Consider the following 115,343-nt stretch of genomic DNA (forward strand, 5'->3'; position numbering starts at 1 on the left):
AACCTAGTAATCCAAAAACGATGGAAGGTACACCTGCTAGATTTGAGATATTCATACGAATAAAGTCGTTGATTCTATTTTTCTTGGCATATTCCTCTAAATAGATTGCCGTACCTACACCTAAAATAATGGATACTGGCGCTACAACTGCCATTAACCAAAGGGAACCTATTAGGGCCGCTTTGACACCTGCTTTATCTGCAAAACGTGATGCAAAATTCATTAAGAAATCAATATTTAAATAATCAATTCCTTGTGTCACAATGCGGTAAAGCAAAATAGCTAAGGTAACAAGCGCAAACGTAGTAGCTAAGAAAAATAAGGTTTTCCAAACTTTATTGAATGTAATACGCTTTGTCATTCGTTTCATGACGACTGTGTCATCCATATAGCGCATCTAGTAAACCTCCCTGAAGCGTTTAGAAATATAGTGTGCAAGTAAATTCATTACTAGCGTAAAGATGAATAGTGTAAATCCAACAGAATAGATTGAGTAGTAAATAGTTGTTCCATAACCTGCATCACCTGTTGAAACTTGTACGATGTATGCTGTCATTGTTTGGATAGAATCTGTAACATTGAGATCAAATTTCGGTGTTGATCCGCCTGCAAGCGAAACAATCATCGTTTCTCCTATTGCCCGGGAAATAGCTAATACTATAGATGCGATAATGCCAGATAGTGCCGCAGGTAGTACTACTTTAATCGCTACCTCAAATTTTGTTGCACCTAGAGCTAAAGCCCCTTCGCGCATACTATTGGGTACCGATGACATGGCATCCTCAGATAGAGAAGTGATCATTGGTAAAATCATAATCCCTACAACAATCCCTGGGCTTAGTGCATTAAATAATTTAAGTCCAGGTACAATTTCTTGTAATAAAGGTGTGACAAACGTTAAAGCAAAGAATCCGTAAACAATCGTCGGTACACCCGCTAAAACTTCTAAAATAGGTTTCACGGTACGTCTTGTTTTTTCACTTGCATATTCACTTAAATAGATAGCTGAAGCAATTCCAAATGGTACGGCTACTACAACTGCAATAAGTGTCACTTTTAATGTACCAGCGATTAACGGTAAAATCCCAAACAACGGTTCATTCCCTGAAAACGGTAACCATTTCGTTCCAAACAGGAAATCCGTTATCGACACACGTTTAAAGAATTCAAACGTTTCAAAAATAAGGGTGAAAACAATGCCAAATGTCGTTAAAATAGAGATAATTGCTGCAGAAAATAATAGAGCTGGCATTGCTTTTTCCACTATTTTCTTAGTTTTATGATTGCGCGAATTTGCAATTAATTGCTGCACAGATGATGTCTTATTTTCCTTTTGAGAAACCATTGGGAGCTCCTTTCAAATAAGGGAGGGAAAGAGCATACATCTCTTTCCCTCTATGCATGTCTACTTATTTTAAGCCTTCTAAAGTTTTTAAGCCTTCAGTATATTTTTCTTCAGGTAAACGAACATAGCCAACAGCCTCAGCCATATCACCTGCATTTTCTAATGTAAATTTAATGAAATCATATGCCGCTTCATTATCTTTCATAGCACTATTTTTCACGTATGTGAATAGTGGGCGTGAAAGTGGCGTATATTCGCCTGCTTCAATTGTTTCATTATTTGGCTCTACACCATTTACTTTGACAATGTTTAATTTATCTTTATTTTCTAGATAGTAAGCATAACCGAAGAATCCGATAGCGTTTTTGTCACCTGATACACCTTGAACTAGCATATTATCATCCTCTGATAATGTTGCTGAGCTTACTAGATCCGCTCCATCTAAAATGATTTCATCAAAGTAATCGTATGTGCCTGAATCAGTACCTGGTGAATAGTAAACGATTTTCTCATCTGGCCAAGATGGATCAATGTCAGACCATTTCTTCTCTTTCCCATCTTCAATCCAAATTTTTTGTAACTGTTCTACTGTTAAATCTTTCGCCCAATCATTTTCTGGATTCACGACTACTGATAAACCATCATATGCTAGAGCTAGCTCTGTATAATCAATACCAGCTTCTCCTAGTTTCGCTTTCTCTTCATCTTTTATATTACGAGATGCATTTGAAAAGTCTGTTTCACCTGCGATGAATTTTTCAAAACCACCACCTGTACCAGAAACCCCCACTGATACTTTGACATCTGGTTGTGCGCCTGCATACTCTTCAACAACTGCCTCAATAATTGGTGCAACTGTTGATGAGCCATCTCCAGCTACAGAGCCTTGTAGCTTTTCATCAGCAGCTTCTTGTCCTGAACTAGCTGGTGCGTTCGTTTCAGTATTGTTTCCATTTTGTGCAGAATCGCTACCACATGCACCTAGCATTAATGCAGAACCCATTACTGCTGTCATCGTTAAGTACTTCCACTTTTTCATCTCATTTGCCTCCGTCATGAACTGTTTTATAGTTATTTGTCTTACAATCTTTACTATAATGACTGATTGTTGAAGTCGTATAAACGGTTCGTAAAAGAGATGTAAAGGAATGTAATGCTTTGTAAACGATTGTAAAGACGCATTTACAATTAATCTTCGCTTTGTCATAGCTGTGCCAACTTTTTGCATTTTTTCCTACTTACATCTGCACCATTACCTTCATTTGCAATAAGTGATTCCACATCCAATGAAAGCGATCAATCCATACTATTCTATGTTTGAGGGAAGCGACCTTCTAAGTGTAGAGAGGTTAGAATTTGATTCCTATTTGAAAGATGCTATAATAATCAATTGTGTCAGGAATTACTTTATCTTGATTCAGTAAAAGTTTTTGTACCAACATATAAGCTAGGTATACCCCCTTTCTACAGAAGGGAAAGATAAAGCCTTCAAAGGATGTCACAGATTTTCAACGAGAAGATATGGGCATTATATTGATAAGGCGTAATGAATGAGGAGTTTGACCTTTGTCATGAAACATGCAAACGTACAAAATGCCGATTATTTTAAAACCTATCTATCATTAATCATGGAACATCGAGAATTTACACTTCATGAGGCGATTGATTTTATGGTAGCTTCTTATTTCTATCATAATTTAGAGCTGTATGGCGTAAAGCCAAGAGAGCAATTTGAATTAGCCATCCGCCAATTATCTGCATGAAACTTATTTTCGTCCATAAAAAATAACCGCTAGGCATCCCAGTGCCTAGCGGTTTTCTTATTGTTGCTCATCCTCACCAATTTTTTCCTCTGTAGTAGCTGGTAAAATTGGCTGATTCACTTTACTATCTGTTACTTTTTCAGCTTCATATTTTGCTTTTAATTCGAAGTACTTATCTAGAGAACGTCTAGCAATAAGGTTGTTATTGACTAAATGTTGATTCATATTCGTTGTTGCCCAAGGAATAACCACTGCATAAGCAATTTCAGGGTTTTCATAAGGCGCAAAGCCAACATGTGTTAATGTAATCGTATTTGTACCAAAATGTTCTCGTAATGGACCATAGTAAACTACCTCTGCAGTTCCTGTTTTCCCTGCTGCTGTAAATGGAGCATTTGAGAATTGTCCACGAGCCGTCCCATATGATCCAGTATATACACGACGTAATCCTTGTTTTACATAGTCAATCTCTTCTTTAGGATTATCTAGTTGATTGAGGATAGTTGGTCCTATTTCAGTCACTAATTGCCCTAACTGCTTGCCATCCTGTGATGGATCTCGAACTTCTTTCACAACATGTGGCTGAATACGGTAGCCACCATTAGCAATGGTTGAAATATATTGTGCTAATTGTAGAGGTGTATAAGTGTCATACTGACCAATCGCTAAGTCTAATGTTTTACCACCCATTGTTGGACCTGATGGACCACGCACTCCACTAAATTCATTTGGTAAATCAATGCCTGTTTTCACACCTAGCCCAAATTGTGCAAAATTATTGCGCATTTTTGGGAATGTATCATCCTTTAAACGTAATGGCATCCCATAGCTGTAAGGTGTTTTATTGATTAATAGCGCAATTTTAAACATATAGGAGTTAGAAGAACGTTCCAGGGCCATTAAATCGTTCATTGGCACATAGCCGCTTCTGTTAAAAATGGAACTTTTAAAATCCGTACCTGCTAATTTAATCGGTTCATCACCCATAGAGGTGCCCATCGAGATAACGTCTTGATTGTACCCCGTAAGAACTGTTGCTCCCTTAATCGATGAACCTGCCTCATAAGCTGTCGTAAATGTTCCATATCCGTAATCAACAATTTCACTTTTCCCTGTTTCAGGATTCTTTTCTATTTTCTTTCCAACCATAGATAGGACATCTCCTGTATTAGGGTCCATCATAATTAAAAAGGCACGATCTAATAAATACGATCCAGGAAGAGCTTTTAAATTAAGCAGTTCTTCTTCTACAATCTTCTCAGTTTCAGCCTGTAGCTCACTATCCAGTGATAAAACTAAATCTTTACCAGGCTCACCTTCATAAGTTGTAATAGTATCGACTACCTGCCCTTTTTTATTGGTAATATTTTTGACAACTGTTTTTTGACCTTGGAGTAGCTCTTCATACTGCGCCTCAATATAACTTTCCCCTACTCGATCATTTCGTGAATAATCACGGGCTAAATAATAATTCAGCTTTTCTTTTGGTATCCCTTTTGTTGGGACAGTTGTACGACCAAGAATCGATAGAGAAGATAATTTTACGCGTTTCCAATCTGTTGTTGTGTTAACTCCTGGTAGTTCCGTTAAACGCTCGGAGACACGTGCAAATTCTTCTGCCGAGACATTTTCACTTTTTATAATTTGAGGTGATAAATTATAACCAGATGTCATCTCTCTAAAGATTGCTAATACTTCTAAATCCTTCTCTGACAATTGCAAAAGCTCTTCATTCGTAATGCGTTCACGTACTAGTTTATCAATCTCTGCATTGATTTGACTTGTCGTAATATTTTCTTTTGCTCGAATTTCAGCTTCTTCTGCCTTTGTCACTTTTTCGTAGGCTGCGTCATGATTTTTAATAATCCAAAAATCTTGTTTATCACGCAATGTGACGCGTTTCGTTGGTTGTTCAATTAATTGTGCCAGCTTTTCAGCTATATTTAGCATTTCATCTGTTGTAGTCGTTTGCATTTTCGTATACGTAATCGCATTTTCCGGGTGATTATCTACTAAAATACGACCGTAACGATCATACATTCTCCCCCTAGGCACACTCGTATTGACAGGAACTTCTTCTGTACTCTCTAAAAGTCGTACATACTCTTCCCCTTTCACGATTTGCATATAACCTAGTCTAAAAATCAACATTGAAAATACGATAAATATTGCAAAGAAAAGGATATTCATACGAAATGTTAAATTAGAGTGATGTTTTGCTTTAACACTCGCTGCGCGATTTTTCCCTGGTGCTTTGCGCATATGTATTCCCCTCCTTATATTTTTTCATTTCAATACACGATACTTAGTATACCATTCGTAGGTTTGACAGGAAAGCATGCACTTGACAATTATTACGGAAAACATCATTTATTTGACGGCATCTAAAGTAGAAAGGTTGCCCTATTTGTTCTATCCATTTCTTTTACACTTTTATCCAATAAAAAAAGGCTATGCCTTAGTGATTTCTCACCATAGCATAGCCATCTCTATTCAGTCATTATTTAGCAGCTTGGAATTTAGCTTCAACTACATCCCAGTTTACTACGTTCCAGAATCCGCCGATGTAATCTGGACGACGGTTTTGGTAGTTTAAGTAGTATGCGTGCTCCCAAACATCTAGGCCTAGAATTGGTTTTTTACCTTCCATTACTGGAGAGTCTTGGTTTGGAGTAGAAGTAACAGCAACTGAGTCACCATCCACGATTAACCATGCCCAACCTGAACCGAAGCGAGTTGTAGCAGCTTTTGCAAATTCTTCTTTGAACGCATCAAAAGATCCGAATTTCGCATCAATTGCTTTTGCAACTTCGCCAACTGGAGTATTAGAACCGCCTGGAGCGATTACTTCCCAGAATAGTGTATGGTTAGCATGTCCGCCACCGTTGTTGCGTACAGCAGTTTGTTTGTCAGCTGGAAGAGCGTCAAGGTTTGCGATTAAATCGTTAATGTCTTTTTCTGCAAATTCAGTACCTTCTACTGCTGCGTTTAAGTTTGTTACATAAGTATTGTGGTGTTTAGAATGGTGAATTTCCATTGTTTTTGCATCGATATGTGGTTCTAATGCGTCGTAAGCGTAAGTTAATTGTGGTAATTCGTAAGCCATTGTTAAGTTCCTCCCTAAAATAAGAAATATTTAGTACATCAATAGATTATCAAAATTGGTCAAACCATTCAATGAAAAATACTTCATTTAGAAGATTTCAGCCTTTTGACTGAAAAACCAATACGTTTACTATCTTACCCAGTTGTCCCATTCATTAAACCTCACGTGTAAACATTAAATCGCGATAAAAAATACAATGATCATCACGATTTGAATGACAGCCTTTGCAATAGTAGAAGTTAAAAAGCCTACTAATGAGCCAATACCACTTTTCACAGCCTCACTAAATGTTCGCTTCTCTACAATTAATTCAGCGATAACTGCCCCTAAAAATGGACCAAGTAAAATCCCAGCCACAGGGATGACAAATGGGCCGATTAATAATCCAATAGTACTTCCCCACATTCCGGCATTGGAGCCGCCAAACTTTTTAATGCCAAATGCATTGGCCAATGTGTCAGCACCAAATAACAGCACTACAAATAAAAGTTCAATTACCCAGAACCACCAGCTTAACTCAGCGAAGGAGAAAAATAAGCCATATAGCAGGAATCCTCCGACTAAAAATAAGACACCTGGTATAATCGGATAGACTAAACCAACAAATGAAATAATAAAGCAGGCTATTACTAAAATCCAGCCAACAACTTCCATAAAGTTTCTCTCCTTTTTCGTACATTGACTTTCATACGGACAAACAAAGTGAAAGGTTTCACTTTGTTAATGGCGAATACCTAAAATTGAATCTGCAATATTAACCGCATGGTCACCAATACGTTCCAGATTACTTACGATGTCCATATAGACAATCCCTGCCGCTCCACTACATTCATTCGTATTCAAACGTGCAATATGTTTCTGACGAAGTTTATCCTCCATATCGTCTATCAAGCTTTCAAGCTCCGTCACCTCTTGAGCTAAACTTAAGCTCGCCGTATCCAAGGCCTCAATACTTTTACGGACAGCCTCTATAGCTAAACTAAACATGCCAATTAAATCTTGGCGTGCCGACTTACTTAAGCTCACTTCATGATGATCCTTGTATTGTAAAAGCTCTAATATATTCTCAAAGTGATCACCAATTCGTTCGAAGTCTCGCACATTTGTTAATAATGTATGATGTCTTACTGAGTCTGCACGAGATAAGGGCTGCTTAGACACCATTACTAAATAATCGGTAATTTCATTATCTAGATGATTAAGGCCGGCCTCTAATTGTAAAACTGTAGGAATATGTTCGGCTTCCCCTGATTTCATATATAGAAATGTTTCTTCTAAGCCTCGTAAAGCATGCTCTCCCATTCGTAATACTTCCTCTTTGGCTTGGCCAAGTGCTATCGCTGGAGAGGAATCAATAAAAGAAGGATCTAAATGCTTAGTTGTGACATTGATATGCCCATCATGTCCTGGTATCAATTTCGTAACTAATGCTGCCAATCCTGCAATAAAGGGGAGTTGAATCATCATATTAAATACATTAAATGAGCCGTGAGCAATTGCAATTTGCATACGAGGCTCTAAATGAAATAATCCACTGACCCATTGAACATATTGCATAAATGGGGTGAAAAAAATCATGAAAATAATCGTACCAATCACATTAAAAAGTACATGTGCAGCGGCTGCCCGTTTTGCATAAATAGAAGCGCCCAGTGACGCTAATACCGCCGTAATCGTCGTACCAATATTTTCACCAAATAAAATTGGTAAGGCATTGTTCAATCCGATCAAATGCTCAGCATATAAGCCCTGAAGCACACCAACTGTGGCCGTAGAGCTTTGTACAAGCAGGGTAAAAACGGTACCTAAAAATATACCTAAAATGGGTTGATTACTTAAATGAAGCGTTAGTGATGCGAAATCTGCCAGTTGATGTAGTGACTGCATACTTGCACTCATTAGCTCTAGCCCTAAAAATAAGCCACCAAAGCCAAATATAATTTGACCAATATGTTGATATGTTGCTTTTTTTAAGAAAAATAAACAGCCTGCCCCGATTGCTAATAAGGGATAAAAATAGATACCAATATTAATACCAATAATGAATGCTGTAATGGTTGTACCAATATTTGCTCCCATAATTACGCCGATTGCTTGGCGTAACGTTAAAAACCCGGCACTCACTAACCCTACAGTAATGACTGTCGTTGCAGAGCTTGACTGAATGCAAATTGTTACAAATATGCCTACTAAAACTCCCATGATGGGGTTAGTTGTAAAGCGATTTAACCATTCGCGTAATCGATCATCCGCTGATTTTTGAAGCCCATCCCCCATAAATTTAATGGAAAATAAAAAGACTCCTAACCCACCTAAAAACTGAAAGAGTATGCTTTGCCAATCTATTGTCAATTGTTTTCGCTCCAATTCCTACGTCTCTACTACTCTATTTCTAATCTTTAATTGATTACAAACAAAAAGTAAAGAAATCCTTTAATTTCTTTACATAATGTTAACATTTTAACATCAAGTCCCCCTTCATCATACTTCTTTCATACCCTATGCTCTTTGAACATGTTAATATATTGTTTGGAGGAGATATAGTATGAAACACTCACAGCTATTTATCGATAGTCTCATTCATCCTAAAAAACTAGCAGCCTATCGTTTACTACCTATTGGAAAAGTTATTCAATATACTTTTCTGCTCATTACCCTTGTAACCGTATTCTCTTTAGGTAGATTTGCAGCGGGTATGTCTGTTGATACGATTGATATGAACAGTTTAAATGGTTTAACTGAATACATAGATGGCATTAAATGGCTCTTATATCCGTTTACGTTCTTAATGCTTTTTGTCTTTACAACCATGCTGATTTTTGCACAGATTGCTCTCTATGCCTTAGCCGGTTTATTTATCTTAAAAGTGATGAAACGTCGCGGTGAATACCGTCATATATGGCGGACAACAACGTTTGCCATTACGTGGGCGACATTATTGTCGATGCTAGCAGAATATTTACCGATTAACAGTACGATTATCTCTGTTTTTTCTTTATTATTGACGATCGTTCTATTAATTGTGGCCTTTACAAAATATCCAAAACAACCAATTTCAAAATAATGTGCATGAATCCCCCCTCTTCTAAATATAGTGTAGAAAAGGAGGGATTTTTTTGCGGGCATTCATCTTAACAGCTATCATAATTGTCATCGCTTTTGTCGTGAAAGTTGATTTAACCGAGGGATCGATCCCACTTGCTGCTTTACAAACAAAAAGTACTAACAGTCAATGTGAACAGCAACGTGAGCCAAATTATATCACCGTACAAACTATTGAAGGAGATACTATTCATAGTTTATTTGCCTTACACCCTGCAAAAGTTCCTATGACATTCCCAGAACGCTTACAATTATTTTACAACTTAAACCCACACTTACAATTACAGGAATTGATTCCCGGTGGAAATATTAAGCTTCCTCTTACGTTTGAATTCGAAAACAAATGCGGAAAATGAAAAGTTAGCGTTTCTTCCTTGTCCTTATTTTCTTACACTGCTAAAATAAATGACAGTGACGGCTGAAAATAGTGGCCCGAAAAGGAGAGAAAGTTAATGAGTGAAATTTGTCACCGTACAAATACACGTCCTGTACGTGTCGGTAACTTAACAATTGGTGGTAGTAATGAATTATTCATTCAAAGTATGTGTACAACAAAAACACATGATGTAGATGCAACAGTGGCAGAGATTCTTCGACTTGAAGAAGCAGGCTGTCAAATAGTTCGTGTTGCAGTTCCAGATGAGCGTGCTGCAGATGCAATTGCCGAAATCAAAAAACGTATCCATATTCCATTAGTAGCTGATATTCATTTTGACTATAGATTAGCATTAAAAGCCATTGAAAATGGTATCGATAAAGTACGTATTAACCCAGGTAATATTGGTCGTAAAGAAAAAGTGGAGGCTGTCGTGAATGCAGCTAAAGCAAAAGGTATTCCAATTCGTATTGGTGTAAATGCTGGTTCATTAGAGCGTCATATTTTAGAAAAATACGGTTATCCAACTGCTGATGGTATGGTTGAGTCTGCTCTTCACCATATTAAAATTTTAGAAGACTTGGACTTCCACGATATTATTGTATCGATGAAGGCATCTGACGTAAATCTTGCTATTGAAGCCTATGAAAAAGCAGCTAAGGCTTTTAATTATCCGCTACATTTAGGTATTACAGAATCAGGTACACTGTTTGCTGGTACTGTAAAATCAGCGGCTGGACTTGGAGCCATCCTATCAAAAGGAATTGGTAACACATTACGTATTTCACTTTCAGCAGACCCTGTTGAGGAAATAAAAGTAGCACGTGAACTATTAAAATCCTTTGGTCTAGCTTCTAATATGGCAACATTAATCTCTTGTCCAACATGTGGACGCATTGAAATTGATTTAATTTCCATTGCGAATGAAGTAGAAGAATATATTTCTAAATTGAAGGTACCTTTAAAAGTAGCAGTATTAGGCTGTGCGGTAAACGGTCCTGGTGAAGCACGTGAAGCAGATATAGGTATTGCTGGTGCACGTGGTGAGGGCTTGTTATTCATGAAGGGGAAAACTGTTCGTAAAGTCCCTGAAGAAACAATGGTTGAAGAGTTAAAAAAAGAAATTGATAAATTAGCGGCAGAGATGGAAGAAAAGCGCGCAGCAGAAGAAGCACAAAAAGCGAATGCCTAAGGAGGTACTAGCATGAAAAAGCCCCGCTTTGGTATTGATATTGATGGGACTGTAACATGTCCAAGTACACTCATCCCACATATTAATAAACAATACAACGTAAATATTACGCTTGATGATGTTTGTGAGTATGATTTTTTATCAGCCTTTCCACACCCTATTGATCGAAGTGCCTTTAACATATGGTTTAAAGAAAACGAGCCGTATATGTACGAAGTGTCGGAAGTGGCAAAAGATGCAAAAAGCATTCTAACTGCTTGGCAAAATTCTTATGAGCTCTACTATATTTCGGCACGAGGCGAAAATGTAGCAGACATTACAATGAATTGGTTTAAAACTCAGGCTATCCCTTATGATCATATCGAACTTTTAGGGAGCCATGATAAATTAGCAGTTGCTAAAAAGCATCATGTAGAAGCTTTCTTTGAGGATAAGCACGATAATGCGGTTATGCTGGCAGAGGAGCTAAAAATACCTGTCGTGTTATTTGATACGCCTTATAACCGTCTTGCTGTCCCTGACAATGTTGTAAGGGTATATAACTGGCAAGAAGCCAATCAATTTATCACAAATCATTTCAAATAATATACTGAAGAGTCGTGTTCAGATAAAGAACACGACTCTTTTATTTGCCACCAGCGGATGGTAAGGCTTGGAGCAGAAGCCGTTCAAACAAATTCGTTTGACGATAGATCTGCTAATTTTTTCACTATACTTCCAGAATGCCTCGTATCCAACGCTCCACAAAGTTTTCAAAGGTAATGCCATAATTATCGTAGACGGCATGATAAACAAAATAAGTTCCTAATCGATCTAGAATTTCATCATTAATTTTCATCACAAACCGCTCCCTTTCTACTTGTTTTTCACCAAATTTTCATACTTCTATACTCCCAAATGACGAACAATCGAGTGGAGGTCGCATCGTTGCAAAACCGTCACAATCTACCGCTTTCATGCCCTTTCTTCGTATTTTTCTTTTCGATAAGATAGTAGTAACAACTTGCTAGACTGGAGGGACTACTTGTGAAATGGATGACAAAATTAGCTTGTATGACTTGCATCTGCGTACTACTGACAGGCTGTGGTGATCGATTATCTGAAATTAAAGATGCAGCTTCTGGCATCAACACAGCGGCAAACTCCGCGGCTAGTGCAGTAAGTCGAGATGTACATGCTATACGCGCTATAGACATTAACTATAAAGATACATCTTTCACGGTTAATGACCTATTTAAAACTATTTTACGTGACATACGCTGGGATTATGACCCGGAAAAAAATGAGCTACATGTGAGAGGCACTTGGCAACCCCCACTATTTTCTGATCAGCCATGGGATGATCAGTTGAAAGAAAAGCTTGCTGAGTCAGGCATTGTGGACGTTACATGCAAAATAATTGATGATAAAATTGATAGCTCTCAAACTACAACGACCGTTATTTTTAATAATGAAAATCTCTTACAAAAAAATGGTGAAGAAGCACTCCATCACCTATATGATACCTATTTACTGTCAACACACTAAAAACGTTTCTGCCATGATAACTGGCAGAAACGTTTTTTATAATAAGTCTTACAATTTTGAAATATTAGGTGCTTTTATTTGAATAAAATAAAACCATCACGTTATAATCAAAGTACAACGTGATGGTTTGGAGGTGTTTGCATTGGGACAGAGAAATTAAAAATTGGCGAGCTTGCTGAAAAAACTGGCATTACAAAACGAACAATCGATTATTATACAAACATAGGCTTGTTGGTTGCAGAACGTTCTGCAACAAATTATCGCTACTATGATCCCTTTATGATTGAACGACTTCAATTCATTGAACAGCGCAAACAACAAGGGCTTTCACTCGTTGAAATCCAACATGAATTAAACATCACACCCTATGAAGAGATTGATGTACAAACGCTTCGTTTAAAAATGCAAGATTTAGAGCATGATGTAGCGTCTCTACTAGAACAAATGAACCAGCAAGATGATAAAAAAATTGAAACTATTAAAAAAAATGTTTCACCTGAAAGCATTGCATTAATGCAATCCTTACTTTTACTTATTCATAATTAGGAGGTGACGTTCTGTTTTTACAGAACGACTATTTGGATACCATAATAAACTTATCGATTTTTACCATATTATTAGCTTTAACAGGTTTTTTCGTGGCAACAGAGTTTGCAATTGTAAAGGTTCGTTCCTCAAGACTTGATCAGCTTATTGCAGAGGGAAATACAAAAGCCATTGCTGCCAAGCAAGTGGTCGATCATTTAGATGAATATTTATCTGCCTGTCAATTAGGGATTACAGTAACCGCTCTTGGTATCGGTATGGTTGGTGAAAAAACGTTTGAATTTATGCTTCACCCACTATTCGAAATGATCGGAATTTCAGATAAATATATGACGATCTTTACTATTGGTACAGCCTTTGCTATCGCTACATTCTTACATGTTGTTGTCGGCGAACTAGCCCCGAAAACAGCAGCTATTCAAAAAGCGGAAACAATTACTCTACTTTTTGCAAAGCCGATTATGTTCTTTTACAAAATCATGTACCCATTTATTTGGTTCTTGAACGGCTCTGCACGCGTTTTGATTGGTTTTTTCGGTATGAAGCCTGCAAGTGAGCATGAGCTTTCTCATACGGAGGAAGAACTGCGACTATTACTGTCTGAAAGCTTTAAAAGTGGTGAAATCAATAAAACAGAGCTTAAATATGTAAATAACGTCTTTGAGTTTGACGAACGTATTGCTCGTGAAATCATGGTTCCTCGAACAGAAATTGTTGGGATTGAACGAAATGACTCGTTTACAACTATCATCCATCATTTTGCCGCTGAAAAATATACGCGTTACCCTATTTATGATGGCGACCGCGATAATATTTTAGGGTTTATCAATGCAAAGGAATTGTTTACACACGGTTTACTTGAAAAGCTTACAGACGAGACATTAGTCATTGAAGATTTCATTAATCCAGTTATTCGTGTGATTGAAACTATCCCTGTTCAAGAATTACTTGTACGAATGCAAAAAGAACGTATTCATATGGCCATTTTAATGGATGAATATGGTGGGACATCAGGTCTCGTAACCGTTGAAGATATTTTAGAAGAAATTGTTGGTGAAATTCGTGATGAATTTGACGATGATGAAATTGCAGATATTCGAAAAATCACAGAAAACCATTATATATTAAATGCAAAGATGCTTGTTGAAGATGTAGAAAATTTACTAAATATAACATTAGAAGCCGAGGAAGTGGAAACATTAGGTGGTTGGTTCTTATCCGTGAATAATGGGATAAAAGCATCCGCAAATATTGAGCTTGACTCCTATGTCTTCAGTATTTATGAACAACAAGGACATCAGATACATTATATCGAGGTTCGACCTCTACGAATTAGTGCACCGGCGTCCTTCATTACAAAGGTACAGCCCTAACCTTATTATTTTGAAACCATTTTCGTTATTCCATTATTAGCCATTTCAAGCTATAATGAGAGTAGGAATATGATTCTAGTTTCAGGGGGCTATACACATGACATTATTTAAACTATATCATTCAGATGGTATACACATTATTACCGACGTAAAAAAACATAAAACAAATATTGAATTAAAAACAATTACAGGCGAAGTATTATATATTATCGTCGTAACAGATGAAAACTACACAGTGTACGACGATCGTTTTGCAGGTGCCTCTAAGCAGTTAAATTCTGTAGAAGCATTTGATATAGATGGCAGCTTTCGTAGCCTAGATTTCGATAATATGCGCTCTTTATTTAAAGAAGCCTTTACAAAGTTATTACAGCAAATCGCTGAGTGCGTTCAAAGTAAAGAGGAGCTAGTCGATATTGACACACTCCGTCATAAAGTAAGTGCCCAAATAAAAGGCATCCATTTCCGTGTCATTTCTGATACGAAAAAATATGAAATTTAACCTCTCACAGACTGTTCATTTTGGACAGTCTGTTTTCTTTTCACCTCCCTTCCCAGCTGAAACAAAAACATGCTTCTTGACTTTCATGTATAATGGGACTTAATAATCTGAAAAAAAGGGGTGTTTAGAATGAATCGTGAACAATTAATCACACTCATTTCAGAAAAACTGAAATTAATCCGTACTGAAAAAGCTTTTACCCAGGATCAAATGAGTGATTTACTTGGACTATCTAAAAAAACACTTGTCCAAATTGAAAAGGGGCGTATTCTCGCGGGATGGACAACTACTGTTGCCGTCTGTACTTTGTGTCGTGACAGTACTATTTTGCAACACGAGCTAGGCGGTGAACCATTAGAGGTAGTGGATTTGATTGCGAATAATGGAACATTGCAGCCTAAAGATAAAACAATGGGTGGATACATATGGTGGAAAAATATACATGAACATGGAGGGTTCCGACTACAGCAAAATATCATTAGCCTTCATTTCCGCATTTTAGACAATAATAATTTTCGTCTAATCTCAACATTTGATGAACAAGTAGCTAAACAAGCATGGGAAAAGCTACAGATGTAACCCTCCTCCATCTAATAGACTCCTTCCTAATAGTAGAAGCAGTATTCTGCTTCTACTGTTGTTAGTTGTTTGCCCTCCTTCTCCCACTTATATCGACACACTATAGACAAATATATAAAGAAAAGAAATTACCTGTCATAGGATAAAGAGAATGGATTCTGTGAAATTTCTATAAAGGATAGTTAGTTGAAGCTAGGAAAGTCGAAATTTGCAGAAATATTTTCTATACTTAATAGTAACCGCTGTGATATTGGAAAGGATGCGCATAAATGAATCGAATTCTAGCAATAAGTGATATACACGGAGAATTAGCGCTTTTTGAGGAACTATTACTAAAAGCAAACTATAATCCAGATGAAGATCATCTTTTTTTACTCGGTGATTACATCGACAGAGGTCCAGCTTCTAGTGGCGTGTTAAATTTAGTGAGCGAATTACAAGGAAAAGGAGCACGAATTCTCCTAGGCAACCATGAAGCCATCATGCTCAATGCATGCCGTTCTGGCCTTGCTAAACCATGGAACCATTGGGTAGGACTTTGTGGGGGGGATGCAACATTAGCAAGCTATGGCTACCAGCTGAGCGATTTCGAGGATGCTATTGCTAGCCATACTTTGCCTAGCTTTATTAAAACGTTGCCAAAGCTAGAAGAGCATTTACAATTAATTGAAAACTTCGAAACATACATTGAATTAGAGGATGCTATATTTGTACATGGTGGAGTTGTACCAGGCGTTGCGATGTCAGAAACGGACCCCATGCAATTACTATGGATCAGAGAAGAATTTCATGCAGGCTATCAAGGAGATAAAACCGTTATCTTTGGACATACACCTACGTATAGACTTCACCATAACCCAACTGATTACAGTGTCTACTTTGGTGAAAACAATATTATCGGTATTGATGGTGGTGCTGTATTTGGTGGACAATTACACGCATTCGAATGGCCAAGTCGTCAAATATTCTCAGTCGAACATAAAAAACCAACAAGTAACGATTAACTTGTTGGTTTTTCCATTAATATAACTTGAAGATAACACCTACTAAAGAGTACACAATAACAGTTGTGAATAATATGGTCATATGGAATAGTGAGAACACAAACATTTTGGTAGCCCACTTCACTTGATCTTTATTACTATGATAGCCATATATACTCATTACTAGCCATGCAATACTTAATAGTAATGCGACGAGCATAATTCCCACACTTAAGGAACCAAATAAAAAGCTTGATAGAATTAATAAAATTAAATAGAAATTTGTTTGATAATACGTACGGCGCATACCTTTAACAACAGGAAGCATTGGCACACTTGCTGCTTCATAATCTACACGTTTGCGGATTGCAATGGCATAAAAATGCGGCATTTGCCAAATAACCATCACAAAAAATAAACCTAGGATCGCAGGGTGTGTAATATCTGTCGATACGGCAGACCAGCCAATTAATGGCGGTACTGCACCACTTATACTACCAATTTCTGTATTATAAATCGTTCGACGTTTTGTCCACATTGTGTAAGGGACTACATATAAAAATACTCCTAGTAAACCGAATGCCGCTGCTAATGGTGACGCAAGCGCCAAGACGGCTAATCCGATAATTAACATAGCTATCGCTAATGATAGAGTCGATTTTGCTGACATTTCCCCAGTGACGGTCGGTCTGCTTTGTGTACGAGGCATGATCGCATCTATATCACGGTCATATACATTATTAAAGGCCCCTGCTGCTCCAATGACAAGGGCAGAACCAACTGTTGAAAAAATCATTTCTGGTATATTGTCTATGAACGTCATTTTATTTTTGTACATGCCTAGCGTTAAACCAGCCCACATTGGTATTAAATTAGATTTGATAATTCCTGTTTTGACTGTTTGCGCTAAAATAGTAGAGCGAGACGATTTCCCTCGTGTTGTTCCGGAGGATTGCGGTTTATGCTCCGAGTTCAGATTTTGTTCCATTCATCTTAATTCCTTTTCTCCATAATTTCTGCACGCCACAATCGATAGAAAGCGACAAAATTTGCATCTAGCACATCAAATTATTATTTTACCCCTTTTAGTTCTGTTCTGTCTCTAAGTTCACATAAAGTACATGTTTTTATCTAGTAAAGTACGCTCATTCACAACATCTTCTATGATACCACCGACTGACATGAATTTGAACCTTCTTGCTCGATTCTTATCATTACTATTCAAGAAAAGTAAAAAGCCGAGGCAGAATTTTGCCTCGGCTCCTATTATTGAAGATCTCCCTGAAGTTGCTGGGCCAAAAATGCCACTAAATCACGCATATTATCTGGTGTTACCCCATGTCCATCTGGATATTGCTTAAATGTCACAGTAGCGCCAAATTGTTCAAAAACCTCTTTGCTTTCCATTCCCCATTGTGATGGAATAACATAATCATAATCACCATGAGAAATAAAGGCTTGTAAATGTTCAACAGAGCGAACAGAATATTCCTCTGTTACAAATTTAGGTGTATAGCCACTTAATGCGACAATGCCCGTCACTAAATTCCCCATTACAAAGGCCAATGATTGTGCTAGTACGGCTCCCTGGCTAAAGCCTAATAAAAATACTTTATGAGGATCAACTTGATATTCGTCAATTGCCTCTAATATAAATCGTTGTAAAGCCACTAATACTTTATCGAAGATAGCACGATCCGGTTGCCCTACCTCTTGAATAGTGAAGAAAGCATAACCTGGTTTTTGTGTAATGGGTCCACGCAAACTAAATATATGACATTGTTCTTGAAAGTCCTGTACTAATTGTGGTAAGTCGTCTTCATTACTTCCCATACCATGCAATAAAAAAATAGCAGGGTATTTTTTTGTAGTGTCCATATTAGTAGGTGGTGTATGTTTAAAAGTAAATGGTGTATTCATGTCTTCAAATTCCTTTCAAAGTCAATCTTTGTAACAAAGCTATAGTAATTTTGTTTTATTGATTAATCCATCTGTATGGTAAGCAATATATCCATTGACAACACGAATGGTCTCTAGTGGATCTGCGTCAAAAAGTATTTGTGATTGCTCAGGTGTGGACACCAGAACCGTTAATAAATCCATACGCATAGAATGCCCCGCAGAGCTATATGCATAGTCGTAGATGATCGCTTCCTCTGTCATGCCTTCTGTCTCATATTGTTGATGGAATAATTCCTTTACAGTATCCATTTGCTCTGCTACCTGTTGTCGGATACGCATCTGATGCATCAATAATTCCTCTTCTAAAGCTGAGGGCTTTACCCAATTTTTAGCGTTTAGCATGTTCAGAAATTCTTGTTCCCATGCCTGTTCATTCTCAGTAAAGTAGAGCATATTGATCATTAGCATATCCCAGAAATCAACAGCAGTAGTTGCTGAATTTCGTTGTATTGCTATAGTTTCTTTAAAATGTTCTTCTACCTTAGTAATATTCATATTGCGAACTAAATGATTACATACGTTTTCAATAAACTTATTTGCCACTTCTTGTGCCATAAAAATCCGTCCTTTATATCTACAAATCATTTTTTTCTATCTTATCATACCATGATTGTGAAATATGGCAACGAAGCCCTCTCTATAGACATTTCACAAAAGGATGTCTCCCTTTGTAAAGGAAGACATCCTGAATGAATTACGAGAAAACATAGCTATCCATAGTATCCAACGTATTTTGAATAGCATCTTTCAATGATCGTTGATGTTCACCACAGGAAGCTATTGCCTCTTCCAAAGCGATTGCAGCATTCGCCATAAACGGTGCCATTTGCAAATCCTTGGCTAATTGAATAAGAACTAATGCCTTATTCCATTTCCAACGAGGGTTAGTTGGATCTAAATTGATCGCCTGCTCCAAATAACCAAGCGCATCAAAAGGCATCCAGCCAAAGCGGTGCATAGTCTGGCCCGTCATTCCCCAATAGACGGCCTTATTTGGATTTTCCTTAACGGCTTGTTGAAAGCAATGGACACTTTCATTGTACTGATGTGCAAATAAAAACAGCTCTCCTTGCGTAAAGAAGGATTGGGCTTTTTCATTACCTGTTCCTGTCTTTGCTGCCCCTTCTAATTGCTTTATATTCATTGCAAATGCTTCTTCATCTTTTATTGCACGTATTGCTATAACCGCATCGGATTCTGGATAGCTTTCGTCCGCACGTTCTGCATGTTGTATTTCTCCATAAAGAGTGGGCTTTGGATAATAAGCGAAATCATACTCTTCTAATAAAATAATATATTTTTGCGCAAGGGCTTGTTCCTCTTCATTTGTCACCTTTTTTGCAGCTTCATAGCATTTCATTAGTTCGCCATTGTAAAAAAAATCATCCATTGACATTTAAAAATCCCTCCAGTGTATAACTATTCAGTCTTTTTAGTATACACTACAACATAAAAAGAGACTGATCAAAATTTTGATACAGTCTCCTTTAGTATTATTTTTTTAACACTACCGTATTTAAGAAGTTACGTAAGTCCTCTTCTTTTAGTGCCCCTACAAAACGGTTCACTTCTTTTCCATCTTCAAAACGGATAAACGTTGGTGTTGCTTCAATATGATATTTCTCCCATAAATCTTCATATTCATAGACATTCAATTGAGCAATATCGACACCCAGTTCATCTGCAATTGGCATTAATTCAGGTGTAAATGCTTGACAGTGTACACAAATCGGGCTGAAGAAATACGCATTCACAGGTTCACCAGCTTTAATCTTTGCCTCTAATTCGTCTGGTAACATAATGTTTTGATAGTTTTTGTCATCTAATTGATCAATTGTTTCTTGTTTCAGCTTTTTATCGCCATAAGGGTTGTTTGCGCTCTCTAGTTTACTTTTGTTTGAGACATTGGTAAGCACAATAATTGCTGCAAATAATACAACAATAACGGAACCAATAATTAATAATTTTTTCACTAGAATAGTGACCTCCTTTTTTACACTAAAATCCTAATTTTAGTGTATCCGGATTGATTATAAATTGTTTTGAAAACCTAGTAAACTAATTCGCCTTTTAAAAAAGATATTTCACATTTATAACATAATTTTAAGTATATTTGGGAACATACATATTGAGAGTTCATGCAAAATTTGAACGTGGGGTGATTATATGAAAAACTCGTTTCAGCATGTATTTCATATTTATACGAAGGATATCCGGAACATTGTCACAAACTGGGTAGTAGCTATCATTGTGGGCGGATTGATTTTTCTTCCTTCACTTTACGCCTGGCTTAATATCTATGCCTCTATGGACCCATACGCCCACACATCCAATATGAAAATCGCGATTGTCAACGAGGATACAGGAACCACCGTTCGAAATGAAGCGATTAATGTTGGAAATGAAGTAATCGAGAATTTAAAAACGAATGAAAGCTTTACGTGGGAGCTTGAAAACGAAAAGCAAGCCATGGAGCATGTGAAAAATGGAGATTATTTTGCCATGATCGTTATTCCCAATGACTTTTCACAAAAGCTCACCTCCATTCTGACAGAGCAACCAACTAAAGCGCATATTGATTATTATGTAAATGAAAAGAAGAATCCGATTGCCCCTAAAATAACAAGTAAAGGAGCAAGTGTCCTTACCCAGCAGGTTTCTAGTGAATTTGTATCAACGGTCAATGGGACGCTATTCTCCATTTTTAATACTATTGGACTTGAAATGGAACGTGAAATTCCTGACTTCCGAAAATTTGAAAACTATGTCTTTACTATTGAGCAGCATTTACCTGATATCAATTCATTTTTAGCACAAGCTTCTAGCCAAGGGAAGGATGCCGATCAATTACTCAATCGTGCGATCACACAAATTCCACAAGTAGAACAATTAACAACAAATGGTTTGACTACTATTCAAAAGGGTCTAACTCTTGTGAATGAAGCAGATGCTCTGTTTAATGAGCTATCTCCCCTTATTAAAAAGGATGTACAAACTGTCCAAAATATTGCGCAGCACTTCACAGATATTATGAATAAACTCAACAGCATTGATCTTGATTCAGCTTCTATCACCCAAACAAAAGAAGCATTAAAAAATCAATTGTCGACGTCCAAAGAGAACATAACGCATAGTATTCAAACACTTGAGGCGCTACAGAAGTTGATTCAAGCGGATACTTTAACGCGAAATCAGTTGCAGGATTCCTTAGATCGTATCATCGCATCTTTACAGCAAAGTAATGCCCAAGATAATGAACAAATTATTGAACAGCTTACAGCTATTCGTGATGCCCTGCAAAATAATCCGACCTTTACCGATTCAACTATAAACGCCCTAAAAGACTTGCAACAATTAAATACGTTACATGCAGATATTCTTACAAAAATTGAACAATTACAGCCCATTGATAAAAACATCATTCAACAAGACATTACAGCGATTCAAAACATCGCACAAAATGCGACGGCTAATTTACAAAAATTCTTGGTCTACTATAACGATAAATTGGAGCCACAAATTCGCTCAACATTGTCTAGTGCTAAAAGTACATTAACAAGTGCTTCTGCCATGTTGACGGATGTAAAACAATTCATACCTCAGGCAACAGATAAATTGACACAGGCAAAAAATACGTTAGGTACGGCTAATAATGCTCTCCAGAAAATACAAAGCGAGTTCCCTACTCTCAGTACAAAAATCAAGGATCTAGCGAATAAACTTCGAACTTTAGAAAATGAAGCGGATATTTCAGAGATTGTGCAATTATTAAAGAATGATGTCAATGCCGAGCGTGATTTCTTTGAAGAGCCCATTAAACTAAAGGAACATCGACTATTCCCTATCGCCAACTACGGAACAGCGATGACACCATTTTACACAGTGCTATCGATTTGGGTCGGTTGTTTATTATTAATTTCACTATTATCCGTAAATCTACATGAAAATTCACCTTATAGTATCCGTGAAATCTATTTTGGCCGCTTACTAACATTTGCAACTTTTTCTATTATACAAACTCTCATCATTACGATCGGTGATACTTTTTTAGTTGACGGTTCTATTCAGGCGCCCGCTTACTTTATCTTGTTTGGACTTTTGATTAGCATAGTATTTGTAACCGTTGTGTATACGTTAGTCTCGGTCTTTGGAAATGTTGGAAAAGCTTTAGCGATTGTGATGCTTGTTTTACAAATTGCGGGCTCTGGTGGGACATACCCTGTGGAATTATTGCCAAGGTTCTTCCAAATCATTAACCCATTTTTACCTTTTACGTATGCCATTGAAATGATGCGTGAGGCGGTTGGAGGCATTATCTGGTCAACTGTATGGGTAGATCTCCTCTTCTTAATTGGTTTCTGGTTTGTCTTTATCCTCTTCGGCTTTTTCTTAAAAAAGTTACTGAGCGAGAAAATAGAACATTTTATGAACAAAACACGCGGGTTAGATATATTTCATTGATTTTCAACTAGGCTCCATGTAAATGTTTATGACAACGATGGTATAATGGAAGTATTGTAAACATGTGGGAGGCGCTATTGTTGAAGAAAACGGTTTCTATTTTTATTGTTTTGGCGTTAATGTTATTAAGTGCGTGTGGGGAAAATAAGAAAAATGTTGAAAATGATCATGTAGCTACAGAAGGTGAAACTTCCCATGAAGGGGATAGTCATGCTTCAGGCGATATTCAGGAAGAAACAGCTTCAGCAAATGTTCTTCCAACGTTTTTAGAGGGTAAACAAGAAAATATTCGCTTGGTTTATCAAGTTGCTGGGCAATCTACAGAAATTCTTGAATGGATGCCATGTTATTGTGGATGTGGCGAATCTTCTGGTCATAAAAGTAATTTAAACTGCTTTATTCAGGAAAAACGTGAGGATGGATCCATCGTCTGGGATGATCACGGTACTCGTTGTTTAGTGTGCTTAGAAATTGCTGTACAATCGGCTAAAATGCATCAGGATGGCAAGAGTCTAAATGAAATTCGCCAAGTCATTGATGAAACATATAAAGAAGGCTATGCAAAACCAACACCAACTGATATGCCGGCATAAAAAAGCAAAATCCATCGAGAAGTTCATTCTCGATGGATTTTGTCATTTTTCCTTCTCTTTCATTTTCAATATTTGGTAAACCGCTGTCAATCTCAATATAAGTTACCACTTTGTAAAAAAGACTGTAGACAAACTCAACATTCAATGAGTTTACCTACGCTTATCGACTTTGCTTTTATTGTTGCACTTGATTTTTCTTTCTTTTTCGAAGGATGACATATAGGATCACTGCAATGACAATTATTAATCCTATAAATTCGGCAATTAGGACCAATGAAATTTCACCTTTTTTAACTGCTTTCACATCAGTATTATTAACGTTTTGATCTACTGCTACTACAAATTGCCCCTCTTTTGTTTCAATTGCAGCCCCTGCTTGTGAATCAGTCTCTTTCAAGTGTGCATAAAAGTCTCCTTTCAAAGAGGCATTCTCAAACGATTGTATCCATAATAATGGCTGAGTGTTCTGCCAAAAGTTTTTAGTCATATAAGCATATTGACCAATTGCCTCAGGTAAAAAGCCTTGTTGAATTAGTTGTTCAGAAGAATTCGGAATTTGGTTAGCATTTTGGGATAGCCATTTATGCTGCTTCATGTCTCCCATAAAAATGACCGCATGCTTTTGTAAAGCTTCTTCGGTGACATCTTTGTCCTTCATAAGAGTGATATTGGCCATTTTGCCATTCATCATTAATGCCTTATACATAAATAGCATCTTTACATCATCCATGCTTTCATTATTAGGAATCACCATTAATGTATGATCATGAAAGGAATTCGGAAAATCACGTAAAGTAAAGGTTGGTTCAGTAGCATCTTTAGTGATCGATAAAGAACTAGCACTATCTATATATAACCAATAACGTTCATTCGTTGTTTCACATGGGTCCTCTAATTGAAAGCCTGTTACTTCAAATTGAATATCTGTCATAGATTGTTGATTAAGAACATTAGTTTGAATAGGTAGTAAAGCCTCATACATATCTGTAGTAGTTTGCTCTAGCTTTCGTAAATCTACTGAATGTGGGACATTATTGATATAGGCAATCAATTCAAGTTTTCGATCATCATCATCATGATTGTCTGGTATACTAGCTGACTTTTTTAACACTAATCGCATGACCGCTTCCTTATTGGCCTCTAATTGTGGCAAGGATACATAATAATGTGGGGTCATAGTTAATTGACTAGACAATGTTTGGTTTTCAAAGCCAAACTGCTGAAAGGAAATGGTTGAATCTGAAGTACTGTCTATTTTCGGTAAATCTTTAATGGCTAATGTATTTCCGATTAATTGCCCAGATAATCTAGATTCTGTTAAAAAGGATAATCGTTCCTCAATCGCTTTTCCATTCGTTGAAGTCACAGCCAAAATAGGTACCCGTTGATTTGAATCTGTATTTAGTAATTCCTGCATAGATAATGTCATGGTGTCGTCACTAACATTGATTTTATCTAATACATTTTTGAATAAGCTTGTACTAAATTCCTTTTGTCCGCCTATGATAACAATAGGTCCAGACACTTGATTGACCGCATCTTCACGTTTAATCTGCACATTTGTATCACCATGCTCTGATAAATAAGCAGAGAGCTGGTATCCACTGTTTAAAGTTGCTTCAGAAGCTTGCTTTGGTAAAATAACTGTTGTTGCATATCCTTCATAACCCAAAAATGCAGTTGGATAACTAGTTAATGTCCATGCTTGGCTCTCCTCGCTAAAAGCTGACATGGAAGATAATATATCGATACGTAACCAATTACCTGCATTACCAGGTGGCACACAAATACCTTCTTTTAGAATCCCATAAAAACTTGCAGTAATCTTGTGAGTCCCTTTTAATAAAGCCTCTTTTGGAAGATTAACGACAATCGTTTGCTTAAGTGAATCTGCTTTCAATGGCACCGTTTTGACCGCTACATCATCCACTTTCACGGTAAACGAGGATGGTGCTATAAGTAGCTCTGAATGTTGAATTTGAAAAGTAACTTGCTGGCCATTTTGTTTTACATCATCTACTAGATTATAATAAAAATCTCTTGATGAGGATGGCCCCTGTAATTCAATTGGCTGTGATAATAAAGGCTTGTTTTGCTTTTGATTGCCTTCTATCGCCATTGTTTGATCATCTACGGTAATGGTAGCCGCAACAGCGTCATTTGTAATACATAAAAAGCCTATAAAAAATAAAAGTATAGAGAAAAATTTGGCTCTCATTATTCCGCTCCTTTATCTGTTTGCTTTGAAAATCGTTCTGTTTTATACCATTGCACTTCTTGCCCAGTAAACATGCGCTTTATTTCTAAAAATAATGACCATACGACTAGTACAATCCACATTTGGGAATACGTAAAATACATAAGAATGACATATAAGAAATTCTTTTTATTCATTTCAGTTTTTTCAATACTTAAGGTAATCATTACTTCTCCTAGGAATAGTAAAAAGGCTAAAACCCATAAAACAAGGGCAATATCGCCAACGGTCAAACCAATGTCATAAAATAAATTAATAATAAATAAAGCATTAGATAAAATAACGCCAAAGAAAAATAAGAAATACGTAAAGAAGAAATAAAATAAATCAAACATAATACTTTTTCTTTTTAAGGTGAAAAATTGACTTAAAAACTTCAGTACTACATATTGATTGCCCCTTGCCCATCTTGTTCGTTGTTTCCACCAAACTTTCAATGTCTCGGGCTCCTGCTCCCAAGTAATAGCCTTTGGGAAAAACCGAATATGATAGCCTAAGTTATAAACACGAATAGTCAGCTCTGTGTCCTCTGCTAATGCTTTTACATCCCATCCACCTAACTGCTCTAAAACTGTACGGCGAATGGCAAAATTAGTACCAGGAATGGTTGCTACCTTAAACCATTTCCAACGGCCACCCTGAGCCATCCACTGGAAGCAAATTGTTTCTATATTAATAAACCTTGTCAACCAAGTTTCAGTCGCATTAATGACGCGAAACTTCCCTACAGTGGCCGCAGCTTTTGGGTCATTTATGAGACCCATTACTAAGTACCAAACTGCCATCTTTTCAGGTGTATTATCTGCATCATAGACCACTACAATGTCCCCTGTAGAATCAGCTAACGCAGAATTTAATGCCGAAGATTTACCCTTCCCTTTGTTTGGCTCCACGGTTTCAATTACTCGAATAAATGGAAATTTTTCCGCATATTGCTTGGCGATATCACCAGTTTCATCAGAGGAATTATCATTAATGACAATCACCTCTAATTTATCTTTAGGATAATATAAACGAGACATAGCCCGTAATGTCTGCTCAATTACGAGTGCTTCATTATGAGCTGGTATAAAAACACTGACAGAGGGTACATGAGTCATTTTTTTAGACCACTCATCGATTGGTTTTTCAAATGAACGGAAATGTAAATAGCCCCCCTCCATTAAAAACATGTGGTAGAGCAGCATAATCCAAATGAGGAAAAGTGAAATAAAAAATAATAGATTAGCCATTTGTCTTCCTCTCCTCAAACAATCTCTTACGCAATGTAATTCGTAATCGTAAGGTACTTATAAAAAATAATGTAACAAACAGGGATACAACAAAGACAAGGATCCATAAAATTAATTCGAATGGCCGTTCATCGAATGAAATTTTTAAACGCTCTTTTTTAGAAAAAGATAATTCAATGGTCTGTTCACCATCTTTATGTTGGACAATGGAAACATTCTCTGACTTTACCTGTTGGTTTGTTTGTCGGAAATTCATGAGTTCTATTTGTGGTTGCCTTTTTAGCACATCAACAAGTTCTTGAACAAAAGAAGAATTTACATAAGCAGGATATTGAATACCGATAATGGAACTAGGAACCTGTAATAAAAGGTCTATTTTTCGTTTGACAGTATATAAAGGATTGCTGTCTGTATCAGGGATGGTCCCTACTGTCATTGGATAGATGGTGCGGTTGTCCATTTGTGTGATATATAATGATGGACTTTCTTCCCGGATACTCCCTTTAAATAAGCTACTCTCATCACGGCTTATAGAAGGATAAATATTCCGCAATGCTAAATAATCCAGACTCTTTTCAGGTGAAATAGTAGAAGAGAGGATAAATGGATAACCTTCATTTTGTAGCTTTTGCAAATAACTTAATAATTTTTTATTATCATGTAAGTAATATATATTTTTTTCAGATTCATCCAATAATATAGGTGTTACTTCAAGTGCAATCGGCACCCTACTTTTGGTGAATGCCTTCACTACCTTTTCTAACTTTCCCACATCTGTTTTCATATTAATATCTGATACAACAATAAAAGCTGGATGTGACTGAGGCTTGGGTAATTGCAATAAATCGCCAATGAGGGTAGGCCATTGATATTGTAAGGTTCCTCTATTCACAAAATCTCCGATATACGACCAATTGTTCTTTTTAACAACAAAAGGATAGGATTCATTCATTGAGGAAGCTCTTTTCACGACTTCGAAATCAGCAGAAGGTAAAACACTTTTCCATCTTACAGGGTTGTCTAAACTTTCTTCCCCAATTGCTCGGAGCTCAATTATTTGACCTTGCTGCCATTTAGCAAATGGGCTGAATTGAAGAGCATTTTCACCAATCAAAATCGCAGAACCTTGAAAATGATTCACCGCAGCTAAAGCCTTCTCAGGAACAACTGTTGGATACGCGTTAAAAATAACAATCCGTTTATAACGTTGCAGCATCTGCTCTTCTATTTCTTCAATCGCTAAAACATCTACGGACGTATATACTTGAAGCATCTCTTGCAAGGCTATAACATCACGATTTGGTTGCTGAGTACTTGTGACAAAGATCAATGCTATGTCTTTGTCATCTTGTGCAGCAAATACTGTTTCACTTGTTACAAAAGTATAAAAACAAAGCATTCCAATGGCGAACCATAAGTTGTATTTAGAGCGCACTTGTTTTCATCTCTCTTTCCAGTTCTGTTAAAAGCTCATCAAATGTTGTTTCCATCAATGGTCGATAGGTCATAAAGCTTGTTTTATAATGGAGTGTGACCCATTTGCCATTGACCAATTGATGATTTTTCAATGCTTGATCTAGTTTGTCATAAATGACTTCCATATGCTGGTCTGTTGTATCAATTAACAACAACCCTATATAATTTTCACGAAACCGAAACTTTTTATCCGTTTGTCTGACCGTTTGTTGAATTCGTTGGGAAAGCTGCTGCCATAAATGCTGTACCTCTTTCGCACCATACAGCTTTTGGAATTTATCATAATTTTCAAGCTTTAAAACCATAAAAACAAAAGTATGTTTATGTCGGTCTGCCCTACGCATTTCTTCATTGACGCTTATACGCATTCTCGTTTCATTATCAAATCCTGTTTCCACATCAATGGCTACATAATTTCTAACATCCTCTTGCAGTTTTTTTAAATAGTTTCCCTGTTCACTCATTAATTCATGCACCTTTCCAGCACAAAGAATGAGGATCAAAAGTTGAATCCCGTAGGCGAAAAACATTTGCATGGAAAAAGTAGGATTTAGAAAAATTACAGCTCCTGCTATTCCTGTATATAGTAATGTCGAGCCTGTAATAAAAATAAAAACGAGGCTACTCACAAGACCAAATACGGTCCCTCTCCAAAGTGTTAGTACGATGAGAATCATTAAAAAGGTGTACAATAATAAGCCTTCAGCATTCTGACGGAGTAAAAAATAAGCTGGTAATTGTAACAATAAAATGAGTAATATTCCATAACCTAAAATAGCTTTATTTCTATTTATTGTGGTACGCATTTTCTACCTCCCTTTCTGCTAATAGTGGTAGTAAATTATCAAAACTATGCGTTGACTTTGTATGTTTATCGATATAGCCTGATGAAGGATCTTTTAAAGCTGTCATCTTTTCCATGAATTGCTGAGCTAATTGCTGTTCGTTTAATGCCAGCATATATCTTGCTGCCATGGCATAAACAGCTGGCGATTCAAAGTTAACGGTCGGTTGATTCGTTTTCGCACTGTAACGACCATAGAGTTTACCGTCTCTCTTCAAAAGGTTTACTAGCCAGTTTTTAAATGGCATTGTTTCCCCGTCCATCGAAGCAAGATGATAGGCTGTATATAATTGATCGATCATGTGCAATTCCTCGTCGAACACATAACTTTTAGTGGCAAGGTCAAAATATTTTGGGAAAAATCCTGCCTCAGCTATTGGGGTATTTTGTAAAATGTCCAACTGATGTTGAACTTGTTGCTGGGATAAAAGACCATGCTGCTCCATTTCATAAAAAGCAGATGGCATAATATAGCTCATGGTTAAAGCTGTTGCTTTATCATGGCTATTAACATCGACATAATCGACAAACAGTTCTTGATTCATCCCATACTGAATCAAATTATCTCCAATTTGTTTACCCAATTGTTCATAATCTGAATCATGCCATTTCTCACTGGCATCCAGTAAAACACGGATGATGCGTAAATCATCAATCAGTGCATTGACAGAAGCTTTTTTAGTACCATCTAATCGCCAAACAATAAAGTCGTTTGACAAAAAATACGATTTCAAGACATCGACTTGTTCATCAAAACGTGCTTGATCATCTTTTTCTACTAGATAGGCAAGCCATAAGCCAACCGATTCAGATAAAAACACATCCTTTTGGGTATCTAAATCTGTGCGTAATAAACCTTTTCCATTCATTAAATCTTCGATGACAAATTGTTCCGTCGGTGAAGTAGCAGGCTCTTTTTGTAACGCTACCTCTTTTTCTGTACAGCATATTAAAAGAAAAACAACACTAACTATTAACAAAAACCATTTAAAATTTTTTATCATCGTCATCTTCCTCATTAATAGTTATTTTTCTATAATGAAATCCCGATTTTATATTATAGTATACAATAATTAGAAAGGCTAAGCTTTTATATGAGAAGAGTCATACATTAAACATTTTTTATAAAAAAAGATGCCCCGAAAAGGTCTATAGACCCATCAGACATCCTGGATTTATTCTATAAAAGCTATATTTTTTGGTAATTTCCTATTTAAAGTAATAATTGTTATTACTATTTTTTTGGACACGGACCAATGGGTTCAATTATGTCTATTACTTTACAAGCTGTAAAATTGTTTTAAATTGTTCATGGTCTGCTCGTTGCAAAAGCTCATATAAAATCATTTCCATACTAGTTGGATAAATACCAAGGGCACTCATCTTAGCTAATCCGACTTCCTTATTGGTTTTTGTTCGAGATGAAACAGCATCTACCACTACCTCAACTTCAAATCCTTGTTCCTTTAGTTGTCTAGCTGTTTGGTAAACACAAATATGCGTTTCAATGCCAGTGACAATAAATTGAGAACGCCCACTTTCCTTCATCGCTTTCACAAATTCTTCTTCCTCACATGCACTAAAAGCCATTTTAGCAATTGCTTGTCCTTGAAGATGTTGTGCTATATCGAGTGCTGTACCGCCTAAACGACTCGGATTTTGTTCTAGCCATAAAATAGGTACTTCCAGTGCCTGCATCGCTTGTATCAACTTAGCAATGTTTGCAATCGTTGCTTCACTCTCATCAACAATTGTTGCTAGCTTTCCTTGCACGTCAACGACTACTAAACAAGCTTCTTCTACTGTAAACATCGTGAACACCCCTTTTCTATTCTTTATTTATTATACAAAAACTCACGTTAAAATGGATTCATTTAAAATCTTATCGTACATATTGATTCATCATCTGCATAAATAAACGGTATATGTTATATTCTAGCCCTTCCCTATCTCACGAGCATGCCCTTTTCCACCGCTGTTAAAATCCGAACATTAAACGGATTGTAATGGATGAAATTTATTTCAATTACGAAAATTCCAACTTTATTCCCGATAAAACTGTACTTTTCGTTCGTATTTGAATTAAAAACTCCTGTTAATTGTGTACATTTTGTTGCGAGGCTGTCGCTATTCTGCTCAAATATTAAGAATTTTATTTTTTCTCTTGAAAATTAAGTTATAATCCAGTAAAGTTCTGTTATCCCGCTTTAATGGTCCTATAGCTAATGATGTCTCTTAGACAATTAAAGCTCGATCAGGACAATGTATATTCAGCAGTTTATAGCCACTGGATAAAAATTTCACTTATTAACCAAACAAGGAGTGTACCCACTTTGACACAACGTGCATACAATTTCAACGCAGGTCCATCTGCACTGCCCCAAGAAGTATTAGAAAAAGCTCAACAACAATTAGTAGACTTCCGTGACTCAGGTATGTCGATTATGGAAATGAGCCATCGTAGTGCCATTTTTGACGAAGTACATAACGAAGCGATCGCCTTATTGAAAAAGCTATATGCGATACCAGAAAATTACGAGGTCCTATTTTTACAAGGGGGGGCTAGCCTGCAATTTACAATGGTGCCAATGAACTTCCTATCAACTGATCAAAAAGCAAGTTATGTATTATCAGGCTCTTGGTCTGAGAAGGCATTCAAGGAAGCAAAGTTTTTCGGTACACCTGTGGAAGCTGCTAGCACAAAAGAGAACCAATACCGCCATATTCCTGCCCTAGCAGACATTCAATTTAATGAGGATGATGCCTATGTGCACATCACTTCTAATAATACTATTTACGGTACACAGTGGAAGGATTATCCAAATACAGGGAATGTACCTTTAGTGGCCGATATGTCTAGTGATATTCTTTCAAAACCAATTGATATTCAAAAATTCGGACTCATCTATGCAGGTGCTCAAAAAAACCTAGGTCCTTCAGGTGTAACAGTTGTCATTATTCGCAAAGATCTTCTTGAAAAAGCGAATAAAAATATTCCTACAATGCTTAAATATACAACACATGCTGATAGTAATTCTTTATATAATACACCACCTACATTTGGTATCTATATGCTAGGCGAAGTGTTGAAATGGGTAGAATCTAATGGTGGAGTCGCTGCAGTTGAGAAGCACAATGAATTAAAGGCTAAAGTTATTTATGATGCTATCGATAATAGCAATGGCTTCTATAAGGGTCATGCAACTCCAGAAAGTCGTTCCCTTATGAACATTACATTCCGCGTAACCGATGAGGAACTTGAAAAACTATTCCTAGCGGAAGCAAAAGCAGCTGGCTTTGTAGGGCTAAATGGCCATCGTTCTGTAGGCGGCTGTCGTGCTTCAACATATAATGCTGTGCCATTAGAGGCTTGTGAAGCTTTAAGAGACTTTATGGTCGATTTCCAACAAAAACATCAATAATCTTATAAAAATGACGATGATTTACGTTTCTGTAATGACTCGTCTTTTTTTGTTTGTCGATGATAATCTATCCCCATACAACTATCATTATAAAATTTTTATAGCAAATTTTTCTTTTAGGGCTTTGCACATAGCCTATTCTTTTGAGAAAAATATAGATTTTTAAGCGGACTATCGGACAGATTACCAGCCTCTATCTATTTACCAAACATAGATTATTACTGTAAGGATACCCTTACGAAAATAGAGGAAGGGAGGTCTCGACGATGGAAGATAGACGATATACAACACAGATGAACTGGCAAGGTTGTAAATGTCCAAAAAAAGAAGAGAAATGTTGTCCTCGTAAAGAAGAAAAATGCCCTTGTCAAAAAGAAGAAAAATGTACACCAAGAATGAGCAGTAACTGTAGAGGCTGTATTTGTCAGCAATTACGAAAATTAGAGCTTGCGACTAGACTAGATATCTTTTTATCTGGAGGTATTAGCTTCTTAGGTGTGACTTTCATTTCTTTCGATCCACGCAATTGCTGTGCTTACTTCCTTGAGGCAGGTGCGGCTGCTACTTCTCCTTTAATTGTAGACTGCAATCAAATTGTTGCGATTCGTAAAGTAGCAGTAGCTTAATAAAAATAGAGAGGGTACATCCTATTTGGAACTTACCCTCTCTTTTACATAAAAAAACTCTGTCCATTTTTTAATGTGACAGAGTTTCATGCTTACAATCCGGGCATTTCCCATATATTTCAAACTTATGATTTTCAATTTCATAGTCGGGGAGCTTTTCTCCTAGCATTTCCATTGGACAAAGGTTGAGCTCTTTAACATTGCCACAATCCATACAAATAAAATGATGGTGATGATGTGCGGATTCACAGTGCATTCGGAAATTACGTTCTCCAGATAGCTCTGTTTCCTCTAAAATCCCTAGCTTCACAAATGTAGCAAGGTTACGATAAATGGTATCAAAGCTCATCCCCGGAAAATCTTTTTTTAAAACATCCAATAAATCACGGGCTGTTAGATATTTATCTGTTGCAGCAAACATATCTAATATTAACTCACGCTTATCCGTTTTTTTATAACCGTTTTCTTTTAAAATTTCCCACGCTCTTGAAACATTCATTGTGCTACCTCCCCTTGCTTCGCAGCCATTTTAAATGCTACTTTCTTTCCAAGGATCACAAGTAGCAATATTAAAATAGAAGTGACCACAATCGTACCTCCTGGCGCTAAATCTAAATAAAACGCACTAATCAGGCCGATTAATACTGCCGTTTCTCCAAATACAATAGCATAAAAGATAGTTTGCTTAAAGCCTTTTGCCAATCGCATTGCAGCTGCAACAGGTAACGTCATTAATGAAGATACAAGTAAAATACCTACAATGCGCATACTTGCAGCAATGACAAGAGCCGTCACAATCATAAACAATAGATGCACCCAACGTGCTGGGAGGCCACTTGCTTTTGCATATTCTTCATCAAAGGATAGAACGAATAATTCCTTAAAAAATAAAAACAAAAAGAGGATAACTACTGCAGCAATTCCAATCACCACCCATAGATCTTGGCGTGATACGGCAGATACTGAGCCAAACAGATAACTCATTAAATCTGTGCTAAAGCCACTGGCTAGCGATATAAAGATAGCGCTTATGCCTATGCCGCCTGACATAATGATCGGTATAGCTAGCTCCTCATAGTGCTTATATAAACGTCTTAGACGCTCAATTAATATCGAACCACTAACAGATGCTAAAATTCCTAGATAAATAGGGTTGAGCAAAGCGAAGGCTGTCACAGATTGGCTAATATATAAGCTCCCTGCTATTCCAGCAAGTGTGACATGTGACAAAGCATCCGCAATAAGCGATAACCTTCTTACTACAATAAACACGCCTAATAGAGGGGCAAGTATGCCTATTAATAATCCAGAGAAAAAGGCATTTTGTAAAAATTCATAATGTAAAATTGCTTCAATCATTGTGCCTTCTCCTTCTAATGAATCTTTCTCACAGAATGGCCATACCAAGCATCTAGCGCACCCTGGGAAATATTATCAAATTCATTTTTGTAGCCATGGAAGTGAATGGTTTGATTTAAACAAGCCACATGGCTAATGCGATTAGATACGGTATCGACATCATGTGTGACAAGAATCATTGTAATTCCCTGTTCCCGATTTAATTTCGCCAGCATATCATAAAATGACTGCACGTTCTCGTGATCAATCCCAACTGTCGGTTCATCTAAAATAAGTAATTTGGGATCACTGACTAAAGCTCTCGCAATAAAAACTCGTTGTTGTTGTCCACCTGATAATTCACCAATATTACGATGTTCAAATGCATCCATACCAACTGCCTTTAATGCTTCTTGAACCTTTCCTTTAGCTTCTCGTCCAGGTCTTTTAAAAAGCCCTAATTTTTTCGTTAATCCACTTTTCACGACCTCTTGCACGGTTGCTGGAAACCCTGAATTAAAGGCATTGGATTTTTGCGAAACATAACCGATCCATTCTCGATGTTTAAAAGTTGCACTTGGTTCACCAAAAAGCTTTATTTCTCCCGAAAGAGGCTTTAATAAACCTAAAAGGATTTTTAATAATGTTGATTTACCCGAACCGTTTGGGCCGAGTAGCGCTAAAAAATCGCCCTCTTCTACACGAAAGGAAATATTTTTTAAAACTTGTGTATAGTCATATTGAAATGACACATTTTCAATGTCAATTAATGTTGTTTTCATGCTTGATCGCTTCTTTCTAATTCAAAATCATTACGATTTACAAGTTGTAAGTATATAGGAAAGTGCAGTTTTTGTAAAGAAAAGAAGATAGCTTTTTTGAATGAGAAAATGGCGACCGTTTAAATCATTTAATCAACCATATTATAAAGGAGGATTGACTTTGAGTATTCAATTTTTACAGCAATTGGCACAAAGCACGGATAAGGAAATTGTCGCGATTGCTCGTGAAGAGGGCTTTGACATTACAACTTCTGAAATAAAAAAACTTCGGCCTTATTTGGAGCAATTCTCATTCTCCTGGCTTTTTTTAGGCATTCCTAAAGATATTTTAGTTGAAGTGGAGGCTGTTTTAGGAAGAAAGCGCTCTCGTCAGCTAATCGCACTTTTTACAAAATAACGTAATAAGGCCCAACATCAGCACTGTGGCTAGATGTTGGGCTTCTTTGTTAGCCTTTTAAAGCCTCGATAAGCTCAGGCTTAAATGTACTGCTTCGTAACATATCAATTTCAGCTTTGTATGGAGCTGATTTTGATTTGGCATCACTAGCAAGTGGTACGAATGGTGTTTCTAAAATTTTAGGGATCGCCATTAATTGTGGATGGTGGACCACGTAGTTTAAGGCATCAAAACCAATGTGACCAAAACCGATATTTTCGTGACGGTCTTTAGCAGCGCCTCGCACATTTTTTGAATCATTAATGTGCAGAACTTTGATACGGTCAACACCTATTAATTTATCAAATTCGTTGAGAACACCATCGAAATCCTCGACAATGTTATAGCCAGCATCATGTGTATGGCAAGTATCAAAACATACAGAAAGACGTTCGTTATGAGTGACACCGTCTATGATTTTTGCTAACTCTTCGAAGGAACGGCCACATTCTGTTCCTTTCCCTGCCATTGTTTCTAATGCAATTTGGACGGGATAATCTTGCGACAATACTTCATTTAAGCCTTCAATAATTTTGGCAATCCCAGCATCTGCCCCAGCACCCACATGTGCACCAGGGTGCAAGACAATTTGTGTTGCCTCTAATGCTGCTGTACGTTCAATTTCCGACTGTAAAAAATCTACCCCAAGACGAAAAGTTTCTGGTTTTTCCGTATTGCCAATATTGATGATATAGGGAGCATGAACGACAATATTAGTCATGCCATGCTCTTTCATATGAAGGAGTCCATTCATAATGTTCAAATCGGCAATCGCTTTCCGACGTGTATTTTGCGGCGCTCCTGTATAGATCATAAATGTATTAGCTCCGTACGATAATGCCTCTTTACTAGAGCCAAGTAACATTTCCTTCCCACTCATCGAAACATGTGAGCCAAGTAGCATGTAAAAAGCCCCCCTATTTTTTTCCTCTCGCTTTTAAGCGACGTTCACGTTTTTTAATTTTTTCCATTTCCCATTTCATATTACGCTTATAGCCTGGTTTTACCTTTTTAGGTTTACGTACCAATGACTTCGCTTTCACATCTATTTCATTCTCTTGTTTAACACGATTTTTACGGGCATGACGCTCTTTTAACTCGGACCATTCTCCATCTTTAACGTCCATTTGCACAAATGGAATACCCATTTTTTCCACACGTACTACTGCATCCTCTTCGGATGGCTCAAATAATGTAATCGCTGTTCCTTTATTACCTGCACGAGCTGTACGTCCAACACGGTGAATAAAGAATTCTAAGTCCTCAGGAATTTCATAGTTAATGACATGAGAAATTCCTTGAATATCAATTCCACGTGCCGCCAAATCTGTCGCAACAATATACTGATATTCAAGATCACGAATCTGCTTCATCATTTTCTTACGGTCACGTGGGCTTAAATCACCATGGATTTGTCCACAACGGATACCATGCTCATTTAAATAACCAGCAACATGCTCAGCCGATTTACGCGTGTTTGTAAAAATAACAGCCAAAAATGGATTGATACCTTCGATAACTTCTAATAAACGTTTATTACGTGATTTAGAACGAACTGGTACAAGCATAAAATCAATGCCCTCTGCCACAGGTCGTTTATCATTCATGTGAACATGGACAGGTGCGTCCATATATTTTTTTAAGAAAGGCTGTAGCTTTTCTGGGATTGTTGCTGAAAATACGAACATTTCAAGTTTCTCTGGCATTTGGGAAGCAAATCCATCAATTTCCTCAATAAAGCCCATATCGAAAGCTAAATCTGCTTCATCAACAACTAGAATTGGTGCCGTATGCACAAATAACGCTTGTGCTGAAACAAGGTCACGAATACGGCCAGGTGTTCCAACAACAATTTGAGGTTGCGTTTTTAACTTATCAATAGAGCGTTGTTTGTCCGTACCCCCAATAAAAAGTTTTGCCTGTATGGCAGTTCCTTCTATTAATTGATTTAATGCATCATAAATTTGCTGTGCAAGCTCACGTGTAGGAGAAGTAATAACGGCCTGTACTTCCTGTTTCTCTACATCAATACGTTGAACTATCGGAATTAAAAAACTATGTGTTTTCCCTGTTCCTGTATGCGCCTGTCCAATGGCACTCTTCCCTTTTAATAATAATGGAATAATTTCTTTTTGAATTGGTGTCGGTTCTGTAAAGCCAAGTTCTGCAATGGCGTCCTGCAAAAATGGCTGAAAATTATAATCAGTATATTTTGACATCATTCGTTCCTCCTAACATCTTTTTTCATTGTACCATGATTCGAACTTTAAGGTATATTTACATCCTATTCTTACAAGCATAAACATAATTTTATCGTTTTATGATCACCGTAACAAAGCCCTTATCAAAGGTACTTGAAATATGGAGAATATGCAATCAAAAAAGCGCTGTATCAATACTCGAAAAAGCTGGGTATATGTAAATTTTATGTCAATTTATAGGGAGCTAATGATTAGCATTATTCCCACATGTTATGATGGGGCTGTAAGATATTATAGGAGGTTGATAGATCATGAAAGCAGCAAGATGGTATAAAGCAAAAGACATCCGTGTAGAAAATATTGAAGAACCAGTCATTGCACCTGGAAAAGTAAAAATTAAAGTACATTGGACAGGAATTTGTGGGAGTGATTTACATGAATACGCAGCTGGTCCAATCTTTATTCCTGTAGAGCAACCTCACTATGTAAGTAAAGATATCGCACCAATTGTAATGGGACATGAATTCTCAGGCGAAGTAGTTGAAATTGGGGATGCTGTAACATCCGTAAAAGTGGGAGATCCTGTCGTAGTTGAACCGATTCTATCTTGTGGCGAATGTGCTGCGTGTAAAAAAGGTAAGTATAATATTTGTAAGCATTTAGGTTTCCACGGTCTTTCAGGCGGTGGCGGAGGATTCTCTGAATATACAATGGTAGACGAAAAATTGGTTCACAAAATGCCAGAAGGACTTTCCTACGAGCAAGGCGCATTAGTCGAACCAGCAGCGGTAGCCCTTCATGCAGTACGCCAAAGCAAATTAAAAGCAGGCGATAAGGCAGCGGTCTTTGGAACAGGTCCAATCGGGCTCCTTGTCATTGAAGCGTTACGTGCAGCAGGCGCGTCCGAAATATATGCAGTAGAGCTTTCAGCAGAGCGTGCCGCTAAAGCATTAGAACTTGGTGCTACAGCAGTTATTAATCCTAAAGATGAGGATGCAGTAGCTCGTCTACATGAATTAACGAATGGTGGCGTTGATGTAGCATTTGAAGTAACAGGCGTTCCAGTTGTATTACAGCAAGCGATAGATTCCACAACATTTGAAGGTGAAACAATTATTGTTTCTATTTGGGAAACTGATGCCTCTATTCTGCCCAACAATATCGTATTAACAGAGCGTTCTGTTAAAGGTATTATTGCTTATCGCGATATTTTCCCAGCTGTGATGGAATTAATGAAGCAAGGCTACTTCCCAGCTGATAAACTAGTGACGAAACATATTGCTCTTGAGGAAGTCGTAACAGAGGGCTTTGAGGCATTAATGAAAGAGAAAAACCATATTAAAATCCTTGTAAATTCACAAGCTTAATATATAGAGAGACAGGTAGAGAAGCCCTCTACCTGTTTTTTAATCTTTAGCTTTATCCATTTCCCCCCTAATTTCTAGATTCGCCATAAGGAAGTTCACCTTATCTTCTCCAAATACGCCTAATGTCCGTTTTTCTATATTGGCCTCTATAATTTTATTAATTTTCTCCTTTGAAAGCCCGCTTGCTTGGGCTATTCGATCCACTTGTATTTGTGCCGCCTTCACACTAATATGCGGGTCCAATCCTGAACCTGAGGCAGTCATTAAATCAGAAGGTATATCTTGTCGTTGTACGGATGGATTTGCAAGTAAAAACTTCTCGATATCCACTTCTATCCGTTTCTTCAATTCTGGATTGGTTGGTGCATAGTTAAATGTACCTGAGCTAACACCACTGTAGTTCACTTCACCATTGTCATCTGGTAGCATATCCTCTTTCGTATAAACATTATAGTTAACAGATGAAACACGCCCCCAGAAATATTCTGGAGCAGTAAAATTTTGCCCGATTAATTCAGAACCAACCGCTTGACCGTCCATTTCTAATAAACTGCCATTTGCTTGTTGATGAAACACCCCTTGGGCTAAAGCTGTCACGGCAAACGGGTATATTAAACCACATATAATGAACATGGCGATTGTTATAAGTAATGCCTGCTTAGAACTATCAAAAATTTTTCGCATATAGCTTCCTCCCTATAATCCAACTATACGAAATAATGGTCCTACTAGTAGATCAATGATTTTAATGCCAATAAACGGGGCTATTATTCCGCCAACACCGTACACAAGCAAATTTTTATTCAATAATTTCGCGGCACTCATTGGCTTATACTTAACGCCTCTCATAGCGATTGGAATTAGCAATGGAATAATAACAGCATTAAAAATTAAGGCAGAAATAATGGCACTAGTAGGTGAATTGAGATTCATAATATTTAATGCTTTCATCTCAGGTACCGCAACCATTAGCATAGCTGGAATAATAGCAAAATATTTTGCGATATCGTTTGCAATACTAAATGTAGTTAAAGCACCGCGAGTCATTAGCAACTGCTTGCCAATTTCGACAACTTCAATAATTTTAGTTGGATTTGAATCTAAATCAACCATATTCGCAGCTTCCTTTGCTGCATTGGTTCCTGAATTCATGGCAAGCCCTACATTCGCCTGTGCCAGTGCTGGCGCATCATTCGTACCATCTCCCGTCATCGCTACAACTTTACCTTGTGCCTGCTCGTCTTTAATCACTTGAATTTTATCTTCTGGCTTACTTTCTGCAATAAAGCTATCTACTCCCGCTTCCTTTGCGATTGCTGCTGCAGTAAGTGGATTATCACCCGTACACATAATCGTTTTAATGCCCATTGCACGAAGCTGATCAAAGCGTTCCTTCAGTCCAGCCTTGACGACATCCTTTAAATAAATGACCCCTAAAATCCTATCGTTTAACGCTACTAACAGTGGTGTCCCACCAACAGAAGACACTTGTTGAACCAATTGATCCAAATTGCTAGGAATGCTATGTCCTGCTTTCATACATTCTTTTTTTATCGTATCAGAGGCTCCCTTTCGAACTTTAGTGCCATCCACTGAATCTAAGCCACTCATTCGTGTCTGTGCGGTAAATGGAATATGCTCACTTGACTTAATAATTGTTTCTTCACCGTCCGTATTTACCCTTAATTCGCAGGCCAATGATAAAATAGATTTCCCCTCTGGTGTATCATCTGTTAGAGAACTAAGCCATGCAGCTCGAATTAAATCCTTAGTTTCCACCCCTTTTACTGGTAAAAAGTCAGCCGCCATGCGATTTCCATACGTAATCGTGCCAGTTTTATCTAAGATTAATGTATCCACATCTCCACATGCCTCTACTGCTCTACCAGACATCGCTATAACATTAAATTGCGTTACTCTGTCCATTCCTGCAATACCGATCGCTGACAATAAACCACCAATCGTCGTTGGTATTAAACAAACTGTCAGGGCAATTAACGTAGCGATAGAAATCGGCACATGTAAATATATTGTCATTGGATAGAGTGACACTACAACTAATAGGAAGATAATCGTTAAACTTACGAGAAGCGTATTGAGTGCTATTTCATTTGGTGTTTTCTTTCGGCTAGCTCCTTCAATAAGCGTTATCATTTTATCTAGAAATGATTCACCAGGCATAGATGTAATTTCAATTGTCAGCCAATCACTTGTAACCGTCGTCCCTCCGGTAACTGACGAAAAATCTCCTCCCCGTTCCTTCACTACAGGAGCAGATTCACCTGTAATTGCGGATTCATCTACAGTAGCAATTCCGTCAAGGACTTCACCATCATTAGGAATGATCTCTCCCGCTTGAACTAACACAATATCGCCTTTTTTTAATTCATGTGCCAGTTTAAAAATTTCAGAGCCATCATTAAGCAAAACACGTGCCTGTGTCACTGTCTTTGTATTTTTTAAAGTTTGAACCTGTGCTTTCCCTCTTCCTTCCGCAATCGACTCTGCAAAATTTGCAAATAGAATCGTAACAAAGAGTATAATCGCTACAATCCCATTGTATAATCGTGCATGTTCTCCACCATCGTTACCAAACAGATTTGGAAAAAGAACTAATAGTAACACAAACAAAAATCCTACCTCTACGACAAACATAACAGTATTTTTCAGCATATATATGGGGCTAAATTTCTTAAAAGCATCTATTAACGCTCTTTTTAGTATGACACCAGTCATCAAACTTTTGCTTGCTTTTTCCATATGTGTCTCTCCTCATTAAGAATAAAGTTGTAAATGCTCTGTAATCGGACCAAGTGCTAAAGCTGGTAAAAATGTCAGCGCACCAATCATCAACACGATAGCAACGAGTAAAAAAGTAAAGGTAGTCGTATCCGTTTTTAATGTTCCTAGTGAATCGTTATGCCTTACTTTATTAGCAAGCAAAGAGGCAATAGCTAATTGAATGATGATGGTTACATAACGACCAAAGAACATAGCCAGTCCTGTTGTTACATTCCAAAAAGTTGAATTATCCGCTAACCCTTCGAAGCCAGAGCCATTGTTAGCAGAGGCAGAGGCGAATTCATAGAGAACTTGTGATAATCCATGTGCCCCTGGATTCGTTATTCCAGCTATCCCAGATGGTGTTGCAACCGCAAGCGCTGAAAAGAGCAAAATAATAGCAGGATGAATTAGAATACAAAGAGCAATTAATTTCATTTCTTTTTCTTCAATTTTTTTACCTAAAAACTGTGGAGATCGACCAATCATTAAACACGCAATGAAAATGGTCAGCAAAACATACATCATCATGTTCATAAGCCCAACGCCTTTACCTCCGAACACAACATTGAGCATCATATTAAACATAGGTACAAGACCACCAAGTGGCGTTAATGTATCATGCATATTGTTAATGGACCCAGTAGTAAATGCAGTCGTAACAGTCGTAAATAATGCTGATTGTGCTACCCCAAAGCGCATTTCTTTTCCTTCCATACTTCCAAGCTCCTGTGTAATGCCGAGTTCACTAATAAATGGATTACCTGTCTTCTCTGCTATGTACACAGTCACTAATCCTACGAGGAACAATATACTCATCGCTGAAAAAATAGCCAGCCCTTGTTTGCCCAAAATAGTGTTCTTTTTTCTGGAGGCAACCATTAGACTAAACGCGACGACACATGCCCCTGGCAATAGCATCATAGATAACATCTCTACTATATTGGAAAGAACGGTTGGATTTTCAAAGGGTGTTGTTGAATTCGCTCCGTTAAAACCGCCACCATTTGTCCCTATATGTTTAATAGATTCAAGAGAAGCAATCGGCCCAAGTGCAATATCTTGTAATTTCCCCTCAATTGTTTGTATGGTTTGATTGCCATTTAAGGTTTGTGGTGATCCTTGAGAAACTAAAATTAGAGCCACAACAATGGAAAAAGGCATTAAAATACGAGTAATAACACGAACAAAATCGACAAAAAAATTCCCTATTGTATCTGTTTTAGCCACTAATCTACGACAGAAAGCCATACAAGCTGCATAGCCAGTAGCTGCTGATGTAAACATCATAAAAGTAATGACTAGCATCTGTGATAAATAGCTGAGTCCAGATTCACCACTATAATGCTGAAGATTTGTATTCGTTATAAATGAAATAATCGTGTTAAACGAAAGGGTAGCTTCCATATTGTTGATATTATTTGGATTTAAAAATAGTAATGCTTGAATGCGTAGTATGATATATCCTACAAACACCATCATGGCATTTGAAACAATTAATGAAAGTACATATTCTTTGCCCGTCATATCAGCTCGTTTAATGCCGCAAACTTTATAAATGGCTGCGTCGACTTTATCTAATAGAGGATCAAGCCATGTTTTTTGTTGTAATGTAACCCGATATAAATAATGTCCCGTTAAGATAACGAGCGGTAAATAAATCATCAATACGATGGCTATTTGCCACATAGTGTGTCCCCCCTGCCTTTAATAATTTTCTGGGTAAAGTAATGCATGCCCTAAATAACCAAAAAGAAATACTAGTACTACTCCCATAAAAATCCACAAATTAACTTCCTCCTCGTTACTTTTCTACTAGCTTGTAGCACCATACTGTTAACGCCAACACACATGCAAAGCTTATGATCAGTAAGCCCATCATAAAAAAATCCATCAATCGTAACACCCCTTCTCCTTAAGGATGCTCTCATCATACTGACTTTGAAATTAATGTAGTGTTAGGAAATCCTTTTTTCTATTAAGAAAGGATAAAGAAGCAAAATCTTTATACTTTCTTAATGGAAGTTAACGCTATAATACAAATGAGGTGAAAGAGGATGGAAAATATACGTCCCACTCCAGAAATGTTTCTTGCGAGGCTTCAACAGGAGGAACAATCTATAGGGAAATTAAAAATCTTTCTCGGCTATGCTGCAGGGGTAGGTAAAACTTATGCCATGTTAGATGCGGCACATCAGGCACAAAAACTCGGTAAAGATGTAGTGGTTGGCTATGTGGAACCGCATCCTCGTCCAGAAACGTTAGCATTACTTGAAGGACTTGAGCAAATTCCTACAAAGAAAATAACCTATAACGGAAAAATATTTCAGGAATTAGATATAGATGCCGTGTTGCAGCGACAACCAGAAATTGTTGTGATCGATGAATTGGCCCATTCTAATGTGCCAACCATGCGGCATAAGAAACGTTTTGGAGATGTTGAAGAACTACTTGCTAAAGGTATTCATGTTTTTACAACTGTAAATATTCAACATATTGAAAGTCTTCATGATTTAGTGGAAGAAATCACAGAGATTAAAGTACGGGAGCGTATTCCTGATTATTTAATCGATCAAGCCGCGCAAATAAAGGTTGTCGACATTGAACCAGACGAATTAATTCAACGTCTGCAAAATGGGAAGGTATATGGAAAACAACAGGCAGAGAAAGCTTTGCATTCATTTTTCCGTAAGCAAAATTTAGTATCGCTACGTGAAATTGCATTACGGCGAACAGCCGATACTATCAACTATCAACAATTAAACAGTAATGAATCTGTCAGAAACTATGTACAAATCGAAGAACACTTACTTGTAGGTATCAGTAGTTCTCCTACAAATGCAAAGGTAATTCGAACTACTGCAAGACTTGCCCAAGCATTGCATGGCAAATTTACCGCTCTTTATGTTCAAAACATGCAGGCGCATGAAAGAAATCATGCTGATTCTGAACGCCTACAACAACATATCAAACTAGTAGAACAGCTTGGCGGCCATGTTGTCATTGTTCAAGAAGATGACGTAGCTGCAGCCCTTGCCAACTATGCTCAAATTAGTGGTGTTACTAAACTTGTCATCGGTCGATCAAGTATGAGAAAAAAATGGTGGCAGCCAAACACGAAAATTAGTGATCGCCTGAACGAATATGTGCCGAATTTATCTATACACATAGTGCCCGATCAAGAAAATGAACAATTCTACTTTCCTAATATTAAAAATAAACTAGCATTTGAATGGCTGGATCTATTTAAAATGTTTATCGTATTTAGCGTAATATCCATAGTCGGCCTATATTTGTATTCCATTGATATTAGCGAGCCTAATATCATAACCATTTATATTCTAGGTGTTCTCATTCTTGCTATTTGGTCATCAGGATGGATAATGAGCATTATTAGTTCCATCGTTGCTGTTTTACTTTTTAATTATTTTTTTACAGAGCCACGGTTTTCATTTGATGCGTATCATCGTGACTATCCTATGACTTTTTTTATCATGTTTCTCTCTGGAGTAATTACCAGTAGCTTAACGAAAAAAATCAAGGCGCAAACGATTATAGCTATACGAAAATCTTATCGAATGGAAGTGCTACTTGAAACAAATCGTAGACTGCAACATGCAAAGTCTATTGAGGAAATTATTACGGAAGGCATGACTCAAATTGTCAAATTAGTAGAAAAACCTGTGCAATTTTTTGAAATAGACAATCAGGCAATTGGGAAATCTACTTTTTTTCGTACGGAGAAAATATCTACAATTGAAAATCAAAAAATAGCTACGCTTTTTAATAACCCAAACGAGCATGGCGTTGTGAGCTGGGTGACGAATAATAAACATGTCGCTGGTGTATCCACAGATATATTTCCTGAGGTGAATGCTTACTATATACCCGTTATTTCTAATGGAAATGTGAAAGGGGTTATAGGTATTGCACTGTCTAAACTATCGCCACTTCCTGCATTTGAACGCAATATTTTGCATGCCATCATTAATGATTTTTCATTCGCAATGGATAAATGGTATTTACAGAAGCTCCACGAAGAAGTAGCGCGAGAAGCTGAAATGGAACAGATGCGGGCTAACCTTTTACGGGCAGTGTCTCATGACCTTCGAACACCGCTCACTGCTATTTCTGGTAATGCGGATATCTTACTAAACAACGCACCATTAATACCCGATAGTGAAAAAAATAAATTGTATGAGGATATTTTTAATAATTCGAAATGGCTTGTACAAATGGTTGAAAACCTACTAGCGGTTTCTAAGCTAGAGGATGGACAATTTGCTTTAGAAATGCAATTAGAATTAGTAGAAGATATTATTCAAGAGGCTCTTTCCCATGTTGTTCACCAAAATAGCTCGCATACAATATCCTATCAAATAGAACCAGAATTTTTATTAAGCCTAATGGATGCGAGATTGATCATACAGGTTTTTATCAATATCATCGATAATGCATTGACCTACACACCCCCAGGTAGTGACATTGCTATTTTGGTGAAGGAATGTGATGGTTTAGTAAACTTCAGTATTTCAGATAATGGACCAGGAATTGATGATTCCTTAAAGAGTAATTTGTTTGAGCCGTTTACGACTGGCAAGGTACAACGCAGTGATAGTAGACGTGGGCTCGGTTTAGGCTTAGCCCTGTGTCAAACAATTTTAAAATTACATGGTAGTCACATCACTGTTGCAGATAATAAACCTCAAGGAACAATTTTTAACTTTTCACTGAAAAAGGAGTAAAAAATTTGATAAATAAACGAATTCTAGTAGTAGAAGATGATGTGGCCATTGCCAATTTGATAAAAATGACATTAGCTACCCAGCAGTATGAATTCGACATTGCCCAAGATGGGAATCGTGCACTTCAAAAGGCTATTACCATGAAACCAGATGTTTATATTTTGGATTTAGGACTACCAGACATAGATGGTGTAGAGCTTATTACAAAAATTAGAAGCTGGACTCAAACACCCATTATTGTCGTCAGTGCCCGCGGGGAAGAATATGATAAGATTAACGCCCTGGATGCAGGTGCAGATGATTATGTCACGAAGCCATTCAGTGTGGAAGAATTATTAGCAAGAATTCGTGTTGCTTTAAGGAGAGCAGCCTATGAACATCCACCAGAACAGGAAAATTCAACTTTTACCAATGGTTATCTTCAAATTAATTATGTAGATCAAACCGTATTAGTAAATGGCAAAGAAATACATGTCACGCCTATTGAATATAAACTTTTAGTTGTTTTATCCAAGCATGTCGGGAAAGTTCTAACACATAATTTTATTTTAAAGGAAATCTGGCACAATGCTCTACAATCAGATATTCCAAGTTTACGGGTGTTTATGGCGACACTTCGAAAAAAAATAGAAGCTGATCCAGCACAGCCTAAACTGATACAGACACATGTGCGGGTCGGTTATCGAATGCTTCGCTATCATGAAGATGAATAAGATAAAAGGATCGTAGCAGAAGGCTTAGTTGCACTTCTGCTCTTTCTTTGATGAATTCGCCTTATAAATTATCGCACCCTCCCATTAGCCTCTGCATATCATAGCTATAATCAGGTATGTCATCAATGAAAAACAAGTAGAAAGGAGATCATTATGGTATTTCGACCACCTTATCCATACCCTATGTATCCCGGTGGCATGAGAATGCCCATGCCAACACCACCACAGATGTCACCGCAGTCCTTTTTCCCGCCTGGAGGCTTCCCTGCTCAACCACGAATTCCAGGCGGCTTTCCAATGGCAAATGGAATAGGTTCCTTTGGAGGACAAATGCCGATGCCACCTGTGCAAGAACCTTCTAAAATCGGTTCATTCTTACAACAAGCAAACAGTTTATTTAATTCCGCTAAAACTTATACCCCTTATATTCAACAAGCGATGCCAATGGTTAAAAATATACCGTCCTTATTAAAGTTATATAAAGGATTCCAAGGACTACCTTCGACGGGAGGCGGAGCGGCTGGCGCTGATCGTGCAGGCAGTGATAGCAAGGCTGCTACAGGAACTAAGCGATCGGCAAGACAAAGTACATCAGCATCATTTTCGCCTCCTGAACCAATTCCATCTAAACCACGTATTTTCCAGCCACCAATGTAAATGAACGTTTCTTTGTATTCGCCGCCCCTGTCCGTTATAATGTAGATAGGTAAAGCTTGAAAGGAGTCACAACCATGCAAGTATTAAAAATTAATCCACGTGGCTATTGCTACGGTGTTGTTGATGCGATGGTCATCGCACGAAACGCCGCACTTGATAAAACATTACCAAGACCTATCTACATTCTAGGAATGATTGTCCATAATAAACATGTCACAGACGCGTTCGAAGAAGATGGTATCATCACTTTAGACGGCGATAATCGCTTAGAAATTATCGAACAAGTTGAATCTGGTACTGTGATTTTCACAGCACATGGTGTCTCACCTGAAATTCGTGAAATTGCGAAGCGTAAAGGCCTAGTGTCCATTGATGCTACATGTCCTGATGTAACTGTTACTCACGATTTAATTCGTGAAAAATCTGCAGAAGGCTATGATATTATTTATATTGGGAAAAAAGGACACCCGGAACCTGAGGGTGCCATTGGCGTTGCACCTGATCATGTCCATTTAGTTCAATCTTCCAATGATATTGATGCGTTAAACTTAACGAATGATAAATTGCTTGTCACAAATCAAACGACAATGAGCCAATGGGATGTCGCCCATTTAATGGATAGTTTAAAAGAAAAATTCCCTCATATTGAGGTACACAAAGAGATTTGTTTAGCTACTCAAGTCCGTCAAGAAGCTGTCGCTAAGCAGGCAGGAGAAGCGGAACTATTGATTGTTGTAGGTGACCCTAAATCGAATAACTCCAATCGTTTAACGCAAGTTTCTGTTGAAATCGCTGGGACACCTTCCTATCGTATCGCGGACGTTTCAGAGCTTAAAATAGATTGGTTAAAAGGCATTAATAAAGTTGCTGTGACAGCAGGTGCTTCAACACCAACACCTATTGTCAAAGAGGTCATTGCCTTCTTGGATCAATTTGATGAAAATGATCCATCCACACACGTTATCAAACGTACAGTGACATTAGATAAAATTCTACCGAAGATTAAAACACCTACACCAGTTGAGAAAATTATGCCCCATTGATTACTAAAAAAATCCTGCTTGTCATGATGACAAACAGGATTTTTTCTTTATTTACTAAAATAATAGTTTATCGGACGACCAATTCCACCATAATGGACATCCATCGTAATTTTCTCTTGTTTCTCTAAATAATCTAAATATCTTCTAGCTGTTACACGAGCAATCCCAACGCCACTTGCAACTTCTTCTGCCGATGCACCATCTACCGATTGCAAAAAGTGCACCACTTTTTCCAGCGTTGTACGGTTAAAGCCTTTCGGAAGGTTTTTTTCTGTTTGTAATAAGGTAGACTGTTCCAAAGTGCCATCACGATAATGGAATAGCTGATCCAATTCACCTTGTGTCAGCTCGCGTTCCGTTTGCGTTTGCTTTTTAAAGCGTAAATAATTTTCAAGTGTCCCTTTGACACGTTCAAACGAAAAGGGCTTCATAATATAATCAAAAACACCTAGATGCAATACTTGTTTCACCGTGTCCATATCATTCGCAGCCGTGACAGTGATAACATCTACTGGTAAGTCCAGCTCGCGAATTTTATGTAAACTAGTGATGCCATCTTGCTCCGGCATAAAAATATCCATAAATACTAAGTCAGGCTGATGTTGACGAATTTGCGTCACGCCATCTAAACCATTGGATGCTTGTCCAATCACCTGAAAGTGATCTACCTTTTCAATAAATTGACGATTCACCTCACGGACCATTGGATCATCCTCAATTAATAATACTTTGATTTGTACCATTATCAGCCCTCCATTCCAAAATTAATGCTTATGCATAGTAAAATGTTAGTAAAAAACTAGTCCCTTTATTTGGTTCGCTGATGACTTCAATATCACCTTGTCCTTTTTCAACAATCTCTTTTATTAAAAATAGCCCTATTCCTCTGTAATTTTTCTCTTTTGTAGAAAAACCATTGTCAAAAATATGGCTCTTGATCTCATCTGTCATGCCAACACCGTTATCCGTGACCAGAATCGCTAAGACATCCTCGTCTTCATCGACAGAAACATGGATAACCTTTTCCTCCACCTGTGTATCCCTTAATGCATCAAAGGCATTTTCTATTAAATTCCCGAATAGAATGACAAAATCATGATGATCTAAATTAGGTGGAAAGGATGTTAAACGACTTTCACGGTCAATTTCCAGTCGGATTCCTTGTTCTTTAGCATAGGAAATTTTACTAAGTAATAGCCCTGAAATATTTTCATTCTTAATACGTTCATTTAAAAAGTTAGTAATTTCATCGTGTTCTTCCTTTACCTGCGTCAAGTAGGATAAAGCCTGCTCATGATGTCCAAGTTGTAAAAGTCCAGCTATCGTATGCAGTTTATTTTTATGCTCATGTGTTTGAACACGAAGCGCTTGAACAAATGCTCGTACTCCTGTCAGCTCTTCAGCAAGCTTCTTCACTTCTGTCCGATCTTTAAACATGGCCACTGCTCCAACAGTTTCTCCACTAACCTGTATGGGGATACGATTACTCATAATACTATGATCATTTATATATAACTCTCGGTTAAATAGTGGCTGATCAAGCTCCAAAATTTCAGGTAGCCTTGTATCCGGTAAGACGTGAAAAATTTTCTGACCAATCAAATTAGATGGTTCTTCGTCAACTCCAAGTATTTCGCAGGCCTTCTCATTAAAAATGGTAATGGTCAAATCATTATCGATCGCAATAATGCCCTCATGCATCGCATTAAAGGTTTCCGTTCGTTCTACATACATTTTGGCAATTTCATGAGGCTCTAATCCAAACATTTGCTTTTTCATATGAAGCCCTAATGTTCGCGCACCCCATACGCTAAAGATTAAAGATAATAGTAAAGTAATGATCAGCTCCGTTTGCATCGATTGCAGTAATTCCGCCACCGTCAAAACACTATATCCAACGACCGTAACACCTATTTGTTGTCCTTGATTGTTCATAATTGGTACAAACGCGCGAACCATGTTGCCATGCTCCCCATGTGCGATTGACGTATAGTAATGTTCGGAAAAAGCAGCGTTTAAATCGGCAGATTGCGAAATGCTACCCAGTTCCGCTTTACTGGGGTGAGAATACTTCTGTCTTTTCATATCCAAAACGACTATATATTGAGCCCCATTTATATCTCGGATTTCTTCCACTACAGGGTTAATATGTTGTATGGCCATTTCAATGTTTTCGTGGGCAATATAGGTTTTAATTTCAGGAAGCTGCGCCACTGTTTTGGCTACTAGTAATGCTTGGTCACTAAGCTTGCTCTTTTGTTCATTCATCACATACCCCAACAAAAAAGTACCACCAATACTAAAGGAAAGCATGAGTATAAAAAAAGTCAGCGACATAATTTTTCTTTGCATCGATAACTTCTGAAATTTCAAGATAATCGCCTCCCCTCTACTATATTTTAGCTTACTCCATATGTTAGAATAACAAAAACAATAGAAAATACGAATAAATTGGGTGTATTCAATGAAAAAATTTATTATTGGAACGATTGTAACCGTCTTATTTTTAGTGATCACCATTAGTGTTCAACAAGGTTTGCTTTTCGCAAAGCCGCTTCCATACGATGATGAACAAAAGGGGTTAGACACGCAAATTACCATCCATCTAAGTCATGTAGTAGCTGAAAATACACCAAAAGGACAGGCTGCCAATAAATTTGCTGAATTAGTAGAAGAAAAGACGAAGGGCAAAGTCAAAGTGCATGTATACTCCAATTCCTCTTTATTTAATGATGAAAATGAGTTTCAGGCTTTGCAAAAGGGTGAAGTCGAAATGATTATCCCGACCTTTTCTAAGATGACAACGTATGTACCGAATTGGCAAGTTCTTGATTTACCCTTCCTGTTTAATACAAATGATGAGGTACAAGAAGTACTGACAGGAACAATCGGTGATCAATTATTAAACGAGCTAGAACCAATTCATATAAAAGGGCTCGGCTTTTGGTACAACGGCTTTAAGCATCTAACCTCTGTGGATCACCCCATTCACACATTTGAAGATTTACAGGGTTTACGTGTTCGCACAATGCCTAGTAAAACATTGGAGAAACAATTTGAAGTTTTGAAAGCAACGCCTATTCCGATTTCATTTAGTGAGGTTTATACAGATTTAGAGAAACACGCCATTGATGCACAGGAAAATACAGCCTCTAATATTTACTCAAAAGGTTTCTACAAAGTTCAAAAACATATGACCATCACACAGCATGGTATTTTAGGCTATGCGGTATTAATGAATGAAAGCTTTTGGGATTCCTTACCAGCTAAAATTCAACATCAATTGGTGGAGGCTATGAAGGAAACAACAGATTGGCAGTTTGAACAGGCTGCCCGTATGAATGAACAGGATATGTTAAAGCTTAAACAGCAAGATGATTTTGATGTTTCTACAATGAGTCTTAAGGAAAGACAGCGCTTTAAGGAGCAGCTCTCCCCTGTCTATGATTTTTATAAAACCCAAACACAAAATGATGAGATTCTAACTGAGATTAAAAAAATTGTTGCACCATAATACTTTTGGTCATTAATGATAGATCCTTACATATCGTAAGGATCTTTTCTTTTGTATTATAATAGATTACTAAAATTTAAAACTACTATAAAACAGCCTGAAATCATTGCTATTACTGCATTTACCAACCCTCTCATTGAAAAATGAACTAAATGAACAATAGAAACATTACGGTCATAAAAACTATTGTCGGAAAATTTCAGCTATGATAACGACATGAAAGCGTTCACACAATCTTCATAGATGTTGTAGGGGGAGAACTATATGCGTATAAATTTTAAAAACTTAACAGTCCAAGTATTGATTGCTATTGTACTAGGGATTATCGTAGGTGCAGCGTTCCCAGAGTTCGGAGCAAAGCTAAAAATATTGGCGGATATATTTATTAAACTAATTAAAATGTTAATAGCACCCATTATCTTCTTAACGGTTGTAATTGGTATTGGTAGTATGGGTGATGTCAAAAAGGTTGGGAAAATCGGGGGAAAAGCTTTAATCTATTTTGAAATTGTTTCGACATTTGCCTTGGCGATTGGTCTTATCGTTGTCAATATTGTACAACCAGGTAAAGGCTTTAATACAGAAGCCGCCAACGGAGCAGATGTCTCTCAATATACAAATGCAGCGGCGGCAGAACACGGTTTGGGTGCATTTATCATGCAAATCATCCCTGATAATGTTGTGGGTGCACTCGCAAATGGTGAATTACTACCTGTCTTATTTTCAGCTGTATTATTTGGATTAGCAGCGGCGGCGATTGGTGAACCAGCTAAGCCAGTTATTAAATTTTTTGAACAAGTTGCGGATATCTTCTTTAAAATCGTTAATATGGTAATGAAAATTTCTCCTATTGGCGCATTTGGTGCCATGAGTTATACAATCGGCAACTTTGGACTTAAATCTCTAGGCAACTTAGGATTTTTAATGCTCTCCGTCTATATTACAATGTTTATTTTTATCGTTGTCATCATCGGATTTATTACACATTACTTCGGTTTTAGTATTTTTAAATTTATTAAATACATTAAAGATGAAATTTTCATCGTTATTGGTACATCTTCATCTGAATCAGCATTGCCTTCCATGATGCGTAAATTAGAAAACTACGGCTGTTCTAAGCAAGTTGTGGGGCTAGTTATACCAACAGGTTATTCCTTTAACTTAGATGGAACATCCATATACTTATCGATGGCCGCTATATTTATTGCCCAAGCTTACGGTGTTGATTTAGATATTTGGCATCAAATCACATTACTAGCCATTCTAATGCTTACATCTAAGGGGGCTGCGGGTGTAACAGGCTCTGGGTTTATTACACTTGCTGCCACATTAGCAGCATTCCCGATGATTCCCGTAGAAGGAATTGCATTACTAATCGGGGTTGACCGCTTTATGTCCGAAGCTCGAGCTGTTACAAATCTTATTGGTAATGGTGTGGCGACAGTAGTTGTTTCAAAAATGGAGAAGGAATTTGATACAGAGCAGGAAAAACGTGCTCTCTCAGGTGAAATCGCACAACCTTAAATAGTTAAAAAGGCTACTGAAAGCGAGATACTTGTCTCTCCTTAGTAGCCTTTTATATAGTCCATTTTTAGAAATTCATAGACACCACCATTTGTTGCTTGCATATAAGTATGAGCGTCTTGAAATCCTACCTTGCGATATAGCTTGATTGCTCGTAGATTAAATGTGGCGACCGATAAGGTAATCATTTCGCAAGGATAGTTTGCCAAGACAAAATCAATAGCATTTTTTTAAAAATTATAGCCTAGGCCTTTTCCTGTAAGACTAGGTTTCATGCCTAAGCCAATCTCCATCGTTTGGTCAGCAACCGTCATAATGCTAAAATAAGCAACTAGTTCTTGTTTTTTTAAGACCGCAAAAACATTTCCTCTTGTATACGGGTTGAGAAATGCTTGTAAATCCTCATGGTCAGCCTCCATATCATAGAAAGAATAGTGACCCTCATAATGCCAATTATAAGCGATATCTTCTGCTTGTTCTTGTGAAATTGGTAGAAAACAATAGCTCAAAACTTTATCCTCCTGTAATTTTGTGAAACCTCTGGAATGACATACTCGTATACATAATGAATGGAGGTTTCTTTATGGCAACATTTACGCTTCACTATCCTAAGGCCTTTAAAAGCTTTTCTAATATTCCTATTATCAATGAAAACAACGAAACAGTGTGTGTGCTTCAGAAAGTAGAGCGTTCTTCTACTGGTAAAGTTTTAAATGCCGTATTATTAGTTGCGGCACAGCAAACTTTACCCTATCGTTATGAAACACGAACAACTTTAGGTGCCCCCCTTTTTCAAGTACAATCTACTCTGTTAACAAAAGGGGTAAGTCATCAGCTCGTTATGCCTGATGGTAGCACCATACCGATTGTCCGAAAAACAGTTCAATTATTAGAATCCTCGTACACCTTTACTATGGACAATTTGGCATTTCGTTTTGAAAGGGATTTTACTGCTACCGCCTATTTATATTGTAATGATGAGAAAATTGCCAGTGCAAGCCCAATAGAGACTGAGCTCATACGGACGGGGCTAATGTTTAAACTTTTCCAAGCTGATGATATGCACTTTGTGGCACTCCTCGCAACACTCTATCAAGCTTTATTTGCCATGAGTAAGTAAATGAGTCATGAATTTAGTTTCACATTAAGAGCTTACATAGCAAAAAAGAAGGCATCCAGATTTAAAATCTCGATGCCTTTTCAATTTATTTTTTCTCGCTCCCCATTTAATATATGAATGACATAGGAATCGCTTTGACTCACATTCGTTTGGACAATTTTTTTTACTGCACCTTCCATCTTAGTCGCTAGTTGAAGTGCCTCCGCATTGTCACCTTTTATAGTTGTTTGAATCGTAATGGTTGTTCGATTCTCTAGTATTAAGTATTCGTATACATCAAAAGATTGTAGCCCTTTTATTAAATCTTCGATTAATAGATTAATATCATTGCCCATCGCTTTATTACCATCCAGCAATGATGTAAATTCCCATCTTTCAAAGACAATCGGGTAATCCTTTAAGGCAGAAGTTTTTATAACGCTTTTTGCAATAGCTTCCATGTCTGTTTTAACCGACTGAACATACTCTTCTCCCCCTACAATTTGGATGACCAATTCCTTTTCCGCAGTTGTTTTAACATCTATACCGACGTATTTTTCAAGCAGCTTATCTTTTAATAGTGATAAACTCAACTCTTCTTTCGTAATTATTGGTCCTTTCTCGAAATTGGCTTCTAAAGGCTTACCATCTTCATATTTATTAAACAGGATGATGATCGCGATAATGACCAGCATTAATCCTGTAACGACTCCTATCCGTTTCACAATGAAATCCCCCCTGTTAGGAAGGTATGAGCTCTGCAAATACAATATTCACCGTTTTCTATCACTGTTTTATCGTTACTATGAAATAAACCATTTCTGACACTGCTTAATTTCCCTCACATATTCCGGAACACGAAATAAATTAGCTATGTTTTGTCCTTTTTGTGTCATGATTTTTAAAAAGGAGTACACTTAAGGGGTAGTAATTCTATATTTTTGGAGGGTTTTAAATGGATGCAAAAGCAGCGGAAATTAAAAATATTATGACCTTGAATCTACTCGTACAAATTCTAAAAGAGCGTGGCATTTTGACAGATAAGGAATTAAAGGAACGACTCTCAAATACGGTCAAACTATCCTCTATGGATGCAGATTTGAAAGAGAAGGTTATTGAAGAAATCGAACATTAATAGGAATAATTCCAACAAAAACAACCGCTTCCATGCTACTAATTTAGCTGAAAGCGGCTGTCTATATATTTGCTTTTAAGAAAGACAATAAGTACTTTAATGTGCCTAGTGTCACAACATTATGATCGAATTGTTTTTAAAGCTGTTGACCAAGGAATAAGCTGATCTAACATTTGATGAACTGAATCCGCCTGCACCTCTTTTGGCTTAAAGACTGAGCCGTTTTCAAAATCGGTAAATAATGATAAAGCTGGATGAACTCGAACATCAGCAACTAGTAATTCTCCAAGAATCCCTCTTAAATGCTCCGCAGCACGTGCTCCTCCAACTGAACCATAGGAAACGATACCCGCAGCTTTATTGTTCCATTCTACTCGTAAAAAGTCTAATGCATTTTTTAGTGCACCTGTGATGGAATGGTTATACTCTGCTACAATAAAGACAAAGCCGTCACATGCAGCTACTTTCTCTGACCATGTCGCTACTCCAGAAGTATCTCCCCCTGGCTCTCCAAGAAACGGTAATTTAAAATCAGCGATATCAATTATTTCATATTCCGCATCACGGCGTTTTTCTGCGACTTCCTTTACCCACGCTCCAACTTGTGGGCTAACACGACCTTCTCGCGTACTTCCTAAAATAATACCGATTTTTAACATATGACCCTCCTCGTTTTCCCATTCAGTTTGTGAAATCATCGTCATTCCATGTACGTGAACAACACTCGTAACCATTTTGGCCAGATACATACAGCTTTATTCATGGACTCTATGTAGTCGCTATGAATACTTCGAATTAAATAGTCTTTAATTCAAGATTAAATTACCATATATTTTTATTTTCTGTCAATTATTTAAATGCGAAACTTTTTGAACTCCCTCATTACTTTAATTTAATGGGCTGTTCCAACGCCTCCAGTTCTTCCTCCATGGAGCTAAACTGTCTTTCCACTACATATTTTGCGTCTGATACTGCTGCATTATAAATATATGGAGCGATATTTTCCTTGATAAAATCTAACACACGCTCTGCTTCAAATTCACTAATGTCTTCATCTCGATGAGTGTAGAAAAATCGCTGAATATCAGCCACTATCATTTCTTGCTGATCTTTAGTTAAACGAATAAACAAGATATATCTCTCCATTTCTGCTAATTGATGTCATCTTCATTTTATCATTATCCTTCTATTCTTTGCATACAAAAAGGATGAACACTACCTAGTAATGTTCATCCTTTTATTATTGTTTACATTCAAATGAATAACTCGTGGAAAGGAAGTTTTTTTCCTTTGATATAATGGCTTGACCGCCATTGTCTTCACATTGTACGGTCATGGCATCCATTTTCTTTTCATTCATCATATTCGTCATAACCGTCATCCCTATACCAAAAACAGCGATGAATAAACCGATTATAATCCACAGTTTACCAGCCTTATTGCCAGCAGGTCTTTCATTAGCCACATCTATTCCCCTCGCTTAAACAAATAAAAATGGTTCTGTATGAATGGTTGATTGTACAAATTCAACCACATATTTTTTATCCGCACATAGCTTCGTCATTTTCGCCGCTACTCCTGCAATCATCACTTTTTCTACATGGTGACCAGGATCTACAATTTGCAGATTCATCGCTTGAGCATCCTGTGCTGTATGGAAGTACATATCACCCGTTAAAAAAACATCTGCTCCTGCACGTTTCGCTGCATAAATATACTTATTACCATCTCCACCAACAAGCGCAACTTTCTTAATCTTCGACTGTAAATCACCTACGACACGAACCGCTGGAACTTGTAATTGCTGCTTCACGAACTCTGCGAATTGTTGTAAGGTCATTTCTTTAGCTAAGTGACCTACACGCCCTAATCCCATTCTATTCGTTTGCTGTTCAAGTCGAATGACATCATAGGCTGGCTCTTCATAGGGATGACTAGTAAGCATTGCCTTTAAAACACGGTTTTTCATCGATTCAGGAAATACGACTTCTACCTTTACTTCCTCTTCAACATGTAATTCACCAACTGACCCAACGAATGGATTGGCGCCTGCTAACGCACGGAAGCGTCCTTCTCCAGCAGTTGTATAACTACATGCTTCATATTCTCCAATGCGCCCTGCTCCAGCCTTTGCTAGCGTCTCGCGTAAATCCTCAGCATTTGCAGACGGGATAAAAACAGCAAGCTTTAAAAGATGTTCTGAGTACGTTTCTTCTAGTATTGTACGGTCCTGTAGTTGAAGCGCATCTGCTAATAAATCATTAACTCCACCTTCAGCTACATCTAAATTTGTATGCGCCGCATAAACAGCGATATCATGTTTAATGAGCTTTTCATATAAGCGCCCTGCTGGATCGTCTGTACGAATATTCGCTAGACGTCTAAAAATTGGAGGATGATGTGCAATGATCAGCTCACATCCTTTTTCAATGGCCTCATTCGCAACAGCTTCATTGACATCTAAAGTGACTAATACTTTGCTAACAGGTTTATTGAGTGTACCAATCGCTAAACCGATTGGATCATTCTCCATGCAAGCCAGTTTTTTAGGCGACCATGATTCGAATACTTGAATAATTTCTTGACCATTTACCGACTTCATTTTACAAAACTCCTTCTACTAATTGAATAAGAGCCAATAACTCTGCACGTTTTTCTTCAATTTCAGGTGTTTGTTCTGCATCTTTTATGGATTGTAACACACGTTGCCAATTTTCTTTTTCACGCGTCCATTTTTTTATAAATGCTGGTGCTTTACGGGTACTTAATTTAGGACCAAATAAAATCTCTGCTGGCGAAAGCTCCATTTGTGCTCTTTGCAACACAAGAATTTCATAGATTTTATCATCTTCCTCTAAAATTTCTTCATCGAGAATAGCCCAATTATGTGCTAAAGCCCACTCACGGATCACCTTTGCATGAATATTCGGTTGTAAAATGAGACGTGTGACACCTTGCAGCTTTTCAGGATGCTTCTCTAAAATAGAGACAATTAAGGGACCACCCATTCCAGCAATCGTTACTGTATCGACATGGTCAGTCAATTCTATTGCTGCTAATCCATCTGCTAGACGTACCGTAATTTCTTTGTTTAATCCTTCTTTTTGTACTTGTCCCACTGCTGATTCATAGGGGCCTGCTACTACTTCCCCTGCTATTGCTGAAGAAGCTATTCCTTGATGAATTAAATAGCATGGCAGATAGGCATGGTCACTACCTATATCCGCTACTACCGCTCCTGTGGGAACAAATTTTGCTACCATTTCTAATCGCTTCGAAAGTTTTTGTGCGTTCATTTTTTACCGCCTACCTTAAATAGAGTCCATTACTAGTATGGATGATGTCGTGAAAAAAAACAAATGGAGTCGTCTCACAGTATTCATGTGGACAACCCCATTTCATGATTCTTTACATTTAAAAAGTAGCTGTACTATTTCAGTACAGCTACTTGTCAGTCATACTATTCTAAAGTAGAAATGTATTCAGCAATAGCTTTTGCTTCTGCTTCAGTTTTCATGTTTGGTTGCATTGGAGTACCTTCGATACCCTTTGTTAAAACTTCAACGATATGGGCTTCATCTAAGCCATGTAGGTTTGGACCCATACTACCAGTTAAATCACCACCGTGACAACCGATACAAGATTGTACTAGAGCAGCACCATCATCATTTGCGTCTGTAGTTTCAGTAGTTTCGCCACCGCCCTCATGTTCAGCAGCAATTTCTTTCTTGTTATCTGCACCTTGTAAAGACATGAAGAAAATAAGACCAATACCAAATGCCAGAATTAAGATGTAAGGAACGACTGGATTGTTTTTCATAAGTTTCCCCTCCTCATTTTAAGTCTACTTCTATTATAATATAGAATCAGTCAACATCTAATATTGTACTTCATTAACAAAGAAACGAAAAGCCCTATTCGCTAAGTTGTCCTTTGTTTGTAACAAATTCGACATTTCTGTATCTATTGGATAAAATATGTCTTGCCAAACCAAATTTTGGTCAATTTCACAACTTTTTTTCATACTGTTATCATACCCTTTGCATACATTCATATACCAAAAAAATAAAAAAATCCGCACACCTGATATAAAGTGTGCAGATCATTTATAGGGGCAAAAAATTACAATAAGTTTATGATATAATAGCCAATCAGTGCTAGTAATCCTAAAACACCGGAGACTGTGAAATAGAGTAGCTTCATTTTAATACCTGACCAAAGCCAAATAAGACAATTGGCGGCAATCAAGCAAAATAAAACAATATTATCTCCACTAAAATATGTAGTGCACACACGGATAGATATACTAAATAATAGGATGGCGGCAAGTAAATGAAATATAGGAGCTAATAGATGTTTTTTTTTCGCCATTTGGAACGCAGCGATAAATAATATGCATGCACCTATACCTACGACAACGGTTAAAATCAGTGTTAATGACTTTATTGTAAAATAGATAGCCAAAACAGCTATTATAGCGATACATAGACTTGCTACCAAAAGAAACATCTTTCTTTTTTCAGATGGCAAGATTGCTTGTTTAGGATCTTGAACCGGTTCTAACTCCTCTATATCAGCCCCCTCTGTATAAAGAGCTGCTAAAAAGTCACAATAGTGCTCTGGTAATAGCTTATTTTGCTTCCAAAACAAAATTTCATTTAGAATAATTTTTTTCCGGGGATTCGTCATAATGTTAACTCCAAACATTGCTTAATAATGGTTGCATTACAATTTTATCTCACAGCCTTCGGAAATACATCTGTATAAAGTCGCAAATCTCTCATTCCCTTCATTCTAATTATCTATTATTAGTGGAAACAAGATTGGGGAATAACGGGGCTATTTACCTTTTCAATGGTATAAAAAAGGAGCGATCCAACTAGGTATTTTCACACTAGTAGGATCGCTCCATCTATATAAATTATTCTAAGAAGTCTTTTAGACGTTTACTACGAGAAGGGTGGCGTAATTTTCTTAGAGCCTTCGCTTCAATTTGACGAATACGTTCACGTGTTACGCCAAAAACCTTACCTACCTCTTCTAAAGTTCTTGTACGACCATCATCTAAACCAAAACGTAAACGAAGTACGTTTTCTTCACGGTCTGTTAATGTATCAAGGACATCTTCTAGCTGTTCTTTTAACAATTCATAAGCTGCATGGTCAGATGGAGATTGTGCTTCAGAATCCTCGATAAAGTCTCCTAAATGGGAATCATCTTCTTCTCCTATCGGTGTTTCAAGAGATACTGGTTCTTGTGCAATTTTTAAAATTTCGCGTACTTTTTCTGGTGTTAAATCCATTTCTTCGCCAATTTCTTCTGGAGAAGGTTCACGGCCAAGATCTTGTAAAAGTTGACGTTGTACACGTATTAATTTATTAATGGTTTCGACCATATGAACCGGAATACGAATTGTACGTGCTTGGTCTGCAATGGCACGCGTAATAGCCTGACGAATCCACCATGTAGCGTACGTAGAGAATTTAAACCCTTTACGGTAATCAAATTTCTCAACGGCCTTAATAAGACCCATATTCCCCTCTTGAATTAAATCAAGGAATAGCATTCCACGACCTACATAACGTTTAGCGATAGATACTACCAGACGTAAGTTTGCTTCTGCAAGACGTTTACGTGCTTCTTCATCACCTTGCTCAATACGTTCAGCAAGTGCGATTTCTTGCTCTGCAGATAGTAAATCAACTCGACCGATTTCCTTTAAATACATACGTACAGGGTCATTGATTTTAACACCTGGTGGTACACTCAAATCATTTAAGTCGAAAGTCTCTTCGTTCGCTTCTTCTTTCATTAGACTTTCTTCTTCAAATTCTTCTTTTCCAATGATTTGAATGTCTTTATGCTTTTCAAGATCCTCAGCAAAATGGAAAATTTCTTCATTTTCCAATTCATAAGGTGTTAGTTTCTCTGAAATTTCTTTCATAGAAATTTCACCCTCTGTTTTTGCTTTTTCTTGTAGGAATTTTTTTGCATCATCTAATGTAATTTCTACTTCTATCTCTTTTGAACGTTCTGACTTGTCCGCCATAAACCTTCCTCCTTCTAAACAACCGAATCGGGTTAAATCGCCGATAACGATTTTCTTAAATGAATAATCTGTTGGGCGATTTCAAGTGCACGTGCATACTCATGCATCTTCTCCGCTTCCTTTGACTCATGCATCTTTTGATAAATTTCTTGCTCAATTCTATATTTTTGAAGTTGACGGATTGAGTCCACAACCTCTGCCTCTGCTTGATCAGGATCTCGCTCGACTAAAGCCGCTTCCATAACAATTTTCCGTAATTCAGCGTCATCCAAAATCTCCATAAAGCGTTGATAATCAGGATGACCATATTCCTCATAAAATCCTACTAAGCGAACAAAAACAGCCATATAAGCATCTCGTACAAATGGCTCTTTTTGCTCACTCCGTAATACCCTGTCCACTACATCTATATTATGAAGCATATGAGCCAGTAATAAACGTTCGGCACGTTCAGCTGCATCCATAGGCTTTTGTTGTTGCGTGACTGGCATTGAAGGCGTTTGTGTCGGCATTTCTGGTTTTGCAGAACGTACCTGATTCGCCTCCAGCTTTCGGAATTGGGCATAAATGGCTTCTTCCGAGATATTTGTTTCATTTGATAGCTGTCGTATATACAAATCCCGTTCAACTGGCGACGATCTACCTATGAGCTGTTCAAGGACTTCTTGTATATATTGAAGCGTATCATTTTCAAATTGAAAGTTCTTATTTCGTCTAGCATGCATCATCATAAAAGCAATATACGCATGAGGGTTTTCCAAAATTTGTTCCTTAAATGCTTGTCCGCCTAACGTGCGAATATATTCATCAGGGTCCAATTTTTCTGGTAACACAGCAATATCAACTTTCATGCGCTCCGTATGCAAAAGCTGCGCCGCTCTTTTCGCTGCATCAAATCCAGCATTATCACCATCATAGCAAATCGTAATTTGCTCAACTAAGCGCTTAAGCTTTGTGATATGCTGATTTGTTAGCGAGGTACCCATTGTTGCTACGGCATTCATAACACCTACAGAGTTAGCTGCTAACACATCCATAAAACCTTCCATCAATACTACTTGACGATTTTTTCTGATAGAAGTTCGTGCTTTATCTAGGTTATAGAGCACTTCACTTTTCTGAAATATTGGTGATTCTGGACTATTTAAATATTTCGCTTCCTCACCTGTTGATGAAAGTATTCGTCCTGAGAAGGCAATAATTTTACCATTCTCATCTCGAATCGGGAACATGATCCTTCCTCTAAAACGATCAAAATAACGTTCTTCTCCCTCTCGCTTAATAATTAACCCACTTTCCGCCATTTCTTGTAAGTTATAACCTTTTCTTTCAAGCAATATTGTTAGGGCGTCAAAGCTTGGGAGAGACCAACCGATGTTATTAGATTCTATAAGCTCCCTTGTAAATCCTCTTTCTAGCAAATAATTTAAAGGTTCTTCGCCATCCTCTGTATTTAACAGTAGATGGTGGAAAAAATCTGCTGTAAAAGCGTGTGCTTCTTTCATCCTTTCTTCCGCTTTAGAAATCTTTTTTGTTCCCCCAGGAAAACTTGGCTCAACATCTAAATGTATGCCAGCTCGTTCTCCAAGTTTCACAACAGCATCAGGAAAAGATATGCCTTCAATGTCCATTACAAAAGTAATGGCATTTCCCCCTGCACCACATCCAAAGCAATGGAATATTTGCTTGTCCGTTGAAACAGAGAAAGACGGTGTTTGTTCTCCATGGAATGGACAGAGGCCAAACCAATTTCGCCCACGCTTGGTCAGCTGCATGTATTCACTAATAACATCAACGATATCCGATTGTGTACGAATCTGTTCAATTACTTCCTCTGGAATCTTCCCTGCCAAATCCATCATCACCATCTTTAATAATTACGTTCTAGAAACACAATTCGCTATTCGTTTTAAAATTCCTTTATTTCTCGACAAAAAATTAGGATTTTTCTCTTATAAATATTTTTACCACAATTTTATTATTATAAAACAAAAATTAGTTTTTATCTATACTAATTTCAAAATCCACTCAAAAAAACCGCCTCTATCACCGAGGTGGTTTATTTTCGTACAATTTATTTGCAAGTCAAAATATGTTCTATGATAGTATTTGCTGTCTCTTCCACTGCTTTATTAGTCACATCTATTACTCGACAGCCTATTTTGCCGACAATTTTTTCAAAATGTTGAATCTCTTCTAAAATACGATTATGTTGCGCATAAATGGCATCATCATTTAATCCGAGAGACATTAATCTTTCTTTCCTTATAGAATTTAACTTCTCAGGAGAGATGATTAAACCAAAACATTTTTTAGGGTCCAACTGTAATAGCTCTTCAGGTGGTTCTACTTCAGGAACTAAAGGAACATTCGCCACCTTATACTTTTTATGTGCTAAATATTGTGAAAGGGGCGTTTTTGATGTTCGAGATACGCCTACCAACACGATATCAGCTTGTAATAATCCACGGGGATCACGACCATCATCATATTTTACTGCAAATTCAATGGCTTCAATTTTTTTAAAATAATCATCATCAAGCATATGAACAATTCCAGGTGTCTCCAATGGATTTTCTTCCATAAAGGTTGCCATTGATTGTAATGCAGGACCTATTATATCGACTGCATGTATCTTTTCCTGTTCACATAAATCACGTAATAGCTTTCGCATTTCTTGACGAACAAGTGTGTAAACAATAAATGCTTGTTGTTGTGCTGCAAGGAAAACAATCTTACGAATAAGCTCCTCTGATTGAATATGTGGAAATCGTCGGATAACAGTATTCTCTAGACCGGGTCGAAACTGGCTAATTACTGCTTTTGCAACTTGGTCGCCAGTTTCACCCACAGAGTCAGATACAACAAATACGCGTAGTCTTTTCATGCAGCTCTCCTTCAGATTTAGTCATTTTGCGCAAGAGATAAGAAAGCTCGTGTAATCGTTGTTTTTGTAAGACGGCCTATAATCGTCAAACCACCCTCTTGTGGTTCGACTACTGGTAGCGAATCAACTTCTCGTTCAATGAGCTTGTTCGCGGCAACAACCAAAGAATCTGATCTTTCACAGTACGAAATATTAGGCATACGTGTCATAATTATATGTACAGGAATTTTATTTAAATCCTGCGTGCCAATACTTGTACGCAGTAAATCTTTGCGAGATAGTACGCCTGTCAAAAACTCATTCTTATCTACGACAAAGAGTGTACCAACATCTTCTGAAAACATAAAGCAAATTGCATCATAAACCGTCATTGTTTCTGGGACAACTACAGGGCCTGAATGAAAATCCTTTACTTTTAAATTGTGAATACTATCCATCAATGTAACGGATGCCTTTTTCCCTGAATAGAAATAACCAACTCGTGGTCTTGCATCTAAAAATCCCGCCATCGTAAGGATCGCTAAATCTGGTCTTAAAGTCGCTCTAGTCAGATTGAGACGTTCTGCAATATGTTCCCCAGTGATAGGGCCGTTTTCTTTCACAATTTGTAAAATGTTTTCCTGACGTTTATTGAGTTCGATTGGACTCACCGCCTCAAATCTAATAGTGTTATACTTATGCTCAATTATTATATACTATAGAATGATAGGTATGCAAAGTATTACACTAATTCTATACAAAAGGTGTTATAATAATGCTTTGCATAATTAAAGCAGTATTTCAATTATACAACATACTGCATAAAATAGCAGTAATCTGTGTTAAGTTATGGCGGATAAGTGTAGAGGATTTTAGTTTAAGGGTAATTTCTTTAATTTGTATTTTTGTCATGAAGGCTACACAGCTTGATGAATTGCTTATAAACGAGCATCATTAATCATGCTATTACAACTATTCGTATTCCCCTCGAAGTTCCAAAATCATTTATCAAAAGGCTTTACGGCCAGTAATTGGTTGTTGAACACTTTTAGCCAATATTCTTATACTACGGCTCTCATGCAAGGATTCTTGCTGAGGAGAAGTAGTATTTTTTTGTTCTCCATAATAGTTCATATGATTGTCATTGCCACTTTGGTAAGAGTTCATTCGAGCTCATCATAAAAAATTTAAGGTCATCTTTTAAACGAATAAATTAAACGTATTGAAAAAACTCCTCCACTTTGAAACTAGAGATGATATAAAAGCACCTCTTCCGAAATTCACCTTGTCGACTGTAACATTTTTTCACTTGTTCATACTCTGTTCATACTATCGTCACTGGCAGTACATCTCCGTTGTATAAGCTTTCCTTAGGACTCGTTAAGAGGTCCCATTAACAGCTAATGAAAGGAGAATTCAAATGATAATGAGGATAAGCACTAGAACAGGAAGAAAAAGAACATCACTCCTTGTAATCCTTATGCTAACAATACTAGCCCCCATATCTGCAATGGGCACAACTGCCGTCAATAACAGCGGCAGTCTTACATTTGAGGCGACCAAAGAAATAGGCATAGAAAAAGCTAAGCTGCTCACTGAAACGTACGGCGCTACAAGTTTGCAATACGCACTCATCGATGATGGAGAAATTGTCATTTCAGGGCATGCTGGCAAAAACGATTTAAATGGCAATAGACCGCTTACTGCTAATACAATGTACGGTATAGGTTCTACGAGCAAAATGATGCTCACAGCGGCTGTTATGAAGCTTGTCGACGAAGGTAAGGTAGATTTGGATTTGCCCGTGGTGAACTATATATCTGATTTTACGATGAAAGACGACCGTTACAAACAAATTACACCTCGTATGCTCCTGAATCATTCCTCTGGCCTGCTAGGAACTTCGTCGCTAAATACATTTTTATATGACGATAACGATACGTATGCACACGATTCTTTGCTAGAGCATTTAGCCACTCAAAACTTAAAGACTGATCCGGGAGCTTTTTCGGTTTATTGTAACGATGGTTTTACGTTAGCTGAGATTTTGATAGAGCGAGTGAGTGGCATGAGCTTCACCGCATTTATCAGCAAGTATTTGACAGAGCCTCTAGAAATGAGCCATACGAAAACGCCGCAGGATCTTGTAGATTCTTCGAAACTAGCGGGAATCTACTCCCCTGCCTATAACGGACAACTACCAGCAGAAAATACTAATATTATTGCTACTGGTGGCATTTATTCCACAGCTGAAGATCTCGTTAAATTCTCACAAATCTTCACAGGACAAGTTGATGATATTCTATCTCGTGAATCAGTAGTAGCCATGACACAAGATGAGTACAAAAGAGGCATGTGGCCTGTGGAAGCTGATCCATCTTTCGTCGCTTACGGGCTTGGCTGGGACAGTGTACGCTTGTTCCCATTCAGTGAATATGGCATCAAGGCACTTACGAAAGGTGGAGATACATTATCTTATCATTCTTCAATAGTTGTACTCCCGGAATACAACATGGCTGCGGCTGTTGTCTCTTCAGGAGGTCAAAGCTTATTAGATCAACTGTTAGCTAATGAAATTCTGCTTAGTGCACTTCAGGAAAAAGGGATTATTCATGAACAGAAGCCGAAAAAGTCCCATGGCGTGCCTATAAAGGCTGAAATGCCCCAGAAGTTATCGCAGCATGCAGGTATGTATGGTGGTATTTCAGGTGCGTTAATGAAGATAGAAATTAATTCTCTTGGTGAATTGTCTGTATCTATGCTTACGGCCCCTGATAACCCTATCCAAACGTATTCATATACAGCAGATGGTTCATTTGTAAACAAGGAAGGGACAGAAAAGATAAAGTTCATAGAGGAGAAAAATGGACACACCTATTTATGGTCCAGCTTGTATTTTAATGTACCGGGTCTTCCCCAAACAGCTGTCTCCGAGTATAAAGCTGAAAAGCTAGAAGCCAATATCTTAACGAAAGATATAGCTTCCATATGGGAGAAACGTGAAGGGGAAAAATATTATTTAATGAATGAAAAATATTCATCGATGCTCTACACTAATTCTGCACCAACTTTAACAATTGATACGATTAAAGATGTTCCAGGCTATTTGTTAACTAATAAAATTATTGGAGCAAACCAAGCAGTTAACCAACTACAAATCCCTGGCATGGCTGGTCGAGATACTATGGAAATTGAATTTTTCAAGAAAAATGGAGTAGAATATTTTACAGTAGCAGGAGGTTTATACGGTCATGAGGAGCTTGTAAAACCGCTCTACCCCGGCAAACAATCTGTCACAACGATCCAAGCAGACGGCCATGCTAAATGGTTTTCAGTACCAACAAATGCAAAAGAAAAAATCATGACAGTTAAAATGCCGTCCAAGGGCTCCTTTGCTGTATATGACCAAACAGGTAATTGCGTGAACTATACTGTGGTTAGTGGTATAAACGAAGTCTTATTACCAGAAAACGGTAGAGTTGTATTTGTAGGAGAAGTAGACGCCAAATTTGAGATTTCATTAAAAAAATAAATGTCCGCTTACCTAAAAAGCTGTCCTTCGGTCATGATTGACCGTATGGGACAGCTTTTTGGGAGGACTAAAAAAGGCCCAAACAATATTTAGCCAAAATTAACAGTCCCCTCGTGTGACGAGGCTGTCGACCGTCAAAACTGGTTTATGGCCTTCAGAACAACATATGCTCTCTATACAGTTTAATAATGATTGCGAATCAATGAACTACGTGCTACAATGTTGACACATACGCTAGCTCTATTTATATGTTCGAGCAAATTGCGTTATACAGGCGATGATGGGAAAAAAGTATCTGTTCCATTCAAGAGCGAGTAGAAGATGGTGAAAGTCTACATAGTAACAGAGAAAAGGCACTCCTTGAGCTAACTTTTTGAAAAGAGGTTTTAAACGTTTTGTTTAAAACAATCAGGGTGGAACCGCGGGTATTAGCACTCGTCCCTGGGCATACATTGTGCCCGGAGACGGGTGCTATTTTCATTTAGTCAACACTGAATGAAAAGCTTTAGCGTTTTACCGCTAAAAAGGTGAAAAATTTTGAAGGAGGCTATTTTATGGCTAACAAATCAATGGAAACAATTGTATCATTAGCAAAACACCGAGGCTTTGTCTTCCCAGGCTCAGAAATCTACGGTGGTCTAGCAAACACTTGGGATTACGGTCCACTTGGTGTTGAATTAAAAAACAATATTAAAAAAGCTTGGTGGCAAAAATTCGTTCAGGAATCAGAGCACAATGTCGGTATCGATGCTGCCATCTTAATGAACCCAAAAGCTTGGGTGGCTTCTGGTCACGTTGGGAACTTTAATGATCCAATGATCGACTGTAAATCATGTAAGGCTCGCCATCGCGCTGATAAAATCATTGAAGACGCAGCGTTAGCAAAAGGTGATGAAATCATTGTTGATGGTATGACATTCGATCAAATGAAAGAAACAATGATTAAATACGATGTAGTGTGCCCTGATTGTGGAAAAGCTGATTTCACAGATATTCGCCAATTTAACCTAATGTTTAAAACATTCCAAGGTGTAACAGAGTCTTCTACAAATGAGATTTTCTTACGTCCAGAAACAGCACAAGGTATTTTCGTAAACTTTAAAAATGTTCAACGCTCTATGCGTAAACGTACTCCATTTGGCATTGCACAAGTTGGTAAATCTTTCCGAAATGAAATTACACCAGGAAACTTTACTTTCCGTACACGTGAATTCGAACAAATGGAACTTGAATTCTTCTGTAAGCCAGGAGAGGATCTTGAATGGCACTCTTATTGGAAAGAATTCTGTAAAAATTGGTTATTAAACCTAGGCATGAAAGAAGATTCTATGCGTCTTCGTGATCACGAGGATGATGAGCTGTCTCACTACTCTAACGCGACAACGGATATCGAATTTAAATTCCCATTTGGCTGGGGAGAGCTTTGGGGTATCGCTGACCGTACAGATTATGATTTGAAACAACATATGGAGCATTCAGGTGAAGATTTCACTTATATTGATCCTGTTTCAAATGAACGTTATATTCCTTATTGTATTGAACCATCTTTAGGGGCTGACCGTGTGACATTAGCATTCCTATGCGATGCATATGATGAAGAGGAGTTGGAAGGTGACGATAAACGTACTGTTTTACGTTTCCACCCAGCAATTGCACCATTTAAAGCCGCTGTTCTACCTCTTTCTAAAAAATTATCTGATGAAGCTACAGACGTTTGGGCTGAACTTCGCAAAGCGTTCCCTGTTGATTTTGATGAATCACAATCAATCGGTAAACGTTACCGTCGCCAAGATGAAATCGGTACACCATTCTGTATCACATACGATTTTGACTCAAAAGAAGATGGCCAAGTGACAGTACGTCACCGCGATTCTATGACACAAGTTCGTATGCCAATTTCAGAAGTTAAAGCCTATATTGAAAAACATCTTCAATTTTAATAGTTACAATAATAAAGAGGGGGTTGCCATTACTGGCAACTCCCTCTTCTTATGCTTTGTAAGTTGAAAATAAACGCTCTTGCATTTTTTCCTCAAATGAAAACTTTTTCACACTCATACCGATTAAGCTAACAAGTAATTCCTCTATATCGGCTAATGAATAATAGAGAAAGGCTCCTTCCCGCATTGGACGAACTCGCTTTTCGACGGTTTGTTCATCTTCAATAAAATAAGCGACATTGACATCACAATGCCCCATTAGCTGTGTAATACGTTGATCATCACCTGGATTTATGAAGAAAGGCACAATTTTATCAATATACAGAATACTTTGCACAAGCTTAATGAAGAAGTTTTCACGAAGGGTTGTTTCTACTACTAGAATGGTCGTTTTTTCATGCTGATAATCCATATACAAAACGTTTAATTGTTCTTCTAATAATTTCTTTAAAATAGTAATTGAATTTCTATATTTCGTCATATCCGTTTGTATTTCTCTCGTTAACAGACGTAATATGCGAAAAGCTGGTAAAAATATTTTTAGGACAATTTCTTTTGGGTGTAAATGATCAATTAACTTACTAAAATGCATTCTTAGATTATTTTCGTCACATCTGATTAATTGCTCCACGAATAGGTTAAAAATCTCTTCAAAGCTATTGGCACGATAATCAATCATTTTGGCTATTTTAACACTATAGTTCAAAGGTAGGTTCATTGATGTTTGCTCATCCAGTAATTTCACCTTGGGCAAAGTAGGAAATAAATCGTAAACAAGCTCGACTTGTGCACTACGATTATCGGAGAGCATCACAACAGAGTTAACGGGATAGATGCCTAAACATTCTACAAATTTATTCATAAATTTTTCGTTATATAAATGCCGATCCTTGTATAAAACAGCTAAAGCATCCGTTGCTCCATAACCATCGTGATAAACTCGCTTAGACGTCATCGCGGAATACACATCAATAATTTGTAGCAACTGTACTCCTTCACTCATATCATCCGCACAAAGCTGATTAGGATAACCTTTCCCAGCAAAGCGCTCATGATGATCTCGCGCTAAATAGGCGATATCCTCCTCTTCATTTTCGATAAGAAGCTCATAGCCCTTTGTTGTGTGTGTTTTAACAATTTCAAACTCATCTTCCGAGAGCTTACGCTTTAAATTTAAAATTTCTTGGGGGATAAAGACCTTCCCAATATCATGGAACAAATAACCTCTTGCTAATGTTTCGATATCTGTTAACCCCAAATATCGAGCAAAAATGGTTCCTAATACAAATACATCAAATGAATGGACAAAAGAATACTCATCCCAGTCCTTTAAACGCATAAGTAACTCATAGCGATGTTTTTCTTCTAAAATTTTTTCGAAAACACCGCGAACATAAGCCGTATCTTGTATGCTTTTTAAAATTTGACCATAACGTAATTCATGGACAACATTCTCTAGAGTTGTCATAAAAAGTTGATGGACGGTTTCTTTATAGTCATCGATTGGATCTTTCTCCTCCATTAGTGGTGAAAATAAATCCTCGTATTCTCTCGTTCGCTGAGCACTTAAATCATGGACAATTCGAACCGAATCCGATGGTAGATAGACAGATAATTCATCTACTTTTCGAAGTTTAAGTAAAGCAATAATTCGCTCCGTTAAAACTAAATCCTTCTTAGCTAATAAACGATAATCTGAAAAGATATCTTCCGCTAAAATATCATCCGCTTCAACTTCACGAATACTTAAGGTTACTTTTCGTAGCATATTTTCTGCCACATACGCAATGTACCAAGCACTATGTGACTCCCTCCTTCTTCCATAGGACTGCGTTATTCTGATAAACGTATAAAAATACGCTTTGCTGATAGAGGCTTGTTTTCTATTTCATAGGCATGTCAGATCTATATTAAGTACATTTATTTCGACAGGGGATTAAACGACTAAGTTATATTAAAAAAATATAAATAAGAATATCTATATCACTTACAATATCATAGGTTAAAATACCTTTTCAACTAGTATATGGGACTCGAGTGATTAGTTTCTACTATTTATATATTGAAAACTACATAAAAACACAAGACTATTCTCACAATAAATCATTATTAGATAAATAATAAAACGAAAAATCAAGTTATATAGACTCATGAATAAAATCCACAAATTTAATATTTAATATAAAAAACTAAATTTATGTAAAAATTTTATTTTGTAAAAATTGAAATTTTATTCATTTACAACACAATTTAATAGGAACACCACGTTCAAGACTTCGACGTCACATTACCAATTACATCATACAAAGGTCTCTATTATCATTTAAAAAATTTCGATATAAGTTAGGTGTTAAAATTAGCGTTAGCTATTACAGAAAGAATCATTAATTAGTCAATTTAGCAGGATTATCTGATGGCCATTTATGATAATATTGCATCTGCTCAAATGGGATGAAAAGGAGGATATGTCAGAGGCTATCACCATTCATCCCCTAGCTGAAGGGGCAGGTAAATTAGTGATAACTGGATTTTCGGATGATTCAGAGGACTTTTTAAAAATCTTTTTTTAAATGGAAATTTGTAGATTATAAAAAAAACCCCCGTAAAGTTAGACTGATGTCTAACTTTTACGGGGCAATTCAGTTAAGGTTCTTCTGTCTTTCCTTCGTTCACAGTGCGTATTTGTAATTCAGGGGTTCTCTCTAGCTGCTCGATAAACTTTCTCGTCTTAAAACGAATTCCGGTTTGTTCTTCATAGATTGTTGTTATAATTTTTTTTATAAAATATTTCGTTTCCTTTTTTAATTCAATTTTCCCGATTTGATCAATGGGAACTGTATAGAACATACGAATAAGCTTAAGTTGTGTCGGCGTTAAGCGAATAATATAGGGATCATGCTGATAACAGCGATGGCATAAAAACCCACCTTGTGCAAAGGAGAAAGCAAATTCCCCATCTACAGCTCCGCATGCGGCACAGGCGTGTAATATAGGCTGGACTCCTGTATAGGGTAGCATCTTCCATTCAGCAAAGAGTGTGATGGATTCAGGATCATAGCCATCCTCTATCGCTTGGAGTGCTTGCAACAGGACATCAAAGGCGAAAGGCTCTGGTTTTCCCTCTTCTACGACCCGTTCCACAAGTTCCATAATATAGCTAGCATAGGCAGTGGCCATGATATCCTCACGAATATGGCGCATTGAATTCAAATGCTCCCCTTGTTGCAATGTCCCCATACCAGTATGGTGTTGCACCATAAACATGCCATATGTAAAAGGTTGTGTGACCGACGCTAATCTACTAGAAGGCTTTTTTGCACCTCTTGCCATGGTTGCTACCTTCCCTGCCTCTCGCGTAAGCAGTGTAACAATTTTATTGGATTCACCATAAGCGCGTACTTTTAAAACAATTCCTTCCCATTTATGAAGCATAGTCCCCCTCCTTTCCTATAAACTGTCCATGAAAATAGAGCTCTCCAAAATATTTTGGACAGCTCAAAGTAAAAACTATATGACCGAGGGCATTCACACAGCCAATACTGTACACCTTAGTTTTTTGACGGTGTTACCCAAGTCAGCAAAGCTTATTAATATTCATCGTCTCGGAAGCCGAAATCACGTAAATGTGTTGATTTATTACGCCAATCTTTTTGGACTTTTACCCATAGTTCTAAATAGACTTTAGAACCTAATAGCATTTCGATATCTTTTCGTGCACGTGTCCCTACTTCTTTTAATAGGGCACCACGTTTACCAATGACAATACCTTTTTGTGAATCACGTTCAACCATTATAGTGGCTGAGACATGAATTTTATCATTGTTTTCCTCATCTCGACGGATTTTATCAATCACAACCGCAATAGAATGAGGAATTTCTTCGCGCGTTAAATGTAACACTTTTTCACGAATAAGCTCAGAAATGATGAAGCGCTCTGGATGATCCGTTACTTGGTCAGCTGGGTAATATTGTGGCCCCTCTGGTAAATACTTCGACAACGTGTCCAATAAGCTTTCTACATTATTGCCTTGTAACGCTGAGATAGGAATAATTTCAGCAAATTCATAACGTTCCTTATAGCTTTCGATAATTCCAAGTAATTCATCTGGATGAATCTGATCGATTTTATTAATAACAAGGAATACTGGCGTCGAATTTCCCGCCAACATTTCTAGAATAAATTCATCGCCTTTGCCAAGCTTCTGCTCAGCATTCACCATGAACAAAATCACGTCCACTTCGCGCAATGTATTTTTGGCAACTTTTAACATAAAATCACCAAGTTTATGTTTGGGCTTATGGATACCTGGTGTATCAATAAAAACCATTTGGCTATCTGTTGATGTCAGTACACCTTGTACTTTATTTCGTGTTGTTTGTGGTTTATCACTCATGATCGCAATTTTCTGGCCAATGACACGATTCAAAAATGTCGATTTACCAACATTGGGACGACCAATAATAGAGATAAAGCCTGACTTATAGCCACTTCTAGTTTCCAGCATTCTCTAAATCCTCCGTTGTAAATGCAAACGGTAATAATTCGCCCACTGACGTTACCGTAACATCACCTTTTAAATTCGTTAAATAAACAGGCATCGTCGGTGCGCAAAATTCCATCATCACCTGACGACATGCTCCACATGGTGCGCATGGGCCTTCTGTATCTGCAACAATAGCAATAGCCTCGAATTCATAAGTACCTTCTGACACAGCCTTAAAAAATGCTGTACGCTCAGCACAATTCGTCATACTATAGCCTGCATTTTCAATATTACAACCGTGAATAACTTCTCCGGCCTTCGTTAAAAGAGCTGCGCCTACTTTAAATTTTGAGTATGGAACATATGCTTTTTCACGCGCTTTTTTAGATTCCTCTAGTAATGCATGCATATCAATTGTCATCTATCATATTTCTCCCTCACGTTAATATAATACAGTTAATTTCTCATATCAGATACTCACTTCGATTACAACCATTTTGGTAGGAAGATAAGTAATCCGATTATAGCACTGAATAGCGCAAATACAAGCACAGCACCTGCTGCGATATCTTTTGCCTGCTTGGCGAGTGGGTGGAGGTTCGGCGAAGCCAAATCCACTACTCTCTCAATAGCTGTATTGATCATTTCCAATGCAAACATAAGTGCTATTAATAGTAGCACAATATACCATTCCGTTCGAGACAAACCTGTAAAATAACCAGCCAGTATGACAATGACTGCACTCACAATATGTGATTTTAAATTTTGTTCTTTACTTGCAGTTATAATGCCTTCAAACGCATAGCCAAATGATCGCAAGTATTTACGCAAATCCATTTAATCTCGTCCTAAACCAAAAGTTTGTAGTATTTCATCTTGTTTTGTAAACATCACTTTTTCCTCTTCAGGCTCCATATGGTCATAACCGAGTAAATGTAAAAAGCCATGGACAGCTAAAAAACCTAATTCTCTTTCAAAGGAGTGATTGTATTCCTCAGCCTGCTCTTTTGCACGATCTGTTGAAATAATAATATCGCCTAGTATACGGGGCATTCCTTCGAAAGTTACAGCCATTTCACCTTCACCTAGCTCCTCCAATGCAAAGGAAATAACATCGGTTGGTTGATCTTTCCCACGATACTCGCGGTTTATATCTTGAATCGTGCCATTTGTGACAAACGTGACAGAAACCTCTGTTTCTGGCTCGATATTTTCTACACTCGCTGCATGCTGCAAAAGCTTTTCTACAAGCTCTGTATGCTGTGCTGCAACTTCATTTGTTTCATCAGTAAAATCAATTGTTAAAATCATAGATCCTCCTACTTATCTGCCTTAGGATACTCAATACGTGAATGGAAAATTCCGTTCAATGTTTCGCAAAGTACTCTCTCTATACATTTTAACTCTTTTATTGAAATATCGCATTCATCAAACTGGTTATCTTGTACTCGATCGTCAATGATAGCTCTTACTAGCTTATGAATTTTCTCAGAATTCGGCTCTTTCATTGACCGTACTGCTGCCTCTACACTATCTGCCACACTTATCACCGCTGCTTCCTTCGTTTGCGGTTTTGGGCCAGGATATCTAAACGTAGCCTCATCAAAGGATTTCCCTTGCTCTTTCGCTTTAAACAAGAAAAATTTTAACAAACTTGTCCCATGATGCTGCAACGCAATATCAATAATTTCCTGAGGCATTTTATAGCGTCTTAACATGTCTGCTCCATCAGTTGTATGAGCAATGATAATTTCTGCACTTGTTTCAGGAGGCAATGAATCGTGCGGATTAATGCCTGACATCTGATTTTCAATGAAGAAAGCTGGTCTCTTTGTTTTTCCGATATCATGATAGTAGCACCCTACACGCGCTAGTAACCCATCTGCTCCTATTCCTTCGCAGGCAGCTTCAGCTAAGTTTGCGACCATCACACTATGATGATATGTTCCTGGTGCTTCCATTAGTAATTTTTTTAATAATGGATGATTTGGATTGGATAGCTCAATTAATCGCAAGGATGATAATAAACTAAATGCCGACTCAAAGAATGGTAAAAGACCCATTGTCAACGCTCCAGAAAGCAATGCAGATAACATAGCCGCAACAAAGTAAAACACTAGTTCTGGTAAACCATAGGATGATTGTGTCATTAATAAATAGAAGGCGATAAAAGCCATATTTACAAGAGAGATAACCGCAACTGCCTGTAAAATATGGGACCGCTTCTCAACACTACGTAAAAAGAATAAACTTGCAAACCCTCCGAAAATGATATAAAGCGTAATTTCCATTTGCATAACGGATGAATAGCCTTCTTGAAAAATAACGCCAGCTGAAGCAGCAGTCATAACTGTAACAAGCACTGCTGCTTTATCATCTGCCAATAGACGGACAAGCATCGTAGCCAATGCTGTTGGGAAAAGGAAGGCAATGGTCACATCAAATCCGCCAGAAACTAAGCTAATAAATTTCATTAGCAAGATGGACAAACTATAAACAATCACTGTTACCAATAATGCATTTCGTTTTTTTCGTTCGTTAGCCTCCCAACGCTCGAATAAAATATACATAAACACCATTTGGAGCAGTGTTAAAATTATGAGTCCTGCAATTGGTTTTAAGGAAGCTTGATTACTGATCATCCCTAAAAGCTCTAATTGTCGAAATGCCTCTTTATCAATAATCTGGCCTTCCTGCACAATAATTTGACCTTGTAAAATTCTTGTAGGCTCTACACTTTCCTTCGCTTGTTCTTTTCTTATTTTCGTTTGTTCTTCGTTAACGGTTTCATTTTCAATGATGCTTGTACGGCCAATTAAAACAACCGTATTGAATATTTTATCTGGATACCCTCTTTGTCCTCGAATTTTCGTCTCAAAGTCATTTTGAGCAACAAAGACATTTTCAGGTCGAATGGATTTTTGTAAGTATTCCTCTACCGTTTTGGATAATTGGATACTTGTTCTATTTAAATCCTCATCGCTCTGCACTAAAAGTCCTTCTAGCTGTGAATCCGTAAAGATGAGTGGCATTTGATCTTCATCGAGCGATTCAAATTTTTTGCGCAGCTGCCCTACTTGATCGGCAATTGCAATTGGTTCCTTACTATTTGCCACATCCTTTTTTACCTCAAGTACATAATCAAATAACGATGTGACAATCGCTGCTCTTTGCTTGGCGACATCCTCCGAAAATTGATAGACCGGGCCTACTGCAGTTGCGGCTTTTTCCCGCTCTTGCTGTGTCTTGTAGGTATCTTCTATTGTTTTAGTAGATCGTACGGTTTCAGGGGCTAACTGTAAAGGTTTGAAATCATATGTAACTCCTTTAACATTGCCATACATCAATCCAAATTGTAGGCATCCTGTTAAAATGAGAATGATGATAATAAAATAGCGAAAACCGATAAGCTCTGTAAATTTTCGAAGTTGTTTCTCCATCTGGCACCTCCTCTATCTACCTTCTATCATACCAATTCAACATACATTTTTCTCGAAAAATGTATAAGAAAGCAAAAAACAGCTATACAAATTCGTATAGCTGTCACATTTTTTTCCATATTTTAATCATTCACATTTACAGGGCAGATTTTTTTAAACACGTTGCCCCTGTCGCTTCGCTTTCAGGGCACACTTTAGAATGGCTTTGCCATTCTAAAGTTGCTGTTCTTCGTAGGCTTGGATGATTTTAGCTACTATTGGGTGACGGACAACATCCCCCTGTTCTAGCACTTGGAAATGGATTGATTTCACATATTTTAATGTACGTTCTGCTACGATTAAGCCAGACTCCGTATTTTTAGGCAAATCGATTTGTGTTTTATCACCTGTAATTACCATTTTCGAACCAAAGCCTAATCGTGTTAAAAACATTTTCATTTGTTGATGAGTAGTATTTTGTGCTTCATCTAAAATTACGAAAGCATCATCTAATGTACGGCCACGCATATAAGCCAATGGTGCAATTTCAATCGTTCCTCGTTCAATTAATCGTTGGGTCTGTTCAGACCCGTAGATGTCGTTTAAGGCGTCATAGAGAGGTCTTAAATAAGGATCTACCTTTTCCTTTAAATCACCAGGAAGGAAGCCTAGAGACTCTCCTGCTTCAACAGCGGGACGAGTTAAAATAATGCGCTTGACATGCCCATTTTTAAGTGCCTGCGTTGCCATGACTACCGCTAAATACGTTTTCCCAGTACCGGCTGGACCAATACCAAAAACAACGTCTTTATGACGGATTGCTTGTATGTATTCTCGTTGACCAATTGTTTTTGCACGAATTGGTTTACCTTTTGTCGTGCGTGCTATTTCTTCATCATAAAGTTCTGCGAAATATTCAATGGTACCTTTTTGAGTCATTTCAATAGCTGTAGATACATCACGTTGATCAATATTAATACCTTTGCGAATGACCTTCAATAATGCATGCAGCAGATATGTTGCCTGTTCCTTAGCACTTTCTTCACCCGCAAGTTGAATTTGTTCACCACGGGTAATGATATGAACATTAAGTGCTTCCTCAACCAGCTTCATATTTGCATCGGAAATTCCGAGTAGCATAACCGCTTCGTTTGGATTATCCACTTGTAATACAGTTAACTGTTCTGACATAATCATTCTCCTTGTAGGCCATGTATTGGACTTGCAATGTTTTCATTGACTAAAAATAGAACTTTCCCTTCAACTGTACCATTACCCCACTTTGCCTGTAAAAGGTTTTCTTTTTTGATGATGGATTTAGCAGGTAACGAACGTATTACTTTTTCATGCAGGAGTGGGATGAGTAAAGACTCAATTTTCGATTCATCAAGCTCCACCTGCATCGTTTTCGTTTGCTGCTCCTCCACAATTGACACATAAGGGTCTAGCCAATTCGGTAAATCCTTTTTTTGCACATAATCAACTTTTTCTTGATGAATACCTTTCACCAATACTCGCCATTGCTTTTGTTGCAAGGTTTCCATTGTAATTTTTGTAGGAATTTTAAAAGTACATTCTAGCCAATAGTCTGCATAAACCTCGCCCTTTGCGCCAACAAAGACATGATTTGTTCCACTTTCAATCACACCACTAACAAGAACATCCCCCTCATAGGCTGTATCATTTACTGAAATTTTCCGCTCCCCATTTTGGATATCAAAGTGAGTAATAATACCGCTTTTCGTTGCTACTAATTGCGATGCCAATTTTTCATTTGTCTGCTTCGTTTGTTTAGGTGATTCCTGTGGTCTTAGTACCACGCGTCCACCATTTTTTTCAATATGCACCCAAGAGAGCTCTCGATGCTGTTCTAGTAGCTTTTGGCGTATAACAGTATTAGAAGGTAAATTTTTTTTAGAAAGTGGTGTTTCTATTTGAAATGTATCATGAAAGGTTTTACCTAAGCGCTGCTCCAATTCAGGTGTCGCTGCTTCAATGTCTACTTTCCAAATCACTTGCGCACCAATTATTGGGATGGCAATCATCAAAGCCAAACCAAGCAAAGTCCAAACCTGAGCTCGGAAAACTTGCAGCTCATCCGCATAAAAAACAGCCATTTTCAAACGAAAGCCTCTTCGTATACGGCGAATTTTTGGTAAATGATGCATCGTTGTTTCAAATGAAACCTCTTGTTCTCTAAAGACAACACGCTTTAACGGAATATGTTGTGCGTGCAATGCTTGAATAAAAGGATGAACATTTTCATGGCGCTTTATACGTATAATGATTGGCCGATTATTCCACATTTTAGCTCACACCCATATTCTTTGTCATTTTCATATGAATCTCTTGTAAATTTTCAACAGAAAGATGAAGCATTTCTTCTTTTAGTGCATGAATCTTCACCAGATCCGCAGTAACAGTAATATGATAATCTGCATAAGCAAACGAACATGTCGTTGCATCTGCATGAATAAAACGATAAGGTCCAATGATTTTTAATGATTCATATTCGGACAATTCAAGTAGTGGCGTTAATTGAAATAATTTTTTCATAAAAAAAATGCCTCCTTCTTCGGCAATATATGCATCGAAAAAGGAGGACATGCTAGTTATTTTCTTTTTGCTTTTGGAGGACCTAATATTTCAGCCATTACCACAGCCTGCATGAGAGCATTTTTTGATTGTGGAACTTGAAAAGGAGAATGTGTCCCAGTTGCTTTCACTTCTTCCTTCCCAGCTGCTAATCGTCCTTTTCGCTCTCGTGTAGACGAACGGTGTGGCACATCAGCTGGAGTGACAGGTGGCACAACATAGCTTGGTACTTCTTTCTTCACTTGTTCCTCAACATATTTTTTAGTGTCTTGAACCTTTTCATTTTCTGGAATCCAATCCCCAATAAATTCTCGAGCAAAATCTTCAAAACTTTGTGGTTTTTGATGACGTTGCGGAGTTTCTTCCAAAACAGGTGACTCTACACGTGTATCCTTATTATTAAAAGGAGGCATCGGTTTTTGTGGTTTTTTATTTTTTGATTTTCCGAAAATAGAGCTGACTATGGCAATTATTGCAAAAATAATTAATTGTTCCATATGTTAGTTCCGCTCCTTTCCGTTATTAAACATTTGGTTCGTTTGTTTCTGGTTTATCGTTGCTTACTTTTGAAATGGAATCACGCATAGCCGTATCAGCTTGAATGTTACGATAGTTCATGTAATCCATAATACCAAGATTACCTGAGCGTAATGCTTCTGCCATTGCTTGAGGTACTTCTGCTTCAGCTTCTACAACTTTCGCTTTCATCTCTTGAACACGGGCAATCATTTCTTGCTCATTCGCTACAGCCATTGCACGACGCTCTTCGGCCTTCGCTTGGGCAATGTTTTTATCTGCTTGCGCTTGTTCAATTTGTAATTCTGCACCAATGTTTTTACCGATATCTACATCGGCAATATCTATGGATAAGATTTCAAAGGCTGTTCCTGAATCCAAACCTTTTGATAAAACTGTTTGTGAAATCATATCCGGATTTTCTAATACTTCCGTATGGCTAGTTGCTGAACCAATTGTAGAAACGATCCCTTCCCCTACACGGGCAATAACAGTTTCTTCACCAGCACCACCGACTAAACGCTCGATGTTGGCACGTACCGTAATACGGGCTTTAGCCTTTACCTCAATCCCGTTCATCGCTACACCTGAAATAAATGGTGTTTCAATAACTTTTGGGTTTACAGACATTTGAACTGCTTCTAATACATCTCGCCCAGCTAAATCAATCGCGGCACAGCGCTCAAAAGATAATTCAATATTCGCGCGGTGAGCAGCAATTAATGCATTGACAACTCGGTCTACATTACCACCAGCTAAATAGTGACTTTCAAGCTGGTTAATCGTAACAGGTAAACCTGCTTTATGTGCTTTAATCAACGGATTTACAATTCGAGACGGAATTACACGACGTAAACGCATCCCAATTAATGTGAAAATGCTAACACGGACGCCTGCAGCCAGTGCAGAAATCCATAGTGCTACTGGTACAAAGGTAAAGAATACCGCTAGTACAATGAATAAAATAACCAGTCCAGCGATAGGACCAATTAATGCTAAATCAAAACCCATTTTCTATTCCTCCATCTCTTTTTCTGTTTGTCTCACGACAATACGTGAGCCTTCAACTTTAATGATTTCTACATGTTTATTTGCATCGACATAGCCGCCCTCTGATACAACATCAACGCGTTCACTGCCAAGAACCATTGTACCCGATGGACGTAAAGGAGTAAGTGTAGTCCCTACTTTTCCTAACAATTCTGTGCGATTGACGTTGGATACATAGCCCTCTTCTGTCGTAGTTGCATCCATTAGCACCAGCCTGTTCAAAACATGCAGTTTTTTCCCGAAAAATTTCATCAGAATCACCATTCCTATAATCGCTATTACAAGCGCAATGAGAATTGCTATTATCATTTGCATAATATTTGCACCTGCCAGTAATAAACTTAGTATTATGAGCACACCACCTAAAATACCAACAATTCCACCAGGAACAAAAAACTCTGCAACAACAAGTGCTAAACCAATAATTAATAACAATAAGGATTCATAGCCAGCAAAGCCTGCAACCATATGTCCAAAGAAAAATAAACCGAGTGCTGATAATCCCATTATACCCGGAACTCCAAATCCTGGCGAATAGAGTTCCATTACAAGACCTAGACTTGCAATGGATAATAAAATTGGAACAATGATTGGATTTGTAATAAAACGAGCCAATTTCTCAGAGAATGTTGGTTCGATTGGAACGACATCACTGTCTTGTAAGTCTATTTTCTCTAAAAGTTCCTGAAAATTTTTCACGGTACCCTCTGAGTATTGGACCTTTAATGCCTCCGATGCTGAAAGCGTTAATAGATTTTTTCCTTCCGCACGGTACTCCGGCAATTCATAACTCGAATCAGCCATTGCTAAAGCATACTTAGGATCTCGACCTGATGTCTCCGCTGCTGCCGACATTTGAGCAAGCCATGCACTATTTGCTTTCAAATCAGCCGCATTACCTGCTGAGTCGATAACAGCTGCTGCACCGATTGTTCCATTGGGTACCATGTAGATTTCATCCGCATGTAAGGCTAAAAAAGCACCTGCTGAATGGGCATCCTTATTTATAAAAGCAATCGTCCGTATATCTGTTGCATCCATAAGCATGGCGATATCACTTGCTGCATTTACAAATCCGCCAGGCGTATGTATATCTAAGATAATCGCTTTCGCATTATTTTCTTTCGCCTCATTAAAAGCTCGTTCTAAAAATGCGTGAAGCCCTCGCTCCACTTCATTATGAATAGGAACGTGGTAGACCTTACTGCTTGCAAAAGCCGAAGTTAATGGAAACGCTAACAAAAAAGTCATCCAAATCACTAGTAAGTAACTAAGGATTCTCCGTTTTCGCACCTTTTTCCCTCCCTTCTAACATGCTTCTCCTCTGTATATACGGTCGAACATGTAAAAAGTTTCACAAATCTAAAAAATTATTTCGTCTATATGTACCTATTGCTTATATTACTTAGTATTACACAAAAAAGCCGAATGAATCTACATGATATTCATCCGGCTTTTTCATATGTACGTAAAACGAGCAATGTAAAATACCTGAAATTAATTACAGCTGTAATTAATTCCAGGTATATCTTTGTCTGCTCAGTGAATCATACGATTGCGTGTTATGAACGTAGGGATTTTTAATGGGAAATTAAATTACCACTTACGTTTACGTGCAGCTTCTGATTTCTTTTTACGTTTTACGCTAGGTTTTTCGTAGAACTCGCGCTTTCTAACTTCTTGAATTGTACCACTTTTTGATACAGTACGTTTGAAGCGGCGAAGAGCATCTTCAAGCGATTCGTTTTTGCGAACGACAGTTTTTGACATCTCTCTTTCCCTCCCTCCGAACACACGTCAATACACAATTAGGCAAATAACCTTCTGTTGTGTACTAAAAAATTATATCGTATTGTCTAATAATGGTCAATAGAAAGTGTGCGAAAATATCAAGTGAATTTTTGGTTTTATTTTTGTCTAAATTATACAAGAACAATGAGGTCATATTTGAATACATTGTATTTTCCAAACAATGAAGGATTTTCATAGTGAAAAGTTATAATATGATTTTATGTAAATAATCCTCCGACTGTTCACAATACAGTGAGGAACAGGATGAAACTTTCCAATATGCTTTTAATCCCTCAGAATTAGTTTACCCATTCTAATAGTAAAAAGGCTGTCTCAAGCCCCCTTGATACAGCCAACCACTTTTTCTTAGAAGATTTTCTGTTGATCTCTATCATCTTTTAAAATTTCTACCGCTTCTCTAAAACGTTGGGAATGGACAATTTCACGTTCACGTAAAAACTTCAAACTGTCATTTAAATCGGTATCATCAGATAAATCAATAATCCATTGATATGTGGCACGTGCCTTTTCCTCTGCGGCAATATCTTCATATAAATCTGCTATTGGGTCCCCTTTTGCCTGAATATAAGTTGCTGTAAATGGCACACCAGAGGCATTTTGATAGAATAAAGCTCTGTCATGATTTACATAATGATCTCCTAATCCTGCTTCTTTTAACATTTCTGGCGTAGCATCCTTTGTCAGCTTGTAAATCATCGTAGCAATCATTTCTAAATGTGAAAATTCCTCAGTCGCTATATCTGTTAATAAACCAACCACTTTATCAGGGATCGTATAGCGTTGATTCATATAACGAAGTGCTGCAGCTAATTCCCCATCAGCACCCCCATATTGCTCAATTAAAAATTTTGCAAGCATAGGGTTACAAGTACTAACCTTTACAGGGTATTGAAGTTTTTTTTCATAATACCACAAGAATAAATTCCTCCTAATAATATGTTATACTTGCCACGGCCATGGGGTATCAACCCAATTAAAAGGATAATCTGAATAACTTCTTCCAAAATTCATTAATGGCCCAAATTTTTGTTCAAAGTTGACTTTGAGCTTCATACTTTTTTCAGTGTTTTCATTAAATTGTTGAATGGCAGCATAATCATGTGGATGTGTGTCTAAATAGAGATTTAACTCAACAATGACGAAATCAATTGCCTGAATTTCTTCCAGTAGGGTATAAAATTCAGGCGGCATCTTTTTAGTCATGCTTCATCCCTCCTTTTAGTCGGAAATGGATAGGGACTAAATAATTGTGGCCATAGTGTTCCTGCCATAAGTGCCTCTCTTGGTGTTTGGAATTGGGGAAGTCCAGGTGGCTGAAAACCCATATATAATTGTGGTGGTGTAGCATAATACTTTACTTCGATAGGCTTGCAGGGATCAAAGGGACTAATATAAGGCTTCCAATACTTATATTGTGTAAACATGACATCCTCCTTTCTGTATTCAAAATCGTCAGTGGAGTATATGTGATGATAGAAGGTATTATTCTATATGAAAAAAAGCCACTAGCTTCTTACTGAGCTAGTGGCTTGTACACACTAAAAGAAATAATTAATAATTAGAATCTGCGATTAAACCATTCATGATGGCTACGCCAGAGCTTGCACCAATACGAGTTGCTCCTGCTTCCACCATGCTTTTCATGTCCTCTAAGCTACGAACACCACCTGAAGCTTTAACACCAAGATCAGGACCTACTGTTTTACGCATTAGGGCAATATCTGCTGCAGTTGCGCCACCAGTTGAAAAACCAGTAGATGTTTTCACATAATCAGCACCAGCTGCCACAGCAAGCTCACATGCTTTTACTTTTTTTTCATCTGTTAATAAACATGATTCAATGATGACTTTTACAAGTGCACTACCTTTAGCTGCTTCCACAACTGCAGCAATATCAGCTTGTACAAGATCATAATTTTTATCTTTTAATGCACCAATATTAATGACCATATCTACCTCATTTGCACCGTTCGCAATTGCATCTTTTACTTCAAATGCTTTCACTGCTGATGTATTGGCACCAAGAGGGAATCCAATAACCGTACAAACCAACACGTCTGAACCTTGTAATAATTCGCTACTTTGTTTTACCCAAGTAGGATTTACACATACAGAGGCAAAATTAAATTGCTTCGCTTCCGCACATAGTTTTTCAATTTGTTCCTTTGTTGCCTCAGCCTTTAATAATGTATGATCGATCATACGCGCAAAATTTTGTTCCATTTTTTAACGCTCCTTCTTTAATCAAGATGTACGTACCTCTTCGAATCATACCATTTTTTCACGTTGCCGTCTAATTTCTTTCTATTTAAATGATTACTGGTGTTGTTCTTGTGAAATTAGCTTTTTTTAATAGATACATGTAGTTTCAAGTAATGGTATCCTTGAACTACTTTCATTTCCGTATAGTTTACCCACTAGTAAAACAATTAGTCCCCCAAAAAAGAGGACAAAAACATTCACAAAAAAATCTTTAAAGTATTGATTTTAAAAGGATTATGTTATCATAAATCACGTATCTAAAATATGTACACTACAAAATAATTTAAATGTGAAGAAACACAAGGTAATGTGAAGTTGAAAGGATGATATAAATTATGAGTAACGAGCGATCAAAAATCGTGAGTTTCCATACTCTAGGTTGTAAAGTAAACCACTACGAAACAGAAGCCATTTGGCAGCTATTTAAAGATGAAGGCTATGATCGCACTGAATTTGATCAACAAGCGGACGTTTATGTCATTAATACATGTACAGTTACTAATACTGGAGATAAGAAATCACGTCAGGTGATTCGTCGAGCAATTCGACAAAATCCAGATGCAGTGATATGTGTAACAGGTTGCTACGCACAAACTTCGCCAGCAGAAATTATGGCAATTCCTGGGGTCGATATTGTTGTTGGTACGCAGGACCGCACAAAATTACTTGGTTATATTGACCAATATCGTGCTGAGCGTCAGCCAATTAATGCCGTACGTAATATTATGAAAAATCGTGTGTATGAGGAATTAGATGTACCAGCATTTACAGACCGCACACGTGCTTCCTTAAAAATACAGGAGGGCTGTAATAACTTCTGTACGTTTTGTATAATCCCGTGGGCACGTGGCTTAATGCGTTCTCGTGATCCACAAGAAGTATTACATCAAGCACAGCAATTAGTAGATGCAGGCTATCTTGAAATAGTTTTGACAGGTATTCACACGGGTGGGTATGGTCAAGATCTAAAGGATTATAACCTTGCCCAATTATTACGTGATCTAGAAGCCAATGTAAAAGGATTAAAGCGTCTCCGTATTTCGTCCATTGAGGCTAGCCAATTGACAGATGAAGTGATTGACGTATTACGTGATTCTAAAATTGTCGTGAATCACTTACACATTCCCATTCAATCTGGATCTGATACGGTGTTAAAACGTATGCGTCGTAAATATACAATGGAATTTTTCGGCGAACGTTTAACGAAATTACATGAAGCCTTACCTGATTTAGCTGTTACATCTGATGTAATTGTCGGTTTCCCTGGTGAGACAGAAGAAGAATTTATGGACACATACAACTTTATTCGCGATCATAAATTCTCTGAACTACATGTTTTCCCGTTTTCTCCACGTACAGGAACTCCTGCTGCACGTATGGAAGATCAAATTGATGAAGACATAAAAAATGAGCGTGTACACCGACTCATCTCCCTAAATGATCAACTTGCTAAAGAGTATGCTTCTCGTTTTGAAGATCAAGTGCTAGAAGTTATTCCTGAAGAATTTGTACATGATGGCAGTGAAGAGGAAGGCCTTTTAACGGGCTATACAGATAATTACTTAAAAGTAGTGTTTGAGGGTCCTGAAAGTCTTATCGGACAGCTTGTAAAGGTGAAAATTACACAAGCAGGCTACCCACATTCACAAGGACAATTTGTACGTGTTTTAGAGACAGTTAAATAATCAATAATAAATGGGTTGCCTAGTAATATAGGCAACCCATTTTATTGGTTGATTTGAATTATTAAGGTAACTAGTAATTATTAAGGGCTAGTAGGAGGCGTGAGCCCGAAAAGAACTGGTGTTATGACACTACTTCCAACGCCTAATCTGATTTGTTGCACTTGCAATACTTTCACAGTTAATTCTAATACGATTTTTTCACGTAATGTACTGAACGTACCTTCTGGCGCTGCCATAATCGGTGAAAAATCAAGTTCAAAGAAGTTCGCTGCTACTAATTCACCAAATGGTTGTTCATTGTATTTCACAAGATTTTGGAAGAAAGCCTTATCAAGACGAGCATCCATTTGAGTCGCTTCATTAAGGAAGTTCGCTTCCGCAAACTCGGAAATTCCTAAGATAGGTGTTGAACCTCCAATTGTTTGTGGGAAAGTAAGATCTGTAAAGCCAGAAAATGGAACGTCAGCAATTCTATCACGAAGTGCCCCACTACATGCTGATGAAGCATATTCGATATTTTTGCGAATATGGCCTGCTACAAATAATTTAGCTCTAGTTACTCTAAAGAAGTCTGTACCATCAATTCGTGCAAAGCTAACTGGTACTAGTTTTACTTGATTTAGGAATACGTTTTTTTTCACTCTTTTGATTTCAGTTGCTGGCGGAGTAAGTGTAATATCTGACTCTACAACGATTTGCAATGTTGGTTCTGCCAGCACAACTGGAACTTTTATAGTTGGTGCCGTAACTGGTGTAGTAATTACTGGTGTAAATTCATTCGTTAATGGTATTTGCTCTGTTGATGCTACAGGACAAGGTAAATTTGGATTTTCAAATTGTTCACTCAAAAAAAATTCCTCTTTTCATTTTTAGTATTAGAGAGCTCTCCTATCGCTAGAATATGTAGCAATTAAAACTATATATGGACGTATATATTAGAAAAGAAACTTTTATGCTGAGTGAAAAAACTTCTATTATTGCCCAAGGCGTGGACTGTCATATAGAACTAGGATTTTTTGCACTTGTAACATATGGATAATTAATTCTAAAACTATATTCTGACTTAATCGATTGGCATGAGTTATTGACTCATTTTGTGAATCCAATGCTGTATATTCAATATTCTGCTGTATATAGCCTCCTATCAATAACTTTCCCTTTACTGCTGTACATGTTCCATTCTCTAATGATTGGGATAAACGAATAGGTATAAATCTACAGTTGGTAAGCACTACCTTATTCGAGATTTCTTTCACGCCTACAATCCCTTTTTCAAATGCCATAATCTCTTCAAGACATAGTTCAATTTTATATTCCCCAACTACAACAGGTACTCGAATATGTATTAAATCAGATGCGTAAGAGCTGGCTTCCCCTTTTTCAATTGATGGTGAGTTATGTACAGGAGTGACCACTGATTGAAAGGGACGATGCTGCATATTATTTTTATCATTCGTATCAGTTTTCATGATTGAAATCAATTGATTAATGTCTGACCGAACTAAACGACATTCAGGATGGTCAGGATAATCTGCTGTCGTATGGAAAAGCTTTGTTTCAAATTGTGGAGTTAGATGATCGTTTTTATCCAGAAATTCGAATGTAGTATTTTGAACATGTTCACCATAAATAGGAGCATGGAGAAAATTATTAATCTCTACATACGTAGAAAACGGGCATTTTTTAGTAATGGAGTATATCTCTCCATACAACGATTTTGGAATGGGATTGTCTTTCTCCGTATCCACAGTGTCCTCAAAGTGCCTTTTATTTTCGACTGTAGATTCTGCATCTGAGTGAGTTGCTAAATCATGTTCTTCCACCCGGGACTCATCATAATCAGATGGGATTTCTTCAACATCCTCCCTATTCGTTTCTGTAGATACGAGTACATGTTTTGTTAAAATTGATTCCTCAATAGCACCAGTTTCAATATTTGGCGAAGGTGCGATTTCTTCCTCCCTATTCGTCTCTGCTGAAATGGGTAGGTCTTTATTGGCATCTGATCGCTCTATTAAAGCTATTTTCTCTTCAAGGTTCTGATCACTTTGTAGGAAAGATTCGATTTCTCCTTCATCTAATACTAAGTCTTGATCGGATACTACATCGTCCTCCAAAGAATTCTCATCGTTACCTAGTGGAGGTTCATTGTTTTTCTCATCGGTTGTTTCTGATGGTCTAGGTATGTCAGGAGGGATAGCTATCGAATCCGTTGTAGGTGATTCATCTTCTATTTCACTAAGTCGAGAATTGCTTTCCTTTCCATCTCCTGAAGATTCGTTATCTTTTGTCTGATACGCCCAATCCGTATATTTATTTTGCTTAGAAGATACTTCTCTCATCTCTCTAAAGTTAATCCATGGAGTATTCATTCGTTCACTCCCAAACAATATTAGGTACATTTATATCCATTCATCTTTAATGGAAAGATTGCCATTCTAATTACAATTTATAGTATGCTTGATTTCCCTATTTGTCACAGAAGTCTCAGTTTAATACGTTTTGTATGGTCCATTCGTTTTTGGATGTAAAAAGGCAGTTAATAGTCCGAATAAAATCCGAACTGTCAACTGCCAGCAAAAAATTATGAATTTTGATTAGTGCCTTGTTATGACTTTATTCAATAGTTGCGATTAACAAAATTCAGAAGGAGGAGTAGGATTAACTGGTGGTGAAACTGGTGGTGTAAGTCCTGGAAGAACAGGAGTTACTACGCTACTTCCAGCTCCCAAACGAATTTGTTGAACTTGCAATACTTTTACAGTTAATTCTAATACGATTTTTTCACGTAATGTGCTAAATGTACATTCTGGTGCTGCCATAATTGGTGAAAAATCAAGTTCAAAGAAGTTCGCTGCTACTAATTCACCAAATGGTTGTTCATTGTATTTCACAAGATTTTGGAAGAAAGCCTTATCAAGACGAGCATCCATTTGAGTCGCTTCATTTAGGAAGTTCGCTTCTGCAAACTCGGATATTCCTAAGATTGGTGTAGAGCCCCCAATTGTTTGTGGGAAAGTAAGATCTGTAAAACCAGAAAACGGAACGTCAGCAATTCTGTCACGAAGTGCACCACTACATGCGGATGAAGCATATTCGATATTTTTACGAATATGGCCTGCTACAAATAATTTAGCTCTTGTTACTCTGAAATAGTCAGTACCAGCAATTCGTGCAAAGTTAACTGGTACCAGCTTCACTTGATTGAGAAAGACATGTTTTTTTACTCTTTTGATTTCAGTTGCTGCTGGAGTTAGGGTAATATCTGACTCTACAACGATTTGTAAAGTTGGCTCTGCCAATACTACTGGAATTTTAATAGTTGGCGCTGTTACTGGTGTAGCTATTAGTTGCGTAAAATCATTCGTTAATGGGATTTGTTCAGTTGATGTTACTGGACAAGGTTGAATCGGTTGAATCTGACTATCAAATTGTTCACTCAAAAAAATTACCTCTTTTCAATTTATAGTTTTAGTGAGCTCTCCTATCGCTAGAATATGTAGCAATAAAATCTATATATGGACATTGAACTTGTTCTCTTCCATATTTAATTTGGAATTTTTGAGCCTGAATACTAAATCTGCCTCCTGTTCAAAAAGGAACTCATAAAAAAACCACCTAAATAAAATTAGGTGGCTTCCCTATTACTCATCGTTAGCATAGCATTTATTCAAATTCATATGAGATGGCAGACAACGCATACAGTGGCGCTGTTTCTGCACGTAAAATTCTTGGTCCCAACGACATGGTTTGAGCACCAGCATGTAACAAGGCCTCTGACTCTTTACGAGAAATGCCACCCTCTGGACCAAAAATAATAAGCATTGATGTTAATTTTTGATCATGCACAAGTCTAAGCTTGTCCGCAAATCGTGTGCGTTTCTCAGCTTTTGCATCCTCTTCGTCTGCGATAAAAACGGCATCAAATTGGTCTATTTCTTGTAACAATTGTTTAAATGTAACAGGTTCATACACTGTTGGAATATGTGTACGATGGGCTTGTTCCGCCGCCTCTTTTGCAATTTTTTGCAATCTCTCTTGCTTTTTAGCCCCTTTTTTCTTGTCCCATTTCACAATCGAGCGTTCCGCTTCAAATGGCAGTAAGGCAAACATGCCAAGCTCTGTCGCTTTTTGTGTAATCAGCTCTAGCTTATCGCCCTTTGGTAAGCCACAAGCTACTGTTATTTGAATAGGTAGCTCCGATGAAGGGATAGTTTCGCCAGTAGCGTCAACCACTACCTCATCACCTTCAAATCCTGTAATCGTACAAATATGAGCAATATTTTGTGCAACAACAACAATCTGATCGCCTTGTTTCATGCGCATCACTCGCTCAATATGCCTTGCATCATCTCCACTAATCCGTAAATTCTCTATGGCTGTTTCAATAAAATATCGTTGCATATGCTCCACAATCCTTTCTAGCAAGAAATGAAAGCGCCAAATCGCCAGCACATGGCTTACGATTTGGCGCTTCCTCCATCAAGTTATAGTGGTCGACGGGCAATGATCGCTACCCAATCTTCCATTAATAATACTTCTTCAATTATAAAGCCTGAAGCTTCCAGAGCTACTTTAACATCATCGCGTTTGGCACCGATAATGCCTGAAGTGACATATAATCCACCTGGTTTCACAATTGTAAATGCATCGTCAGTGAAGGACATAATGATTTCTGCCAAAATATTTGCGACAACCACATCTGCTGGTTCTTTAACCGTATCTAATAGGTTACCGTGGAAAACAGCTACTTTGTCCTCTACTTTATTTAAGGCAACATTTTCTTGTGCAGAGCGAACTGCAACCTCATCTAGATCGAGGGCATGCACATTTTTAGCCCCAAGTAGTGCCGCTCCGATAGACAATACGCCTGACCCTGTTCCAATATCAACAACCGTATCGCCTTCTTTGATGACCTTTTCAAGACCTTGTAGACACATCACTGTAGTTGGATGTGTTCCAGTACCAAATGCCATACCTGGATCTAATTCAATAATTAATTCATCTGTTGAGACAGGTGTATATTGCTCCCATGTTGGGACAATGGTAAAGCGTTCAGAAATTTTGACAGGATGGTAGTATTGCTTCCATGCAGTTGCCCAATCTTCCTCATTAACCTCAACAATGGATACTACATTTTCACCAATATCTATGTTAAAGTTCGTTAGATTTGTAATGGCTGCTTTAATTTCCTCGACCGTTTCATTTAAGAAACTAGACTCCGATAAATAAGCTTTTACAATGACGCCATCCTTCGGGAAATCCTCTTCATTTAGCGCATATATTTCACCAAATTGATCTTCACGTGGCTTCGCAAACTCTGCAGAATCTTCAATAACAACACCACTTGCTCCTGCTTCATGCAAAATATTCGAAATTGCTTCTACCGCTTCATTTTTTGTATGAATGGATAATTCTGACCACTTCACGTAGCTCTTCAGCTCCTCTAATTATTCACCTTGGAATTTTTTCTTAATTTTATCGAATAGTGAACTTCCTTGCTCTTCAGGGATATCGCCACTAATTTCTGCAAATTCTCGTAATAATTGCTTTTGTTTTTCCGTTAATTTCTCTGGCGTCATCACCTTCACGGTTACATACTGGTTCCCCGTACCATAGCCATGAACATTTTTTACACCTTTATCTTTTAAACGGAATTGAGCACCTGACTGTGTACCAGCTGGAATGCGTAGTTTTACTTTACCGTGAACAGTTGGTACTTCAATTTCATCTCCCAGTGCTGCCTGTGGGAATGTCAATTTCAACTCGAAATAAATATCATCTCCATCACGTTCGAAATCATTATGACCTTGAACACGGAACATAATATATAAATCCCCTGCTGGTCCTCCGTTTATACCTGGCTCACCTTGACCAGATACACGAATTTGTTGACCATCATCGACACCAGCTGGAATGGACACTTTAATTTTCTTGCGTTTTTGAACTTTTCCTTCTCCACGACAAGTTGAACATTTTTCTTTAATGATCTTCCCTGTCCCATGACAAGTTGTACAAGAACGACGGTTCATCATACGACCAAATGGTGTATCCACTGCTTGGTTGATTTGACCAGCACCATTACACGTCGAACATGTTTCAGGTTGTGTACCAGGCTTTGCTCCGGAGCCATGACAAGTTTCACACGTTTCATCTTTAGGGATTTCGATTTCTGTTTCTTTCCCAAAAATAGCTTCTTCAAATTTAATATTCATGCGATATTGCAGGTCGTCACCTTTGCGTGGCGCATTTGGGTCCTGACGACGTCCACCACCGCCAAAGAATGAACTGAAAATATCCTCGAAGCCGCCAAAGCCGCCGCCTCCAAAGCCACCACCAAATCCAGCATTTGGGTCCTCATGACCAAATTGGTCGTAGCGTGCTTTTTTCTGATCATCACTTAATACTTCATATGCTTCAGCGATTTCTTTGAATTTTTCATCTGCACCCGGCTCTTTATTAAGGTCAGGGTGATATTGCTTTGATAGTTTACGGTATGCTTTTTTGATTTCATCTTTTGTTGCCGATTTTGTTAGGCCAAGCACCTCGTAATAATCGCGTTTCTCCATGATTCACACTCCGCTCTGTTTGCATAAAATCTATTGTAACATGCAGTCGATAAAACTGCCTTATTTTTTGAGTATTCGTCTGTATAAATTTGAGGTTTTTACTTCCTAGCAGTGTTAACGTATGCAAGCATTTCTTAATTGGTACCTTTACTAGGAAGATAACCTTACATCATGACAAAAGCCAAAGCCGCAAGCGGTCTTTGGCTTTTTCACTTTACTGTACGTTTAATTCTTATTTATCATCTTTTACTTCTTCGAAATCAGCGTCTACAACACCATCATCTTTTTTACCAGCACCAGCGTCTGCTTCTCCGCCTTGTGCTGCTTGAGCAGCTGCTGCCGCTTGTTCATAAACTTTCATAACTAATGGCTGTAAAACACCTTCTAATTTTTCTTTAGCTGCTTTAATTCCTTCTAATTCGCCAGCTTCAAGTGCTTTTTTCAATTCATCACGAGCATCTTCTACAGATTTTTTCTCGTCTTCTGTAATTTGCTCACCTAGGTCGGTAATTGTTTTATCCACTTGGAATACTAATTGGTCAGCTTCATTGCGAAGATCTGCCTCTTCTTTACGTTTAGCATCTGCGTCAGCATTAGCCTCTGCGTCTTTTACCATGCGTTCAATTTCTGCCTCTGATAAACTTGAATCAGATTGGATTACAATTGTTTGCTCTTTATTTGTACCAAGGTCTTTCGCTTTTACAGATACAATACCATTTTTATCAATATCGAAAGTTACTTCGATTTGAGGTACACCACGTGGTGCTGGTGGAATATCTGCTAATTGGAAGCGACCTAATGTTTTGTTGTCTGCAGCCATTGAGCGTTCACCTTGTAGGACGTGAATATCTACTGCTGGTTGGTTGTCAGCTGCTGTAGAGAATACTTGTGATTTAGATGTTGGGATTGTAGTGTTACGGTCAATTAATTTCGTGAACACGCCACCCATTGTTTCAATACCAAGTGAAAGTGGTGTTACGTCAAGTAATACAACGTCTTTCACATCACCTGTTAAAACGCCACCTTGAACTGCAGCACCCATTGCTACAACTTCGTCTGGGTTTACACCACGGTGAGGTTCTTTGTTAGTTTCTTTACGTACTGCTTCCTGTACAGCAGGAATACGAGTAGAACCACCAACTAGAATAACTTGGTCAAGTTCAGAAGTTGAAAGACCTGCATCAGATAATGCTTGGCGTACTGGACCTACTGTACGATTTACTAATGGTAATGTAATTTCATCGAATTTCGCACGTGTTAAAGAAATCTCTAAGTGCAATGGACCTGCTTCACCAGCTGTAATGAATGGTAAAGAGATTTGTGTTGATGTTACACCAGATAAGTCTTTTTTCGCTTTTTCAGCAGCATCTTTTAAACGTTGCATGGCCATTTTATCTTTTGATAAATCAATGCCGTTTTCTTTTTTGAATTCAGCCACTAAATATTCGATAATTGCGTCATCGAAGTCATCCCCACCTAGTTTGTTATCACCAGCAGTTGCTAATACTTCAAAAACACCATCACCTAACTCAAGGATCGATACGTCAAATGTACCACCACCAAGGTCAAATACTAATACTTTTTGATCTTGATCTTGTTTATCTAAACCATAAGCTAGTGCTGCAGCTGTAGGTTCATTGATGATACGCTCAACTTCAAGACCAGCGATTTTACCAGCATCTTTTGTTGCTTGGCGTTGTGCATCGTTAAAGTAAGCAGGAACTGTAATTACTGCTTTCGTAACTTTTTCACCTAAGTAATCTTCTGCATAACCTTTTAAGTATTGAAGAATCATAGCAGATACTTCTTGTGGAGTGTAGTTATTGTCTTCCACCGTTACTTTTTCAGCTGTACCCATTTTTGATTTAATAGAGATGATTGTGTTCGGGTTTGTTACTGATTGACGTTTTGCTACTTCACCAACTTGGCGTTCGCCATTTTTAAATGCAACAACAGATGGTGTTGTACGATTTCCTTCTGGATTTGGAATTACTTTTGGTTCGCCACCTTCAAGTACAGAAACGCAAGAGTTTGTTGTTCCTAAGTCAATACCGATAATTTTGCTCATTAAAATTTCCTCCTATTAATTCGACGCAAAGGATGCGTTTTTTCACTAATTTTAATTGACTAAATAGTGCTAAGACTATTCGTTCACAGATACCATAGTTGGGCGTAAAACACGATCTTTTAAGATATATCCTTTTTGTAGCTCGCGTAAGACGACACCCGTCTCTTTTTCACTATCCTGTTCCTGCATAACAGCTTGGTGGATATTTGGATCAAATTGCTCACCTTCTGCTTTAATCACTTGCAGACCTTCTTTTTCTGTTGCGTCTAGCAACGAGCGATACACCATTTCAATTCCTTTAATAATAGATGCAGTCTCTTCAGAAGTTGTCTCCACCTGTAATGCACGCTCAAAATTATCAAGGACTGGCAGTAAATCCGATAATAAGCTTTGCGCTCGGTACTTTTCAGCAGCCTCACGATCTAGTTGTTGTCGACGACGCATATTATCAAAATCTGCACGTAGACGTAGGTGTCGGTTTTCCTCGTCATCTAGCTTTGCTTGTAATTCAGCAAGTTTCGCCTCATATTGTTCTTCCACTGATAATTCAACTTCTTCTTGAACCTCTGTGCGCTCTACTTCCTCTGCTGTCGTTGCAGCTTGTACATCATCTTGTACTAAATCTTTGTTTTCAGTTGTTTCCGTCACTTGAATCCTCCTCATAATCACTCACTACGATTCTTCATAAATGCTTGTGTTAAGTCTAAGCGTATTACGTCTAATAATGCCACCACACGCTTATAATCCATGCGTGTTGGGCCAATAATAGCAATGGCTCCCTGTTGATCATCACCAATAGAATACGTAGTGGTAATGACACTGCAATTTTCCATTTCTAGCTGTTTATTTTCAGAGCCTATTCGAATATGAATGCCTGATTCATTTGGATGGAATAATGACTGCACTTGGCTGGTCGTTTCCATTAAGTCCAATATCATACGGACTTTATTTAAATCATGAAACTCAGGTTGATTAAACATATTCGTTTTACCACCATAGAAAATCTTACTTTCTGGATTTTGCATGGTCGCTGTTACAAGTGCATGAATAAAATCATCCGCTGATCGAACATGTTGCTGTAAGACTGCCAACACTTCAGCTTCTAGACTTTTATGGAGCTCATCTAATGACACACCTATTAGGCGATCATTCAAGATATTGACCATTTTTTCTAAATCCGAAGCGGTAAAATCTGGTGGTAAATTAAATAAGCGATTTTCAACATGTCCATTATTCGTCACGATAATCGCTACTGCTGTATCACTTGACAGTGGTACAATCGAAAATCTTTTGACACGATGTCTTTGAACATCAGGCCCTAATAGTATGGAAGTGTAAGATGTCAGCTCTGATAGAATATTGGCTGACTTTCGGATAATATGCTCTACTTCTACAAGTCGATCATTGAAAATCGATTGGATCTGTTGAATGTCTCTCGAGTTAATACCTTGAGGACTCAACAAATGATCTACATAAAATCTGTAACCCTTTTCCGAAGGCACTCGACCAGAGGAAGTATGCGTTTTTTCTAAATAGCCTAATTCCTCTAAATCCGCCATTTCATTTCGAATTGTGGCTGGACTAAATGTAATCCCTTGTTTTTTGGAGATTTGGCGAGAACCTACCGGCTGTGCAGATAAAATAAAGTCATCTATAATTACTTGCAAAATCTGTAACTGCCGATTTGTTAGCATGATTATCACCTCTGTTAGCACTCAACTAAGAGGAGTGCTAATACTATTATTAAATTATCAAATCCCACAATTTATGTCAACGATATCGCTCATTCTTCTAGCAAAAATTGTTGAAATACCTCATTACCCACAAAACGCCCTTTTCTTGTGAGGCGAACACCCACATCATCATGTTCTAAAAGTCCTTTTGATACTAGCTCTTTCAGGACAGAATCATAATGAGCTACGATCGGTACCTTCAACTTCTCTTCATATATTTTGTGCTTAACTCCCTCAGTTTTACGCAGTCCTAAAAACATTTGCTCTTCTCTTTTTTCAGCCTGTGATACTTCATGCTCATGGACAATTGGAAGTTCCCCTGCGAAGACAGTTTCCATATATTTTTTTAAAGGTCCGTGATTGGAATAGCGTACACCTGCTAGATATCCATGGGCACCAGCACCAAAGCCAGCATATTCATCGTTATCCCAGTAGATCTTATTATGCTCCGAGTGATAACCAGGCTTTGCAAAATTACTAATTTCGTATTGTTGAAGACCATGCAATTCCATTTGCTGCATTAAAACATCGTACATATCCGCTTCCAAATCCTCTGTTGGTAAAAGGAGCTTTCCTTTTGCATACTGATTATAAAAAATCGTTTTTGGCTCCACAATAAGGGAGTAAGCAGAGAAATGAGGTAAATCAAGGGCTAATGCTTTTTCTAATGAGTCCTTCCATTGGGCCATTGTTTGGCCTGGCAATCCATACATTAAATCAATACTAATATTTTGGAAGCCGATTTTTTTAGCCAAAGCAATTGTTTCATACACATGCTCGTTACTATGTGTCCGTCCTATTTTTTGTAACAGTCCCTGATCGAAGGATTGCACACCCATACTTAGTCGATTGACACCGCCCTCAAACAAAACTTGCAATTTCTCCGCAGACAATTCATCTGGATTCGCCTCTGATGTAAATTCTGTCACACTATTCATTGGAATATACGTACGAATTAATGTTAGAAGTTTGTCCAATTGCTGTGGCGATAATGCTGTTGGTGTACCTCCACCCAAGAAAATGGTTTCGATATGACGAAAGCTTTCTGGATTTTTTTGCGTTGCAAGCGCCATTTCCTTCCCAAGTGCTTCTATATATTCATCCACTGGTTGATTTTTAAAGTAAAATTTATTGAAATCACAATAATTACAGATTTGATGACAGAAAGGAATATGAATGTAAACACCTCGTGCCATAGCTTTCCCTTCTTTCTCGTTAAGTCTTTTCCATTTCTACATTATAACGAATCAATAGAAGGAACGCTATGAAACCATCTAGTGGGTTTACACATATTTTTCCCCATTATTTTTTCTACAAACTAAAAACTAGTATGCCAAAGAAATCCCTCTAGCCTACTAGTTCAATTCATGTATAACAAATAATACCGACTACTATACCTAAAAGCACCAATAAGTAAGGTGGCATCTTCCAGCGCATTAAACACCATAAGAATACAGCGACAAAGACAACATCTAATCCGTTTTGAATAGTTTGTGTCACAATCGGATGGATAAAGGCAGCGACCAAAATTCCGACGACTGCCGCATTGGCTCCTGACATGGCTCCCCTTAGTCGGATATTACGGCTTAAGCTGAACCAAAAAGGGAGGGCCCCTATTACTAACAAAAATGCTGGTAGGAAAATTGCCAAAGTGGCGATAATCGCTCCTGGCACACCAGCAATAGCCATGCCAATATAAGCTGCAAATGTAAATAATGGCCCTGGAACTGCCTGTGTCATACCATAGCCTGCTAAAAAGTCCGCAGTACTCATTTGTCCACTTTGAACAAACTGTGCCTCTAATAAAGGTAAGACTACATGACCTCCACCAAATACAAGTGCCCCTGCTAGATAAAACTTCTCAAGCATTGTTACCCATTCATGATTCCACAAAGTACTCATCATCGGTAACCCAAAGAGCAATAGTAAGAAAAGGCTTAATAAAGCAATACCAGTGGATTTAGAAATAGGCATATGAATCGCTAAAGGTGCATTGCCCTCGTTACTTTTTTTTATTCGTTGAAAGCCGATACAAGCAGCTAGTAAAATGGCTGTTATTTGTGCCAGCGGATGGGCCCATAATAGCACGATGATAAGCGCCATTATAGCGATCACCCCATGCAATTTTGTTGATAGTAATTTTTTACTCATATCAAATATTGCTTGTGCCACAATTGCCACAGCTACTAACTTCAAACCATGTATCCAATCCATTTTTAACTCTGTATACATGGAAATATAGGCAAATACCATCAATAACAACACAGAGGGTAGCGTAAAGCCCAGGAATGAAAGTACACTCCCTAATAAACCACCCCTTAATAAGCCAATCCCCATTCCCACCTGACTAGATGCAGGCCCTGGTAAAAATTGACTCAATATGACAAGCTGACTATAATCTTGGGCAGATAGCCATTTACGTTTTTGCACGTATTCTTGTTGAAAATAACCTAAATGAGCTGTTGGTCCCCCAAATGACGTACAACCTAATTTTAATGAAACATAAAAAATCTCCCATAGCGTTCGCAAACTCTCAACTACTTTCCATATCTTTTTTTTCATCTTACACGGAAAGGTGATCCTTTCAGATTAAGAGTTTGTAAATTTTCATTCATCGCTAATCTTTTTTTATTTTAATGGCGGAATCAAGTCTACTCCCATCCTTATCGACAGGAACTAACGTATAATTTTTCTCAGATAAGTATAGTCCATCCAAACGGCTTCCCCACTTTGTCCCTTCTTTATTTAAAGGATAGGGTGTTTCAAAAGTCCATGATTGCCCACCTTTAGACTGAATTTTAAAGAGTAGAGCCTCATTGACAATACTTTTCTCAGAATGAAAATAAATAGTAGTAGAGATAGGGGTGGAAACTACACGATCAATCATTAACTCTTGCTGATCAATATGTTTGACTTTTTTATTGATTGGAAAAATATGTCGATCTTCTTGTAATTGCTCTTGTGATGCCTCTACTTGAAATTCCCACGGCTTTTCAATGCGTGTTTCTACATTCCAATCTTTATAACGAATATCCAATTCTAAAATTTCATCTGTCGGGAAATCATCCATTTTGATGCTATTATAAATGGTATAAACATTTGCAGATTTTGCAATAGACTGACCTCCATTACGAACCATATAATCTTTACCATTAACAAGTATTTGGGGAAAGAAAAACACCTGATGATCTGGCTTAAACTCTTTAGCAGGCTCGAAGGTTGCATTTAATAAAACTTGATTGTCATCCATGATCACTTCATTTAACGTTAAACGCCCAAGACTATTGTTAGCTGTTTCCCCTACCTCTGTTTTATAAGCTTCAAAATCTACTTCCCTATCCCATAACCAGTACAGCAAAGAAGAACTACTAACTACTAAGACTAATAAGAATACAACAACAATTCCCCATTTTTTGCGTCCTCGATTTTCCTTATTTAAATCTACAACTCGAAAGATATCATCGGACAACAAGTACACCTCTTTTTTATAAATAGTTATGATTTATTGTAGTTAGTAAAGAAGCATTATATAACCTGAATAGAAAGAAGGTTGGACAAAATCAATATGTATTTAAAGGAATTATTCAATCCCTTTATTTTAGATGACGAGCCTTATTTACTTCTTGCATTAAATAGTCCACGAATAGATCATCCCTTACTAGCCAAGCCTGGTAATATCGCTTTACATACCATTCGGCATCTTTAAAGCTCATAAAGGTTTGCTCAAGCGGAATTTTATTTATTTCAATGATCCAATCCATTTCATTATTTGAATAGAGAAGAAATAATTCATCGTGGTGATTTTTATAGAAGGTTCCAAAGGTGGTGCCCTTAAGGTTATAGCGATTTCTTTTTGCGTCCTCAGGAATGGGCTCTACGTGGAAAGTTTCTAGCACAAATTGCTTGTATGCCTCCACTGTTAATGAGCACCCAGCTGCTTTTTGATGCCCTCCTCCACCAAACAAGGCTGCGATGGCCGCCACATTAATATGATCATGTATCGTACGGAAGGAAACTCTTTTACTCCCCATGTTAATCATGGCAATATAATCAAGATGAACGTTTTCTTTCCCTAATTCATTGCCAAGCTCAGAATGATAAGATTCCGCATAAACAACCCCACCATAGAAGTCACCTAAATTTGTTTGAATTAGCTCACGTTTTTTTCGGCGAATATAACGTTCTATTTTCTCCTCTTCCATGCTTAAAATTTTCTTTTCGAATTCATCAAAGTCGAAATGAGGCTGACTTTTTAATCGATCCAGCATTTTCTCTTCGAATTCTTCTATAGACACTAAAAAAAAGAGTGCATTCAATCGTTGCGCCTGAAAATTTCCGTTCCTTTCCCATTCCCATGTATCATACTGTCGCACTAGCTCAACAAATTCTGTTAGAACATCTGTTTTTTCTAATAGTCCATGCATGACAAGATATTGATAAAATAATGATGTGGCAGACGTTAAAAGGCCTTGTTCATCTTCCATTACAACCTTACCCCACTCGTACTGATTGAGGTGGAGGGCTGTTTGGTGATGGTCTAAAAGCTGCACATTCCCAGTAGCCTGAAAGTAATCATCAATTCTTTTTTCGTTCCCCTCATTCGGAGAAAGATCTGTAATAAATAAAAAAGATTTGGACTGTTCATTTTCCAAAAAGAACTCGATCTCGCGGTCAAGTGCTGTAACAGAGTTATATCGTATTTTCACCTGATCGTTAAACGCTAGCTTAGCTAGAATCCCGCAACCTACACCATCTAAATCGTTATGTGATAGTAATTTATACATGTCTTCACCTCCGATATAGTATGGTTACTTTTTTGTTATTCAAACAAAGAAGGTCGTTGAAAAAGAATACGTGATCACATACATTTAAAACAATTAATTCAGCTACACAAATTCATATCAGAAGGAGAAATATCAATGAAACGTAAGCTCGCCTATAGTGGAATTGTCATCGTAGTAATACTTGCCTTCACATTTTCAGCCTATAAACTAATGAATGCCCGCAAATATCAATTGTTTGGAAACCTAACCTCTCAAGTTGAGACAAATGACAAAGTTGTTGCGTTGACATTTGATGATGGACCAACTAAAAATACCGATGCTATCTTATCGTTACTAGACGATTATCAAGTGAAAGCAACGTTTTTTCTAATCGGAAAGGATATCGAAGGACAGCCTGAGGAGGCGAGAAAAATTGCTGAGGCTGGTCATCAAATTGGAAATCATACGTATTCACACAAGCGTATGGTATTAAAGAGTCCTGCCTTTATTAAACATGAAATCGAAAAAACCGATGACTTAATAGCTGATATTGGCTATACGGAATCAATCGTAGTAAGACCTCCATATGGCAAAAAACTAATTGGATTCCCTTATTATTTAAATAAACATAAGCGAGAGACGATTACATGGAACTTAGAACCTGATACGTTTTTCACACAGGCTGATGAAAAAGTGAGGTATGTAAAAGAAAACATTCGACCAGGTTCCATTATTTTAATGCACCCTATGTATGATTCTACGGGTAATGAATTACAGGCCATAGAGAAAATTTTACAGACATTAATGGACGAGGGTTACACATTTGTAACGATTGATGAACTTTTAACCATCAAAAACGATTAATAAAAAAACACTAAGGAATCTGTGCCTACTATAGGACAGATTCCTTAGTCAATAATAGTCACGAAGCAGCAATATCATGTTCATTCACTATAATATTAACATTATAGTATTTTATATTATTTACTCTCCTACCATTTCACCCTCACAAATTTTACACAGCCTATATTCCCTTAATATAAAGTTAAACAACGAAGTTTCTCAATGTTAGATTTTTCGGAAATGTTAATATATATTTTTTCAGTAAAATATAATCACCATCTCTGCTAAAATATGCTATTATACTTTTAGTATAAGGACCTATTTTTATTCAATTAAAAATAGAGGAAATATGAACTACGAAGGATGATGATGATGCAAAATATCCAACAATTATTCCAGAGCGAAGATGGAAATATTCAACAAAGAGAGAATTTTTTATCCTTATTAGAGAAAATTGTTTCTTCATTAGATAAGTTAAAGGATCCAAATAAAACGACACTAGGTCCAATGAAAGACCGTTCTGCTAATTTTTATCAAGAGCTTATGCAGGACCATCAAGTACCGACAACTGGCGTTGGCCTCGATCAAGTGGTAGAAGAATTAACAGAATTAATGCAAGGGCATCCCTACCATACACGTAACTTTGTCACAAATGTTTTGCCAATGGCCAGCATTCCTGGCGTATTAGGTCAGTTTACAAATGCCCTTCTGAATGGCAATAACTTATGGGATGTTTATGGACCTGCTGCTGCTGAGTGTGAGGTAAAGGTAGTAGCTATGATGTCTAAATTAGTAGGCTATGATTACACGAAAAGCTTTGGCTATACTACATGGGGCGGTCAAGGGGCTGTTTTCAGTGGTTTACGTCTAGCTATTGCAAAGCAATTCCCACACGCTAAGGAAGATGGTATTCCTAATAATTTATATTGTTTTGCTTCAGAAAACGCTCATTATAGTCTTTTAAAATCTATTGAAGCAGTAGGAATTGGCAGTAAACATCTAGTACGTGTAAAAGCAGGCGAAGATCACTCCATGGATGTAGAAGATTTACGTGCACGCATGACTGAGGTCATTGAAAAAGGCGGTATTCCTGTCTATGTCGTAGCAACTACAGGGGCAACAGATCAATTTGGTATTGATGATGTAAAGGCTGTAAAAGAAGTTACAACTAGCCTTGAGCAAAAGTACAACCTACAACCAGTACATATTCATGCTGACTCAGCTTTAGGTGGTTTTTATGCATTTTTCAATGATTATGATTTCAAGAATAACCCACTTAAATTTGAAGAGGATGTATTACAAGGTCTGTCTCAAATCCATGAACGTATGCAGCATCTAGCCATTGCGGATAGCCTTTGCTTCGATTTCCAAAAACTTGGACAAACCCCTTATTTAACAAGCTTATTCTTAATTAAAGACGGTAAAAGCTTACAGCTATTAGATATTGAGGACTTTGATACACCTTATGTTGGTAATCGTGGCTACGGCTCCTATCATACAGGTTATACGTTAGAATGCTCTCGCATGGGTAGCTCTATTGCCATTTTGGCTGCTTTACAAGCATTCGGTAAGGAAGGCTATCAACAAATACTAGCCAATTATGTACGCGTGAATTTAGCATTCCGTGCACAATTAGCTGCAGAAATACCAAGCCTACAGGTTGTCAATGAAATGAATATTGGTCCAGTCACTGCCTTCCGTTTATACCCTGATGGCTTGAACTGGCAAGCAGAACAAGACGGTCACTATTCACAAGATCAAATTGAACGTATTAATGCCATCAATGCTTCTTTATTTGAGATTATCGGAGAAGGTCGAGACGAAGTATTCTTTGGTGATACAACTCGAGTTTGCACAGTTCGTACAAATGATACAACACAACTTGTACCAGTGGCTGCGGCAAAGTTCTTCTCCATTTCACCTTATACGGAGACTGAGCATATCCCTAATATGATTCAATTCTTACAGAAAAAGCTTCAAGTATTGGAGGCGTCTCAAATTGCGTATCGTCAATAAATTTAAGAGTTCTTTACTCTATAAATATATTGCTAGCTTTACTATTCCGATAGCCATTATTTCGTTGATATTTAGCATTGTCATGTTTGCTGTTTCCTATCGCATTATCGACAATTTTGTTATTAAACAATTTGAATCGACATTAGAAATAACATCGAGCACTATATTTGAAAATATCGATAAAAATGATGTCAAGGCTGCGGATAATGGTAGTCCTGATAAATATAAAAAATTATTAGATCAATTGAATGCAACAATTAAAAAATACGATATTGAAAATGCCTATGTGCTATCTAATGCAAATGGGAAAGAGCATATCGTCGCTTTAAGTGATACGGACAATCATCAGCAAGATTATGAATTTAGTGTAGAAATGCGTGAAGCTATCAACACTGGAACGATTCAAACAAGTGATATTTATAAAGATGAGTATGGTATTCATAAATCTATATTCATCCCATTCAAAGATACAGATATTATTTTTGGTTTAGATATGGACGCTTCCTTTATCTCTAAACTTCAAACAGAAACAATTTGGATTTGTATTATTATGACGGTTATTTTTGTGATTTTAGGCATTATCGTTGCTTACTTCATTAGCGTAGGCATTACGAGACCAATCAAAAAAATGACTCAATATGTAGGACAAGTTGCACAGGGAGAATTAGCAGTTGAACCGCTTCAAATAAAGGGCTCCAATGAGATCGCTCATCTTTCGTCTGGCATTGAAAATATGACAGAGGATTTACGTATATTAATTCAGCAAATTGCTCAAAATGCTGAGCAAGTGGCGGCAATGTCTGAGGAATTAACGGCAAGCTCTGAGCAAACAAGTGCATCCATACAGCAAATTACTTCTTCTATGCAAGAAGTTGCGGCCGGTTCAGAAAAACAAACCTATTCGATTGAAGAAGTCGAAAGTCATATTACATCCATCTCAGGCAAAATGTCTGAGGTTGTTACTAGCGTTACGGATGTAACTGAAAAGGCATTCGATGCGTCAGCTATTTCAGAAAAAGGTAATACTACGATTAAAGATGCCACTGAAAAAATGGCTGTTACTTCTCAAGCTATTCAAGAATCTGCAACTGTTGTAGAACGCTTAAGTACGTACACGAATGAAATTGGAGATATTGTCACATTAATTACACAGATTACTGATCAAACCAATTTACTTGCATTAAATGCTTCGATTGAGGCAGCTCGTGCAGGTGAACATGGAAAGGGCTTTGCGGTCGTTGCAGAGGAAGTACGTAAACTAGCAGACCAATCATTAGATGCAACAAATAGTATTCGTACACGTATTGAAACGATTAAAGAGGAATCTGCTCAAGCCGTAAAATCAATGGCGATTAGCAGTAGTAATCTCGCTGAAAGCTCTACAACCTTCAACGCCTCAGGTGAAGCATTTGCTGATATTTATGCCCATATCACAGACCTGACGAAGGAAATGGATCATGTGAATAACATTATGGCCAATATCAACGAAGGAGTTAGCAGTATTGCTGTTTCTGTTGAGCAAGTGGGAGTCGTAGCTGTACAATCATCAGGTAATATTCAAAACGTAGCAGCTGCCTCCGAGGAGCAATCTGCAAGTATTGAAGAAATTACTGCCTCCTCAAATAACTTAGCTGAGATGGCACAGGAACTTCGCCATATCATCCAGAAATTTAAATTATAAATAAACATAACCGCTATACCTGAAAAAGGTGTAGCGGTTTTTTAGTAGAACAAAAAAATCTTCTACCAAGAAGGTAGAAGATTAAGCAATAATACTTTTCACAACTTTTGAAATCACTGCACCTTCAGCTTGACCAGAAAGTAATGGCTTAGCAATTTTCATAGCCTCTCCCATATTCATTCCTTTTTCAACACCAGCGGCTACTAATTTTTCAGCAATCTCTTCTTCCGATAATTGCGTTGGTAAGAATGATTTCAAGAGTACTAATTTAGCTTCCTCTTTCTCAATTAAATCTGCTCGTTCAGCCTTTTGAGCACCCTCTAAAGCCTGATTTGTTTGTTTGACCTCTCGATTTACAATGGCCATTTCTTCATCAGCAGTTAAAGCCTCTCCCTTTTCCTTTTCAGCCAAATCTAAAGCCGATTTTAAAAGAGATAATACACCCTTTGCCAAAATATCTTTTTCTTTCATTGCCGTTTTTAATTGTTCAAATACCTCTGTTTTTAACAATGTCCTCACTCCTTCAAGCCTTTATATTCCAAAAAATTATACCACAAAACTAGCCCGAACACTTTTAATCAGAACTTCACTTGATAATGGAGCATTCCCCTTAGCTCCCCCTGATAAGAAATGAGCCCCTGTAGAGCCATTTCCTCGCGCAATAAATTCTCCCCAATAAAAAACACACTAACAAAACTAGCTTAAAATTCAGCTGTTCGCCTAGTGTTGTTCATGTGTTCTCCTTTTATTAGGTTGTTAAAAAAACCTTCCCTTTATTAGTATGGCTAGATTCAACGGCGTCTATTGCCTTGTGAATGTCCAATAATGGAAAGTACGCATTTACGTTCATCATTGTTAATGACCTATTATGTACAAGGTTGATTAGATGTTGCATAAATTGTTGCCATTTTTCTGTTGTCGACTGAAGTTGCCAATGTCGTAAATGAAACATCCTAGCCTGGACCCTTGCTTCCTTCACAATGTTTGCCCAATCTACCTGTACTCCTGATAAAAGACCAATAGCTAAAAAATTCCCACCAGGTTTCACACAAAATGCAAGTTGATTGCCAGCATCTCCTCCTATGGAATCAATGGCAGCATCTGCTCCTCGCCCATTTGTTAATGCCATCACCGTCTCATACAGGGGCATATAGGACGTATCAATGACATAGTTGGCACCAAGTTGCTGTAAGGCATCCGTATGCCGACCATTTCTTGTAACCGCAATTAGCTGGAAACCTAATAATTTCGCAAATTGCGCATAAATATGTCCGATAGCTGAGCCACAAGCGTTCACTAATAAAACATCACTCGATCGTAATTTTAGAACTTCTGTACAAGTTACTAAAGCTGTAAGAGGATTAATATACATTTGTGCTGCAGTAAAATTATCCATGTCAGCTGGGATCGCTACAGCAAATTCAGCTTGGGTTTTTACCACTTCTTGCCAAGTCCCCTCTCCCCGTAGAGGTAGCACTCGCTGACCAAGAAGCTTGGGCGAAACAAGCGATCCGACAGCTTCAACAATGCCAACGCCCTCATAGCCAGGTACTGTTGGTAAAGTGATTCGATGAGCATATTTCCCCCATATTGGTATAAGATCAGATGGATTGATCGGCCTTGCTAGCATACGTACAAGAATTTCATGGGGAGTAGGAGGTGTAATGGTTTTATTTTCAACCCTTATTACCTCTTTTGGATTTCCATATTCATATATTTTAAGAGATTTTACTTTCACTATTCTTTCTAGCTCCTTTATGGATTAACTATTAAACAGAATCATTCCAGGGGCATTTTTGCGTCACGTTTCTTAAACCCAAGCTTCTGATAAAATGTTTGCTTCCCTTTAGCGCAAAATAATTGAACCCATATAATATTTTCCTGCTGACAATGCTTTAACAAGGTCTCCATCCCCATTGTACCAATTCCTTTTCGCTGAAAATCTATGTGCACCATCACATTACAGATAAAGGTTTGATAGATGCCTGTACTAAGTCAACTATTTCTATTGCCTTGTTTAGCCGTTCATACAAATAAAGCCCCTTTGCATTCCAGCCAATTGTTTGGTGTCATGCTTGATACGGTTTTTTCGTTGGATAAGACTCACTTATTACATTTTAGGATACTGTCATTGTACGACAGTTAGATGCCCCTTTTCGTTCATTATTAATTGGAGAGTGTCATTTATTTCTATACATAATGGACTGACCTGCGCAATCTTATCTGAAAAATACCACAGACGAGCACTAGGTCCTACTAAAATATTGGCTCCATCTTCATAGTTGCCTAGAAAATTCAGGGAATCCTGTTGAATATTTTTGTTATTAATTGGCTTTATACCATATTCATTTAACTCTCCTGCTACTGCTAAAATATCATCTGTTGTTAAATTAATTTCACCAATATGTAACACTTGATCGATTGAAAAAGTCGTTGTATTGAGCTTTGGATTCACTTCCTGTCTAGAAATAAACTCCACTATATTGCCCTCAGGATCATAAAAATAACATGAATAGGCTTTTAAAAATTGAAAATAAACTTCATCCTGACCTTCCGAAAAAAGTAGGCCGACTCGTTCATTCGCCCAATCCTTTGCTTGTTGAAATAAATTACTTGGAATGTTTAAAGCAAAATGATATTGTTTTTGTATTTGAGAAGAGACCTTCTCGAAAGTCATCTCACTCTCCCCAACAGCTATTGTAAAATAATCCTCTGTACCTTTGACCAATGCAAATCCCATTTGCTCACAATAAAATTGCTGCATTTTTTGTACATCATGAACAACTAGTTTAACCCTCGTAATTTTCATTCAAATCCACCCCTTGCTTGTAGTTAACTCTACTATACTAGTCATACAAGGCATTTTACTTCGTGCAAAAGAATGAAGTTTATTTAGATAACTTACAGATGATCTTGATCTCCTTTGCAAGTTGGCTGAGGACTAATCAAAAATTCCACATCAAATTGCGAATCATTTCGCATCTGGTGGCTGATTTGATGGTATTTTCATATTTCATTAAATCAAACCATCTTGTTTTTATTTCATGTAATGAAATTTACCAAATCTCTCATGTTAAAAATTCTGCTAAGCTTATTTTCTTTTTTTGATAATCTGCACCAATGTGTTGTAGTTCTTTTTCTAATTGAAGTGCACCCGCTTCGATGCCTCTATAAATTAATAATGGCAACTGCTCTAAAGATTTTTTAGCTATTGAATAATCACAGGACAGTCTCTTTTTAAGCAGTAATAAAGTTTTAAGCTTATCCTTTCCATTGCCGGTAATATAAATCTCATAATAATTGTTAGAATGATCCTCCAGCTGCTCCTCCTCTAAATTCGATGGTACAAGAACACTCTGAAGAAACGCTACGAGATGATCATAAGCCATTTCAAAATCCCAACTCCCTGCGCCATGATAGGCAGTGAAAATAGCCGTATCCCCTCTCGATATATCTATACAATATGGATCTCCCTCATCCGTAGCGATGACTACATAATGTTGTGGCCAATCAGAAATGATTTCTTGTGTGACTGGATTATAATTGTAACCATCCTGTCCTCGCACTAAATCGGTAGCCCCGTATATTTGTAGGTTTATATAGTCACCTGTATTCCATGTAATTCCTTCCACTACATAATGTTTTAAAAAGTAGATATATTCATCCGGTAATTGCCAATGGCTACCCATTAATTGACTGACATCTTCTTCTAGTGGCTGGTGAAAAATCATCGGATATATGCCATAAAATGAAGGATCTTGTTGTTGAATCTCTGAAATAAAACTACGCATGTTCTCTATTACTTCATCTATGTCCTTAAATACTTCATTCATAGGTAGTTCCCTCCTTACTGCTTTGCATTTATCATACCCCATCATTACCCAATGAAGGAGAACATGTTATAATTTTAAAGTGCACAGCTATAATTATTTTGTATATCCGTTTGTAATCTTATAACATTTATCCAAGCCGTCACCATACTAAAGACATACACCAGATCTATTAAAAACAGTAAAAGGAGAAATCTCTTTTGAGAAATATAATCATCAGACGCCCTGAGCCAGCAGATACTCCTGTACTACATCAATTCTTTTTACATGTCATTCAGGATACTTTCGCTAAAGAAGGTCTTGCCGAGCTGGTGGACGATCAACAACATGAATGGACAACGAAAAAACAATACTTAGCTGCTGACTTTGAAAGTCAGGGCCAAAAAAGGTTTTTCTGGCTGGCTGAGGATGACGAAACAAAAGAAATCATTGGCACCATCGAGTATGGTGAGTCAAATGAATTCATTCAAAAAACGATTATGGAAGACCTGTCAAATTGTCCAGAAATCGGGACCGTTTATGTTCATCCAAACTACCAAGGTTGTGGGATTGGAACGAGACTTGTAAAGAAAATGCTAACAACGTTAGAAATGAAAAACATCCCTAGCTTTTGTTTAGACAGTGGCTATAAACAAGCACAACTGGTTTGGCAGAAAAAATTCGGACAGCCAAACTATGTGCTTGAACATTTTTGGGGAACAAATAATCATCATATGATTTGGAAACGCGATTTACCATTTCAACTAAAGGAGTAAAAGATGTCCTTACAAATCACACAACAATTAGATGCAAAAAATAAATCCTATGTTAATCACATGCTTTATGAATATAATGTAGAACACTTCCCAAAAGACCTACAAGGGCGCTATAAGGAAATTAATTTATTTCTAACAGATCAAGACAGTCAAATTTTCGGTGGCATATTAGGGGAGGTTTGCTGGAACTGGTTAGAAATACACACATTAATGGTCGATGAAAAATTTCGTGGTCAAGGATATGGTTCAAAATTGTTAGCAGCCATTGAGGAAATTGCTTTAGAGAATACATGCGATTTCATTAAGGTTGACACCTTAAGCTTTCAAGCGTTAACTTTTTATGAAAATCATGATTATGAAATTTATGGGACCCTTGATCAAGTAGGAAGAGATTTTAAACATTACTATTTAAAAAAGACTTTACAATATGATTTTGATGATAAGTGACATTCAATATCATTGACCTTTCATCGATGTGAGCAGTCCTAAATATTTGTTATACTTTTCGATGAATGTTAGTATTGTTTATACAGATTTAGTTTTTAATAGTGGAATAGTAAAAAATATGTAAGATTTAATAGCTTCAACTGTGACGTTGAGGCTTTTCTCTTTTCGCAATTTGTAAGTGCCTATACTTATTATGTTTGGAGGGAAATGAAATGTTAAAATTCATTGATGATTTAGCCGGTGCGATTTTCGATGTATTTATGCTATTTTGTTATTTCTTGGCAGGCGTAATAATTGTAGGGGTCCCTATTTTTTTATTAGCTAAATTCTTTTTATGGTTTCAATAAATATTGCAGGCGACATCAAAATGCCAAAAGGAATCACCCGCTTTACGGTGATTCCTTTTTGTTTTCTTTTTCATCTATGTTTATAGCTCAGCAAGCCCTTTAAACAATTTGACTCCTGTTACGATCAGGTCATCTTTAAAATCATATTCAAAGGTATGGATGTTCGGATAATCCTCTCCATTCCCTATATAGCAGTAAGAGCCTTTTGTCAGTTTTGTATAATGTCCAAAATCCTCTGAAGCACGGAAAGCCTCCTTTAGCTCGAGCATTGGTATATTTTTCTCTCCACAAACCTGACGTATTTTATCGGAGCTCTCTTCGTGATTAGCCGTTTCAGGGAATTCATCCTGAAAATCAAAACGAATTTTCAGCCCATATTTTTCCGCTTCTGCTTGTGCTAGATTTTCCAATTTATGCTGAAGTTTACCCATCTCTTCCTCATATAGAGCTCGGATAGTCAATCGTAGTGTGCCCTTACTTGCGTTGACACCAAATGCTTTCTCTCCGATATCTACTTGGACGACGGTACATAATACATTACCTTTATTCGCTGTTGAATCAATCAAGCTTGGAATGCTATCAATAATTTTTGCTATGGCAAAAGCAGGGTTTATGCCATTCTCGGGTTCACTTGCATGAGAAGGTACCCCCTCCATATAGATAGACATTCCTTTTGATGCATACTGGGCTGTTCCATTAATAACATAAACCGTATTTTCTTTAATGCCACTCATATTATGCCAGCCAAAAATCTCATCAATTTTCTTTTCTTCTATTAAGACGGCACATTCTACAGCTCCATCACCAGTTTCCTCGGCATGTTGGAATAAAAAGAATATATTATTGTCAGAGCCCTTCTGATCGATTTCAAGGGCAAAGCCGCAAAGAGTTGCGGAATGTCCATCATGACCACATTTATGAGAAACATCAGGAAACTTCGAACCGTAAGAAAGCTCAATCGTCTCCTCAATAGGGAGGGCATCAAAATCAGCCCGAAAAGCAATATTTCTTTTGCCTACTTTTGAGTGATAAACGGCATAAAACCAACGCCCCTTATCTACGACTTCAAGATTTGTATGGGTTTTAAGAAACTCTATTAAATGATGTTTCGTCCATGCTTCTTGATTTGATAATTCTGGATGCGCATGTAACTCATGTCGTAATTGTATAGCCAACTGTAAATTATTCTTTTCCATTATTCTGTATCTCCTTTAACTCATCGCAAATCTCTTAACATTCTGATTGTTTACTAGAAAAATGGATGCAACCAACGATCATGTCATTGATTATTTTATTTCTTTATCATGTATATGTGCTTCTAAAAATGGCTTATAGCTAGGATCATGGATTTTCCCTTTTTTATACAAATAAGTACCCACAATAAAGTACATTATTAGCATAGGAACACCAATATAGAATGAGAATCTTGTTTCAGGACTATAAGCTGTATAAATGGCAATGGCTATTAAAGCAGCTAAA

General features: G+C 37.5%; 114 protein-coding genes and 1 pseudogene (2 of these 115 cut by a window edge). 34 read left to right on the forward strand and 81 right to left on the reverse strand.

Annotated features, from left to right (window positions below):
• The 3 genes from pstA to PI85_RS04115 form a co-directional block, all read right to left on the reverse strand.
• Window positions 1-397 carry the 5' portion of a phosphate ABC transporter permease PstA gene (gene pstA, locus PI85_RS04105; protein ID WP_036127097.1) on the reverse strand. The gene continues 482 nt to the left of window position 1, outside the view, so 397 of the gene's 879 nt are visible here — the first part of the coding sequence; it begins with the start codon at window positions 395-397; the stop codon falls past the left edge of the window.
• Entirely contained in the window at window positions 398-1,345 is a 948-nt protein-coding gene (gene pstC, locus PI85_RS04110; protein WP_008178337.1) for a phosphate ABC transporter permease subunit PstC, read from the reverse strand.
• A 64-nt stretch (window positions 1,346-1,409) separates the two neighbouring features.
• Window positions 1,410-2,384, reverse strand: a complete 975-nt coding sequence (locus tag PI85_RS04115) for a PstS family phosphate ABC transporter substrate-binding protein (RefSeq protein WP_031416968.1) — start codon at window positions 2,382-2,384, stop codon at window positions 1,410-1,412.
• A gap of 532 nt (window positions 2,385-2,916) precedes the next feature.
• Here PI85_RS04115 and PI85_RS04120 point away from each other — a divergent pair.
• On the forward strand, window positions 2,917-3,108 hold the full coding sequence (locus tag PI85_RS04120) for a hypothetical protein (RefSeq protein WP_036127099.1): 192 nt from the start codon (window positions 2,917-2,919) through the stop codon (window positions 3,106-3,108).
• 57 nt (window positions 3,109-3,165) lie between these two features.
• Here the strand turns inward: PI85_RS04120 and PI85_RS04125 are convergent, their stop codons facing one another.
• From PI85_RS04125 to PI85_RS04140, 4 genes are all read right to left on the reverse strand, one after another.
• Window positions 3,166-5,370 carry a penicillin-binding protein 2 gene (locus PI85_RS04125; RefSeq protein ID WP_036127101.1) on the reverse strand — a complete coding sequence of 735 codons (2,205 nt, stop codon included), beginning with the start codon at window positions 5,368-5,370 and terminating at the stop codon, window positions 3,166-3,168.
• Between the two features lie 238 nt (window positions 5,371-5,608).
• Window positions 5,609-6,214, reverse strand: coding sequence for a superoxide dismutase (locus PI85_RS04130; protein WP_008178341.1), 606 nt, complete (start codon window positions 6,212-6,214; stop codon window positions 5,609-5,611).
• Between the two features lie 174 nt (window positions 6,215-6,388).
• On the reverse strand, window positions 6,389-6,868 hold the full coding sequence (locus tag PI85_RS04135) for a DUF456 domain-containing protein (RefSeq protein ID WP_036127103.1): 480 nt from the start codon (window positions 6,866-6,868) through the stop codon (window positions 6,389-6,391).
• Window positions 6,869-6,934: 66 nt separating this feature from the next.
• The gene (locus PI85_RS04140) at window positions 6,935-8,566 is read right to left on the reverse strand and encodes a Na/Pi cotransporter family protein (RefSeq protein WP_036127105.1); all 1,632 of its coding nucleotides are present in this window, start codon (window positions 8,564-8,566) and stop codon (window positions 6,935-6,937) included.
• Between the two features lie 193 nt (window positions 8,567-8,759).
• On the opposite strand from PI85_RS04140, the gene PI85_RS04145 reads away from it, so the two are divergent.
• The 4 genes from PI85_RS04145 to PI85_RS04160 all read left to right on the forward strand — a co-directional run bounded on the left by PI85_RS04145 (window position 8,760) and on the right by PI85_RS04160 (window position 11,469).
• Window positions 8,760-9,278 (forward strand): DUF1189 family protein, encoded by a 519-nt coding sequence (locus tag PI85_RS04145; protein WP_008178344.1) that lies wholly within the window; start codon window positions 8,760-8,762, stop codon window positions 9,276-9,278.
• A gap of 52 nt (window positions 9,279-9,330) precedes the next feature.
• Window positions 9,331-9,672 (forward strand): hypothetical protein, encoded by a 342-nt coding sequence (locus PI85_RS04150; RefSeq protein WP_036127107.1) that lies wholly within the window; start codon window positions 9,331-9,333, stop codon window positions 9,670-9,672.
• A gap of 96 nt (window positions 9,673-9,768) precedes the next feature.
• Window positions 9,769-10,884 (forward strand): flavodoxin-dependent (E)-4-hydroxy-3-methylbut-2-enyl-diphosphate synthase, encoded by a 1,116-nt coding sequence (gene ispG, locus PI85_RS04155; protein ID WP_008178346.1) that lies wholly within the window; start codon window positions 9,769-9,771, stop codon window positions 10,882-10,884.
• A 12-nt stretch (window positions 10,885-10,896) separates the two neighbouring features.
• Window positions 10,897-11,469 carry a nucleotidase gene (locus PI85_RS04160; RefSeq protein WP_036127109.1) on the forward strand — a complete coding sequence of 191 codons (573 nt, stop codon included), beginning with the start codon at window positions 10,897-10,899 and terminating at the stop codon, window positions 11,467-11,469.
• Window positions 11,470-11,593: 124 nt separating this feature from the next.
• On the opposite strand, the gene PI85_RS25010 is transcribed toward PI85_RS04160, so the two are convergent.
• Entirely contained in the window at window positions 11,594-11,722 is a 129-nt protein-coding gene (locus tag PI85_RS25010) for a hypothetical protein (RefSeq protein WP_008178349.1), read from the reverse strand.
• Between the two features lie 197 nt (window positions 11,723-11,919).
• Between PI85_RS25010 and PI85_RS04165 the strand changes: the two genes are divergently transcribed.
• The 6 genes from PI85_RS04165 (at window position 11,920) to PI85_RS04190 (ending at window position 16,415) form a co-directional block, all read left to right on the forward strand.
• Window positions 11,920-12,411 (forward strand): hypothetical protein, encoded by a 492-nt coding sequence (locus PI85_RS04165; RefSeq protein ID WP_233301485.1) that lies wholly within the window; start codon window positions 11,920-11,922, stop codon window positions 12,409-12,411.
• Window positions 12,412-12,573: 162 nt separating this feature from the next.
• Window positions 12,574-12,957: a MerR family transcriptional regulator gene (locus PI85_RS04170; RefSeq protein WP_080709138.1), complete on the forward strand. Its 384-nt coding sequence runs from the start codon at window positions 12,574-12,576 to the stop codon at window positions 12,955-12,957.
• Window positions 12,958-12,989: 32 nt separating this feature from the next.
• Window positions 12,990-14,330: a hemolysin family protein gene (locus PI85_RS04175; protein WP_036127115.1), complete on the forward strand. Its 1,341-nt coding sequence runs from the start codon at window positions 12,990-12,992 to the stop codon at window positions 14,328-14,330.
• Window positions 14,331-14,427: 97 nt separating this feature from the next.
• On the forward strand, window positions 14,428-14,832 hold the full coding sequence (locus PI85_RS04180; protein WP_036127117.1) for a hypothetical protein: 405 nt from the start codon (window positions 14,428-14,430) through the stop codon (window positions 14,830-14,832).
• A gap of 129 nt (window positions 14,833-14,961) precedes the next feature.
• The gene (locus PI85_RS04185) at window positions 14,962-15,411 is read left to right on the forward strand and encodes a helix-turn-helix transcriptional regulator (RefSeq protein ID WP_025116018.1); all 450 of its coding nucleotides are present in this window, start codon (window positions 14,962-14,964) and stop codon (window positions 15,409-15,411) included.
• A gap of 269 nt (window positions 15,412-15,680) precedes the next feature.
• Window positions 15,681-16,415 carry a metallophosphoesterase gene (locus PI85_RS04190; RefSeq protein ID WP_036127119.1) on the forward strand — a complete coding sequence of 245 codons (735 nt, stop codon included), beginning with the start codon at window positions 15,681-15,683 and terminating at the stop codon, window positions 16,413-16,415.
• A 16-nt stretch (window positions 16,416-16,431) separates the two neighbouring features.
• On the opposite strand, the gene cyoE is transcribed toward PI85_RS04190, so the two are convergent.
• The 5 genes from cyoE to PI85_RS04215 form a co-directional block, all read right to left on the reverse strand.
• Window positions 16,432-17,382 (reverse strand): heme o synthase, encoded by a 951-nt coding sequence (gene cyoE, locus PI85_RS04195; protein WP_036127120.1) that lies wholly within the window; start codon window positions 17,380-17,382, stop codon window positions 16,432-16,434.
• 278 nt (window positions 17,383-17,660) lie between these two features.
• On the reverse strand, window positions 17,661-18,314 hold the full coding sequence (locus PI85_RS04200; RefSeq protein WP_036127121.1) for an alpha/beta hydrolase: 654 nt from the start codon (window positions 18,312-18,314) through the stop codon (window positions 17,661-17,663).
• Window positions 18,315-18,353: 39 nt separating this feature from the next.
• On the reverse strand, window positions 18,354-18,911 hold the full coding sequence (locus tag PI85_RS04205; RefSeq protein WP_036127123.1) for a hypothetical protein: 558 nt from the start codon (window positions 18,909-18,911) through the stop codon (window positions 18,354-18,356).
• A gap of 139 nt (window positions 18,912-19,050) precedes the next feature.
• The gene (locus tag PI85_RS04210) at window positions 19,051-19,752 is read right to left on the reverse strand and encodes an O-linked GlcNAc transferase (protein ID WP_036127124.1); all 702 of its coding nucleotides are present in this window, start codon (window positions 19,750-19,752) and stop codon (window positions 19,051-19,053) included.
• A 97-nt stretch (window positions 19,753-19,849) separates the two neighbouring features.
• Window positions 19,850-20,329 carry a co-chaperone YbbN gene (locus tag PI85_RS04215; protein ID WP_025116012.1) on the reverse strand — a complete coding sequence of 160 codons (480 nt, stop codon included), beginning with the start codon at window positions 20,327-20,329 and terminating at the stop codon, window positions 19,850-19,852.
• Window positions 20,330-20,522: 193 nt separating this feature from the next.
• Here PI85_RS04215 and PI85_RS04220 point away from each other — a divergent pair, with 193 nt between their 5' ends.
• Both PI85_RS04220 and PI85_RS04225 read left to right on the forward strand, forming a co-directional pair.
• Window positions 20,523-22,817: a YhgE/Pip domain-containing protein gene (locus PI85_RS04220; RefSeq protein ID WP_036127125.1), complete on the forward strand. Its 2,295-nt coding sequence runs from the start codon at window positions 20,523-20,525 to the stop codon at window positions 22,815-22,817.
• An 80-nt stretch (window positions 22,818-22,897) separates the two neighbouring features.
• A complete protein-coding gene (locus PI85_RS04225) occupies window positions 22,898-23,410 on the forward strand; it encodes a PCYCGC motif-containing (lipo)protein (protein WP_036127127.1) in 513 nt (170 codons plus the stop codon).
• 175 nt (window positions 23,411-23,585) lie between these two features.
• Here PI85_RS04225 and PI85_RS04230 read toward each other — a convergent pair whose 3' ends face one another.
• The 6 genes from PI85_RS04230 to PI85_RS04255 all read right to left on the reverse strand — a co-directional run bounded on the left by PI85_RS04230 (window position 23,586) and on the right by PI85_RS04255 (window position 31,031).
• On the reverse strand, window positions 23,586-25,628 hold the full coding sequence (locus PI85_RS04230; RefSeq protein WP_036127129.1) for a cellulose biosynthesis cyclic di-GMP-binding regulatory protein BcsB: 2,043 nt from the start codon (window positions 25,626-25,628) through the stop codon (window positions 23,586-23,588).
• Window positions 25,628-26,899 carry a glycosyltransferase gene (locus PI85_RS04235; protein ID WP_036127130.1) on the reverse strand — a complete coding sequence of 424 codons (1,272 nt, stop codon included), beginning with the start codon at window positions 26,897-26,899 and terminating at the stop codon, window positions 25,628-25,630. The genes PI85_RS04230 and PI85_RS04235 overlap by 1 nt, the downstream gene beginning before the upstream one ends.
• On the reverse strand, window positions 26,892-28,334 hold the full coding sequence (locus PI85_RS04240; RefSeq protein ID WP_235318451.1) for a DUF2334 domain-containing protein: 1,443 nt from the start codon (window positions 28,332-28,334) through the stop codon (window positions 26,892-26,894). The genes PI85_RS04235 and PI85_RS04240 overlap by 8 nt, the downstream gene beginning before the upstream one ends.
• The gene (locus PI85_RS04245) at window positions 28,324-29,181 is read right to left on the reverse strand and encodes a diguanylate cyclase domain-containing protein (RefSeq protein WP_036127131.1); all 858 of its coding nucleotides are present in this window, start codon (window positions 29,179-29,181) and stop codon (window positions 28,324-28,326) included. The genes PI85_RS04240 and PI85_RS04245 overlap by 11 nt, the downstream gene beginning before the upstream one ends.
• Complete coding sequence (locus PI85_RS04250; RefSeq protein ID WP_235318452.1) at window positions 29,162-30,223, reverse strand: hypothetical protein; 1,062 nt, start codon at window positions 30,221-30,223, stop codon at window positions 29,162-29,164. The genes PI85_RS04245 and PI85_RS04250 overlap by 20 nt, the downstream gene beginning before the upstream one ends.
• A 271-nt stretch (window positions 30,224-30,494) precedes the next feature.
• Window positions 30,495-31,031: a hydrolase gene (locus PI85_RS04255; protein WP_036127133.1), complete on the reverse strand. Its 537-nt coding sequence runs from the start codon at window positions 31,029-31,031 to the stop codon at window positions 30,495-30,497.
• A gap of 521 nt (window positions 31,032-31,552) precedes the next feature.
• On the opposite strand from PI85_RS04255, the gene serC reads away from it, so the two are divergent.
• Window positions 31,553-32,641: a 3-phosphoserine/phosphohydroxythreonine transaminase gene (gene serC, locus PI85_RS04260; RefSeq protein WP_025116003.1), complete on the forward strand. Its 1,089-nt coding sequence runs from the start codon at window positions 31,553-31,555 to the stop codon at window positions 32,639-32,641.
• Between the two features lie 266 nt (window positions 32,642-32,907).
• The gene (locus PI85_RS04265) at window positions 32,908-33,267 is read left to right on the forward strand and encodes a hypothetical protein (protein ID WP_008178390.1); all 360 of its coding nucleotides are present in this window, start codon (window positions 32,908-32,910) and stop codon (window positions 33,265-33,267) included.
• 70 nt (window positions 33,268-33,337) lie between these two features.
• On the opposite strand, the gene PI85_RS04270 is transcribed toward PI85_RS04265, so the two are convergent.
• The 3 genes from PI85_RS04270 to PI85_RS04280 are packed head-to-tail and all read right to left on the reverse strand — an operon-like array spanning window position 33,338 to window position 35,387.
• Window positions 33,338-33,766 carry a Fur family transcriptional regulator gene (locus tag PI85_RS04270; RefSeq protein ID WP_008178397.1) on the reverse strand — a complete coding sequence of 143 codons (429 nt, stop codon included), beginning with the start codon at window positions 33,764-33,766 and terminating at the stop codon, window positions 33,338-33,340.
• The gene (locus tag PI85_RS04275; RefSeq protein WP_025116000.1) at window positions 33,763-34,626 is read right to left on the reverse strand and encodes a metal ABC transporter permease; all 864 of its coding nucleotides are present in this window, start codon (window positions 34,624-34,626) and stop codon (window positions 33,763-33,765) included. Before PI85_RS04275 ends, PI85_RS04270 begins: the two co-directional genes overlap by 4 nt.
• 14 nt (window positions 34,627-34,640) lie before the next feature.
• Window positions 34,641-35,387 (reverse strand): metal ABC transporter ATP-binding protein, encoded by a 747-nt coding sequence (locus tag PI85_RS04280; RefSeq protein WP_012295214.1) that lies wholly within the window; start codon window positions 35,385-35,387, stop codon window positions 34,641-34,643.
• Between the two features lie 160 nt (window positions 35,388-35,547).
• On the opposite strand from PI85_RS04280, the gene PI85_RS04285 reads away from it, so the two are divergent.
• Window positions 35,548-35,784, forward strand: a complete 237-nt coding sequence (locus tag PI85_RS04285) for a Nif11 family protein (RefSeq protein ID WP_036127136.1) — start codon at window positions 35,548-35,550, stop codon at window positions 35,782-35,784.
• A gap of 49 nt (window positions 35,785-35,833) precedes the next feature.
• Here the strand turns inward: PI85_RS04285 and PI85_RS04290 are convergent, their stop codons facing one another.
• Both PI85_RS04290 and PI85_RS04295 read right to left on the reverse strand, forming a co-directional pair.
• A complete protein-coding gene (locus tag PI85_RS04290; RefSeq protein ID WP_031417006.1) occupies window positions 35,834-36,727 on the reverse strand; it encodes a deoxyribonuclease IV in 894 nt (297 codons plus the stop codon).
• Between the two features lie 13 nt (window positions 36,728-36,740).
• The gene (locus tag PI85_RS04295; protein ID WP_036127139.1) at window positions 36,741-38,042 is read right to left on the reverse strand and encodes a DEAD/DEAH box helicase; all 1,302 of its coding nucleotides are present in this window, start codon (window positions 38,040-38,042) and stop codon (window positions 36,741-36,743) included.
• A 293-nt stretch (window positions 38,043-38,335) separates the two neighbouring features.
• Between PI85_RS04295 and PI85_RS04300 the strand changes: the two genes are divergently transcribed.
• Complete coding sequence (locus tag PI85_RS04300) at window positions 38,336-39,391, forward strand: 2,3-butanediol dehydrogenase (protein WP_036127140.1); 1,056 nt, start codon at window positions 38,336-38,338, stop codon at window positions 39,389-39,391.
• A gap of 39 nt (window positions 39,392-39,430) precedes the next feature.
• Here PI85_RS04300 and kdpC read toward each other — a convergent pair whose 3' ends face one another.
• From kdpC to kdpA, 3 genes are read right to left on the reverse strand one after another with little or no spacing between them, the layout of a single operon-like run.
• Complete coding sequence (gene kdpC, locus PI85_RS04305; protein WP_036127143.1) at window positions 39,431-40,075, reverse strand: K(+)-transporting ATPase subunit C; 645 nt, start codon at window positions 40,073-40,075, stop codon at window positions 39,431-39,433.
• 12 nt (window positions 40,076-40,087) lie between these two features.
• On the reverse strand, window positions 40,088-42,151 hold the full coding sequence (gene kdpB / locus PI85_RS04310; protein WP_036127144.1) for a potassium-transporting ATPase subunit KdpB: 2,064 nt from the start codon (window positions 42,149-42,151) through the stop codon (window positions 40,088-40,090).
• A 15-nt stretch (window positions 42,152-42,166) separates the two neighbouring features.
• Entirely contained in the window at window positions 42,167-43,861 is a 1,695-nt protein-coding gene (kdpA, locus tag PI85_RS04315; protein ID WP_036127146.1) for a potassium-transporting ATPase subunit KdpA, read from the reverse strand.
• 368 nt (window positions 43,862-44,229) lie between these two features.
• Here kdpA and PI85_RS04320 point away from each other — a divergent pair, with 368 nt between their 5' ends.
• The 4 genes from PI85_RS04320 to PI85_RS04335 all read left to right on the forward strand — a co-directional run bounded on the left by PI85_RS04320 (window position 44,230) and on the right by PI85_RS04335 (window position 49,330).
• Entirely contained in the window at window positions 44,230-46,917 is a 2,688-nt protein-coding gene (locus PI85_RS04320) for a sensor histidine kinase KdpD (RefSeq protein ID WP_036127148.1), read from the forward strand.
• Window positions 46,918-46,925: 8 nt separating this feature from the next.
• Window positions 46,926-47,630: a response regulator gene (locus tag PI85_RS04325; RefSeq protein ID WP_008178419.1), complete on the forward strand. Its 705-nt coding sequence runs from the start codon at window positions 46,926-46,928 to the stop codon at window positions 47,628-47,630.
• Window positions 47,631-47,783: 153 nt separating this feature from the next.
• Window positions 47,784-48,287, forward strand: coding sequence for a VrrA/YqfQ family protein (gene vrrA / locus PI85_RS04330; RefSeq protein ID WP_036127150.1), 504 nt, complete (start codon window positions 47,784-47,786; stop codon window positions 48,285-48,287).
• A gap of 74 nt (window positions 48,288-48,361) precedes the next feature.
• On the forward strand, window positions 48,362-49,330 hold the full coding sequence (locus tag PI85_RS04335) for a 4-hydroxy-3-methylbut-2-enyl diphosphate reductase (protein WP_036127152.1): 969 nt from the start codon (window positions 48,362-48,364) through the stop codon (window positions 49,328-49,330).
• 47 nt (window positions 49,331-49,377) lie between these two features.
• On the opposite strand, the gene PI85_RS04340 is transcribed toward PI85_RS04335, so the two are convergent.
• Together PI85_RS04340 and PI85_RS04345 are read right to left on the reverse strand one after the other, a co-directional pair.
• Window positions 49,378-50,073, reverse strand: a complete 696-nt coding sequence (locus PI85_RS04340) for a response regulator (RefSeq protein WP_036127154.1) — start codon at window positions 50,071-50,073, stop codon at window positions 49,378-49,380.
• Window positions 50,074-50,101: 28 nt separating this feature from the next.
• A complete protein-coding gene (locus tag PI85_RS04345) occupies window positions 50,102-51,643 on the reverse strand; it encodes a sensor histidine kinase (RefSeq protein ID WP_200886552.1) in 1,542 nt (513 codons plus the stop codon).
• A 151-nt stretch (window positions 51,644-51,794) separates the two neighbouring features.
• Between PI85_RS04345 and PI85_RS04350 the strand changes: the two genes are divergently transcribed.
• Window positions 51,795-52,844 (forward strand): TRAP transporter substrate-binding protein, encoded by a 1,050-nt coding sequence (locus PI85_RS04350; RefSeq protein WP_036127156.1) that lies wholly within the window; start codon window positions 51,795-51,797, stop codon window positions 52,842-52,844.
• A gap of 264 nt (window positions 52,845-53,108) precedes the next feature.
• Window positions 53,109-54,368 carry a dicarboxylate/amino acid:cation symporter gene (locus PI85_RS04355; RefSeq protein WP_036127158.1) on the forward strand — a complete coding sequence of 420 codons (1,260 nt, stop codon included), beginning with the start codon at window positions 53,109-53,111 and terminating at the stop codon, window positions 54,366-54,368.
• A gap of 41 nt (window positions 54,369-54,409) precedes the next feature.
• Here the strand turns inward: PI85_RS04355 and PI85_RS04360 are convergent.
• Window positions 54,410-54,877: pseudogene (locus tag PI85_RS04360) on the reverse strand (GNAT family N-acetyltransferase).
• 74 nt (window positions 54,878-54,951) lie between these two features.
• On the opposite strand from PI85_RS04360, the gene PI85_RS04365 reads away from it, so the two are divergent.
• Window positions 54,952-55,488 carry a hypothetical protein gene (locus tag PI85_RS04365; protein WP_036127160.1) on the forward strand — a complete coding sequence of 179 codons (537 nt, stop codon included), beginning with the start codon at window positions 54,952-54,954 and terminating at the stop codon, window positions 55,486-55,488.
• An 80-nt stretch (window positions 55,489-55,568) separates the two neighbouring features.
• On the opposite strand, the gene PI85_RS04370 is transcribed toward PI85_RS04365, so the two are convergent.
• Window positions 55,569-56,192 (reverse strand): hypothetical protein, encoded by a 624-nt coding sequence (locus PI85_RS04370; RefSeq protein WP_225316131.1) that lies wholly within the window; start codon window positions 56,190-56,192, stop codon window positions 55,569-55,571.
• Window positions 56,193-56,422: 230 nt separating this feature from the next.
• Between PI85_RS04370 and PI85_RS04375 the strand changes: the two genes are divergently transcribed.
• Window positions 56,423-56,602, forward strand: a complete 180-nt coding sequence (locus PI85_RS04375; protein WP_008178439.1) for a hypothetical protein — start codon at window positions 56,423-56,425, stop codon at window positions 56,600-56,602.
• Between the two features lie 119 nt (window positions 56,603-56,721).
• On the opposite strand, the gene PI85_RS04380 is transcribed toward PI85_RS04375, so the two are convergent.
• The 12 genes from PI85_RS04380 to PI85_RS24365 form a co-directional block, all read right to left on the reverse strand.
• Complete coding sequence (locus PI85_RS04380) at window positions 56,722-57,261, reverse strand: NADPH-dependent FMN reductase (protein WP_085961723.1); 540 nt, start codon at window positions 57,259-57,261, stop codon at window positions 56,722-56,724.
• 223 nt (window positions 57,262-57,484) lie between these two features.
• Window positions 57,485-57,733 carry a DUF2164 domain-containing protein gene (locus PI85_RS04385; protein ID WP_036127163.1) on the reverse strand — a complete coding sequence of 83 codons (249 nt, stop codon included), beginning with the start codon at window positions 57,731-57,733 and terminating at the stop codon, window positions 57,485-57,487.
• A gap of 109 nt (window positions 57,734-57,842) precedes the next feature.
• Complete coding sequence (locus tag PI85_RS04390; RefSeq protein ID WP_036127164.1) at window positions 57,843-58,067, reverse strand: hypothetical protein; 225 nt, start codon at window positions 58,065-58,067, stop codon at window positions 57,843-57,845.
• Window positions 58,068-58,082: 15 nt separating this feature from the next.
• Entirely contained in the window at window positions 58,083-59,204 is a 1,122-nt protein-coding gene (locus PI85_RS04395) for a Nif3-like dinuclear metal center hexameric protein (protein ID WP_036127167.1), read from the reverse strand.
• A 1-nt stretch (window position 59,205) separates the two neighbouring features.
• Window positions 59,206-59,898 (reverse strand): tRNA (adenine(22)-N(1))-methyltransferase TrmK, encoded by a 693-nt coding sequence (locus tag PI85_RS04400; RefSeq protein WP_036127168.1) that lies wholly within the window; start codon window positions 59,896-59,898, stop codon window positions 59,206-59,208.
• Window positions 59,899-60,062: 164 nt separating this feature from the next.
• Window positions 60,063-60,422 (reverse strand): cytochrome c550, encoded by a 360-nt coding sequence (gene cccA / locus PI85_RS04405; protein ID WP_008178451.1) that lies wholly within the window; start codon window positions 60,420-60,422, stop codon window positions 60,063-60,065.
• 302 nt (window positions 60,423-60,724) lie between these two features.
• Window positions 60,725-61,291, reverse strand: a complete 567-nt coding sequence (locus PI85_RS04410; protein ID WP_036127169.1) for a hypothetical protein — start codon at window positions 61,289-61,291, stop codon at window positions 60,725-60,727.
• A gap of 232 nt (window positions 61,292-61,523) precedes the next feature.
• Window positions 61,524-62,651: an RNA polymerase sigma factor RpoD gene (gene rpoD / locus PI85_RS04415; RefSeq protein WP_004227165.1), complete on the reverse strand. Its 1,128-nt coding sequence runs from the start codon at window positions 62,649-62,651 to the stop codon at window positions 61,524-61,526.
• Between the two features lie 32 nt (window positions 62,652-62,683).
• Entirely contained in the window at window positions 62,684-64,510 is a 1,827-nt protein-coding gene (gene dnaG, locus PI85_RS04420) for a DNA primase (protein WP_233301486.1), read from the reverse strand.
• A gap of 215 nt (window positions 64,511-64,725) precedes the next feature.
• Window positions 64,726-65,538 carry a pyruvate, water dikinase regulatory protein gene (locus PI85_RS04425; protein ID WP_008178459.1) on the reverse strand — a complete coding sequence of 271 codons (813 nt, stop codon included), beginning with the start codon at window positions 65,536-65,538 and terminating at the stop codon, window positions 64,726-64,728.
• Window positions 65,539-65,555: 17 nt separating this feature from the next.
• Window positions 65,556-66,188, reverse strand: coding sequence for a helix-turn-helix transcriptional regulator (locus PI85_RS04430; protein ID WP_008178461.1), 633 nt, complete (start codon window positions 66,186-66,188; stop codon window positions 65,556-65,558).
• A 337-nt stretch (window positions 66,189-66,525) separates the two neighbouring features.
• Window positions 66,526-66,684 carry a hypothetical protein gene (locus PI85_RS24365; protein ID WP_158499484.1) on the reverse strand — a complete coding sequence of 53 codons (159 nt, stop codon included), beginning with the start codon at window positions 66,682-66,684 and terminating at the stop codon, window positions 66,526-66,528.
• 253 nt (window positions 66,685-66,937) lie between these two features.
• Between PI85_RS24365 and PI85_RS04440 the strand changes: the two genes are divergently transcribed.
• Both PI85_RS04440 and PI85_RS04445 read left to right on the forward strand, forming a co-directional pair.
• Complete coding sequence (locus PI85_RS04440) at window positions 66,938-69,049, forward strand: serine hydrolase (RefSeq protein ID WP_036127172.1); 2,112 nt, start codon at window positions 66,938-66,940, stop codon at window positions 69,047-69,049.
• 554 nt (window positions 69,050-69,603) lie between these two features.
• Window positions 69,604-70,989, forward strand: coding sequence for a glycine--tRNA ligase (locus PI85_RS04445; protein WP_036127174.1), 1,386 nt, complete (start codon window positions 69,604-69,606; stop codon window positions 70,987-70,989).
• Window positions 70,990-71,038: 49 nt separating this feature from the next.
• Here the strand turns inward: PI85_RS04445 and PI85_RS04450 are convergent, their stop codons facing one another.
• The 18 genes from PI85_RS04450 to deoC form a co-directional block, all read right to left on the reverse strand.
• Window positions 71,039-72,757 carry an HD-GYP domain-containing protein gene (locus tag PI85_RS04450; protein WP_036128138.1) on the reverse strand — a complete coding sequence of 573 codons (1,719 nt, stop codon included), beginning with the start codon at window positions 72,755-72,757 and terminating at the stop codon, window positions 71,039-71,041.
• A gap of 875 nt (window positions 72,758-73,632) precedes the next feature.
• Window positions 73,633-74,421 (reverse strand): DNA repair protein RecO, encoded by a 789-nt coding sequence (gene recO / locus PI85_RS04455; protein ID WP_036127175.1) that lies wholly within the window; start codon window positions 74,419-74,421, stop codon window positions 73,633-73,635.
• 155 nt (window positions 74,422-74,576) lie between these two features.
• On the reverse strand, window positions 74,577-75,494 hold the full coding sequence (gene era, locus PI85_RS04460; RefSeq protein ID WP_036127177.1) for a GTPase Era: 918 nt from the start codon (window positions 75,492-75,494) through the stop codon (window positions 74,577-74,579).
• Window positions 75,481-75,894, reverse strand: coding sequence for a cytidine deaminase (locus tag PI85_RS04465; RefSeq protein ID WP_008179431.1), 414 nt, complete (start codon window positions 75,892-75,894; stop codon window positions 75,481-75,483). The genes era and PI85_RS04465 overlap by 14 nt, the downstream gene beginning before the upstream one ends.
• 65 nt (window positions 75,895-75,959) lie before the next feature.
• Window positions 75,960-76,310, reverse strand: a complete 351-nt coding sequence (locus tag PI85_RS04470; protein ID WP_036127179.1) for a diacylglycerol kinase family protein — start codon at window positions 76,308-76,310, stop codon at window positions 75,960-75,962.
• Window positions 76,311-76,784 carry an rRNA maturation RNase YbeY gene (gene ybeY / locus PI85_RS04475; RefSeq protein ID WP_036127181.1) on the reverse strand — a complete coding sequence of 158 codons (474 nt, stop codon included), beginning with the start codon at window positions 76,782-76,784 and terminating at the stop codon, window positions 76,311-76,313.
• A gap of 8 nt (window positions 76,785-76,792) precedes the next feature.
• Complete coding sequence (locus tag PI85_RS04480) at window positions 76,793-78,913, reverse strand: HD family phosphohydrolase (RefSeq protein WP_036127183.1); 2,121 nt, start codon at window positions 78,911-78,913, stop codon at window positions 76,793-76,795.
• A 213-nt stretch (window positions 78,914-79,126) separates the two neighbouring features.
• Entirely contained in the window at window positions 79,127-80,083 is a 957-nt protein-coding gene (locus PI85_RS04485) for a PhoH family protein (protein ID WP_008179439.1), read from the reverse strand.
• 2 nt (window positions 80,084-80,085) lie between these two features.
• Complete coding sequence (locus tag PI85_RS04490; RefSeq protein ID WP_036127184.1) at window positions 80,086-81,198, reverse strand: sporulation protein YqfD; 1,113 nt, start codon at window positions 81,196-81,198, stop codon at window positions 80,086-80,088.
• Between the two features lies 1 nt (window position 81,199).
• Window positions 81,200-81,448, reverse strand: coding sequence for a hypothetical protein (locus PI85_RS04495; RefSeq protein WP_012295256.1), 249 nt, complete (start codon window positions 81,446-81,448; stop codon window positions 81,200-81,202).
• Window positions 81,449-81,504: 56 nt separating this feature from the next.
• Window positions 81,505-81,984, reverse strand: a complete 480-nt coding sequence (locus tag PI85_RS04500; RefSeq protein WP_036127186.1) for a hypothetical protein — start codon at window positions 81,982-81,984, stop codon at window positions 81,505-81,507.
• Between the two features lie 25 nt (window positions 81,985-82,009).
• Entirely contained in the window at window positions 82,010-83,014 is a 1,005-nt protein-coding gene (gene floA, locus PI85_RS04505) for a flotillin-like protein FloA (RefSeq protein WP_008179446.1), read from the reverse strand.
• A 3-nt stretch (window positions 83,015-83,017) separates the two neighbouring features.
• Window positions 83,018-84,346, reverse strand: a complete 1,329-nt coding sequence (locus tag PI85_RS04510) for a nodulation protein NfeD (protein ID WP_036127190.1) — start codon at window positions 84,344-84,346, stop codon at window positions 83,018-83,020.
• 303 nt (window positions 84,347-84,649) lie between these two features.
• Complete coding sequence (gene rpsU, locus PI85_RS04515; RefSeq protein ID WP_004227078.1) at window positions 84,650-84,823, reverse strand: 30S ribosomal protein S21; 174 nt, start codon at window positions 84,821-84,823, stop codon at window positions 84,650-84,652.
• Between the two features lie 387 nt (window positions 84,824-85,210).
• Window positions 85,211-85,780, reverse strand: a complete 570-nt coding sequence (locus PI85_RS04520) for a manganese catalase family protein (RefSeq protein ID WP_031417041.1) — start codon at window positions 85,778-85,780, stop codon at window positions 85,211-85,213.
• Window positions 85,781-85,804: 24 nt separating this feature from the next.
• Window positions 85,805-86,068, reverse strand: a complete 264-nt coding sequence (locus PI85_RS04525) for a spore coat protein CotJB (protein WP_008179462.1) — start codon at window positions 86,066-86,068, stop codon at window positions 85,805-85,807.
• Window positions 86,065-86,289 carry a spore coat associated protein CotJA gene (locus PI85_RS04530; RefSeq protein ID WP_008179464.1) on the reverse strand — a complete coding sequence of 75 codons (225 nt, stop codon included), beginning with the start codon at window positions 86,287-86,289 and terminating at the stop codon, window positions 86,065-86,067. Before PI85_RS04530 ends, PI85_RS04525 begins: the two co-directional genes overlap by 4 nt.
• A 127-nt stretch (window positions 86,290-86,416) precedes the next feature.
• Window positions 86,417-87,088 carry a deoxyribose-phosphate aldolase gene (gene deoC / locus PI85_RS04535; RefSeq protein WP_036127195.1) on the reverse strand — a complete coding sequence of 224 codons (672 nt, stop codon included), beginning with the start codon at window positions 87,086-87,088 and terminating at the stop codon, window positions 86,417-86,419.
• Between the two features lie 374 nt (window positions 87,089-87,462).
• Between deoC and mtaB the strand changes: the two genes are divergently transcribed.
• Window positions 87,463-88,812: a tRNA (N(6)-L-threonylcarbamoyladenosine(37)-C(2))-methylthiotransferase MtaB gene (gene mtaB, locus PI85_RS04540; RefSeq protein ID WP_036127196.1), complete on the forward strand. Its 1,350-nt coding sequence runs from the start codon at window positions 87,463-87,465 to the stop codon at window positions 88,810-88,812.
• An 80-nt stretch (window positions 88,813-88,892) separates the two neighbouring features.
• On the opposite strand, the gene PI85_RS04545 is transcribed toward mtaB, so the two are convergent.
• The 13 genes from PI85_RS04545 to PI85_RS04605 form a co-directional block, all read right to left on the reverse strand.
• Entirely contained in the window at window positions 88,893-89,660 is a 768-nt protein-coding gene (locus tag PI85_RS04545; RefSeq protein ID WP_036127197.1) for a CsxC family protein, read from the reverse strand.
• Window positions 89,661-89,786: 126 nt separating this feature from the next.
• On the reverse strand, window positions 89,787-91,184 hold the full coding sequence (locus PI85_RS04550; protein ID WP_235318453.1) for a BC_2427 family protein: 1,398 nt from the start codon (window positions 91,182-91,184) through the stop codon (window positions 89,787-89,789).
• A gap of 261 nt (window positions 91,185-91,445) precedes the next feature.
• Window positions 91,446-92,255 (reverse strand): CsxC family protein, encoded by an 810-nt coding sequence (locus tag PI85_RS04555; RefSeq protein WP_036127199.1) that lies wholly within the window; start codon window positions 92,253-92,255, stop codon window positions 91,446-91,448.
• Between the two features lie 223 nt (window positions 92,256-92,478).
• Window positions 92,479-93,216, reverse strand: coding sequence for a 16S rRNA (uracil(1498)-N(3))-methyltransferase (locus PI85_RS04560; RefSeq protein WP_036128144.1), 738 nt, complete (start codon window positions 93,214-93,216; stop codon window positions 92,479-92,481).
• Window positions 93,217-93,299: 83 nt separating this feature from the next.
• Window positions 93,300-94,241, reverse strand: a complete 942-nt coding sequence (gene prmA / locus PI85_RS04565; RefSeq protein ID WP_008179480.1) for a 50S ribosomal protein L11 methyltransferase — start codon at window positions 94,239-94,241, stop codon at window positions 93,300-93,302.
• 21 nt (window positions 94,242-94,262) lie between these two features.
• Window positions 94,263-95,381 carry a molecular chaperone DnaJ gene (gene dnaJ / locus PI85_RS04570; RefSeq protein WP_008179481.1) on the reverse strand — a complete coding sequence of 373 codons (1,119 nt, stop codon included), beginning with the start codon at window positions 95,379-95,381 and terminating at the stop codon, window positions 94,263-94,265.
• Window positions 95,382-95,613: 232 nt separating this feature from the next.
• Window positions 95,614-97,449 (reverse strand): molecular chaperone DnaK, encoded by a 1,836-nt coding sequence (gene dnaK / locus PI85_RS04575; RefSeq protein ID WP_036127200.1) that lies wholly within the window; start codon window positions 97,447-97,449, stop codon window positions 95,614-95,616.
• 75 nt (window positions 97,450-97,524) lie between these two features.
• Window positions 97,525-98,097, reverse strand: coding sequence for a nucleotide exchange factor GrpE (grpE, locus tag PI85_RS04580; protein WP_036127202.1), 573 nt, complete (start codon window positions 98,095-98,097; stop codon window positions 97,525-97,527).
• 17 nt (window positions 98,098-98,114) lie between these two features.
• Window positions 98,115-99,143, reverse strand: coding sequence for a heat-inducible transcriptional repressor HrcA (gene hrcA, locus PI85_RS04585; protein ID WP_036127203.1), 1,029 nt, complete (start codon window positions 99,141-99,143; stop codon window positions 98,115-98,117).
• 89 nt (window positions 99,144-99,232) lie between these two features.
• Window positions 99,233-100,378, reverse strand: coding sequence for a radical SAM family heme chaperone HemW (gene hemW, locus PI85_RS04590; protein ID WP_036127204.1), 1,146 nt, complete (start codon window positions 100,376-100,378; stop codon window positions 99,233-99,235).
• 169 nt (window positions 100,379-100,547) lie between these two features.
• On the reverse strand, window positions 100,548-101,744 hold the full coding sequence (gene chrA / locus PI85_RS04595; RefSeq protein ID WP_233301358.1) for a chromate efflux transporter: 1,197 nt from the start codon (window positions 101,742-101,744) through the stop codon (window positions 100,548-100,550).
• Between the two features lie 55 nt (window positions 101,745-101,799).
• Window positions 101,800-102,660: a DUF4179 domain-containing protein gene (locus PI85_RS04600; protein WP_233301359.1), complete on the reverse strand. Its 861-nt coding sequence runs from the start codon at window positions 102,658-102,660 to the stop codon at window positions 101,800-101,802.
• Between the two features lie 115 nt (window positions 102,661-102,775).
• Window positions 102,776-103,966 (reverse strand): DHH family phosphoesterase, encoded by a 1,191-nt coding sequence (locus PI85_RS04605; RefSeq protein WP_036127207.1) that lies wholly within the window; start codon window positions 103,964-103,966, stop codon window positions 102,776-102,778.
• 135 nt (window positions 103,967-104,101) lie between these two features.
• On the opposite strand from PI85_RS04605, the gene PI85_RS04610 reads away from it, so the two are divergent.
• From PI85_RS04610 to PI85_RS04620, 3 genes are all read left to right on the forward strand, one after another.
• Entirely contained in the window at window positions 104,102-104,809 is a 708-nt protein-coding gene (locus PI85_RS04610; protein ID WP_036127208.1) for a polysaccharide deacetylase family protein, read from the forward strand.
• Window positions 104,810-105,160: 351 nt separating this feature from the next.
• Window positions 105,161-106,804: a pyridoxal-dependent decarboxylase gene (locus tag PI85_RS04615; protein ID WP_036127209.1), complete on the forward strand. Its 1,644-nt coding sequence runs from the start codon at window positions 105,161-105,163 to the stop codon at window positions 106,802-106,804.
• The gene (locus tag PI85_RS04620) at window positions 106,788-108,485 is read left to right on the forward strand and encodes a methyl-accepting chemotaxis protein (RefSeq protein ID WP_036127214.1); all 1,698 of its coding nucleotides are present in this window, start codon (window positions 106,788-106,790) and stop codon (window positions 108,483-108,485) included. Before PI85_RS04615 ends, PI85_RS04620 begins: the two co-directional genes overlap by 17 nt.
• Before the next feature lie 81 nt (window positions 108,486-108,566).
• Here PI85_RS04620 and PI85_RS04625 read toward each other — a convergent pair whose 3' ends face one another.
• The 5 genes from PI85_RS04625 to PI85_RS04645 form a co-directional block, all read right to left on the reverse strand.
• Window positions 108,567-108,995 (reverse strand): GatB/YqeY domain-containing protein, encoded by a 429-nt coding sequence (locus tag PI85_RS04625; protein ID WP_036127216.1) that lies wholly within the window; start codon window positions 108,993-108,995, stop codon window positions 108,567-108,569.
• Between the two features lie 238 nt (window positions 108,996-109,233).
• On the reverse strand, window positions 109,234-110,223 hold the full coding sequence (locus PI85_RS04630; protein ID WP_036127218.1) for a zinc-dependent alcohol dehydrogenase family protein: 990 nt from the start codon (window positions 110,221-110,223) through the stop codon (window positions 109,234-109,236).
• Window positions 110,224-110,264: 41 nt separating this feature from the next.
• The gene (locus PI85_RS24805; RefSeq protein WP_244294801.1) at window positions 110,265-110,441 is read right to left on the reverse strand and encodes a GNAT family N-acetyltransferase; all 177 of its coding nucleotides are present in this window, start codon (window positions 110,439-110,441) and stop codon (window positions 110,265-110,267) included.
• Between the two features lie 172 nt (window positions 110,442-110,613).
• Window positions 110,614-111,294: a VOC family protein gene (locus PI85_RS04640; RefSeq protein WP_036127220.1), complete on the reverse strand. Its 681-nt coding sequence runs from the start codon at window positions 111,292-111,294 to the stop codon at window positions 110,614-110,616.
• A gap of 259 nt (window positions 111,295-111,553) precedes the next feature.
• Entirely contained in the window at window positions 111,554-112,318 is a 765-nt protein-coding gene (locus PI85_RS04645; RefSeq protein ID WP_036127221.1) for an SMI1/KNR4 family protein, read from the reverse strand.
• Window positions 112,319-112,515: 197 nt separating this feature from the next.
• Between PI85_RS04645 and PI85_RS04650 the strand changes: the two genes are divergently transcribed.
• From PI85_RS04650 to PI85_RS25015, 3 genes are all read left to right on the forward strand, one after another.
• Window positions 112,516-113,070: a GNAT family N-acetyltransferase gene (locus tag PI85_RS04650; protein WP_036127222.1), complete on the forward strand. Its 555-nt coding sequence runs from the start codon at window positions 112,516-112,518 to the stop codon at window positions 113,068-113,070.
• Between the two features lie 3 nt (window positions 113,071-113,073).
• Window positions 113,074-113,517 (forward strand): N-acetyltransferase, encoded by a 444-nt coding sequence (locus PI85_RS04655; protein WP_036127223.1) that lies wholly within the window; start codon window positions 113,074-113,076, stop codon window positions 113,515-113,517.
• A gap of 212 nt (window positions 113,518-113,729) precedes the next feature.
• Entirely contained in the window at window positions 113,730-113,864 is a 135-nt protein-coding gene (locus PI85_RS25015; RefSeq protein WP_255350092.1) for a hypothetical protein, read from the forward strand.
• Window positions 113,865-113,944: 80 nt separating this feature from the next.
• Here PI85_RS25015 and PI85_RS04660 read toward each other — a convergent pair whose 3' ends face one another.
• Window positions 113,945-115,060, reverse strand: a complete 1,116-nt coding sequence (locus PI85_RS04660) for a M20 family metallopeptidase (protein ID WP_036127224.1) — start codon at window positions 115,058-115,060, stop codon at window positions 113,945-113,947.
• A gap of 90 nt (window positions 115,061-115,150) precedes the next feature.
• Window positions 115,151-115,343 carry the 3' portion of an amino acid permease gene (locus PI85_RS04665; protein ID WP_042737440.1) on the reverse strand. Its footprint extends 1,229 nt past the window's final position, so 193 of the gene's 1,422 nt are visible here — the last part of the coding sequence; its start codon lies beyond the right edge, outside the window; its stop codon occupies window positions 115,151-115,153.

The sequence above is a fragment of the Lysinibacillus sp. A1 genome (genome assembly GCF_000801965.1).
GTDB classification, from domain to species: Bacteria; Bacillota; Bacilli; order Bacillales_A; family Planococcaceae; genus Lysinibacillus; species Lysinibacillus fusiformis.

Excerpts from the sequence above, each read along its gene's own strand:
- pstC (WP_008178337.1), bottom strand. The coding sequence starts at position 1,345 with ATGGTTTCTCAAAAGGAAAATAAGACATCATCTGTGCAGCAATTAATT.
- PI85_RS04115 (WP_031416968.1), bottom strand. The coding sequence starts at position 2,384 with ATGAAAAAGTGGAAGTACTTAACGATGACAGCAGTAATGGGTTCTGCA.
- PI85_RS04120 (WP_036127099.1), top strand. The coding sequence starts at position 2,917 with ATGAAACATGCAAACGTACAAAATGCCGATTATTTTAAAACCTATCTA.
- PI85_RS04125 (WP_036127101.1), bottom strand. The coding sequence starts at position 5,370 with ATGCGCAAAGCACCAGGGAAAAATCGCGCAGCGAGTGTTAAAGCAAAA.
- PI85_RS04130 (WP_008178341.1), bottom strand. The coding sequence starts at position 6,214 with ATGGCTTACGAATTACCACAATTAACTTACGCTTACGACGCATTAGAA.
- PI85_RS04135 (WP_036127103.1), bottom strand. The coding sequence starts at position 6,868 with ATGGAAGTTGTTGGCTGGATTTTAGTAATAGCCTGCTTTATTATTTCA.
- PI85_RS04145 (WP_008178344.1), top strand. The coding sequence starts at position 8,760 with ATGAAACACTCACAGCTATTTATCGATAGTCTCATTCATCCTAAAAAA.
- ispG (WP_008178346.1), top strand. The coding sequence starts at position 9,769 with ATGAGTGAAATTTGTCACCGTACAAATACACGTCCTGTACGTGTCGGT.
- PI85_RS04160 (WP_036127109.1), top strand. The coding sequence starts at position 10,897 with ATGAAAAAGCCCCGCTTTGGTATTGATATTGATGGGACTGTAACATGT.
- PI85_RS25010 (WP_008178349.1), bottom strand. The coding sequence starts at position 11,722 with ATGAAAATTAATGATGAAATTCTAGATCGATTAGGAACTTATTTTGTT.
- PI85_RS04165 (WP_233301485.1), top strand. The coding sequence starts at position 11,920 with ATGACAAAATTAGCTTGTATGACTTGCATCTGCGTACTACTGACAGGC.
- PI85_RS04180 (WP_036127117.1), top strand. The coding sequence starts at position 14,428 with ATGACATTATTTAAACTATATCATTCAGATGGTATACACATTATTACC.
- PI85_RS04185 (WP_025116018.1), top strand. The coding sequence starts at position 14,962 with ATGAATCGTGAACAATTAATCACACTCATTTCAGAAAAACTGAAATTA.
- PI85_RS04190 (WP_036127119.1), top strand. The coding sequence starts at position 15,681 with ATGAATCGAATTCTAGCAATAAGTGATATACACGGAGAATTAGCGCTT.
- cyoE (WP_036127120.1), bottom strand. The coding sequence starts at position 17,382 with ATGGAACAAAATCTGAACTCGGAGCATAAACCGCAATCCTCCGGAACA.
- PI85_RS04200 (WP_036127121.1), bottom strand. The coding sequence starts at position 18,314 with ATGAATACACCATTTACTTTTAAACATACACCACCTACTAATATGGAC.
- PI85_RS04205 (WP_036127123.1), bottom strand. The coding sequence starts at position 18,911 with ATGGCACAAGAAGTGGCAAATAAGTTTATTGAAAACGTATGTAATCAT.
- PI85_RS04210 (WP_036127124.1), bottom strand. The coding sequence starts at position 19,752 with ATGTCAATGGATGATTTTTTTTACAATGGCGAACTAATGAAATGCTAT.
- PI85_RS04220 (WP_036127125.1), top strand. The coding sequence starts at position 20,523 with ATGAAAAACTCGTTTCAGCATGTATTTCATATTTATACGAAGGATATC.
- PI85_RS04230 (WP_036127129.1), bottom strand. The coding sequence starts at position 25,628 with ATGAGAGCCAAATTTTTCTCTATACTTTTATTTTTTATAGGCTTTTTA.
- PI85_RS04235 (WP_036127130.1), bottom strand. The coding sequence starts at position 26,899 with ATGGCTAATCTATTATTTTTTATTTCACTTTTCCTCATTTGGATTATG.
- PI85_RS04245 (WP_036127131.1), bottom strand. The coding sequence starts at position 29,181 with ATGCGTACCACAATAAATAGAAATAAAGCTATTTTAGGTTATGGAATA.
- PI85_RS04250 (WP_235318452.1), bottom strand. The coding sequence starts at position 30,223 with ATGATAAAAAATTTTAAATGGTTTTTGTTAATAGTTAGTGTTGTTTTT.
- PI85_RS04255 (WP_036127133.1), bottom strand. The coding sequence starts at position 31,031 with ATGTTTACAGTAGAAGAAGCTTGTTTAGTAGTCGTTGACGTGCAAGGA.
- PI85_RS04265 (WP_008178390.1), top strand. The coding sequence starts at position 32,908 with ATGGAAGATAGACGATATACAACACAGATGAACTGGCAAGGTTGTAAA.
- PI85_RS04270 (WP_008178397.1), bottom strand. The coding sequence starts at position 33,766 with ATGAATGTTTCAAGAGCGTGGGAAATTTTAAAAGAAAACGGTTATAAA.
- PI85_RS04275 (WP_025116000.1), bottom strand. The coding sequence starts at position 34,626 with ATGATTGAAGCAATTTTACATTATGAATTTTTACAAAATGCCTTTTTC.
- PI85_RS04280 (WP_012295214.1), bottom strand. The coding sequence starts at position 35,387 with ATGAAAACAACATTAATTGACATTGAAAATGTGTCATTTCAATATGAC.
- PI85_RS04290 (WP_031417006.1), bottom strand. The coding sequence starts at position 36,727 with ATGCTACTTGGCTCACATGTTTCGATGAGTGGGAAGGAAATGTTACTT.
- PI85_RS04295 (WP_036127139.1), bottom strand. The coding sequence starts at position 38,042 with ATGTCAAAATATACTGATTATAATTTTCAGCCATTTTTGCAGGACGCC.
- PI85_RS04300 (WP_036127140.1), top strand. The coding sequence starts at position 38,336 with ATGAAAGCAGCAAGATGGTATAAAGCAAAAGACATCCGTGTAGAAAAT.
- kdpC (WP_036127143.1), bottom strand. The coding sequence starts at position 40,075 with ATGCGAAAAATTTTTGATAGTTCTAAGCAGGCATTACTTATAACAATC.
- kdpB (WP_036127144.1), bottom strand. The coding sequence starts at position 42,151 with ATGGAAAAAGCAAGCAAAAGTTTGATGACTGGTGTCATACTAAAAAGA.
- kdpA (WP_036127146.1), bottom strand. The coding sequence starts at position 43,861 with ATGTGGCAAATAGCCATCGTATTGATGATTTATTTACCGCTCGTTATC.
- PI85_RS04320 (WP_036127148.1), top strand. The coding sequence starts at position 44,230 with ATGGAAAATATACGTCCCACTCCAGAAATGTTTCTTGCGAGGCTTCAA.
- vrrA (WP_036127150.1), top strand. The coding sequence starts at position 47,784 with ATGGTATTTCGACCACCTTATCCATACCCTATGTATCCCGGTGGCATG.
- PI85_RS04335 (WP_036127152.1), top strand. The coding sequence starts at position 48,362 with ATGCAAGTATTAAAAATTAATCCACGTGGCTATTGCTACGGTGTTGTT.
- PI85_RS04340 (WP_036127154.1), bottom strand. The coding sequence starts at position 50,073 with ATGGTACAAATCAAAGTATTATTAATTGAGGATGATCCAATGGTCCGT.
- PI85_RS04345 (WP_200886552.1), bottom strand. The coding sequence starts at position 51,643 with ATGCTTTCCTTTAGTATTGGTGGTACTTTTTTGTTGGGGTATGTGATG.
- PI85_RS04350 (WP_036127156.1), top strand. The coding sequence starts at position 51,795 with ATGAAAAAATTTATTATTGGAACGATTGTAACCGTCTTATTTTTAGTG.
- PI85_RS04355 (WP_036127158.1), top strand. The coding sequence starts at position 53,109 with ATGCGTATAAATTTTAAAAACTTAACAGTCCAAGTATTGATTGCTATT.
- PI85_RS04365 (WP_036127160.1), top strand. The coding sequence starts at position 54,952 with ATGGCAACATTTACGCTTCACTATCCTAAGGCCTTTAAAAGCTTTTCT.
- PI85_RS04375 (WP_008178439.1), top strand. The coding sequence starts at position 56,423 with ATGGATGCAAAAGCAGCGGAAATTAAAAATATTATGACCTTGAATCTA.
- PI85_RS04380 (WP_085961723.1), bottom strand. The coding sequence starts at position 57,261 with ATGTTAAAAATCGGTATTATTTTAGGAAGTACGCGAGAAGGTCGTGTT.
- PI85_RS04395 (WP_036127167.1), bottom strand. The coding sequence starts at position 59,204 with ATGAAGTCGGTAAATGGTCAAGAAATTATTCAAGTATTCGAATCATGG.
- PI85_RS04400 (WP_036127168.1), bottom strand. The coding sequence starts at position 59,898 with ATGAACGCACAAAAACTTTCGAAGCGATTAGAAATGGTAGCAAAATTT.
- cccA (WP_008178451.1), bottom strand. The coding sequence starts at position 60,422 with ATGAAAAACAATCCAGTCGTTCCTTACATCTTAATTCTGGCATTTGGT.
- PI85_RS04410 (WP_036127169.1), bottom strand. The coding sequence starts at position 61,291 with ATGACGAATCCCCGGAAAAAAATTATTCTAAATGAAATTTTGTTTTGG.
- rpoD (WP_004227165.1), bottom strand. The coding sequence starts at position 62,651 with ATGGCGGACAAGTCAGAACGTTCAAAAGAGATAGAAGTAGAAATTACA.
- dnaG (WP_233301486.1), bottom strand. The coding sequence starts at position 64,510 with ATGGATTTGGCAGGGAAGATTCCAGAGGAAGTAATTGAACAGATTCGT.
- PI85_RS04425 (WP_008178459.1), bottom strand. The coding sequence starts at position 65,538 with ATGAAAAGACTACGCGTATTTGTTGTATCTGACTCTGTGGGTGAAACT.
- PI85_RS24365 (WP_158499484.1), bottom strand. The coding sequence starts at position 66,684 with ATGAACTCTTACCAAAGTGGCAATGACAATCATATGAACTATTATGGA.
- PI85_RS04440 (WP_036127172.1), top strand. The coding sequence starts at position 66,938 with ATGATAATGAGGATAAGCACTAGAACAGGAAGAAAAAGAACATCACTC.
- PI85_RS04445 (WP_036127174.1), top strand. The coding sequence starts at position 69,604 with ATGGCTAACAAATCAATGGAAACAATTGTATCATTAGCAAAACACCGA.
- PI85_RS04450 (WP_036128138.1), bottom strand. The coding sequence starts at position 72,757 with ATGCTACGAAAAGTAACCTTAAGTATTCGTGAAGTTGAAGCGGATGAT.
- recO (WP_036127175.1), bottom strand. The coding sequence starts at position 74,421 with ATGCTTCATAAATGGGAAGGAATTGTTTTAAAAGTACGCGCTTATGGT.
- era (WP_036127177.1), bottom strand. The coding sequence starts at position 75,494 with ATGCTGGAAACTAGAAGTGGCTATAAGTCAGGCTTTATCTCTATTATT.
- PI85_RS04465 (WP_008179431.1), bottom strand. The coding sequence starts at position 75,894 with ATGACAATTGATATGCATGCATTACTAGAGGAATCTAAAAAAGCGCGT.
- PI85_RS04470 (WP_036127179.1), bottom strand. The coding sequence starts at position 76,310 with ATGGATTTGCGTAAATACTTGCGATCATTTGGCTATGCGTTTGAAGGC.
- ybeY (WP_036127181.1), bottom strand. The coding sequence starts at position 76,784 with ATGATTTTAACAATTGATTTTACTGATGAAACAAATGAAGTTGCAGCA.
- PI85_RS04480 (WP_036127183.1), bottom strand. The coding sequence starts at position 78,913 with ATGGAGAAACAACTTCGAAAATTTACAGAGCTTATCGGTTTTCGCTAT.
- PI85_RS04485 (WP_008179439.1), bottom strand. The coding sequence starts at position 80,083 with ATGTCAGAACAGTTAACTGTATTACAAGTGGATAATCCAAACGAAGCG.
- PI85_RS04490 (WP_036127184.1), bottom strand. The coding sequence starts at position 81,198 with ATGTGGAATAATCGGCCAATCATTATACGTATAAAGCGCCATGAAAAT.
- PI85_RS04495 (WP_012295256.1), bottom strand. The coding sequence starts at position 81,448 with ATGAAAAAATTATTTCAATTAACGCCACTACTTGAATTGTCCGAATAT.
- PI85_RS04500 (WP_036127186.1), bottom strand. The coding sequence starts at position 81,984 with ATGGAACAATTAATTATTTTTGCAATAATTGCCATAGTCAGCTCTATT.
- floA (WP_008179446.1), bottom strand. The coding sequence starts at position 83,014 with ATGGGTTTTGATTTAGCATTAATTGGTCCTATCGCTGGACTGGTTATT.
- rpsU (WP_004227078.1), bottom strand. The coding sequence starts at position 84,823 with ATGTCAAAAACTGTCGTTCGCAAAAACGAATCGCTTGAAGATGCTCTT.
- PI85_RS04525 (WP_008179462.1), bottom strand. The coding sequence starts at position 86,068 with ATGACTAAAAAGATGCCGCCTGAATTTTATACCCTACTGGAAGAAATT.
- PI85_RS04530 (WP_008179464.1), bottom strand. The coding sequence starts at position 86,289 with ATGTTTACACAATATAAGTATTGGAAGCCTTATATTAGTCCCTTTGAT.
- deoC (WP_036127195.1), bottom strand. The coding sequence starts at position 87,088 with ATGGAACAAAATTTTGCGCGTATGATCGATCATACATTATTAAAGGCT.
- mtaB (WP_036127196.1), top strand. The coding sequence starts at position 87,463 with ATGAGTAACGAGCGATCAAAAATCGTGAGTTTCCATACTCTAGGTTGT.
- PI85_RS04550 (WP_235318453.1), bottom strand. The coding sequence starts at position 91,184 with ATGAATACTCCATGGATTAACTTTAGAGAGATGAGAGAAGTATCTTCT.
- PI85_RS04560 (WP_036128144.1), bottom strand. The coding sequence starts at position 93,216 with ATGCAACGATATTTTATTGAAACAGCCATAGAGAATTTACGGATTAGT.
- dnaJ (WP_008179481.1), bottom strand. The coding sequence starts at position 95,381 with ATGGAGAAACGCGATTATTACGAGGTGCTTGGCCTAACAAAATCGGCA.
- dnaK (WP_036127200.1), bottom strand. The coding sequence starts at position 97,449 with ATGAGCAAAATTATCGGTATTGACTTAGGAACAACAAACTCTTGCGTT.
- hrcA (WP_036127203.1), bottom strand. The coding sequence starts at position 99,143 with ATGCTAACAAATCGGCAGTTACAGATTTTGCAAGTAATTATAGATGAC.
- hemW (WP_036127204.1), bottom strand. The coding sequence starts at position 100,378 with ATGGCACGAGGTGTTTACATTCATATTCCTTTCTGTCATCAAATCTGT.
- chrA (WP_233301358.1), bottom strand. The coding sequence starts at position 101,744 with ATGAAAAAAAAGATATGGAAAGTAGTTGAGAGTTTGCGAACGCTATGG.
- PI85_RS04605 (WP_036127207.1), bottom strand. The coding sequence starts at position 103,966 with ATGTATAAATTACTATCACATAACGATTTAGATGGTGTAGGTTGCGGG.
- PI85_RS04610 (WP_036127208.1), top strand. The coding sequence starts at position 104,102 with ATGAAACGTAAGCTCGCCTATAGTGGAATTGTCATCGTAGTAATACTT.
- PI85_RS04615 (WP_036127209.1), top strand. The coding sequence starts at position 105,161 with ATGCAAAATATCCAACAATTATTCCAGAGCGAAGATGGAAATATTCAA.
- PI85_RS24805 (WP_244294801.1), bottom strand. The coding sequence starts at position 110,441 with ATGGTGCACATAGATTTTCAGCGAAAAGGAATTGGTACAATGGGGATG.
- PI85_RS04640 (WP_036127220.1), bottom strand. The coding sequence starts at position 111,294 with ATGAAAATTACGAGGGTTAAACTAGTTGTTCATGATGTACAAAAAATG.
- PI85_RS04645 (WP_036127221.1), bottom strand. The coding sequence starts at position 112,318 with ATGAATGAAGTATTTAAGGACATAGATGAAGTAATAGAGAACATGCGT.
- PI85_RS04655 (WP_036127223.1), top strand. The coding sequence starts at position 113,074 with ATGTCCTTACAAATCACACAACAATTAGATGCAAAAAATAAATCCTAT.
- PI85_RS25015 (WP_255350092.1), top strand. The coding sequence starts at position 113,730 with ATGTTAAAATTCATTGATGATTTAGCCGGTGCGATTTTCGATGTATTT.
- PI85_RS04660 (WP_036127224.1), bottom strand. The coding sequence starts at position 115,060 with ATGGAAAAGAATAATTTACAGTTGGCTATACAATTACGACATGAGTTA.